Here is a 115343-nt window from a genome sequence, read left to right as displayed (position 1 = left end):
GCGGTGCTCGCCGCAGCTGGGCCGGGAACCACCGGTCGTCCCGGAGGGTTCGCGGTCTGACGGGTCGCGGGCAAACAGGCCACTGGCAGACGCGGGGTGTAGGGTCGGCACCGTGACGTGCGTGCGGCTCCTCCTTCACTGCCGCAGCGAGGCCCGGTAATCGTCCGGCGGACCCTCTCGCTGCGGAGTTGTGACGTGCCCGCCCCACACGACGAACCCAGTGAGGACTCATGAACACCACCCCTTCGGCTGCGTCCGAGCAGCCAGCCGCCACCGCTCCGACTCGTTTCGGGACGCTGCGCCAGCCCGTACCGGTGCAGCAACCCAGTCCGATGCCCGTGGGCCGCTACACCCCCTTCGTGCCCATCGCCCTGCCCGACCGCACCTGGCCCGACAACAAGGTGACCCGGGCCCCGCGCTGGCTGTCAACCGACCTGCGCGACGGCAACCAGGCCCTGATCGACCCGATGACGCCGGCCCGCAAGCGCACCATGTTCGACCTGTTGGTGAAGTTGGGCTACAAGGAGATCGAGATCGGTTTCCCGTCGGCCTCGCAGACCGACTTCGACTTCGTCCGCCATCTCATCGAGGACGACGTCGTGCCCGACGACGTGACCATCTCGGTGCTCACGCAGGCCCGCGAAGACCTGATCGAGCGCACGGCCCAGTCGCTGGTGGGCGCTCGGCGAGCGACCATCCACATGTACAACGCGACCGCCGAACTCTTCCGCCGGGTGGTGTTCAACATCAGCGCCGAGGAGTGCATCGCCATGGCGACCCGGGGCACCCAGATGGTGATGAAGCATGCGGAGTCGCACCTGGGCGACGTCGAGTTCGGCTACCAGTACAGCCCCGAGATCTTCACCCAGACACCGACCGATTTCGCGGTCGAGGTCTGCAACGCGGTCTCCGACGTGTGGCAGCCCGACGCGGGCCGCGAGATCATCTTCAACCTGCCGGCGACCGTGGAGCGTTCGACGCCCAACACCTACGCCGACCAGATCGAGTACTTCATCCGCAACGTCCGCGACCGCGAGAACGTGGCCGTGTCGTTGCACCCCCACAACGACCGAGGCACGGCGGTGGCTGCGACCGAGCTGGCGATGATGGCCGGTGCTGACCGGGTCGAGGGTTGCCTGTTCGGCCACGGCGAGCGCACCGGCAACGTCGACCTGGTGACGCTGGCACTGAACCTGTTCAGCCAGGGCATCGACCCCCAGGTGGACTTCTCGGACATCGACGAGGTGCGCCGCACGGTGGAGTACTGCACGGGTCTGCCCGTGCATCCCCGTCACCCCTATGCGGGCGACCTGGTCTACACGGCCTTCTCCGGCTCCCACCAGGACGCCATCAAGAAGGGCCTGGAGGCGCTCGAGAAGCAGGCCGCCGCCGAGGGCGTGGGGCTGCACGAGGTGGCCTGGGAGGCCCCCTACCTGCCCATCGACCCCCACGACGTCGGACGAACCTACGAGGCCGTGATCCGGGTCAACAGCCAGTCCGGCAAGGGCGGCATGGCGTACATCATGAAGACCGAGCACAAGCTCAACCTGCCGCGCAGGCTGCAGATCGAGTTCTCGCGCGCGGTCCAGTCGCACGCCGACGCCGACGGTGGTGAGGTCAACGCCGCCCAGATGTGGGACTACTTCGACAACGAGTACCTCACCGGCGGCAAGTACAAGCTGGTCAAGGCGAGTTCCTCGTCCCAGGACGGCGAGCACGAGATCCATGCCGTGGTCGAGGTCTCGGGTGAGCGTCGAGAGGTGAGCGGACGAGGCAATGGTCCGCTGTCGGCCTTCATCGACGCCATCACCGAGCGCGGTCTGGTGGTGAGGGTCCTCGACTACTCCGAGCATGCGCTCACCACCGGGGGTGACGCGCAGGCGGCCGCCTATGTCGAGGCAGAGGTGGGCGAGGGTGACGATGCCCAGGTGCTGTGGGGCGTCGGCATCGACTCCGACATCGTCACGGCCACGATCAAGGCCGTGTTGAGCGCCGTCAACCGTTCGGTTCGCTGACCGGGGGACGAAGTCCACACCGACCCCACACGACACCACGAACCTGGCAGGGGCGACGGCCACACGGGCGACGGGGGTGCGGAGCCATTGGCTCCGCACCCCCGTCGTGGTGTTCGGTTGACGACCGGACTGGATCAGCCCTTGGTCAGCGGGGCGAGCGTCTTGTCGTCCTTGTAGACCTCGGCGGCGTTGTCCTTGGTGACGATCTTCGGCTCGAGCAGGTAGGCCGGAACCACCTTGACGCCGTTGTCGTACGACTTCTCGTCGTTGACCTCGGGCTTCTTGCCCTGCTGCAGGTCATCGACCATCACGATCGAGTGCTGCACCAGCGCGGTGGTGTCCTTGTAGATGGTCGAGTACTGGGCGCCCTCCATGATCGACTTCACCGACTCCACCTCGGAGTCCTGTCCGGTGACCACGGGGACGTCCTTGCCGGCCTGCTTGACGGAGGTCATCGCGGCGCGGGCAAGGGTGTCATTGGGGGAGAGGATGCCGTCGAGCTTGGTCGAGCCCGCGTAGGTGCCCGACATGATGGTGTCCATGCGCTTCTGGGCGTTCTCGGCCTTCCATCCCTGGGTGGCCACCTGCTGGAACGTGGTCTGACCCGAGCCGACGGTCAGCGTCTTGTCGTCGATCTTGGGCTTGAGCACGCTCATGGCGCCGTCGAAGAAGACCTGCGAGTTGGCGTCGTCGGGCGAACCGGCGATCAGTTCGATGGTGTAGGGGCCGCTGCCCTTGCGCGCCTTGAGCCCGTCGAGCAGGGCCTGGCCCTGCAGCTGGCCGACCTTGAAGTTGTCGTAGGCGACGTAGTAGTCGACCGCGTCGGTGTTCTTCACCAGGCGGTCATAGGCGATCACCGTGACGCCGGCATCCTTGGCGGCCTTGAGCTGGGTGCCCAACTGGGAGCCGTCGATGGCACCCACGATGATCACCTTGGCGCCCTTGGTGACCATGGCCTGGATCTGGTTCTGCTGCTCCGAGACGCCGCCGTTGGCGAACTGCACGTCGGCCTTGTAGCCGCCCTTGTCCAGGCCGTCCTTGAACAGGTTCTCGGCCAGCACCCAGTTCTCCGAGGTCTTCTGGGGCAGTGCGACGCCGATCAGGGAGCCCTTGTCGAACCCGGAGGTCGAGTTCGACTGCTGGGCGCTGCCCTCGCGACCGCCACAGGCGGAGAGGGCAAGGGCGGCGGCAGCCACCAGGGCGACCGCGGCCTTCGTGAACTTCTTCATGGTTCCTCTTCTTGGTGTGTGTTGCATCAGTGATCGGCGGCTGTGCCGACCAAGGTCTGGGGTTGTTCGGGCGGGTTCTGCCCGGTGGGTCCGTTCGGCTGCTGGTCGACGGATGAGAGCGAGGTCTGGTCGGGCAGGTCGGACGACGACTGGCGACGCTGCAGCCCGCGGGTCAACAGGCCGGTGATGGAGGGCTTGCCCTGGGACTTGTTGTAGACGTCGAAGGCGACGGCGACCAGCAGCACGAGGCCCTTGATCACCGAGGTGGTGTCGGCGCCGACGCCCATCATCTGCAGGCCGTTGTTGAGCACGGCCATCACCAGGCCACCGATCATCGACCCGACCACGGTGCCGACACCGCCCGAGACGGCTGCCCCGCCGATGAACACGGCGGCGATGGCGTCGAGCTCCCAGCCGACACCGTCGAAGGGCCCCGAGGCGGTGGAGCGGGCGACGAAGATCATGCCGGCCAGCGCTGCCAGCACCGACATGTTCACCATCACCAAGAAGTCGATGCGCTTGGTCTTCACGCCCGACAACTGCGCGGCGTGGCGGTTGCCGCCGACGGCGTAGACGTGACGCCCCAGGATGGTTCGTCCGGCGACGAAGCTGTAGACCAGCACGAGGGCCACCAGGATCAGACCCGAGATCGGGAACGAGGTACCCGGACGGCCGGTGGCGAACATGTAGGTGAGGAAGAAGATGATGGCTGCCAGCAGCACGAGTTGCACCGCCGTGACCGCGAAGGGACGAAGCGTGACACCGAGCTTGGCCTGCTGGGCGCGACGACGCAGGGCGAACACCACCAGCAGTGCGATGGCCAGCAGGCCGAGCAGCATGGTGAGGTTGTTGAACCCGGTGTCCGGCCCGATCTCGGGCAGGTAACCGGCGCCGATCTGCTGGAAGTCGGCCGGCACCGGGATCGTGTTCGACTTGCCCAGCATCTGGTTGAGTCCGCGGAAGAGCATCATGCCGGCCAGCGTCACGATGAAGGCGGGGATGCCGGCGTAGGCGACCCAGAATCCCTGCCAGACACCGATCACGGCACCGATCAGCAGGCCGATGATGATGCCCACCCACCACGGCAGGTGCGCGTCCCTCATCACCAGTGCCACCGAGATGCCGGCGACCGCGGCGACGGAGCCGACGGAGAGGTCGATGTGGCCGGCGATGATCACCAGCACCATGCCGATGGCCAGTACCAGGATGTAGGAGTTGCCATTGAGCAGGTTCATCAGGTTGGTGGGGGTGAGCACCCTGCCCCCCGATTGCCACTGGAAGTACAACACCAGGGCCAGCAGGGCGAACAACATGCCGAACTGGCGGATGTCGCCGGAGAACAGTTCCTTCAGAAGTTTCATGCGATGGGCTCCTCGTTGGTCAACGCGAGCAGGTCTTCGGCCTTGGCGTTGTCGTCTGTCTTGGTGGTGCCGATGGTCATCAGCCGCATCAGCGACTCCTGGTCCGCCTCCCCGTGGGGCAGGCAGCCGGTGATCCGTCCCTCGGCGATGGTGTAGATGCGGTCACACAGGCCCAACAGTTCGGGCAGTTCCGACGAGATCACCACCACGGCCTTGCCGGCGTCGGCGAGTTTCTGGATGATCCCGTAGATCTCGAACTTGGCGCCCACGTCGATGCCGCGGGTCGGTTCGTCCAGGATCAGCACCTCGGGCTGGGTGAACAGCCACTTGGCGAGCACCACCTTCTGCTGGTTGCCGCCCGAGAGCTTGGTGACCCTCTCCTTGACGCTGGGGGTCTTGGTGCGCAGCGAGCGCCGGTAGTCGTCGGCGACGGCCACCTCCTGGTCACGGTCGACCACTCCGTGGTTGCTGATCCGGGCCAGGTCGGCGATCACCGTGGTCGCCTGGATGGTGTCGAGCGGGTTGAAGCCGAGGGTCTTGCGGTCCTCGGTGACGTAGGCCAGTCCCGCACGGATGGCCTTGCTGACGGTGCTCACGTCGGCGTGGCGTCCGTTGATCCGTACCTCGCCCGAGACGTACTGCCCGTAGCTGTGGCCGAACAGGGACCGCGCCAACTCGGTGCGACCGGCACCCATCAGCCCTGCGAAGCCGACGATCTCGCCACGGCGCACGTGGAACGAGTTCTGCTTGCTGACGAGGCGATCGGGCACCTGCGGGTGGCGCACCGTCCAGTCGCGCACCTCGAGCAGGGTCTCGCCGATGTTCGGGGTGTGGTCGGGGAAGCGGCTCGACAGCGGACGACCGACCATGCCCCGGATCACCCGGTTCTCGTCGATGTCGGCGGTCACGGGGAAGCTCTCGACGGTCTTGCCGTCGCGCAGGATGGTGATCGAGTCGGCCAGCGCGGTGATCTCGTTGAGCTTGTGGCTGATCATGATGCAGGTCACGCCGCGCGAACGCAGGTCACGCAGCAGGTCGAGCAGGTGGGCCGAGTCGGTCTCGTTCAGGGCGGCGGTGGGCTCGTCCAGGATGAGCAGCTTGACGTTCTTGCTCATCGCCTTGGCTATCTCGACCAACTGCTGCTTGCCGACGCCGATGTTCTTGATGGGCGTCTTGGGGTTCTCGACCAGACCCACGCGGGCCAGCAGCCTGGACGCCTCGAGCTCGCTGCGGTTCCAGTTGATCACTCCCGACGAGGCGAGTTCGTTGCCGAGGAAGATGTTCTCGGCGATCGACAACTCGGGGATGAGCGCCAGCTCCTGGTGGATGATCGCGATCCCGGCCGCCTCGGACTGGCGGATGTTCGAGAACGATGCCGGCTTGCCGTCGAACTCGATCTCGCCCTCGTAGCTGCCGTGCGGGTAGACGGCCGAGAGCACGTTCATCAGGGTCGACTTGCCGGCGCCGTTCTCGCCGCAGATCGCGTGGATCTCACCGCGCCTGACGGTCAGGTTGACGTCGTCGAGGGCCTTCACACCGGGGAAGGTCTTGGTGATGTGGCGCATGGCCAGCAAGGTGTCGCCGGGGCGGCTGTCGTCGCTCTCGGTGGTTGGCTCCACGAAACCGGGGCCCGGGTTTGCCCCGGCTGCGGACAGCGGGGCGTGACTGTCGGTCATCTCACTCCTGTGACGTCGTTGTCAGGTCGTCGCCTCAAGCTAGGCCCTGAACCGCATGCGGTCAACTCTTGAACGCAAGCTATCTGCTTCAATTCCGGCCCTGGTGGGCGGGTCGCCTATTGCAGGCGCAGCGCCTCGGTGCGGGCCACCAGTGCGGCCGCCCCCAGGGCCGCCGCAGTCGGACCCAGCTGGCACCGCGTGATGACGGTGGTCTGCGCCACGGCCGGGATCACGTGCCTGACGAAGGCCCGTTGCACGGGGTCGAACAGGGGGGCCCCGGCCTCGGCGAGGGTGCCACCGATCACGACTGTTCCCGGGTTGACCACGGTGCAGACGGCGGCCAGGGCCTGTCCGATCGCCTCGCCCACGTCCTCGAGCACTCGTAGGGCGGGCAGGTCGCGCTCCTGGGCGAGAGCCACGACACCGGCATCGGTGAGGGAGGGCAACCGACGCGCGCGGGCCACCAGCCCCGCCACCACGGCGGACGATGCGACCGTCTGCAGGCAGCCCCGGTTGCCGCAGCGGCAGATCTCGCCGCGGGGCACGACCTGGAGGTGGGCGATCCGGCCTGCCGCTCCCACTCTGCCGGAGACCAGCCGGTTGTCGACCACGAGACCGACCACGGGCTCGACGCCGAGGGTCAGGTGTGCCACCGAACTTGAACTGGCATAGGGGCCCCACGAGATCTGGGCGAACGCGGCCAGTGCGGCGGCCGGTTCGAAGCGGCACTCGTACGAGAACGTGACCTCGGCCAGCGGCGACGGGTCGACATCGTCCCAGGTCGAGAGCCGGTCGTCGCCGGAGAACGCATGGGTGGCCGGGGGCAGACCGATGACCGCTCCGATCACGTCGTCGACGGTGATGCCGAGGTCGTCCAGCAGGTCGTCGGCCTGTCGCCGCAGTTGCTGCAGCTGTCCCGACGGGGTGGTCGCGGTGAGGGGGACGTCCACCGATCGGAGCACCTCGTGATCGGTGCGGGCCAGCACCAGGCGCAGTCGTCCCTCGCTCAGGTCGGCCCCCACGCAGACGCGGGCATCGGCGCGCAGCGCGATCTCCATTGCCCGCCGGCCGGAGTCGATGACAGGTGTCGTGGTCACCCGCGCGGCGGCGCTGAGCTCGCGGACAATGTTCGAGATGGTGCCCGTCGACAGGCCGGTCAGTCGGCTCAACTTGGCCTGGGTGGTCGGTCCGCGCTGGGCCAGGGTCTCCACCACCCGCTGGGTGTTCTGGTGGCGAAGGGCAGGCTGGGAGCCGGGCTTGCGGCGCGCGTGCTTCGGCTGTCCGGGCATGGGCGCCAGTGTGGAGCGAGTTCGATGCTGTCGTCAAACAGTGAACGCGGGCCTCGACCCTGCTCGGCAGGCCTCGGACGGAAGGCCCGGGGTGGAGCCGCCGTGGTCAGCCGCGGCTGGTCGCCCCCGGCTGTTCCCCGTTCACGATCTGCTCGTTCGGCACGGCGCCGCCGAAACGACGGTCCCGGTTCACGTACAGCTCGACGGCGTGCCACAGGTCACGGCGGTCGAAGTCCGGCCACAGCCGGTCGAGGAAGACCATCTCGGCGTAGGCCGACTGCCAGACGAGGAAGTTGCTGGTGCGCTGTTCACCAGACGAGCGGACGAACAGGTCGACCTCGGGCACGTCGGGGCAGTAGAGGTAGCGCTCGAGCCGGTCCTCGGTGATCCGGTCGGGATCGATCCGCCCGGCCTTGGCGTCGGCCGCCAGTCGGCGTACCGCGTCGACGATCTCGGCTCGTCCACCGTAGTTGACGCAGAACTGCAGGGTCAGGGTGGTGTTGTTCCGCGACTGCTCCTCGGCCGCCCGCAGTTCGTGGATGACCGACTTCCACAACCGGGGTTCCCGGCCTGCCCAGCGGATCCGTACGCCCATCGCGTCCAGCTGGTCGCGGCGTCGATGGATCACGTCACGGTTGAAGCCCATCAACCACCGCACCTCGTCGGGGGAGCGCTTCCAGTTCTCGGTCGAGAAGGCGTAGGCCGACAGGTAGGGGATCCCGAGCTCGATGGCGCCGGCGATGACGTCGAACAGGGAGTCCTCGCCCCGTGCGTGCCCCTCGGTGCGCTTGAGCCCACGCTGTTTGGCCCATCGGCCGTTGCCGTCCATCACGATGGCGACGTGTCGGGGCAGGTCCTTGGCGGCGATGGCCGGTGGTCTGGCGCCGCTGGGGTGGGGCTCGGGGGGTCGGGGCGACATGGGGCTCCTCACTGCAGGTGGGCGAGCATCTCGGGGGCGTCGGCCAAGGTGGTGGCCGCATTCGCCAGGGTCACCGACACCGGGGTGATGAAGACCACCGGGATCTCGCCGAACCCGTTCTCCCAGTCACGGCGCGGGGAGGTCACCACGGGACGACCGGACCGCAGCGTCGACAGGGTGAGGGCTGTCTGGTGGGCCAGCAGCTTCGGGTCGCGGTACTCGGTGGCCACCACGATGCCGTCGGCGAGGGCCTTCAGCCCCGCGGGCGTGGCCCCGGCCGAGACCATCAGGGGCAGCGGTCGCCGGTTCACCTCGAAGGCGGCCCGTGCCGGCGCGATGAAGTCGTCGGTGGGCAGCAGCAGGCCGTCCATGGGTTGGTTGAGGTAGGTGGCCTGGATGGTGGTCGACAACTGCTTGGTCGCCCTCGCCGGGTCGAGGTCGGGCACCTCGACCTGGGTGTAGTAGAGCCTCCCGGTCTTGGTGATGGTCGGTGAGTCCGACCGGTAGGGCAGGCGCTGGACGAACGTTCCCCGGAGGCGCGCGGCGCCGGCCTTGTCGTCGGGTGCCAGGCCGAGGCTCTCGACGTTCCAGCGACGACCCTCGTTCTTGCCCAGTGCTGTGGTCAGGGCGGCGGCCTGTTCAAAGCCCCCGGCCCAGTCGTCCCAACCGACGAAGACCGAGCACATGCCCGTCGACACCTGCGGTCGCTCTCCCAGGCACAACACACTGGTCCCGGCCTTGACGACTGCCGCCAACTCGTCGGCGGGTTGGTCGGAGTGGGGGAGTTCGACGACCAGGGTGGGCGGAGGGTGGTCCTCGAGGTCACGGACCCTCGTCCGCAGTTCTTGGGTGTTCCTCACCTGGGTGATGTCGAGGTCGAGTCCGGCAGCAGCGTAGGCCGACCGCAGGAACGGCCGCAGGGCCGGGTGGCCCGGGGTGCTGGGAGCGAGCACCAGCGTCTCGACCGCACCGTCATGGGCGAAGTCGACGGTCACCGACTCGGCCTCTGCCTTGTTCGCGCAGCCCCCCAGCACCAGCGTGGTCGCCAGGGCCAGGGCACCGGCCCAGACACCCACGCTTCGCTTCACCCGTTCAGGGTATCCGGTGGGAGAATGGACGACATGCCCAGCTACCGTGACGAAGCCATCGTGCTGCGCACCCACAAGCTGGGTGAGGCCGATCGGATCATCACCTTGCTGACCCGCACCCACGGGAAGGTGCGAGCGGTGGCGCGCGGGGTGCGCCGTACCAGTTCGAAGTTCGGTGGCCGGCTCGAACCGTTCCGCCACGTCGACCTGCAGGTGATCGAGGGACGAAGCCTCGACATCTGCGGCCAGGTGCAGCAGTTGCACGCGTGGTCCGAGCCGATCCTGGCTGACTACGAGCGCTACACCGCCGGGCAGGTGATGCTCGAGACCGTCGACCGGCTGGTCAGCGTCGAGAACGAGCCCGCCCTGCGCCACTACCTGCTGCTGGCCGGTGCCCTCAGGGTGCTGGGGGAGGGAACCACCGACGGTCCCCGTTCGGCCGGGATGATCCTCGACTCCTACCTGCTGCGGTCCCTGTCACTCGCCGGCTACTCACCTTCCCTCGACTCGTGTGCGGCCTGTGGGCGCGTCGGACCGCATCCGTTCTTCTCACCCTCATCGGGAGGGATGGTCTGCGCCGGCTGCCGAGGCTCAGGGGCGGTACGGGTGTCGGCGGAGACGTCGGTCCTGCTCGCCGCGCTGGTGCGCGGGGACTGGCCCTCGACCCGTGCGGCCACCCCCATGGTGCAACGTCAGGTGAGCGGAATCGTCTCGGCGTTCGCGACCTGGCACCTGGAGCACGGGTTGCGTTCCTTCAGCCACGTCGAACGCAGCTTCTCAGCGGTCGTCGGTGAGCTGGACCCGGCCGCGGATCAGTCGGCGCAGTCGCTGCAGAGCCCGTAGAGCTCCAGTTCGTGGCCGGCGTCGCTGAAACCGTGTTGGCGGGCCACCCGATCAGCCCATGACTCCACCTCGCTGGCGCTGATCTCGACGGTCCTGCCGCAGGTGCGGCAGATCAGGTGGTGGTGGTGCTCCCGGGCGGCGCAGGCCCGGTAGGCGATCTCTCCCTCAGGTTGACGGACGGCGTCGAGCTCGCCGGACTCGGCCATCGACTGCAGGGCCCGGTAGACGGTGGCCAACCCCACCGACTCGCCACGCAGTCTGAGGTCGTCGTGCACCTGCTGGGCGGTCCGGAACTCGTCGGTCACGGCCACCAGTTCGCGGATGGCAGCACGCTGCTTCGTCCGGCGGACGGGAGGGGTGGTCTGCGACGTGGTCATCGCCCCAAGTGTGCCATCAGCCCAGCCTGCAGCCGCAGTCCGGCATTGACGCCGGCTGGCTGGGCTTCGCAGGGCGGCCGGGACAGGGGGGACTAAATTGGGGTCCGTGATCGTGCTCAACCGCTTCCGGGTCCCTCCCGAGCGCCGGGACCTGTTCCGCGAACAGGCCGCAGCGGCGATGGGTGTGCTCCAGGCCAGACCCGGACTCGTCTCGATCGAGCTCGTGCAGAACGTCGACGAGCCCGACCTGTGGGCGCTGGTGCACGTCTGGGACGAGGTCGGCTCCTACCGGAGGGCGCTGCAGGGGTACGAGTCGAAGATGACGGTTGTGCCCATGCTGTCGATGGCGGTGGACGAACCCAGCGCCTACCTCTCCCCGGAGCTCCTCGGCGAGAACCGACCGCGCGGCAGCTGAGGCGAACCCCGGCCCGAATGGCGTGCACCGCCGGTGTCGTGTCGGTGCTCACCGCTAGGCTCGACGCATGGCCACAGACGTTCACGCCCAGCCCTCCGCGCTGCCCACCCACCGCATCCTGCTCACCTCGGAGAAGACCGTTGTCGCGCTGAAGATCAGTCGCGGTGACCTGCCAGCCGTGCTGCACTGGGGAGACCCCCTCGGCGACCTCTCGGTCGACCAGTTCGAGGCCATGGACTCCGTGCTGGGCGGCTCCGGCATGAACAACGGCGTGCCAGCCGACTTCCACCGCACCGCACTGGTGCCCGAGACGTGGATGGGCTGGACGGGCCGTCCCGGACTGAGCGGTTCACGTTCGGGCAAGGACTGGGCCCCGAAGTTCGTGGTCAACCAGGTGCTGCTCGACGGTTCCGAGGCTGATCCCGATGCCGTCGCCACCGGTCACGTGCTGCAGGTGCGGGCGGGTTGCGCCAGCACGAGGCTCGAGCTGGCGATCGAGATCGAGATCGACGATGCCGGCCTCGTGCGGTCGCGTGCGACGGTCACCAATGGTGGCGACGACGGCTACCAGGTGGGCGAGCTCAACGTCGCCCTGCCCGTGCCGTACCGGGCCAGCGAGGTGCTCGACACTGCCGGTCGTTGGGGCAAGGAGCGCGTGCCGCAGCGCACCACCCTCGGTGTCGGGGCGCACGTGCGTGAAGGACGCCACGGACGCACCGGCGCCGACGCGGCCACCATCGTGCACCTCGGGGAGCCCGGCTTCGGGTTCGCCGAGGGTGAGGTCTGGGGGGTTCACGTGGGCTGGTCGGGCAACCACCTGCACTACGCCGAGCGCGTGCTCACGGGTGAGCAGCTGGTCGGGGGCGGTGAGATCCTGCTGCCCGGTGAGATGGTGCTCGCCAACGGACAGTCCTACGCCGGCCCGTGGGTCTACTTCAGCCACGGCCACGGGCTCGACGCCATCGCCCACCAGAACCACGCCTTCCTGCGCCGGGTGCATCCGGTCGGCACCGATCGTCCGGTGACCATCAACGTGTGGGAGGCCGTCTACTTCGACCACGACGCCGACCGCCTGATCGATCTGGCCGAACGCGCGGCCGCCGTGGGTGTCGAGCGGTACGTGCTCGACGACGGCTGGTTCGGATCCCGTCGCGACGACCACTCCGGGCTGGGCGACTGGGTCGTCTCCCAGGACGTCTGGCCGCAGGGCCTGCACCCCCTCATCGACAAGGTGCGCGAGCTGGGCATGCAGTTCGGGCTCTGGTTCGAACCCGAGATGGTCAACCCCGACTCCGACCTCGCCCGGGCCCACCCCGAGTGGGTGATGCAGGTGCCCGGACGCATGCCGTTGGAGTCACGCAACCAGTGGGTGCTCAACCTGGCCGTGCCCGAGGCCTACGCCCACGTGCGCGACCAGATGATGGCGCTGCTCGACGAGTACGAGATCGGCTACATCAAGTGGGACCACAACCGCGACCTGCTCGACGCCGGCACCGCCCCCGACGGCCGTCCCGCGGTGCACGAGCAGACCCTGGCCTTCTACCGCCTCGTCGACGAGCTCAAGGCCGCCCACCAGGGGCTCGAGATCGAGTCGTGCAGCTCGGGTGGTGCCCGCATCGACCTCGAGGTCATGCAGCACTGCGACCGCGTCTGGGTGAGTGACAACATCGACCCGACCGACCGCCAGCAGATGCTCCGCTGGACGACCCAATTGTTGCCGCCCGAGCTGATGGGTTCGCACATCGCCTCCGGGGCCTCGCACACGACGGGTCGCCACCACGACATCAACTACCGTGCCGCCACGGCAGTGTTCGGTCACCTGGGCATCGAGTGGGACCTGAAGCAGGCCACGGACGACGAGGTCGCAGCGCTGAAGGCGTGGGTGCAGTGGTACAAGGACAACCGTGCCCACCTGCTCGGCGGCACCGTGGTGCGGCTCGACACCCAGCCCGGGGTCTTCGTGCACGGTGTGGTCACAGCCGACCGCGGCATCTTCTCGATCACCCAACTCGAGATGTCGACCACTTGGACCATCGGTGCCATCCGGCTGCCGGGGCTCGACCCGGACGCCAGCTACCGGGTCAGCGAACTCGAACTGACGCAGGTGCGTGGTGCAGTCGTTTCGCCCACGGTTCTCACCGGACGACAGTTGGCCACCCACGGCGTCCTGACCGGCGTCGGGGTGCCCGAGCGAGCACGCATCGTCGTCGCGGAGCGAGTCTGACATGGGCGTGTGGATCGCCCTGCTGAGGGCGGTCAACGTCGGAGGGCGCAAGTATCCCATGGCCGAACTCCGTGCCGCCCTTGAGGCGGCGGGGTTCGCCGGGGTGCAGACCCACATCCAGACCGGCAATGTTCGTCTGGAGTCACCGCTGCGCTCGCGGGAGAAGCTGGAGGACGCCCTTGAGTCCGTCTTCCTCACCGACCGGGGGTTCGAGGTGAGCACGATCGTGCTGTCGACCGCCGAACTCGCTGGGATCGTGGCCGACGTGGACGACCTGGCCGCCACGTTCACGCCCAAGGTCGGATCGTACGTGTCGGTGATGAAGCGACAGCCCCCGGCGGCGGTGGCGCGCGAGATCGAGCAGATGTCGACACCAGGGGAGAGGCTGGTCGTCCGCGGCCGGGCCATCCACCTGCTGGTCGACGTGCCGTTCAACCAGGTGCGGACGAACTTCGCGAAGATCGAGCGGATCAGTGGACCCTCCACGAACCGCAACGACCGGGTGCTGCGGGCACTCGCCGAGAAATGGGGCTGACGAGGCGCGCGGCGTAGGATCGTCCGTCGTGACTGTCACCACCACCGAGTTCGCACCCCTGCGCCTGCACGCCCCGAGCCGGCGCGACGCCGTCGTTGCCGAGACCCCGGTGGTGCTGGCCCCCATGGCCGGCATCACGAATGCGGCCTACCGCCAGCTCTGTCTGGAACAGGGCGCGGGACTCTATGTGTGCGAGATGATCACCAGCCGGGGACTCGTGTACGGCGACCACCGCACCAAGGACATGCTGGCCTTCGCCCCCAATGAGCAGGTGCGCTCGGTGCAGTTGTACGGGGTCGACCCGGGCATGGTGGCCGAGGCCACGACGATCCTGTGCGAGCAGTACGGCGTGCACCACGTCGACCTCAACTTCGGCTGTCCCGTGCCCAAGGTCACCCGCAAGGGCGGGGGAGGGGTGCTCCCGTGGAAGCGGGACCGGCTGCGTCAGATCCTGGAGGCAACGGTCGCGGCCGCCGACCCGTTCGGCGTGCCCGTCACCATGAAGACCAGGATCGGCATCGACGACGACCACCTCACCTACCTCGATGCCGGCCGCATCGCCGAGCAGTCCGGCTGTGCCGCGATCGCGTTGCACGCGCGCACCGTTTCACAGGCCTACGCGGGGCAGGCCGACTGGCGCACCATCGGGGCGCTGGTGGAGCACGTCGAGATCCCTGTGCTGGGCAATGGCGACATCTGGGAGGCCACCGACGCCGTGCGCATGATGCGGGAGACCGGTAGCGCCGGGGTGGTGATCGGTCGGGGATGCCTGGGTCGCCCGTGGCTGTTCCGCGACCTGGCCGACGCGATGGCCGGCCGTGACACCCGGGCCCTGCCCCGTCTGGGCGAGGTCGCCGCCATCGTGCGCCGGCATGCGGAACTGCTGGCGGGGGTGATGGGTGAGAAGCATGGCCTGACCGACATGCGCAAGCACATGGCCTGGTACTTCAAGGGCTTCCCGGTGGGTGGCGAACTGCGCCATGCGCTCGCCATGATCTCGACCTTCGAGGAACTGGACAGCCTGCTCGCGCAACTCGACCACGACGCTCCCTACCCACAGGGAGAACTCGGACGACCGCGCGGCCGCCAGGGCAGCCCGCGCCACAAGGTGGTCATGCCGACCGGTTGGCTGGACGACACCTCGGGCTGCGAACTCGACCTGGCAGAAGCCGAACTGGACAGTTCCGGCGGTTAGCCGACTGCGCCGGCCACCCCGGCGAAGAAGACGACCAGGCTGACGATCGGTGCCACGATCGCGCCCACCACCGCGATCAGCCCCTTGGTCTTGGTCTGCGGGTGCCGCATGGCGCGGATGCCGAGCACCAGACCGACGATCCCGACGACGATGGGCACCAACTGCAGCAGCACCGAGCCCCCCAGTTCGAGGGCATAGCTCGACTCGGCCGCGGCGGCGTCACCCTCGGAGTTGGAGAGGGTGACGTAGTTGACCGCGGCGGCGGCGCCCCAGACGCTCAGCAGCACACTCACCACGAAGGCGGAGCCAACCAGCACCAGTGGCACGTTGCCCCGTGGCGTGGGCCCGGCGGGCTGGGCTTGGTAGGGGGTGGCACCGTAGCCGTAAGGAGCAGGCACCTGGCCGTACTGGGAGGTTTGCCCGTACTGGGGAGCCTGCCCGTACTGGGGAGCCTGCCCGTACTGGGGAGCCTGCCCGTACTGGGGAGCCTGCCCGTACTGAGGGGGCTGGCCGTACTGAGGCGATTGCCCGTACTGAGGCGATTGCCCTTACTGGTCGGGCTGGTTCGCCGAGGGCTGCCCCCAGGGTTGCTGGGGAGCCTGCTGGTCCCAGGAGGGCGTCTGGGCATTGCCCGGCGCCTGTTCCCACCGTCGCTGCTGCCCCCATGGCTGCTGCTCCGGTTGTTGAGGGTTGTTGGCCGAGGGCTGGTTGGTCATCGGGAGGCTCCTTGTCGCGTGCCATCAGTATTGCCCACCGCTCCCTCCCGCCCACGACTGGCACACTGACTGGCGTGTGTGCAGAACAACCCGATGCCGTCGTGATGCCCCGAGCACAGGCGTGGGCAGCGACCCATTCAGGCCACCCCGCTCCCAGTGGGGCCGACGTCGTCCGCGCGCACCGTGACACGGACGCTCACCTGCAGGCCCGCGACCTCACGCGTCAGGCCCGGGAGGAACGGGAGGATGCACTGCTGGCGCCCGGGGCGACGCGGGCACGTGGGGCAGGAAACCGTGCCATCGAGGAGGAACCCGACAGCGAGCGAACCTGTTTCGAACGTGACCGGGATCGCATCATCCACTCGACGGCGTTCCGGCGACTGGCGGGCAAGACGCAGGTCGTCGTCGCCCCCCGCGACCACCAGCGGACCCGACTGACACACGCACTCGAGGTGTCCCAGGTGGCCACCTCCATCGCCCGCGGGGTGGGCGCCAACGTGTCGCTGACCGAGGCGATCGCCATCGGCCATGACTGCGGCCATGGCCCCGGCGGACATGCGAGCGAGGACGCCTTCGACGCCTTCATCCCGGAGGGTTACGACCACGGACCCTGGGGGGCCGATGTCGTCCTCAGCGGGCTCAACCTGTGTGCCGAGACCCTGGACGGCATCCGCAACCATTCCTGGTCGAGACCCGCTCCCATGACCGTGGAGGGCGAGATCGTCAGCTGGGCCGACCGCATCGCCTACTGCGCCCACGACCTCGAGGACGCCGTGCACGCCGGCATCGTGCACCTCGATGACCTGCCCGGGCTGGTCGCCGAACGGGTCGGACGAACCCGTGGCCAGCAGTTGGGGCGGTTCATCCGTGCTGTCATCGCCACCACCCAGCAGACCGGGCAGGTGGGGATGGATGCCGACACTGCTGGCGCGCTGGCGGCGCTGCGGGCCTTCAACTATGAGCGCATCTACACCCGACCCGAGTCGTTGGCGCAGTCCCACGTCGTGGTCGAGGTGCTGCACGGACTCGTGGGGGCCTACCTGGCTCGTCCCGAACTGATGCCGGCGGAGTACCGCTCCGAGCAGGACCCGGTCCGTGGCGCGGTCACCTACGTGGGCGGCATGACCGACCGGTTCGCCTTCGACCAGGCCGAGTTGGTACTGGGATGGGGTCCGGACCGCCTGCCCGAAGGCATCGGGCGAGGCCTCGGCTGACCGTCACGGACGCAACGAGGCGACCAGGTCGACGGGAAGCAGCTTGGCCGCCCGGATGAGTCGGTGTGAGACGGTGACGGTCACGAACTGACCGGCGAGGATTCCCACCAGGACGAGCACCTGGGCGGCGCCCGCCTGCACAGGACTGCCACCACCGAGCATGACCCCGATGAAGGCGCCAGGCAGGGTGACCAGACCAGTGGTGCGGGTGGAGTCGAGACTGGGCACCAACGACTCGGTGGCGTGCCGATGGGTGACCTCGTCGATCGCCTCGGATCGGGTCAGTCCCACCGACAGCCCCGCCTCGTACTCCCGGTGCTCGTCCCGCAGCGCAGCGAACAGGCGTCGTCCATTGAGGGTGTGCACGCTCATCATGTTGCCCACCATGATCCCGGCGATCGGGATGATGCTGATGCCGGTGAAGGGTGCCACCTGCAATCCGAAGATGACCAGCAGCACCGGTAGGGCACCGGAGGCCATCGCCAAGGCCACCCAGGGCCAACGCCGCCGGGTGCCCGTGCGCGTCGCCGTGGTGTGCACGCCGATCGCGAACATCAGCAGCACGAAGCCGATGGCCGCGACTGTGTTCTGGATGGCACCGACGATGATGGCCGACACGGCCGCCAACTGCAGGGCCGCCCTCACCGAGGCCACCAGCAGGGACCGCCGTAGGGGCAACCGCCCCCAGGTCGCCGCGACCGTCCCGACCACCACCAGGACCACCAGGGCAACGGCGAGTTGCCAGGAGGGTTCGACGGTCACACCCGTGAACCTACGCCACGCGGGCGCGGCTAACATGTGCGCCATGGCCGGCCGCATCAACGACGAAGACATCGCTCTCGTCCGCGAACGCGCCCGAATCGACGACGTGGTCGGTTCGTACGTGTCCCTGCGCAAGGCCGGTGGCGGTTCGCTGAAAGGCCTGTGCCCCTTCCACGACGAACGCACACCGAGCTTCCACGTCACCCCGAGCCGTGGCTTCTACCACTGCTTCGGCTGCGGTGAGGGCGGCGACGTCATCAGTTTCGTGCAGAAGATCAGCAACCTGTCGTTCGCCGAGGCCGTGCAGCAGCTTGCCGACCGAGTGGGGGTGCAGTTGCGCATCGAGGAGGACGGACGCGGCGGTGGTGCGCGCACCCAACCCGGCACCCGGGTGAGGATCCTCGAGGCCAACGCGGCCGCTGCGGAGTTCTACGCCAAGCAACTGCTCACCACCGATGCGTTGGCCGCTCGCCAGTTCATCGACCAGCGCGGCTTCGCGCGCACCGACGCCGAGCGTTTCGGCGTCGGGTACGCCCCTCGGGGTGGCCGTGACCTGCGCCACCACCTGAACCGGGCGGGATTCGCCGACGACGTCCTGGTGGCGGCCGGACTGGTGCGCGAGGCGGGGTACGACTTCTTCCAGGGGCGGGTGCTGTGGCCGATCCGGGACTCGGGATCGTCCACGCTGGGTTTCGGGGCGCGCCGCATCTTCGACGACGACCGCATGCCGGCGAAGTACCTCAACACCCCCGAAACCCCGGTGTACAAGAAGTCGCAGGTGCTCTACGGGCTCGACCTGGCCCGACAGCAGATCGGGAAGAAGTCCCAGGCGGTGGTCGTCGAGGGCTACACCGACGTGATGGCCGCCCACCTGTCGGGGGTCGACACGGCGGTCGCCTCGTGTGGTACCGCCTTCGGTGACGACCATGCCCGCCTGCTGACCCGGCTGATGGGCAACCACGACGCGTTCAACGGCGAGGTGGTCTTCACCTTCGACGGGGACGAGGCCGGTCAGCGGGCCGCGCTCAAGGTGTTCAGTGGTGACCAGAACTTCATCACCCAGACCTACGTGGCAGTCGAGCCCAACGGTCTCGACCCCTGTGACCTGCGTCTGCAGCACGGTGAGGCGGCCGTGCGTGAACTGGTGGCCAGGCGAGTGCCGCTGTACACGTTCGTGATGCGCAATGCCTTGTCGGGACATGACCTCGACCGGGCCGACGGACGCCTGGCCGCCCTGCGTCAGGCCGCGCCCCTGGTGTCGTCCATCCGCGACTCGAGTCTGGTCTCCGGCTATGTGCGCGAGTTGGCGAGCATGCTCGGCATGGACGTGGACGAGGTGCGTGCCGAGGTCCAGCGGGTCGGCAAGCGAGGCCTTCCCCCCGATCGGGTGCTTCGTCCGAGTGCTCCGAGCCCGACGACGGACGAGCCGGCGCTGCTGTCATCTGTTCCCCTGCCCGACCCACGTGACCGGGCGACGGCCGTGGAACGGGGCACCTGCAAGCTGATGCTGCAGTACCCCCTGCTGTTCGATGCGGAATGGAACGGGGTCAGCAGCGACGACTTCTCCCACCCCGCCTACCGGGCAGTCTTCGAGGCGCTGGCAGCGGTCGTCTACACCGGTCCCGAGTGGTCGGAGCGAGTGCTCGAGTCCATCCAGGACGAGGTGGTGCGCCAACTGTTCACGGGACTGATGGTGGAGCCGCTGCTGCGGGAGCCCGACGAGGCCTACGCCACGGCATATGCCGACCGGTTGAAGTTGCTGCGGGTGACCCATGACCTGCGCAACCTCAAGTCGAAGTTGCAGCGCACCAACCCGGTCGAGAACACCTCGGCCTACAACCAGATGTTCTCGCGGTTGCTCGAACTGGAGGCCACCCGCAAGCAGTTGCAGCAGTCGGGGATGGGCGCGCTCGACTGAGCCCGCCTCCTGCCCTCGGAGTTCGTCGGTGCGCTCGTCTGTGGCGGGCACCATGTCAAGGGCTGTGGACAAGGTGGTGTTGTCCGGATGCGGACTCCACAGCTGTCGTGGCTCCCCGCCGCCACGGGCCCCGCGAGAGTGGGGTGGGACCCATGACGAACACACGCCCCACCCGGTCCGCCCTGCTGAGCGCGGACGAGGAGATCGACCTGGCCCGCACCATCGAGGCCGGTGTCCTGGCCCGCGCCGCCCTCGACGGCGACTTCGACACCGACGCCCCCCTCGACGACCTGCGGGCGTTGACGGTGGCCGGCGACGAGGCCTGGCAACGCATGTGGCAGGCCAATGTCGGGCTGGCCGGGATGCTGGCAGGGCGGGTGTCCCGACGTCACGGGCTTCCCGAGGACGACCTGGTCAGCGAGGCACAACTGGGCCTCGCCGAGGCGATCATGCGGTGGGACCACCGGCGTGGAACCCGGTTCTCGACCACCGCGTGGATCTGGATCACCAGTCGACTCCAGCGCGCCCAGCGCGACCTGTTCACCCAGCGCGACGAGTTGCGCAACGCCATCGACCTGCCCGAACTGGTCTCCGACGAGACCGTGGACGAACAGATCCTGGACGAGCAGCCCCCGGCGTGGCTCGATGACCTGCCCGTGCGGGAACGGACCCTGCTGCAGCTGCTGGCCCGCCCCGATGCCACCCCTGCCCGGGTGCGAGCGCAGCTGGGGCTCAGCCGCAGCGCCTATCACCGACTGGTGCAGCGGGCCCGCGAGCTGGCTGCGGTGGCGTGGAAGTCTGCCGCCTGAGGCAGACTGGGATGGTGTTCGGACGAAAGACGTTGCCCCCCGCGGTGAGCCGCGACCTCGAGTCCCGGGTCCCGGGCGCACGGGTGCTGGCCTGGGCCGCCGGCCCGGACGACTCGTGGGCGGTCGCCCTCGACAGCGCACTGGCCATCGGCCGCCAGGGTCAGTGGGAGGTGCACGGCTGGCACCTGCTGCAGGCCGGCGGATGGAACCGTGACTCGTCCTCGCTGCGCTGGACCACCAACACCGACGAGCGCGGCAGCATCGTGCTGGACGACCCCGGTCGCGTGCCCGAGGTCTTCAACGAGCGGGTGATGGCCTCGATCGTGGTGCAGCAGAACTTCGACGCACCGGGCGGAGGCCGGGTGATGGTCGCAGGCAGGCGAGCGCTGGGAGCCGCTGGTGGCGCAACCGTGTGGCAGGCGGTCAGCCAAGGACGAGCCGACCTCGACGACCCCCAGGTGCGGGCTTTCGTGCTGGCCCGCACCACCGACCTCCAGGAGCAGTACGACCTGTGATCCGGGCCTTGAGGATTTTTGTTCTCCGGTGCTGCTCTGCTAGCGTTTCCAAGCGTGCTCGAGAGAGCCGCACAGCGGCAACGCTGATCCCCTGTAGCTCAATTGGCAGAGCATTCGACTGTTAATCGAAGGGTTGGAGGTTCGAGTCCTCCCGGGGGAGCAAGACTTCGCCAAGCCCGTCCCACCAGCGCATGTGCGCTGGTCAGGACGGGCTTTTGTCGTTCAGTCGGGAGCGGGCGCCCACGGTCCCAGCCGTGGGCGCCCAAGGCTCACCCGTGGGCTCGGGCCACCTCGTCCAAAGTGTCGAGGAAGTTCTGCGCCCACCGATCGATCGTGTGCTCGCTCACCTGCCTGCGCAACGCCGACATCCGGCGACGGCGCACTCGCGGCCCGTCGGTGGCCGCCTGCATGAGCGTCTCCTTCATGCCGTTCAGGTCGTACGGGTTGACCAGGTATGCCTGCTTGAGTTCCAGCGCGGCCCCCGCGAACTCGCTCAGCACCAGGGCGCCGTCGTCGCTGCCGTGGCAGGCGATGTACTCCTTGGCGACCAGGTTCATGCCGTCGCGCAGGGGAGTGACCACCATCACGTCGGCGATCGAGTACATGGCAGCCATCGTGTGACGGGGGAAGGAGGCGTGACGGTAGACGATGGCCGATCGTCCAACCCCTCCCACCTCGGAGTTGATGCGACCCACCAGCAGGTCGATGTCGTCACGCAGCCGCTTGTACTCCTCAACCCGCTCCCGGCTGGGGGTGGCCACCTGCAGCAGCACGGCCTCCGAGGGGTCGAGCTTGCCCTCGGCGAAGAGTTCCCCCATGGCCCTGATGCGCTGGCGCAGACCCTTGGTGTAGTCCAGCCGGTCGACGCCCAGGAAGATCACCTTCGGGTTCCCGAGGTCTTCGCGCAGTTGTCTGGCCTCAGCCTTGACCTCGTCTGACTCGGCCAGTTCGCGGAAGCCGTCCGTGTCGATCGAGATGGGGAAGGCCTTCGCGACCGCCACCCGACCGTCGCCCAAGGTGATCTCGCTGCCCTTCACGGTCACCTTCTCGGGGGCGTGGCGACGGGCGAGCCGCAGGAAGTTCTGCGCACCGCCGGGAACCTGGAACCCGACCAGGTCGGCTCCCATCAGGCCGCCGAGCAACTGTCGACGCCACGGGATCTGGTGGAACAGCTCCACAGGTGGGAACGGGATGTGCAGGAAGAAGCCGATCTTGAGGTCGGGTCGCAGTTCCCGCAGCATCGTCGGCACCAGGTGCAGTTGGTAGTCCTGCACCCACACGGTCGCGCCGGGGCCGGCCACTTCGGCCGCCCGCTCGGCGAACCGCTGGTTGACCAACTGGTAGGAGTCCCACCACTCACGGTGGAACTCGGGGAAGGCCACGGAGTCGTGGTAGAGCGGCCACAGGGTGGCGTTGGAGAATCCCTCGTAGTACTCGTTGACCTCCTGGGCCGACAGTGGCACGGGCACCACCGTGAAACCGTCGTGCTCGAACTCGTCGACGGTCTCGTCGGGCGCGCCGTGCCACCCGACCCAGGCACCGCCCTTGGCTCGCATGACGGGTTCGAGGGCCGTCACCAAGCCACCGGGCGAGGTGCGCCAGTCAATGGTTCCGTCGGGCGAGACGGTGCGGTCGACGGGAAGTCTGTTGGCGACGACGACGAACGGGGCGCCGTCGGTGGGGGCAGCGGTCAAGGCTCACTCCTTCAGTCATTCCCACCCTAGCGGTGCCTCGCGGAACGTTGTTCCTTGTCAGCTTCGCGAGGCGCCGCCACCACCCAGCTGACTAGGGTGAGGGCATGAGCTCATGGCAGGTGACCACCGACCGAGGGCGGGCCTTCGTCCAGGCGATCGTGGACGACCCGGGGCACGCCCTGCTTGCCTTCGACTTCGACGGCACGTTGTCGCCGATGGTCGAGGATCCCGCGGTCGCCTTCATCTCCGACGATGCCCGCGCCGCTCTGCTCGCGCTCGGCTCGAGGGTCGGGCAACTGGCCATCGTGACCGGACGACCGGTCGATGCGGTGCGGCGGCTGGCCAGGCTGGACGATGACGACTTCGGCCACCTGGTGGTGCTGGGCCAGTACGGGGTGGAGCGCTTCGACTGTGCCACCGGGGTGGCCCGGGTGCCCGAGGTCTCGGCGGGATTCCGCGAAGCGGTGGCTGAGATCTCGTCGCTGGTGGAGGGGCGAGCCGCCAGCGATCCAGCGCTGGTTGGCGTCCACCTCGAGGACAAGGGTCGGGCGCTGGGCGTGCACACCCGCAGGGCGGCCGATCCCCGGCGGGCGCTGGAGACCCTCACCGGTCCCGTCGCGGAGGTTGCGGGCGCCCACGGGCTCCACCTCGAGCCCGGCAAGCTGGTGCTCGAAGTCAGGGAGCAGTCGACCTCGAAGGCCGAGGCCCTGCGCGAGCTGATCGAGCACGGCTCACCGAGGACGGTGCTGATGGCGGGGGACGACCTGGGTGACCTCCCCGCGTTCGAGGAACTTCACCGGTGGGCCGACCGGGGGGTGGTGACGGCTGCCCTGGTCTCGGGGTCGACCGAGAGGCCCGAGTTGGCCGCCCACGCTGACCTCCAGGCGGACGGTGTGGAGGGAGTTGGAGCCTTTCTTGCCTGGCTGGCCGCCGAACTCACCACCAGGGCTGATCGGGGAGTGTGACCGGGGCGCCCCGGCGCACCGATTCCTCGATGGCGAACCCGATGGCCGCGTCCTGGCAGGCCTCCGCCAGCGGGTAGGGCCCGGGCGTCGACGATCCTGCCTCCGAGTCGGACACCCAGGTTGCCATCTGCGCCAGCACCGCCGCGGTGGCGTGCTCGTCGTCCGACCAGCGTCGACCCGGCCAAGGGTTGCGCCACAGCACGTGGTCGCCGTGGCTCAGGGCCTCGGAGTCATAGCCCGACATGTCGAGGTCGTGCCCCGACTGACGGCGTTCGATGCGCGAGCTGAGCACCGTCTCTGGTCCTCCCCAGCGCAGTACCTGCTCGCCGTCGAGTTCTCCGTGGGTGCCGCGCACCACCAGTCGGCGCACCCGCAGCAGGTTGCGGGTCTGCAGGTCGGTGAAGTCGTAGACGCCACTGCGACCCTCACCCGGGGCGCCGAACTGGATTACCGCGTGGGTGGTGGTGGCACTCGTCGGCGAGGGGTCGGGAGTCCACCCGGCGCGTGACAAGGGCTGGAGCAGAGGTGCGGAAGTGGTCGTCGCGGTCACGGTGGCAGTGCCGGGGCGGGCGTCGAGGTGGGCCCGCATCAGCGCCACGGCGTGGTAGAGCTGGGTCGAACTGACCTGCACCTGGGTGGGAGTGCCGAGGGCCCCCGAGCGCACCAGCGCCAGCCGGGCCGCGTGGGAGGGGTACTGCGGGTACTGCTCCGCCACCTGCACCAGGCCGGAGTCACCCACCTGCGACCACAGGGTGGCCAACCCCTCGAGGTCCGCTGCGGGTGGGGTCTCGCTCAGGATGGGGAGCCCCAGGTGCACGGATTCGGCGATCACCGCGGCAGCGCTCGTCCACCCCACGGACGAGACGACGAACCGTGCGCCGGTGGTGGCCACGGCCTCGGCGATCGACCCGAACGATGGAACCGGGGTCTCGCGCGGGCTGCGCACCACGATGCCGGCGCAGGTGGCGCCGATCCCTCGCGCGGCCTCCCACCAGGCGCGGGAGCGGTAGCCCCAACCGACCAGGACGAAGGAGGGTGCAGGCTCAGGCATGGTCATGCCCGGAGGTTAGCGGAGAGCGCTCTCCGAGCGGGAGCGTTGAGTTGACGCCGAGGGCTGCGACAAAGGGTGTCAGGCGCAGTCGACGCACAGATCGGGATTGACCACGCCGAATCGGGCGAGCAGCCCGAAGAGCTTGCAGCCGACGCACAGGCCGAGCACTGCCTCGAGTGCGGGGAAGAGCACCATGATGGCGCCGACGGCCCAGACCACCGTGATGGGCCACGAGGCGGGGGTGACCAGCGATCCGACCCAGGCGACGCTGGCCAGACCGGTCATGGCCGCTCCGATACCTGCTGCGAACTGCTTCGGTGCCGAAGCGGTGGGGCGACGGCCGACCGAGACGCGCGGACGCACGAACCGTTGGATCACACGCGAGGTGACGCCCCAGCGCGGGCCGAAGATCGTTCGGCTGAGGAAGTCCGCGAACAGCAGGGCGAAGAGCCACCATTGCTGGGTCAGCAGGGTGACCAGCACGACGGCCAGCACGAGACCGGCGACGAGACGGACGGTCACATCGTCCACGGATTCGGGCCAGCGGCGGCGCGCGCCGATGGCGCCTATCGGGAGGGTGGTCGTCATGACTCCTGCTTTCTCAGTCGATAAGCAAAGGTTATGTGAGGTGATGGCGGCGGGCAACTCGGAGCGCGTCGGGCAGCCGAAGGTGGGCAGGACGGGTGAACCGATAGAGTCTGCGGGTCGCAGTCTCGGCGCACGGGGGCGTTAGCTCAGCCGGTCAGAGCAGGGGACTCATAATCCCTGGGTCGCGGGTTCGAGCCCCGCACGCCCCACCCCACACCTGATGGCCCGGCTGTGAGCTTGCCGAATCAGAGTCCACGCCTCCCACGATCGGCGCATCCGTCCGGTAGAACAGCAGGTGTCGTGGGCTGCGACAGCGGCCATCACCGAGGGAGACACACATGCGCATCATTGTGATCGGCGGGAGTGGCCACATCGGGTCGTTCCTGATTCCCCGACTCGTCCGGGGCGGCCACCAGGTCGTGAACATCAGCCGTGGGACGTCGAACCCGTACGTCGATGCCCCGGAGTGGCAACAGGTTGAGCAGGTGGTGGCTGACCGCCAGCGGGAGGACGCCGAGGGCAGCTTCCCCGATCGATTGCTCGGGCTCGGTGGCGAGGTCGTGATCGATCTGGTCTGCTTCACCCTCGATTCGGCCGCCGCCCTCGTGGAGCGGTTGCGGGGCCAGACCGGGCACTACCTCTTCTGTGGCTCGATCTGGAGCGCGGGAGCCAGCCAGGTCATCCCGATGTCGGAGGAGAACACGACCGAACCCTTCGGCGAGTACGGCATCGGCAAGTACGAGATCGCGCGGATGTTGAAGCAGGAGACGGCCAGCGGGGGACTGGTGACCACGAGCCTCCACCCCGGCCACATCAGTGGCCCGGGCTGGGCGCCCATCGGTCCCACGGGCAACCTGGACCCCACCGTCTGGACGAGGCTCTCGTCCGGCGAACCCATCAGGATTCCCGGCCTCGGTGCGGAGACCATGGCGCACGTGCACGCCGACGATGTCGCCCAGTCGTTCGAGTGTGCGGTTGAGCACCGGGACGAGGCGTCAGGTGAGGAGTTCTACATCACCGCCGCCGACGCGCTCAACGTGCGCGGCTACGCCACCCTTGCTGCCTCCTGGTTCGGCAGGACGCCCGTACTCGAGTCCGTCTCGTGGGCGGCCTTCAGGGAGGGCTTGACCCCCGAGCACGCCGATGCGAGCTGGCAGCACTTGGTGCGAAGTCAGAGTTTCACGATGCAGAAGGCGCAGCGGTTGCTCGGCTATGCCCCGAAGTACAGCGCGGGCGGGACCGTCCAGGAGGCGGTGCGGTGGTTGGTCGACCATGGCCAGCTCGAGGTGGCGTCGCCCCTCGTGGGCTGACCCGGCCCGAAGATCGCTCGGTGGCGACGTCTGTGGACGCCTCCCCAGATCAAGCCGAGTCAGCCACGACGGTCAGGCCAGCAGTTTGTAGGTGCTCGTGCCGCTGAGCAGCTTGGTGGCAGGTCCCCATGAGCCAACCTTGTTGGCATAGCCGAAGACGGTGCCGTCGCTGCGCTGCCCCGCGAGGTCCCAGCGGCCGTCGCGCGTCAGGTCGAGAGGCGAGAAGGCACGGGTGAAACCGGTCCATCCCTGACCGACCTTGGTGCCGGAGCCGATCGTGGCCCCCGACGTCCCGGAGTATCGCCACAGCGTCCCGTCCGTGCGCACGGCCACGATGTCGGCGCGGCCGTCCCCGGTGAAGTCACCCACCCCGACGATGTGACGCATCGATCCCCAGTTCTTGCCAATTTGGCTCGCGCCGCTCAGGCGCGATCCCGACAAGGTGTAGCGGAACAGTGCTCCGTCGGTTGCCCTGCGCGCCACCACGTAGCGCGTGGTTCCACCGCCGAGGTTCGAGACGGGCACGATCAGGTCCATGCCACCCCAATTGGAGCCCACCTGACCCACCAGGGTGAGCCAACCGTTGCTGCCGCCCTTGTACAGCCACAACGACTGGTCTGCTCCGCGGCGGGCGATCAGGTCGGGGTAGCCGTCGCTGTTGGCGTTCAGTTGGGCAATGTACGTCATGGCACCCCAGCCCGTTCCGCGCTGGCCGACGTAGGCAAGTCCGGAGGAAAGGTTGCCCTTGAAGTACTGAAGGACGCCTTGCGCGTTGACCCCGTAGACCTGTCCCGCAGGGAGCGTGGCCGAAGGGCTGGAGGTGGGAGCTGGTGCGGGTGCGGGTGCCGGAGCAGGTCCGGCTGCGGTCTCGCAGGCGATGCCATCGCCGTCGCGATCGAGTCCCGACCGGTAGCCAGGCTCACCGATTCGCATGTCGTGGTACCCAGCTGCGGCGGCATCGGCGCAGCTGCTGAAGTAGAGGGATGGCTGCGTGACGGACTCGGAGGGAGTCGCCACCGACAGGGCGATGGTGGCCCCCAGGGCAATGGAGCCGGCGAGGCGCACCATGGGGCGGGCAGTGATCATGAGTGGTCCTTCTGCAGAGGTGGTGGGAAAACGCTCTCACGCACCCCTGAGTGCCCTGTGATCAGGGTGGTCATTGTTGCACGGCGTCAGGCTGAACGATTTGGGGAGTGGCCGGAGACCGATGGCCGGGAATCTGCGTGCAGTTTCTCGATGTGTCTGATCGACAGGTCACCCAATGGGAACGAAGGACAAGCGCTCCACTCCTCGGGGCAGCAGCGCTGTTCTTGGTGGTCTATGCGTGGCCTATCCTGCAGCCAGACCTTCCGTCCGCTGCAAGAAGAGGGTGCTCGATAGCGTCCTGGGCAATCTGGTTCCTGTTTGCCCTGGACCTCGTCGTCCGCGTGATCCTGTCAGAGCGACGGTGGGCATTTCTTCGTCGCAACTGGCTCGACGTGGTGACGCTGGCCGCCCCGATGCTTCGTCCACTCAGGGCGCTACGGATCGTGATGGCGCTGAATGTTCTGAGTCGACGTGGCCAGGCTTTCGCCCGGGGTCGCGACGTGTCATACGTGTTGGTGGCAGTTGCCGTGGTCGGCCTTGTCGCCGCGCTGGCCGTCCTGGACGCCGAGCGCCTCGCGCCCGGTGCCAACATCACTTCGATCGGAGATGCTCTTTGGTGGGTGGCGACCACCATCACCACAGTCGGATACGGCGATCAGTTCCCCGTCACCTATGCCGGCAGACTCGTGGGGCTCGGACTGATGGTCACAGGAATCGCGCTGCTCGGAGTCATCACCGCGGCATTGGCGTCGTGGTTCGTCGAGAAGGTCGCCGAGGCAGCTCAATCCGCTGAACAACGTACCGAGAGCGAGGTGCTCGACCTCGCCTCCGAGGTGGCTGCGCTCAGACAGGAACTGAGGCAACTGTTGCGCGAGCGCGACCGGCAAGACTGATCAACTGGCCTGCCTCACTTGAGGCGTGGGGAAGGGCCGCGCGGCATGATGCGAGGAGCAATTTCGGGGGGGCGACGTCCGTGGACGCCGCCCCCGACCGGGAAGGCCAATCAGGCCCCGATCAATCAGGCCTCGAAGGCGATGGCCTCACCGGTGCGGTGCGACTCGAAGGCGGCCTCGAGCACCTTCAGGCAACGCAGCACCGTCGAGATCTCGACCAAGGGCTGCTCGCGTCCCTCGATGGCGGCGACCAGGTTGGTGTAGAAACCGTCCATCGACACCGGGATGCGCGGGATCGGCAGGATCTCAAGGTTGTCCTGCACCTTGGCGCGGGCGGCGTAGTCGACGAGCCGGGGAGCCATCGTCTTGGTCATGCCCTGCCCTGCGAGCACCGGCACCGCGTCCGAGTCCTTCTCGAGGTCGTGCAGACGCACGATCTTGCCGTTCAGGTCCCAGTCCTCGATCTCGGCGGTGCCGTGGGCACCCTCCATGTGGAAGTTGGGTCCCGAGATGAAGTTGTTGGTCGTGCACGCAGCCACGGCCTCCACGCCGTTGTCGAACGACAACTGGATGCGGAAGCCGTCGTCGACCTCGTGGCCGGCGATGTGCGAGAGACGGCAGAACACGCGGTTGAGCTTGGCGGGCACCATCAGCAGCAGCCGGTCGACGAGGTGGACACCCCAGTCGAGCACCATGCCGCCTCCGCGAACGGGGTCGCGGCGCCAGTCACCGGGAATCCCTCGGGATCCGTCGACGCGGGACTCGACGTAGGTGACCTGACCCAGCGTCCCCTCGTCGAAGAGCTGCTTGATGACGAGGTAGTCCTCGTCCCAGCGGCGGTTCTGGTGCACGGTGAAGACCTTGCCTGCCGCCTCGGCCGCGGCCATCACTTCTTCCAGCTCGGCTGAGTTGAGCATGGCCGGCTTCTCGGTGAGCACGTGCTTGCCGGCCGCGAAGGCCGCCAGTGCGATCGGGTGATGCGCCTCGTTGGGGGTGGTGATCACGACGAGATCGATCTCGGGATCAGCCAAGCCCTCCTCCAGCGACGCGTAGCCGTGGAGTCCGGCGGTCTCGGCCTCCTCGATGGCGCGGGGGTCGACGTCGACCACGCCCTTGACCGTCACCCCCTCGGCTGCCGCCAGCTTGCGTGAGTGGTAGATGCCCATCGTGCCGTAGCCGACGATGAGGGCCGCATGAGTCATGGGTGAAGCTTCCTGGGGTGGGGGTGAATGGATGTTCAGTCAACTCTTTCAGACCCGGGCGACCCGATGGCAAGTGCCCACGCCAAAGCGCGCCAACGGTGCGATCAGTAGTCGTGACCGAGCAGGCCCAGCAGGGTTCGACCCACGCCCGAGTCGTCGTGGTCGCCCGCGACCGGGAGCCCCAGTTCGTGCAACGACGGATGGGCATTCGACATCACGAACCCGCGACCCACCAACTGCAGCATGGCGATGTCGTTGGGCATGTCACCGAATGCCACCGCCTCGGCGGCAGCGATGTCGAGGTCGTCCAGCACCCGTTGCAGACCGCTGGCCTTGGTCACCCCGGGCGACGAGATCTCGAGCAACCCGGGTGAGACCACGAACGACCACGTGGGGGTGAGCCGGTCGCCGATGAGCGGGGCCAGCAATTCGGCGAGACGATCTGAGGGCAGGTCCGCCGAGCGCACCAACAGCTTGACGGCTGGACTGACGTTCAGGGCCTCGTCGATCGGACGAACGGTGGCGCCCGGAACGGCCACGGTCGAATGAGCCAGGTAGACCTCATCGCACGACCACCCGTCCACGTGTTCCAAGGCGAACCCGAGCCGGGAGTCGGCGCCACGCAGGTCGTCGATGACCTCGGCGACCACGTCGACGTCGAGGCTGTCGTGGGAGGTGACGACTCCACCGTGCAGGTCGTAGCGCACCGCACCGTTGCTGGTGAGCACGTGCAGGTCGAGGTCATGGAGAGGTTCGAGCACCTGCAGCCAGCGCCACGGCCGGCCGGTGGCCACCACCACCTCGATGCCACGATCGGCAGCCTCACGGAGTGCTCGTTGGTTGAGCTCGGAGATCACACCCTCGGCATTGAGCAGGGTTCCGTCGAGATCGGTCGCGACCAGTCTGGGCTCGGTCATCACAACTTCTTGTTCGGGGTAGGTGACCCACCCGACTTCGACCCCTGTGGGTCGGGTGACTCATAGCTGGCCGACTTGGTGGGGGAGTTGTGCCCCCCCGAAGACCCCGGCGACTCCGGTGAGGCCGACTGCGAACCCGAGGACGACGGCGAGGCCGATCCGCCGCCGGAGGCGGAGCCGGTGGTCGGCACCGGCGGTGGTGGGGAGACCGGGGGTTGCTTGGAGAAGATGAGGACGGCGATCAGCAACGCGAGGGCGGCCAGCAACAGCATCAGCAGCCAGGCCACCAGGGTCGTCACCCATCCCGCGCGGTCGGTTCGTCCCGGCCACGGCAGCGGCCACAGGCGCGACGTGCCCGGCTGCTGGTTGTTGCGCCAGTGCAGGTCGTAGTCGGGGCCGCTGGGGCGTCCCAGCAGGGACGTCCGGGACAGGTCGACCGCTGTGAGCAGACGCTCGGCCTCGGCCACGGCGCGCGGGGAGCCGTCATAGGCCAGTGCCACCCACGGCGCCAGCGGGGCATGGCCGGGATCGACGGGGTCGTCGTCCTCGGAACGGAAGGTGTGGGCCAGTCGGCCCTCGTCCTGGCCTCGTCCGCCGCGGGCGATGACGGTGTCGATGTGGAGCTTGTTGACCTCACCGGCCAGGCGGTCACGAGCCGCGGCGTCGTGGGCTGCGCCGTCGGAGAGCACGATCACCATGACGGGGGTGTTGTCGTTGTCATCGTGACCGACGTAGGCCACCCCGGACGGACCGGCCGTCAGACGCGCGTCCAGCCAGAAGTCACCCACCTTGGGTGGGTCATCGGGGAACAGCGCGGAGGCGGGTCCGGCGTGCGGCAGGTCAGACATCACCACCCATCTCACCACATCGCCGGAGCACGGCGGCTGTCGACCCGAGGGGGCGGTATCGTGGCCAAGGCGTAATCACCCCGAGCACCTCAGGAGACGTGAGTGACCAACCCATCAGGGCCACAGGCGCCCACCCAGACTGGGGCCCACGGGGGCATGACCACCAAGGAAGCCTCGGAACTGCTGGGGCAGGCGATCCAGCAGGTGCAGAGGGTGATCGTGGGCCAGGAGCACATGGTCGAACAGTTGATGGTCGGGTTGCTGGCCCAAGGACACGTCCTGCTCGAAGGCGTTCCCGGTGTTGCCAAGACCCTGGCCGTGCGCTCGTTCGCCACCGTGGTGGGTGGTTCGTTCGCACGCGTGCAGTTCACCCCCGACCTGGTGCCCTCCGACATCGTCGGCACCCGCATCTACTCGGCGAGCAAGGAGTCCTTCGACATCGAGTTGGGCCCGGTCTTCGTCAACTTCGTGCTGGCCGACGAGATCAACCGGGCGCCCGCCAAGGTGCAGTCGGCGATGCTGGAGTTGATGGCCGAGAAGCAGGTCTCCATCGCAGGTGTGACCTACCCTGCCAAGAAGCCGTTCATCGTCATCGCCACCCAGAACCCGGTGGAGTCCGAGGGCGTCTACCCGCTGCCGGAGGCGCAGCGCGACCGCTTCCTGCTCAAGGTCGACGTGCCCTACCCCCGCGGCAACGAGGAGTTCGAGATCCTGCGCCGCATGAGCGTGCGGCCCCCCGAGGCCAATGGGGTGCTGAACCCCGACCTGGTGCTGCAGTTGCAGGACATGGCCGCCAACGTCTTCGTGCACAACCTGGTTGCTGAGTACATCGTCCGCCTCGTGCTCGCCACGCGCACCCCCGACGAGTTCGGCATGCCCGACCTCACCAGCGTCATCCAGATCGGCTGCTCCCCACGAGCCACGCTCGGACTCGTGGCCGCCGCTCGTGCTCTCGCGCTCATCCACGGGCGCGACTACGTCATGCCCACCGATGTGCAGGCCGTGGCCCGTGACGTGATGGGCCACCGACTGGTGCTCGGCTTCGATGCTGTCGCCGACAACATCGAGCCCGCCAGTGTGGTCGAGCGCATCCTGGCCATGGTGCCCGCACCGACGCCGGTGTGGAACCAGCAACAGCGCCAGGCCAGCCACGAACAGGGTCGATACAACCCCGAGTTCCGCTGACCCGGTGTGGCGGACCAGATGACCCAACACCCGTCCTTCGCACCGCCACCGGGCCCGCCGCTCGGCGGAGCCCCAGCACCGAACCGATCCGACGTAGGGGTTGCAGCGACCGTGCTGGCCTCCCCGACCGGTCCGAGCCTGCCGCTCAACCGGCTGGCACCCGAGGCTGCTCTTCGCCGACTCGAACTAACCATCGTGCGTCGACTCGAGGGCTTCCTCCACGGTGACCATCTCGGGCTGTTGCCCGGCCCGGGTTCGGACGCCAATGACGCACGCATCTACCAGCCCGGCCAGGACGACGTGCGCAAGATGGACTGGGCGGTGACGGCGAGAACCACGGTGCCCCACGTGCGCGACACGATGGCCGACCGCGAACTCGAGGTGTGGGCGCTGCTGGACGTGACCCCGTCGATGAACTGGGGCACCGACGGTGTCACGAAGCGCGACCTCGGCATCGCCGCCATCGCCACCATCGGCTTCCTGTCGCAGAAGATGGGTGACCGCTTCGGCGGCATGCTGATGCGCCAGGACTCCATCAAACGGCTTCCGGCCCGTTCCGGCCGCTCGGCCCTGTACGGGCTGTTGCGCACCATGCTGGACGAACCCATCGTCCCCGACCATGCCCCCGGGGAGCTGACGCTGGCCGCCGGCATCGAACAGTTGAGCCGAACCCAGCGGCGCCGCGGGATGCGAGTGGTCGTCTCCGACTTCCTCTCCCCGGGCGACGCCGAACTCGACCCCAACGTCAGCCCCGACTGGGAACGTGCCCTGCGCAGACTGTCGGTGCGCAACCAGGTGCTCTGCGTCGAGGTGGTCGACTCCCACGAACTGGAGTTCCCCGACGTCGGCGAGATGCTGATCAAGGACCCCGAGTCGAACTTCGCGCGCTATGTCAACACCGGCGACGAGAAGGCCAGGGCCCGCATGAACGCCGCCTCCGCGGCCCAACGTGAACGAGTGGCCATCGCCCTGCGCCGGGCCGGGGTGGGACACATACAGTTGCGCACCGACAGAGACTGGGTGCAGGACATCGCCCGGTTCGTGCTGGGCTACCGGCGGGTCGCGAGCATGTTGCACGCCCCGCCCCAGGGCGTCAGCCGATGAGGGGGAGTCAGTCGATGGAGGGAGTCAGCCGATGAGCTGGTTGCCGGAGTTCATGAACTCGGGACGACTGTGGGTGCTGGCCCTGATCCCGCTGCTGGTGCTGGCCTACGTCATCATCCTGTTGCGGCGCTCCCAGTTGGGCATGAGGTTCACCAACACCGCCGTACTCGACCGCATCATGCCCAAGCAGTCGACCTGGCGCCGTCACGTGACGGTCGCCATGATGCTGCTGTCGCTGGTGGCCCTCTCCTTCGCGTGGGCTCGTCCGGTGGGTCAGGAGAAGGTGCCGCGCGAACGGGCGACGATCGTGGTCGTGATCGACGTCTCGTTGTCGATGAAGGCCAAGGACGTCTCACCCGATCGACTCACCTCGGCCAAGCAGGCCGCGACCGAGTTCATCACCCGACTCCCCGCAGGGTTCAACGTCGCCATCGTCGAACTGTCGGGCAAGCCGGCCACCAGGCTTCCACCCTCCACCGATCGGGGCGCTGCCCAGCGCGCCATCGGCGCGCTGGAGTTGAAGGAGGGCACGGCCATCGGCGACTCGATCACGAAGGCCCTTCAAGCCGTCGACCAGGCACCGAAGGGTCAGGACGACAAGCCGGCGCCTGCGGCGATCGTGATGCTGTCGGACGGCCAGAACACCGAGGGGGCTTCTCCCGCGGGACCAGCCGCGCAGGCCAAGCAACGAAAGATCCCCATCTACACCATCGCCTACGGCACCGAGACCGGCTACGTCGACCTCGACGGCAAGCGCGAACGGGTGGCACCCGACAAGGCGGCCCTCAGGCAGATCGCGCAGTCCACGGGCGGCAAGGCCTGGGGGGCCGACAGTGCCAGCCAACTGAACAACGTCTACAAGGACGTTCGCAGTGAGGTCGGCTACGAGGACGTCAAGACCGAGATCACGGCCCAGTGGGCCTTCTACGCCTTGGCGTTCGCCGTGGTGGCGGCGCTGGGAGCCGTGTCGATGGCAGCGAGGTGGCCCTCATGAACCTGGAGTTCCTGCTCCCGCACCGACTGTGGTGGTTGCTGGTGCCGATCGGCATCACCTGCCTGTACGTCTTCCTGCTGCTGCGTCGTCCGCACACCACGCCGTCACGACCCAGCAACCTCTCACGGATCCTGCCCAAGGACCGCGCCTGGAAACGCCACCTCGCAGTCGGTGCGGCGGTGCTGTCACTGGTCTCCCTGGTGGTCGCCTACGCCAAGCCGAAGGACTACACCGAGGTTCCCCGCGAGCGCGCGACCGTGATCGTGGCCATCGACGTGTCCCGCTCGATGATGGCCCAGGACGTGAAGCCGAGTCGGTTGGCTGCCGCCCAGACGGCCGCCAAGGAGTTCGTCTCGTCGCTTCCCCCGCGGTTCAACGTCGCGCTGGTGAGCTTCGCCGCGACAGCGGAGCCGCTGGTTCCGCCCACCACCGACCGTGGCGCCGTGGAACGAGCCATCGACGGACTGCAACTACAGCCATCCACAGCCATCGGCGAGGGGATCTACACCTCCCTTGACCAACTGAAGCTGGTTCCACCCGACCCGAAGGACCCCAAGGCAGTCGCCCCGGCCGCCATCGTCCTGCTCTCCGACGGTGCCACCAACTCCGGCCGCTCGTCCCTGCAGGCCGCCAAGGACTCGAAGAAGCTGAACGTGCCGATCTACACCATCGCCTACGGCACGGCCAACGGCTACGTGCTCGAGAACGGTGTGCGCCAGCCCGTGCCGGTCAACCACGGGGAGTTGCTCGACGTCGCACGGGCCTCCGGAGGCAAGAAGTTGTCGGCCGAGTCGGCCGACCAACTGGGCAAGGTGTACCGGACGATCGCCCAGGACATCGGCTACGAGAAGGTCTTCGTCGAGGTGACGGAGCGGTACGCGGGACTGGCCCTGCTGTGTGGCTTCGTGGCAGCGCTGAGCGTCATCTCGCTGGCCGCCCGCTGGCCATGACCGGGCTGGCTGCCGTCCGGGCTCGGGTCGAGGCGGCCTGCGTCGACGCCGGGCGTGACCCCTCGGGGGTACGACTGTTGGCGGTGAGCAAGACCCATCCTCTGCCGCTGCTGGTCGAGGCGGTCAGTGAGGGCTGCACCGAACTGGCCGAGTCGCGGGTGCAGGAGGTCGTCGAGAAGGCCACCGGCTGGCCCGACGCCACCGACCTGCCGATGCCCACCTGGGTGCTGATCGGGCACCTGCAGCGGAACAAGGTCCGCGACGTGGTCAGCCACGTCGGGGAGTTCCAGGCCCTCGACAGCCTCGACCTCGCTGCCGCGTTGGACCGCAGGCTCCAGGCCGCCGGACGAGACCTGCGGGTGCTGGTGCAGGTCAACTCCTCGGGGGAGGAGAGCAAGTTCGGTCTGGCCCCCGACGAGGTGATGCAGTTCTGTCGATCGCTGCACCCGTTCTCGTCCCTGCGCGTGGACGGGCTCATGACCATTGCCGCCCGCAGCGACGACCCCCGCGAGGTCGTCGCCTGCTTCGAGACGATGCGCACCCTGCAGACGCGACTGCGCGACGACGGCGTTCTCGCTGCGGCGTGGGACGAACTGTCGATGGGCATGTCGGGCGACCTCGAGCAGGCCATCGCCCATGGTGCGACCACGGTTCGGGTGGGCACCGCGATCTTCGGCGCCCGCGGCTGAACTCAGGTCAGCAGGCGCATGCTGTCCCAGCCGCTGCCGATCGCCTTGCCGACACTCCACGTGCCGACACGGTTGGCGTAGAAGTACAGCTGGCCGCCGTTGCGCACCGAGAGCAGGTCGGCAGTGCCATTGCCGTCGATGTCGCCGGGCGACCACAGCTTGTCGGTGGGTTGCCATCCTCGTCCCACCACGTTGGCGGTCGAGAAGCTGCCGCCCGAGAAGGCGTAGCGAATGAGCAGCCCGCTCTGGGTGACGGCCAACAGGTCGGGAGTGCCGTCGCCCGAGAAGTCGCCGGGGGAGAAGGTGGTGGCGATCCCGCCCCACCCGCGGCCGATCTTGCGGGTGTTGTTGAGGTACTTGCCGCCGGCGGTGAAGCTGTAGCGGTACAGGGAGCCGTCAGAGGTGCGACCCAGCAGTTCGGGCAGTCCGTCACCGGTGACGTCATTGACCACGGTCAACAGGCTGAGACCGTCGAAGCCGCGTCCGATCTCCATGGCCGAACTCCACAGGCCCCGGCCCAGGCCGAAGAAGAGGAACAGTTTGCCGGTGTCGTGCTGTCGTCCGATCAGTTCGGTGCGGCTGTCACCGTTGAGGTCGGGGACGACTGCCATCCAGTCCCAGGGACCCCAACCACGGCCCACGACCACCCCGGGGGCGACGCTGGGCCCGGGCTTGGTCTGGTAGAAGTACAGGTCGCCGTCGCCGCGCACCGCGAGGATGTCTGCCAGGCCGTCGCCGTTGTGGTCGCCGGTCACTCCCGAGGCGGGGTTGCCCGTGTCGAACCGGTACACGTGGGTGCCGGAGGCGGTGGTCACGGTGCCGGTGTAGCCGCGGTTCAGGGTGAGCGGGCGCATCGGGATGACGAGCACCTTGCCGGCCATCAACGCGCGGGCCGTGGGGTTGGAGTAGCTGCTCGCCGTCCGGACGCAGACGGGGACGTTGCTCCCGTCCTCGACCAGGGTGGCGGTGGCGGAGGTGACGGTGGCCGAGGGGCCGTAGTCGATCAGGTTGGCCGTGCCGTACCAACTGCCCACCGGAGCGCCGCAGCCAGCGGCGGGGTCGGGATAGGAGCCGTCCGACATCTCGAGCATGGTCGTGGTGCCCTTGGGCCAGGTCCGAGGCCACCCGCTGGTGGGCTCGGTTCCGGTGCGACCCTGCAGCACGTTCAGGGTGGCGGCGGTGCGACCCGACTGGGTGGCCTGGCCGTACGCCGAGGTGGTGAGCCTGCCCGACAACATCGTGATCAGGTGGAACGGTGACGCCGCCCAGGCATCCACGAATGACGTCGGCGTGGTGTAGCCGAGGGCCACGTGGGAGTTCTGCGCCGCGACGTTGCCCGCGTCGGTGTAGCCCGGCAGGGCAGGGTCCTCGGCGTTGGTGACGACGCCGTTGAGGGCCATGTAGTTCGAGTGAGCCACCGCCGCCTGGGACCACGTGCTGTTCTCGGTCACGGCCGGCACCCCGAACTGGCTGCGATAGCTGTTCAGGCGGGCCAGCGCCTCGCTGGTCAGGGCATCGGCTGCGGGCTTCACGCCCGTCGACGTCGTGGCCGGTGCGACTGCGGTGGGGGGCGCCAGGGCCGGGCCGAGTTCGGCAGTGGTCTCAGCATGAGCTGTGCCACCGAACAGCCCCACGGCGGTCAACGTCGTGGCCAGCGCCAGCACCGAGATCCTCACCGCGGTCGGACGCGACCGTCGCACGCGCTGGGTCGGATCGGGGGACAGGTCGGCACTCTGGGGGGAAGGGCGCATGTCGCAGAGATTATCCGAACAGCCGCTCGTAGAAGGTGAGCTCTCGTTCCAGCGCGTCGCGGCGTGCCTCGCCCCCACGGAATCCGTGGCCCTCGCCGGGGTACAGCTTCAGTTCGACGGGCAACCCCTTCGAGCGGACGGCCTCGGCCATGGTCTCGGCCTGGTTGGGGGGCACCACCCTGTCGTCGCTGCCCTGCAGGATCAGCATCGGGGTCGACAACCGGTCGACGTGGTGAATGGGTGACCGCGCGAGGTACGTCGCTTCGTCCGCGGGCCAGGGGCCGACCAGCGAGTCGAGATAGCGGCTCTCGAACTTGTGGGTGTCGGTGGCCAGCATCACCAGGTCGCCGATCCCGTACCTGCTGACGCCGGCCGTGTAGCGGTCGGTCGAGACGAGTGACTGCAGGGTGGTGTAGCCACCCGCCGACCCGCCTGTGATGCTCACCTTGCGGGGATCGACTGCGCCTGCGTCGACCAGATGGTCGACCACCGCGACACAGTCGGCCACGTCGAGCAGGCCCCACTGGCCACGGAGACGATTGCGGTAGTCACGTCCGAATCCGGTGGAGCCGGAGTAGTTCACGTCGACCACCGCATAGCCGCGGCTGGTCCAGAAGTCGTTGAGTGGGGAGTGTGCGATCGAGGCGGACGAGGTCGGACCGCCATGTGACTTCACGATCAGCGCCGGTGCGTGCTCGGCCGGCGCGGGGAGGTAGAGCCATGCCTGCACGTCGCCGTTGCTGCCGCTGACGGTGATGCTGGTGGGAACGGTGGGCTGCCAGTCGGGCCGGCGTCCACCGGCGCGCTGTGCGACCCTGGGATGGTCCTCGTCCAGTCGTACCCGCACCAGGGCGTCGCCGGCGCAGACCAGGCCGACCAGGGCGTGGGCCTCGTTCCCGGCGACCACACACGACCGGACCTCCGCGAGTCCGTCGCATTCCGGGTGACGGACGACCCCGGCGACGAGGTCGATCACGGCAAGCCGGGGCCAGCCCTGCACCATCTGGTGCACCAGGAGCCGTCCGCCGCTGACTGTCCATGAGGGGCCCGTGAGCGTCCAGACCGGGTGGTCGCAGTCGGCGTCGACGGGCCAGACGAGGCTCGACCCCTGCTCCGGCGTCCACGAGTGGAGGTTCCAGTACCCCGACTCGTCCGCCATGAACCACAGCGTGGTGGTGCCCGACGGGTCCACGTCCCACTGCGGGTGCTGGGCGCTCACCTCCGGTTCGTCCATGACGGTCGTGACCTCACCCAACTGCCATCCCGATCCGCCCTCCTCGTCGAACGCCAGGGGAGCAGTGCGGACAGTGCTTCGATCCCAGGGCATGTCGGGGTGGTTCCACTCGAACCAGGCGAGACGTCCATCGGGAGACAGGCGCGGTCCCGCGACGAAGTCGGGGCCGGAGACCAGCACCTGTCCGAAGTCGTCGTTGGCACCGGACAACCGGAGCGCCACCACCGTTGTCACCGCCTCCCCGGGGCCGCGGTGGTCCTCGCGCACTGCCAGCAGCAGGTCGAGGTTCGGGTGCACCTGCAGCCCGCCGTAGCGCACCTGCGAGGACGCGGGGGTCACGGCTCGGTCGGTGGCCACCTCGATCACCTGGTTGCGGACGTCGTCGACCGCCACCACCACACCGTCGCGCGCGTCCCAGGCGCCGCCGCCGTACTCCATCACCCGCGAGCGGACGCAGAACGGGGCGGGCGTCAGTTCGACGCCGTCGCCGTCGACGATGGTGGTGCGGCGGTTCTCCGTGGGCCGGGACTCGAGCCACAGCAGGCGGTCGCGGTCGGCCCGGAGCTCTGACCAAGAGGGTGCACCCGCCAGGGCCTCGTCCACCGTGACCAGTCGGGGACGGGTCGATGCCGCGGAAGTGGTGGATTCGTGGAGCGGGTGCTGGGTCATGGCCACATGCTAGGGCTGGCACGACTGCTGGGAATGATGCACAATCGGCACAAGGTCATCGTGCGACCGCGACCAGACAGCTGGGGAAGGCTCATCTGGACGAGGAGGCACACGATGATCTCGAGCCGGACCATGACCGACCAACCCGTCACGGGGGTCGTTCAGATCCATTCCACGCCGTCTGCTCTGCGTCCCCATTTGGAGTGGGCGCTCGGCGGCGTGGTCGGCGTGCCCACACATCTGGAGTGGAAGCCGCAACCCGTCGAACCCAACAGCTGGCGTGCCGAACTGGCGTTCGCCGGGCGCGCCGGCACGGGCGCTCGCCTGACCAGCGAACTCGCGCGCTGGCAACGGGTGCGATTCGACGTGACCGAGACCCCCCGATCGGGTGGCGCGGGGCAGCGCTGGTCGGTCACCCCGAGCCTGGGGGTGTTCGCTGCGGCCACCAACGAGGTGGGCGACATCGTCGTCCACGAGGATCGGATCAGGCAGGCCATGGCTGCCGCCGTCGCCCGTGGCACCGACCTGCACCACGGCCTGGAGGCCCTGCTGGGCGCGGCCTGGGACGCCGAGCTGGAACCCTTCAGGAGAGCAGAGGACGACCAGGTGCGTTGGCTGCACCACGTGGTCTGAGCGCAGGGGTCACCCGGGCAAGAGCGGTCGACCGGGCGAGGAGCCCGGCCGACCCCGACCCTCACTCAGCCGGACGGAGTGACCGGCTCTGGTGGGCGTTGGTGACGGCGATGACCACGTTGTGGCCACCGAAGCCGAACGAGTTGTTCAGACCCGCCAGGTCGCCCTCGGGCAGCGCGGTGGTGCTGGTGGCGATCTGAACGGGCAGCCCCGGCTCGAGGTTCTCGATGTTGATGGTGCCGGGGATGGTGCGGGTGTTGAGCGCCATCACCGTCGCGAAGGTCTCAACAGCGCCGGCGCCACCCAACAGGTGACCGGTCATCGACTTGGTCGAGTTCACGAGAACTCCCGAGGTGTCACCCAGGGCCAGCGCGATCGAACCTGCCTCGGCGCGATCCCCTTGTGGGGTCGAGGTGCCGTGGGCGTTGATGTGCCTGATGTCGGCGGCCTGCAGGTCGGCCTCCTTGAGGGCCTTCACCATGGCCGAGGCCTGGCCTCGTCCCTCGGGGTCGGGCTGCACCAGGTCGTGGCTGTCGGCCGAGATGCCGGCGCCCGCCAGGGTGCCGTAGATCTTCGCCCCACGGGCCTGGGCGTGTTCGAGCGTCTCGATCACCATCATCGCCGAGCCCTCACCGAGCACGAACCCGTCGCGGTCGACGTCCCAGGGGCGCGAAGCCTTCTCGGGGGCGTCATTGCGGCGCGACAAGGCCTGCATCTGGCCGAAGGCGGCCAGGGGCAGGGGGTGGATGACGGCCTCGGTGCCACCGACGACGGCAATGTCGGCGCGACCCAGGCGGAGCATGTCGAGCCCGAACGATATGGCCTCGTTCGACGAGGCGCAGGCCGAGACCGGGGTGTGGATGGCGGCGCGGGCACCGAGCTTCAGGCCGACGTTGGCGGCTGGCGCGTTGGCCATCAGCATGGGGATGGTGAAGGGGCTGACCCGGCGGAAGCCCTTCTCCTTCTGCACGTCCCACTGGCCCAGCAGCGACTGCATACCACCGATGCCTGAGGCGCAACAGACGCCGAGACGGTCGCGGTCGATGCCGTTGTCGTCGTCGAGGGTCAGCCCCGCATCGGCCCAGGCCTCCAGGGCGGCGATCACGGCGTGCTGGGTGGAGCGGTCCATGCGACGGGCGGCCACGCGGTCGATCCGTTCGGCAGGGTCGCCGGCGGTCTCGGCGGCGAAGTTGGTGGGCAGGTCACGGGCCCACTCGTAGGGCAGGGTGTGGGCGCCCGAGACGCCCTCGAGCATGGCCTGCCAGGTGCTGGGGGCGTCGACGCCCAACGGCGTGAAGGCGCCGAATCCGGTGATCACGACAGTAGTCATGGAGTGCTCCAGTGCTGCTTGTTGGTGATGCGCGAGGTGGGTCGACCACCGCCCCGGCAGGGCGTGGTCGACCCACCCGATCAGGCTCAGGCCTGGGCGCGCTCGATGAAGGCCACGGCGTCACCGACGGTCTTCAGGTTCTTGGCGTCCTCATCGGGGATCGACACGCCGAACTTCTCCTCACAGGCGTAGATGATCTCGACCATCGACAGCGAGTCGACGTCGAGGTCATCCGTGAAGGACTTGTCGAGCTGGACGTCGTCCGCGGCCACGCCGGCCACGTCGTTCACGATCTCGGCGAGGTCCGCGCGGATCTCTTCGGTGCTGGCCATGTGGCCCTCCTTGGTGTGGTTGGGGTGGAGCGGGTGCTCCGTCCCTGCGAACACTCGAGTAGTCCGCAGGAAGTCTGGTGGGGGTTGTGCCTCAGGGGAGGACGATGACCTGCCCGGCGAACACGAGGCCTGCGCCGAAACCAATCGTGAGTGCTGTCTGGCCGCTGTGCGCCTCGCCCGACTCCAGCAGGGCCTCCATCGCCAGCGGCACTGACGCCGCTGAGGAATTGCCCATGCCGACGATGTCGCGGCTTACCACGACCGATTCGGGCAGCTTGAGGTGCCGCAGCATCGAGTCGGTGATGCGGTTGTTCGCCTGGTGGGGAATGAAGACGTCCAGTTCCTCGGGGGAGAGGCCAGCGACGCGCAGGGTCTCGCGCGCCTTGTCGGCGATGAAGGTGGTCGCCCACCGGAAGACCTTCTGGCCCTCCATGGTGATGAAGGGTCCCGGGGCGTCCGACTCGTGGGTGGCGTGCCAGTCGTCGATCTCGATGACGTCGGCCTGCGAGGGGTCCGAGCCCCACACCACCGGTCCGATGCCGGGGGTGTCGGAGGGTCCGATGACCACGGCGCCGGCGCCGTCGGAGAAGAGGAAGGCGGTCGAGCGGTCGGTGAAGTCGGTAACCAGCGAGAGGGCTTCGACCCCGATCACGAGCACGTACTGGCTGGCTCCCGATCGCACCAACGACTCGGCCTGGGCCACGCCGTAGCAGAAGCCCGCGCAGGCGGCCGAGATGTCGAAGGCCGCCGGTGCGGCACAGCCCAGGTCATCGGCGACGAGCACGGCCAATGACGGAGTCTGCTTGAAGTGGGTGACGGTCGACACGATGACGGTCGAGATCTGGTTGGCGGTGAGGTTCGCACGCTCAAGCGCCTTGCGCGCCGCGGCCACCGCCATCGTCCGGGGAGTCTCACCCTCGGCGACCCAGCGCCGTTCGACGATGCCGGTCCGCTGCCGGATCCACTCGTCGGAGGAGTCGATCATGGTGCACATCTCGGCGTTGTCGACGACCCGGCTGCCCCGGTATCCACCGACGGACAGGATCCGGGCGTACTTGGCTCCCTGGCTGGCGTGCAGGCTCATCAGTTGGTCCCGTTCTCGTGCTGGGTGGGGGTGGTGGTGACGTGTCGGGCGAGGAACTCGCGCGCGTCGTCGAGTTGGTCAGGGGTGTTCAGGTTGAACAGTTCGACTCCCTTGAGGTTGCGCTTGGCGATGCCGGTCAGCGTCCCCGCCGGGGCCAGTTCGAGCAGGCCGGTGACGCCGAGGTCGCGCATCGTCGCCAGGCACAGGTCCCAGCGAACGGGGTTGGTCACCTGGCTGACCAGGCGGGCCACCACCTCGGCACCCGAACCGATCTCGGCGCCGTCGCGGTTGCTCAGCAGGCGGGCCCTGGGGTCGTGGGTGGTCATGGCATCGGCCAGGGCCCGCAGCGCGGCCTGCGCAGGTTCCATGTGCACCGTGTGGAAGGCGCCCGCCACGCTCAGCGGGAACAGTCGGGCGCGGGCGGGGGGATCGGCGGCGAGCGCGGAGAGTTGTTCGACGGTTCCGGCGGCGACGACCTGGCCGGAGCCGTTGTTGTTGGCCGCCGTCAGGCCGTGGGCTTCGATGGCGGCGAGCACCTCGGCGGGGTCACCACCGACGACGGCGGTCATCGACGTCGGACGCAGCGCAGACGCGGCCGCCATGCCTCGTCCTCGTTCGCTCACGAAGGCCATCGCGTCCTCGGCGGAGACCACGCCGGTGAGGGCGGCTGCCGTGATCTCGCCGACGGAGTGCCCGGAGACGACGACCTCCGGGTCGAGCGGTCCCGTCCCTGCCAGGAGTTCGTCGGCCGTGGCCAACCCGGCGGCCACCAGCAGCGGCTGCGCCACGGCGGTGTCGCGGATGGTCTCGGCATCGGCCCGCGTGCCCAGCTGGGCCAGGTCGAGCGAGGCCGCCTGGCTGAGGTGCGCCACGGTCGAGCGGAACGAATCCCGCTCGAGCCAGGGCGTCAGGAAGCCGGGTGTCTGGGCGCCCTGTCCGGGCGCGACGATGGCAAGCACGAGGTCAACTCTGCCGGTCGCAGGCCTTGGACGGGCGGACTGGGGCAACGAAACTGTCCCGGGGCTGTTGTGGGGTTCCCACAACCGTGGGTCACCGCGGAGCGGCACCCGAATGGCGACGGTGGTGTATCAGGCGGAGAGCTTTGTCGGAAAAGATGAATCGCATGGTTGTGATTCACCGGTTGCACGGCCCGATGTGGCAAGCGCGAAGAGGTCAGCCGCGGGCCGGGGCGGGGCGTCCCGCCGTCAGTCGGCCCAGGGTGATCGCCAGCCGCAGCACGTAGGCGTCACGGGAGTCCATGGGCGAGTAGCCGGTCACCTCCTGGATGCGCTTCAGCCGGTAGCGCACGGTGTTGGCGTGGATGAAGACCGCACGAGCGGTCGCCTCGACAGAGCCGGACTGGTCCAGGAAGGCCACACAGGTGGCTAGCAGGTCGCCGCCGGCATTCTCGAGGTTGCGGTAGACCTCGTCCACCAGCGCACGACGGGCGTGACCGTCGCCCATCAGCGTGCGCTCGGGCAGCAGGTCAGCTGCAGCCATGGTGCGGGGACCCTCGGGCCAGGCGATGGCCGCCCGGTGCCCGGCGATGGCGGCACGGGCCGACGTTGAGGCGTCGACCAGGTCGTCGACGAGCGGACCCACCACCACCGGCCCCGGACCGAAGTGGGGAGCCAACCAGGCGGCGGCCTCGACTGCCGAACTGGGATCGGTGATGGTTGCACCCGAGATGATCAGCACCAGGCGGTCACCCTGCACGGCGGCGAGCAGGCCGAGCTTGTGCCGATCGGCGGCGTGACGGACGTCCTCGAGCCCTCGCTCCGCGAGGTCGGGGGCTCGTCCGACGGCGACGGCCACCTTGGTGCCGGCCACCCATCCCAGGGTGGAGGCTCGGGAGATGACCGTCTCGTCGGTCTCGGAGCGCACGATTGCGTCGACGACCAAGGCCTCCAGGCGTGAGTCCCAGGCCCCCCTGATCTCCGCTGCCCGTGCGTACACCTCAGCGGCCCCGAAGGCGACCTCGCGGGAGTACTCGACCACGGCGGAGCGCAGCACCTCACGGTCCTCCTCGGGCAACAGCGCCTCGATCTCCTCCTCGACCACCGCGATGGTGACGCGCACGAGTTCGACGGTCTGCAACAGGCTCACCCGGCGGGTCAGGGCGCGGGGGGCGCGATCGAAGATGGCAGTGGACGAGGTGTGCGCAGGATCAGCGGCCAGGATCCAGCTGGCGAAACCGTCGATGCCCCCGCGGGCGACGAGCATGATCCACGAACGCTCCTCGGCGTCCATGTCGCGGAACCACGGCAGACGTTCCTCCATGGCCGACACGGCCGCGGTGGTCATCTGGGCAGTGGCCTGGTTCAGGCGGCGCACCAGTGCGGCGCGGTGGTCCTCGTCGAGCTCGATCATCGAGTGCGATCCTAGATCCATGCCTGTCGACATCCCTGCGCCCGTGGCCGCACTGCGCGAAGTGGCCTTCTGGCGCGAACGGCGTCGTGACGAGACCCGGCGGGTGGAGGCCTACCGCAAGGCGGCCGATGCGCTCGCCGCGCTCGATGCAGACGACCTGGTGGTGCTGCACGAGAACAACGCCTGGCAGTCGGTGCCGGGGGTGGGGCCGAGCACGGCGGCCGTGATCCGCGAGGCGATGGACGGCAGGGTGCCACCGACCCTGGCGGAACTGCGTGAGTGGGGGCAGACCCCGCTGGCAGAGTCAGAGCTGCGCTCCCGGTTGCGGGGCGACCTGCACACCCACACGCTGTGGTCGGACGGGGGTTCGCCCCTCGAGGAGATGGTCACCGTCGCGGCCCGGTTGGGGCGGGAGTACATCGCCATCACCGACCACTCGCCACGACTGCGGGTCGCAAACGGCCTGTCCGCGGAGCGACTGCAGGAGCAGTGGCGCGAGATCGAACGGGTACAGGCCGACCATGGCGACATCCGGGTGCTGCGCGGCATCGAGGTCGACATCCTCGACGACGGGTCACTCGACCAGCGCGACGACCTGCTGGGGAGTCTCGACATCGTCGTCGCCTCGGTGCACTCCAAGTTGCAGATGGACGCCGACTACATGACCAGGCGAATGGTGGCAGCGATCGCCAACCCGCACACGACGGTGCTCGGTCATTGCACCGGGCGCAAGGTCGAGGGCGGCAAGGTGCGCGGACAGTCCAGCTTCGACGCGGAGGTGGTCTTCGCGGCCTGCGCCCAGTTCGGCGTGGCGGTCGAGATCAACGCCCGTCCCGAGCGCAATGACCCACCCGACGACCTGCTGGCGCTGGCCCACGAGCTCGACTGCGTCTTCTCGATCGACACCGATGCCCATGCCCCGGGCCAGCTCGACTTCGCTGATCTCGGAGCGGCCCGTGCCGAGGCCGCCGGGATCGATCCCGACCGGATCATCACCACCTGGCCGGTCGAGCGACTGCTCGAGTTCAGTCGTCGCCGTCGAGCCGCTTGACCATCTCGAGTTCGCTCGAACCCTCTGGGTCGAGGGGGTAGGGGCGCACCGCTCCGGTACGCACCCAGCCCTCACGTTCGTAGAACGCGATCGCCCGGGGGTTGTGGTCGTTCACCTCGAGCCAGAGTTCGTGGTGGTCGATGGCCCGTGCCCAGCGTGACGCGGCAGCCATCAGCATTCCGGCGCCACCGCCCCCGCGGGCCGCGGGCGTGACGTAGACGGCGCCGACCCAGACTCGGGTCGGATTCGACCAGCGATCGAGGGTGACGCTGCACTGGCCGAGCCAGCGATCCTCGGCATCGGTCAGGGCGAAGGCCTCACCCCGACCCGGTGCCCAGGTGGAGATGCGGCGCTGCCAGTCCTCATCGGTCAGTCGACGCGCGTCCTCGACCCGTTCGAGGTAGGCGAGGGGGGTGTCGGCGAGCATCTCGAGCCTCAGGTCACGAACCCTGGCCCAGTCATCGGGCGTCTGCAGACGCACCCGCAGCGCGCGGTGAGGCGGTTCGGCCTGTCGGTCGGGTGCTTCGTCCATGTCAGGAGCGTGACACACCCCCGAAGGTGGGTTCCACACCCCTGCTGTGACAAACCGAACGCCACGGTGGAAGATGGTGGATGAATTTGTCAGCAGAAAGGAATGCGCAGTGACCCAGCGCGCGGAGTCCGGCCCCATCATCAACGGTCTTCCCACCAATCTCCCAGATGCGGACCCCGAGGAGACCTCGGAGTGGTTGGAGTCACTCGACGGCATCATCGAGGAGGGAGGCCGCAACCGGGCCCGGTACGTGATGCTGAAGTTGCTCGAGCGAGCCCGGGAGCAGCAGATCGGCGTTCCCTCGCTGACCAGCACCGACTACATCAACACCATCCCCGTCGAGCAGGAGCCCGACTACCCCGGTGACGAGGCCTTGGAGCGCCAGGTGCGCCGGCTGCTCCGCTGGAACGCCGCGGTGATGGTGCACCGTGCCCAGCGTCCCGGCATCGGGGTCGGTGGCCACATCTCGACCTACGCCTCGGCGACCACCTTGTACGAGGTCGGCCTGAACCACTTCTGGCGGGGCAAGGACCACCCCGGTGGCGGTGACCAGATCTTCTTCCAGGGCCATGCCTCGCCGGGCATGTACGCCCGCGGCTTCCTGGAGGGGCGCCTCAGCGAGGAGCAGATGGACGCCTTCCGGCAGGAGAAGTCCAAGCCGCACCCGCTGCCCTCGTACCCCCACCCGCGTCAGATGCCCGAGTTCTGGGAGTTCCCCACCGTCTCGATGGGCATCGGGCCCATGAACGCGATCCACCAGGCCCAGTTCAACCGGTACCTGCACAACCGTGGGCTGAAGGACACCTCGCAGCAGCGGGTCTGGGCCTTCCTCGGCGACGGTGAGATGGACGAGCCGGAGTCGCGCGGACTGCTGCAGCTGGCGGCCAACGAGGAACTCGACAACCTGACCTTCGTGATCAACTGCAACCTGCAGCGGCTCGACGGGCCCGTGCGAGGCAACGGCAAGATCATGCAGGAACTCGAGGCCTTCTTCCGTGGCGCCGGGTGGAACGTGATCAAGGTCGTCTGGGGTCGTGGCTGGGACCAGTTGCTCGCCCAGGACACCGAGGGCGCGCTGGTCAACCTGATGAACGCCACCACTGACGGCGACTACCAGACCTTCAAGGCCAACGACGGTGCCTACGTGCGCGAGCACTTCTTCGGTCGCGACCCGCGCACCGCGAAGATGGTCGAGGACTGGAGCGACGAGGACATCTGGCGCCTGGCGCGCGGTGGTCACGACTACCAGAAGGTGTACGCGGCCTACGACGCGGCCACCAAGGTGACCGGTGCCCCGACCGTCATCCTCGCGCAGACCATCAAGGGTTACTTCCTCGGCAAGCACTTCGCCGGCCGCAACGCGACCCACCAGATGAAGAAGCTGGCGCTGGACGACCTGAAGGGGTTCCGCGACCGTCTGCAGATCCCGATCACCGACGAGCAGCTCGAGGCCAACCCCTACGAGCCGCCGTACTACCACCCCGGTGACGACGACCCGCGCATCAAGTACCTCAAGCAGCGGCGCCAGGAGTTGGGCGGGTTCCTGCCCGAGCGACGCAACCAGCCCGCTGCCCTGACCCTGCCCGGCGACAAGGCGTATGCCTCGGTCAAGAAGGGCTCGGGCCAACAGCAGATCGCGACGACCATGGCGTTCGTCCGTCTGCTCAAGGACCTGATGCGCGACAAGGACTTCGCACCCCACGTCGTGCCGATCATCCCGGACGAGGCCCGCACCTTCGGCATGGACTCGTTCTTCCCGACGATCAAGATCTACAACCCGCACGGGCAGAACTACACCCCGGTCGACCACGAGCTGATGCTGGCCTACCGCGAGAGCCCGCAGGGTCAGATCATGCACATGGGCATCAACGAGGCCGGATCGGTGGCCGCCTTCACGGCTGCCGCAACGTCGTACGCCACCCATGGCGTACCGATGGTGCCGATCTACGTCTTCTACTCGATGTTCGGGTTCCAGCGAACCGGTGACGGCATCTGGGCCGCAGCCGACCAGTTGGGCCGCGGATTCCTGGTCGGCGCCACCGCCGGGCGCACCACGCTCACCGGTGAGGGCACCCAGCACATGGACGGGCACTCTCCCGTGCTCGCGGCGACCAACACGGCTGTCCTGAGCTACGACCCGGCCTACGGTTACGAGATCGCCCACATCGTGCAGGAGGGCCTGCGACGGATGTACGGCGAGAAGCCCGAGGACGTCATCTACTACCTCACGGTCTACAACGAGCCGCTCGTGCAGCCCGCTGAGCCCGAGAACGTCGACGCCGAGGGCATCCTCAAGGGGATGTACCTGCTCAAGGAAGGTTCCTTCGACGGAGTGGGGGAGGACGCCCGCCGCGCCCAGATCCTGGCTTCCGGCGTGGGGGTGCCGTGGGCGCTGGAGGCCCAGCAGCTGCTCAAGCAGGACTTCGGAGTGGTCGCCGACGTCTGGTCGGTGACCAGCTGGGGAGAACTGCGTCGCGACGGTCTGGCCGCCGACGAGGCGAACTTCCTGCACGGCGAGGAGCGGGTTCCCTACGTCACCCAGAAGCTGCAGGATCGTCCCGGGCCCGTCATCGCGGTCTCGGACTACATGCGTCAGGTGCAGGACCAGATCGCGCAGTGGGTACCGGGCGACTTCATCTCGCTGGGTGCCGACGGCTTCGGCTTCTCCGACACCCGCGCAGCCGCCCGCCGCTTCTTCCACATCGACGGTCCCTCGATCGTCGTGCGGACGCTGCAGCAGTTGGCCAAGCAGGGACAGGTGCCGGCCGAGTGGGCCAAGCAGGCCTTCGACAAGTACGACCTGATGAACCCGGCCGCAGGCGCCTCGGGCAACGCCGGCGGTGACGCCTGACCGTCCCTCCACGGCACCGAACCGCAGCACCGCGCCGGGCCCCCACATCGGGGGCCCGGCGCGGGCTGGTTCCACGCCCAGGACGAGCGCGGACCAGACTCAGTTGGCTGCCAGGATCTCGCGCACCTGCGGGATCACGGCGGTGCCGTAGAGCTCGATCGACGCCATCAACTGCTCGTGCGGCATCGGCCCGTTCGCGTACTTCAGGTCGAATCGGTCGAGGTCGAGCAGCGTCACCGTGCGGGCGATCTTGGCCGCAACGGTCTCGGGCGAGCCAACGTAGAGCGCGCCGTGTTCGATGTCGTGGTCGAACTGGTCGCGGGTCGCCTCACCCCAGCCACGCTCGATGCCGATGCGGTCGCGGTTCGCCTTGAAGTGCGGCCACAGTTCCTCCCGGGCCTGGTCGTCGGTCTCGGCGATGTGGCCGGGGGAGTGCACCCCGACCGGCTGGGGAGCATGGCCGAACTCGCCCAGCGCGCGTCGGTACAGGTCGGCGAAGGGCTTGAAGCGGTCGGCGGGCCCACCGATGATGGCCAGCATCATGGGGATCTGGTGCCGCGCGGCCCGAACCACCGACTCGGGGCTGCCGCCCACGCCGATCCAGGCACGCAGGCGGCCCGACTCCGTGGCTGGGTGCACGGTGACCCCGTCGAGCGGGGGCCGGGTGGTGCCCTCCCAACTCACCGCACCCCCGGCCAGCAGCTTCGCGAACAGGTCGAGCTTCTCCTCGAACAGCACCTCGTAGTCGCGCAGGTCGAACCCGAACAGCGGGAACGACTCGGTGAACGACCCACGACCCACCTGCACCTCGGCCCGCCCGTGCGAGAGGGCGTCGATGGTGGAGTAGCGCTCGAACACCCGGATCGGGTCGTCGGACGAGAGCACCGTCACGGCGGACCCGAGCAGGATGCGCTCGGTGCGGGTGGCAACACCTGCCAGCACCACGTCGGGGGCGCTGACGGCGAAGTCGTCACGGTGGTGCTCGCCGATGCCGATGGCGTCAACCCCGACCCGGTCGGCCAGGACTGCCTGCTCGACCAGGTTCCGGATCACCGTGGCGGGGTGCTGGGTGACGCCGTGGCGGTCGACGGTGACGTCGCCGAACGTGTCGAGGCCGAACTGGGGTCCGGTACGGGGCTGGGTGGTGCTCACGAGAACTCCTGAGGTCGTTTCGATTTCAACCACTCAACCGGACGGTCGGGCGGTTTGTTCCAGCGTGTCGTCCAGCCCTGTGCCCGTCCCCCCGGTGAACCCCGCCGCGGCCGCGGCTCTGGTGGGAGAGGGGGAAAGTCTGGCAGGCTTGCCCCAACGATGTACTCGAACAGGAAGGTCTTCGTCACCGTGGGGACGACAGAGGTCGCGACTTTGCTGGGGCTCAAGCCCGGGCAGGTCGTGCAGGAACTGGGTTGGGACGATGACGTGGACGAGGTGCTTCGCGACGCCATCATGGACGCGATCGACGCCGACCTGGTCGACGAGGCCGTCGATGGGGTCGATGCCGTGCTGCTGTGGTGGCGGGCAGACGACGGCGACGTCGCTGATGCCCTCGTCGATTCGCTCACCGACCTGTCGAAGTCGGGCCACGTCTGGCTCGCCACCCCGAAGGTGGGCCGACCCGGTCACGTCGACGCGGCAGACATCTCCGAAGGTGTGACCACCGCAGGCATGGCCGTCACGGCCCCGGTGGGCGTCTCGCAGACCTGGCACGTGCAGAAAGTGGTCCGTCCGAAGGCCGGTCGCGGCCGCTGAGCCTCCCGCCACGGCCCTCAGCCCACGATGCTGGCGAGGGTGGTGAAGGAGTAGCCCCGGGCACGAAGCTCGGTGATCACCCGAGCGAGGGCGTCGGCGTCAAGAGTCGAATGATCGGTGGGGTGAGCGCCGACGTGCATCAGTACGATCTCGCCGGGACGCGCCTGGGAGATGACTCGCGAGACGACGGTGTCGACCGATTGGCCACCCGAGGTCCCCTTCCACCCCAGCGTGTCCACGGTCCAGCGGAAGGGAACGTAGCACTCGTCGTTGACCACGATGATGCGGTGGGCGTCCACCGCCCCGAACGGGAACCGGAACAGCGGCTGCGGGTCATGCCCCGTGACGGTGCGGATCCGGCTGGCCGCTGACCGGATCTCGGTTCGTACCCGGGAATCGCTGAGCGTCGTCAGGTCAGGGTGGTGGTAGGTGTGGTTGCCGACCGGCCCGTAGGCCGCCATCGCGCGTGCGCTGGCGGGGAAGTCGTCCACGAACTCGCCGGTCAGGAAGAACGTCGCTGGCACGCCCTCCCGCTTCAGGGTCGCGAGGATCGGGGCGACACCCTCATTGCTGGCACCTGCGTCGAAGGTGAGCGCAACGACGGGGCGCGACACCGGTAGCGCCGCCACGTCACGACCCAGCAGTGAGGCCGGGAGCCGGCAACTGGTCGTCGGCGGGCGCGGCGTCGGGCTGGACGGAACTGGGCTGCTGGGCGGACGACTGGTGGGCGGACGACTGGTGGGTGCACTCGTCGTGGGAGGGGCGCTCGTGGGGGGCCGCGTGGTCGGGGGTCGCGTGCTCGGTGGTGAGGTGGTCGAGGACGCGGGGTGCGATGCCGTCGTGGGTGCCGGCGTGGTGGGCGTTGTGATCGAAGGCGAGACCTGGGTCGTCCTCGTGGACTGCACCGGAGTCGACTGCACGATGGAGGGCCCCGACGACGAGGGTCCACCCGACGTCGGTGCGGAGACCGAAGGCGCCGAGGTGGCGCTGAGGGTGGAGGTCGGGGTGACGGATCCGCCGGTGCAGCCGGCGGCGAGGATGCCCACCGAGCACAGGGCGAGCCACGTGCGCGTCGCCGCTTTCCGGTGCGAACGCCGGGACGTACTCGGCCCGCTCATGACGGACTCCTCTGCACGTGGGTCGAGGTCGACCCACTCCCAGTTCACTCCTGTGCAGTGGGGAAGTCGAGACCAGTGCGGGGTCGGCCGATGATCATTTCCTCACACCCGAGGCCGACGCCGCACAAGCCGTCAGACGGCGATGTCGAATCCCTCCAGGGCCTTGCGGCTCTTCTTGCCACCGGTCGCCTGCAGGTCGAGCAACTCGTTGTAGATCCCGCCCGAAACCGCGAGTTCGGCCGGTGTCCCGATCTCGTCCACCCGCCCGTCCCGCAGCGTGACGATCCGGTCGACCGAGGCGATCGTCGAGAGCCGGTGGGCGATGATGATGCTGGTCCGGTCGGCCATCAGGTCCTCGAGCCCTGCCTGCACCAGGCGCTCGCTGCGGGTGTCGAGCGCCGAGGTGGCCTCGTCCAGGATGAGGATCGGTGCGTCCTTGAGCATCGCCCGGGCAACGGCGATCCGCTGGCGCTGGCCACCCGAGAGCTTCAGACCACGCTCACCGATCAGCGAGTCGTAGCCCGCGTCGAATCGCTCGATGAAGGGGTGCGCGTTGGCCCGCCGGGCGACGGCGATGACCTCGTCGAGGGTCGCGTCGGGACGTCCGTAGGCGATGTTGTCGCGGATGGTTCCCGAGAACAGCGCCGGCTCCTGGAAGACGACGCCGATGGTCGCACGCACGGCTGACAGGTCGGCCCGCGACTGGTCCTCACCGTGGACGAGGATCCGTCCCCCGTTGACGGGGTACAGGCCCAACAGCAGGTTGACGATGGTGGTCTTGCCACCACCGGACTCGCTGACCAGGGCGACCTTCTCGCCCTGCCCGACCTCGAAGCTGACGCCCGAGAGCACATCGGTCTTGGAGTCGGAGTAGGCGAACGATGCGTGGTCGAAGACGATGGCCGGCTCGCCGGGATGCGGGTCGGGCAATCGCAGTTCGGTGCGCTCGGCACTGCCCAGCTCCTCGGACTCCTCGGGCTCGTCCATCACCTCGAAGTAGCTCTTGGACCCGGCGACGGCACGCTGGCTGATGTCGACGAGGTAGCTCATGCCCGAGACAGGCATCTTGGCCATGGTGACCAACTGGATCAGCATCACCATGGTGCCCACGCTGTAGCGGCCCTGCATGGTCTGGACGAGGATCAGCGCGTGCACGGCGAAGAAGATGACGGCGAGGGCGCCGTTGCGGGCGACGTCCATGCGGTGCCACCAACTCGACTGGGTGTGGGTGAGGCCGATGGTCGCGTCGTAGTCGTCGGTGAACCGACGCAGCTCCCGGCGTTCGGTGACGAAGCTCTTCACCACCTTGATCTGTCCCACCACCTCGGCGAAGGCGCCACCGGCCTGGTCGACGTGGTCGTTCTTGGTTCGTTCGATGCGCTGCCAGCGGGGGCTGGTGAGCATCGTCAGCCAGGTGTAGACGGGGAAGATCACCACCAGGGCGATCACCAGCCAGGGGGAGTAGAACCCGGTGATCACGAGCACGGCGAACAGGGTGACCAACATCGGCAGGAAGTTGTTGGCGAAGGCGGTCAGGAAGTTCGTCACCTCGGTGATCGAGCGGTTGAGTCGCGCGATGATCGAGCCCGACAACGTGTTGTCGAAGTAGCGCTGGGGCAGCCTCAACAGTTTCGAGTAGTAGCGACCCGACAGGATGGCGCGCATCCGGGCGCCCATCACGTCACCCCAGTAGCCGGCGACATTGCGCAGCACCGTCTGCAACAGTTCGGCCACCAACAGGGCGACCGCGAACCAGAGGATCATCCACACCCCGCGACCGTGGCCCTGCACGTTGGCGACGACCTCGTCGGTGGCCCCCTTGATGATGAACGGGCCGAGCAGGCTGGTGCCCGCGATCAGCACGGAGGCAGCGGCGATGCCGACATAGAGCCAGGTGAGTTCTCGGACGTGACGGAGCAGTTTCGCGATGCTGCGCACAGCGGGGCCCTTCGGGGAGTGGTGGATGGGAGCCAGTCGCTCATACTACGGCGATAGAGTCGGAGCCATGACGAGCTACCTCGCTGCCGCGGACCGTTACGACCACATGACCTATCGCTTCACCGGACGCAGTGGACTCAAACTGCCACTGATCAGCCTGGGGCTCTGGCAGAACTTCGGGGACGTCGGTTCGTCCCAGACCCAACGAGCCATCCTGCGCCGCGCCTTCGACCGCGGCGTCACCCACTTCGACCTCGCCAACAACTACGGGCCCCCCTACGGGCAGGCCGAGCTCAACTACGGTGCGCTGCACGCCCAGGACTTCAAGCCCTACCGCGACGAACTGATCATCTCGTCGAAGGCCGGGTACGACATGTGGCCCGGGCCCTACGGACAAGGGGGCGGGTCGCGCAAGTACGTCCTGGCGAGCCTCGACCAGTCGCTGAAGCGCACCGGACTGGACTACTTCGACATCTTCTACTCGCACCGCTTCGATGCCGACACCCCGCTGGAGGAGACCATGGGCGCGCTCGACAGCGCCGTGCGCTCCGGCAAGGCCCTCTACATCGGCATTTCGAGCTACGACGCCGAGCAGACCCATCGTGCGGCGGCCATCGCCCGCGAGCTCGGTACCCCACTGCTGATCCACCAGCCCAGCTACTCGATCATCAACCGCTGGATCGAGACCGGTGGCCTGGTTGACGCCTGCGCCGACGAGGGCATGGGCATCATCGCCTTCTCGTCGCTCGCCCAGGGTGTGCTCACCGACCGCTACCTCGACGGCATCCCCGCGGATTCCCGTGCGGCCCGAGGGGGCTCGTTGAAGTCCGACCAGATCACCGACGCGACCATCACCAAGGTGCGCCGGCTGAACGAGATCGCGGCCAGCCGCGGCCAGAAACTGGCCCAACTGGCGTTGGCCTGGGCCCTGCGTGACGAGCGGATGACGTCGGTGATCATCGGAGCCTCGTCGGTCGACCAGCTCGAGACCAACCTGGGTGCACTCGACCGTCTCGACTTCTCCGACGAGGAACTCGCGGCCATCGACGAGGCAGTCGCCTGATGAGCGAGCTGAAGACGACCCTCAAGGCCGACATGGTCGCCGCGATGAAGGCCCGCGACGACCTCACCAAGGGCACGTTGCGCATGGTGCTCGCCGCGATCACGACCGCCGAGGTGGCCGGTGACGAGGCACGTGAACTGGGCGACGACGAGGTGCTGGCCCTGCTCACTCGCGAGGTGCGCACCCGCAAGGACTCCGCGCAGGCCTACACCGACGGCGGACGTCCAGAACTGGCCGACAAGGAACTGGCCGAGGTGGGTGTGCTGCAGCGCTACCTGCCTGCTGACCTGACCTCGGACGAACTGGCAACCATGGTGGCCGAGGAAGTGGCCTCGGCGGAGGCCGGTCTGGGTCAGAAGCCGACGATGAAGCAGATGGGTCAGATCGTCCGCGCCGTCAACGAGCGGGCGGCGGGGCGTGCCGAGGGCGGCGAAGTGGCCAGACTGGTGCGGCAGGCGCTGGCCTGAGCGAACCGGTCCACCCGAGGTCGTCCGGGCCCTCGGCCATGGCGTGGCGCACCAACACCACCACCAGCACCCCGTAGGGCACTCCCGACAGCACGTCGCCGCCGGGGAAGGTGAGGTTGAACAGCGCCTTGCTGTAACTGAGGGCAGAGACCGTGGAGGTCGCCACCGCCACCCACCACAGCCGTGGACGGAGTACGGCGGCCATCAGCACGAGCACCTCGGCGAGGAAGAAGTAACGGTTGCGCATGCCCGGCAGTGTGTAGGGCAGCAGCATCGCGAAGGCGGCCGCCAGCACGACCCAGCGGCTGCGATCGATGAACCAGACGTGGCGACGCAGGGCCCACACCATCAGGGCACCGGTCAGCACGGCAGCGAACGCCGTCATCGACGAGATCAGGTCGGGGTCGTCGGCGAACAGGCGCCACAGGTTCGGAGCCACCGTCGCCTTCGACGCCGACGTCTGTTCCGAGTAGGTCAGCAGCAGCGAGCGCCAGGGAAGCCCGATGGCCAGTGCGGGTACCGCGGTCAGGAACCATGCGACCACCGCCAACGGCGGTGCAGCCCACGACCGACGCGGGTCGCGCAGCCAGACCACCACCAGGAAGGGCAGCAGGAACACGGCCTGCAGCTTGAACGCGAACGCCAGCCCGAAGACGAACCAGGCGCGGTTCTGCTTGCCACGCAGCAGATCGGCCAGCGTGTGGATGGCGAGGGCGGTGTAGATCTGGTCGGTCTGGCCCCACACCGCCGAGTTGATCCAGATCCCGGGCACCAGCAGCACCAGCAGCCCCGCGCCCAGGGCCACGTTCCGTCCACGGAAGGGCCAGACCACCCGGACGACCCCCCACGCCAGGACCAGGTCAGCCAGGTTCGAGATCACCTTGATGGCGACCAACCCGTTCTCGAAGACCAGGGTCGAGGCGTACAGCAGGTAGAGGTAGGGCACGTTGTAGTCGGCGAACCTGGTGCGCAGACCGGGCCAGCCGGTGCGCTCGAGGTGGTTGTACCAGCCGATGACGAAGTGCTGGGCGTCATAGGCGGCGTAGGGGGTCAGGTTCCAGCGGAACAGCACGAGGAAACCCACGACCCCGATCGTCCCCACCCAGGTGGCTGTTCGTGTCACCCAGTCGGGTCTCGGATCGGTCTGCTCCACGGGAGCATCCTGTCACGGCGGCACGGCCGTCCCGCAGCGCCACCGCTGACGCGGATAGGGTGAGCCCATGCAGGGACTCCAACCGCGTGTGCACACCCTTTCCGTGGTGATCCCCGTCTACCGGGGTGAGAAGAGCCTCACGCCGGTGGTCGAGGAGTTGCTGGCACTGGCCGGCCCCCAGCTCACCCCGGCAGGGCACAGCTTCGCGATCACCGAGATCATGCCGGTGTGGGACAACGGACCTGATGCCTCCGACGAGACGATCCGCTCGCTGCAGGAGCGTTCCCCCTTGGTTCGCCCGGTCTGGTTGAGCCGGAACTTCGGGCAGCACCCCGCCACCATGGCGGGTCTGGCCTCGGCCGGCGGTGACTGGATCGTGACCATGGACGAGGACGGCCAGCACGATCCCGCCCAGATCGGGCGCATGCTCGACACGGCGCTGGCGGAGCAGGCGACCGTGGTCTACGCCCAACCCAGCAACGAGCCCCCGCACGGTGCCTTCCGCAATCTCGCCTCCCGCCTGGCCAAGCGGATCCTGGCGCGAGCCATGGGGTCACGTTCGGCCACCCAGTTCAACAGCTTCCGGCTCATCCTGGGCGAGACGGGTCGAGCGTTGTCAGCCTTCGCCGGACCAGGGGTCTACCTCGACGTGGCCCTCAGCTGGATCAGTCGCAAGGTCACCTCGTGCCCGGTGCCGATGCGTTCGGAGGGTCGCGAGTCCTCGTACACGGTGCGGTCGCTCAGTTCCCACTTCTGGCGCATGGTGGTCACCAGTGGCACCCGTGCGCTGCGACTGGTCGCCTTCCTGGGCGCCATCATCGGCTTGTTGGGACTGGTGCTGACGGTCGTGGTCGTCGTCCGTCAGATCATGGATCCCGCCGCCATCGTGGGGTGGGCCTCGCTGATGTGCGTCATCCTGATCGGTTCCGGGCTGATCCTGTTCTCCCTGGGGGTGGTCGCCGAGTACCTCGGTGTGACCGTGAACCAGGCCATGGGCAAGCCGCTCTACCTCATCGTCGGCGACCCCGAGCACGGTCCACTGGGGCGCCGCGACGTCACCCCTGACCCGCAGGACGCATGACCGACACCCTGTGGGTACTGGGGGCCGGAGGGCTGCTGGGCTCAGCGGTCGTCCGCGCCTCGGCGTCCCGGAGGACGGACAGGGAGTCGGTCCTGGTCGTGCCTGTTCCCTGGGACGACCCCGAGGCGGCCGCTGTCGTCTTCAGCGAGACCGTCGCCCGGCTCAACCGTCAGTACCTCAGCAGTCCCGGCGACACCCTGCGGGTGGCATGGTGCGCGGGTGCCGGGGTGGTGGCCTCCCAGCAGGACCAGTTCGCGCGGGAGGCGGCGGTCGTCGAGGCGTTGGTGTCGGCGCTGGGTGAGCTCGTGCCCGGTCTGCTGGCCGGTCTGAGCGTCTTCGTCGCCAGTTCCGCGGGGGGTGTCTACGCCGGCAGTTCGCCGGCCCCCCATGACGAGTTCAGCGCGACCTCGGCGTTGGTGCCGTACGGGTTCGCCAAACTGCGACTCGAGCAGCAGTTCAGCGAGTTCGCCGGCGCGAGCGGCGCCCGGGTCGTCCTCGGCAGGATCGCCAACCTGTACGGTCCCGGTCAGAACCTGGGCAAGGGTCAGGGGTTGATCAGCACGCTGCTGTGGGGTGCTCTGCAGGGTTCCCCGGTCAAGGTGTACGTCGACCTCGACACGGTGCGCGACTACCTGTTCGTGGACGACGCCGCCGCCATGGTGATGGGCAGCCTCGACCTGGCGGCCCTCACCGATCCGGGTACCGTCACCATCAAGGTGATCGCCAGCGGCAACCGGGTGACCGTGTTCAACCTGCTGCACGTCGTCAGGCGGATCAGCAGCCAGCGACCCCTGGTGGTGCAGGGATCCTCACCGCTTCGCACCGGGCAGGTCCGGGACCTGTCGCTCACCTCACGGGTCTGGCCCGAACTCGACGAACTGGCCTCCACCTCACTGTTGGTGGGAGTCCACCGCACCTACCTCGACCTGCAACGTGCCCGACTGGAGGCCCATCCGTGACCACCGCACCTCCCACCGTCTCGGTGGTCGTGCCCGCCTTCCGGCAGGCCGGCCTCATCTCGCAGACCCTCGACTCGGTGCTGGCCCAGACCTGGACGGACTTCGAACTCGTCGTGGCAGACCACAGCTCCGACGACGGCACGGGCGAGGTGCTGGAACGCTACCGGCACGAACCGCGGGTGCGGCTGCTCGAGCCGACACCGGCCGGTGGGGGTGCTCCGGCCAACTGGAACCGGGTGAGCCAGGCGGCGCGCGGAGATCTGCTGAAGCTGCTGCCCGGCGACGACCTGCTCGAGCCCACGGCCCTGGAACGGCAGGTGGCGGCCTTCCGCGACCACCTCAGCGCATCGCTGGTGTGCTCGCGGCGACGCATCATCGATGCGGGCGGACGAACGCTCAAACGCTCCCACGGGATGCCTCGCCGGTGGTGGGGGGCCCACGACGGACGCGAGGTGATCGCCGCCTCGGTGCGAGCGGGGCGCAATGTCTTCGGTGAACCCGGCTCGGTGATGCTCCGGCGTGACCTCCTCGCCGGTTCCGGCTGGTGGGACGACAGCAAGGCGTACCTGATCGACCAGGCCACCTACACCCGGGTCGTGCTCGCCGGTCACGATGTCGGTCTGAGCACGGTGGTCGCGCTGGGCGAGGTGCTGGGATCGTTCCGCGTCAGCTCGGGCCAGTGGTCGGTCGCGCTGGCGGGACACCAGGCAGCCCAGGCCAAGGCCTTCCACCACGAGTTGGCCGAGGTGCCCCACTTGCTGGGACGGCGCGACCTCGTGCAGGGCGACGCCACCGTGAGCGCCATGGCCGTGGCCCGCCAGGCCGTCTACTCGGTGTTGGGGCTCGTCCGGCGGGACTGAACGAGCAGCCAACCCAGCAGGATGACGGCGCCCACCACGGGGCCGGCGACCAGACTCGCGAGCAGCCTCGGCAAGACGGGCAGGTGCACCGTGAACAACACGGTGATCGAGGTGACCGCGGCCAGCGCCCAGCCGATGCCGTAGACCCGGTGACCGTCGAGCGCGAGGGCGGCCGTGCCGACCAGCACCAGCGCCGCCATCGCGGTGCTGGCCAGGGTCAGCAGCGCCAAGGCCCACCCGCCGATGTGGAATGAGGGATCGAACAGCCTCAGGAACCACGGACCGAGCAGTCCTGCGCCGACGGCCGCGACAGTACCCACCGCGAGCACGAGGGCCACCGGAACCACCATCGCCCGCAGTGTTCCCCGTCGGTGGGCCACGAACCGGGCCACGGCAACCTGTTGGAAGGTGATGATCGGCATCATCACCGGAGCGCGCGTGATGCTGACAGCCAGCATCCAGGCCGCCAACTGGGGTTCGCCGCGCAGACTCGCCTTCATCAGGGCCGGGTAACCGGTGATCATCACCGCACTCGACGCCGCCGACAGGATCGCCATTCCGAGTTGGCGCAGGCTCACCCGCGCTTCCCGGTCGCTGCGGCTGGTGAGCAGGGCCCGCGTTGCAGGGATGGCACACAGCGCGGCTGTCATGACCACGACGGCGGAGGTCATGGCCGTCTGGTAGCCGAACAGGCTCCGGACCGTGAGGGCCACGCCAGCGACCGCGATCACCCGGACGGCGACCTCTGCCGTGAGGGTTCCGGCCAACCCGGCCCATCGGCCCGTGCCGGCCATGGCGCCGAGCACCAGGGCGTAGACGGCGTAGCAGAGGGCGGTTGCCACCAACAGCGTCGTGGCCCACAGGGGGTGGCTGGGAAGCACCCAGTGAATGCCCACGGCGGCTGCGACTGAGACGAGGACCGCAGCGGCCAGCCCCACACCCAGGACCGGCGACAACAGGCGACCTCGTTCCGGGCGCCCGTGTCGGACGGCGGCGGTGGCGCGGGTGGATTCGTTCTGGACGCCGACCAGCACCCCGAACAGGCCTGTGAGCACCGACCAGAACGCGAGTGCCTCGGACTGCTGCTCGGCATCGGGCAGGGTGCGGGTCATCAGGAACATGATGACGAAGTTGCTGAGGGCCCCCAGACCCGACGCTGACGCGAGCGCCAGACCCTGCCCGCGCGTGGGGTGCAAGCGCGGGGCCGGTGCGATGTCGGTCATGAGACCCGCAGCGGCCAGCGGACGTCGTTGGGTTGGCTGAGCGCCTGACCGGCCTTCATCCTGGGTTCGATCTGCATCATGCGGGTCGGCTCACCCGGTGGCACGAACGAGATGGAGCACATGGTGAGGGTCGTCCCCTCGCCGAACGCGAAGCCGCGGCGCAACTGGGGCACCTGGCACGGTGACTGGTTCCAGTCCTTCAGCCCGTTGGGTGGGAGTACGGCCTTCTGTTTGCCGGGCATCACCTGCAACCTGATGTCGGGATACCCAGGGATGGCCGTCCCGCGCAGATAGGTGAGGCGGTAGGTGATGTAGAACACCCGCATACCGCCGACCTCGGTGGGATCGGCCAGGCGGAAGTCAGACATCTTTCCCTCGACCACCGAGATCGGGGTGACCTCGGTGACGTAGGACTTCGACGTGGAGTACCGATTCCACACGAGCACCGATTCGGTGGGCGAGGTGGGCCTGGCGAGCTTGGGCAGGCGGGTGTCGCTGGGGAGTAGGGGCAGCTCGGCCGTGCTCCCCATCTCACCGACCGAGGTGTTGGCCCGGATCCCCACCCCGGCCACTGCCAGCACGACGAGTGCCACCAGCCAGACAGCGAGAGTGGGCGCCCACCGTCGGACGAGCGTCCACCGTGCCACGTGTACCCCGGCGTCGGCCGGCGGACTCGTGCTCGTCATGACCCGCAGTCTAGGGCAGCGACACTTCGTGTCCCCGACCTGACAGAATGGGGTGTCGAGCGCGCCGTCGGGTGCCTCGGGCGCATAGCTCAGGTGGTCAGAGCGCCTGCCTTACAAGCAGGATGTCGGGGGTTCAAGTCCCTCTGCGCCCACCCCCTCTCTCCGAGGCACTCGAACCTCCCGAGAACGACGAAAAGCGCCCCACCCCGCTCAGGGGTGGGGCGCTTCGTCATGATGGCGGGACACTCTTCGTGGCTCGCCCCAGGGGAAGGTCTCGGTACATCGGGGGGAAGAGACCAGTCCACCAATCGGGGGGATCGGGCGATGCGGGGTGAAGAGCGACCCGCAGATGAATCGTTGCACGGCGTACGAGGGACGTGAACCCCGCCCACCACTATTCGGTGAACTCTCCACCACGGCTTCAGCTCCGGATGGGAAAAACCCGACGGGCCGCTCACGACCCGTCGAAGGGCCATCCGACGCACTCCTGCCCGTCTTCGTGTCCTGTCTGAAGGGTTGGCCCAAGTCCACGCCGGGCCCGTCGGCAGCACCTAGATTGAACATGGGACCGACGACCGCCGCGCCCCACCGACGAAGGAGTCACCGTGGAGACCAATCACATCAAGGACATGCGCGATCGACTCGACCTGCTGCAGGAGAGCATGGACGACATCGCGCAGCGCAACGGCCAGGGCAGCGACATCGGCCGCCTCGGTCTCGCGATCCGCGAACTGAGCGTCAGCCTCGGATTCGTCCTCGACGCAGCCGAGACAGACGTGGCCGAGGGCGGCACCCTCTTCACCGACCGCACGAGGCCCATCCAGAACTGAGTACGACCCGCGAGACCCCCTTCGGGGGTCCGAGGGGTGCACCGACCAGCCGTCAGTCGGCGAATCGTCCATGTCCACCCTGCGCCATGCCTGCAGAACCTGCCCGCGCCCCGGCCGTCGCTCACTAGGCTGGGCTGGTGCCAGTCACCATCACCGACCATGCGGTCGCGGCCCACGATTCCTTCGACCTGGAACTGGAGTTCCCGTTGGGGGCCGGGGTGGGTCTGTGGACCCCCGAGGCCCGCGGCCATCGCACCCTGCCCCCCGACTGGGCGAACCGGACGACCACCAGCTTGGTCCAGTCCGCGCCCGTGGTGGTGCTGCACGACGCGGAGGGGATCGGCCTGTGGGGGCTGGCCTGCTCCGAGGTGGTCGGCGAGATCAGCATCAGGGGGGGAGTGAGCGAGGAGCACAAGTCGGTCAGGTTGTCGCTGCACGCGGCGGCCGAATCCGGTGACCGCGTGGTGCGCCTGGCGACCACGGATGCGCCCGCCCCTCTCGCCGAGGTGATCGGGGAGCTGTCGGCCTGGCTGGGCGAGGTCAACCAGATCACGGCGCTGCCGCTGCCCCGGGCGGCCACCGAACCGGTCTTCTCGACCTGGTACACCTACACCCAGGACGTCAACCACGACAATGTCGTGGCCGAGGGCCGGATGGCCGCCGAACTGGGCTGTCGCAGCCTGTTCGTGGACGACGGTTGGCAGGTCGGCGGTCACGGCCGTGGCTACGGCCGCTGCGGGGAGTGGATCCCTGACACCGACAAGTTCCCCGACCTGCGGGCCACGGTCGATGAACTGCGGAGCCTCGAGATCGACACCGTGCTGTGGATCGCTCCGCTCCTGCTCGGCATGGACAGCCCGGTGGTGTCGCAGTTGGGCCAGTACGCCCCGAAGGGCGACGAGCGGAACCGGATGTGGATCCTCGACCCCCGCCACGGACCCGTCCGGGAGTTCGTCGCCTCCACCTGCGCCCGGATCGTCACCGACTACGGCGTCGCCGGCCTCAAGATCGACTTCCTCAACAACGCGATGGTCTACGCCGGCGAGGTCGTCGACAACCCGGGTGAAGGCTTTGTCGCCGACGTGGGCGAGGCGATGCGGATGATGCTGGGGCAGGTGCGCTCCCGGTTGGCGGACGCGGGTCTCGCCGAGCCGATCATCGAGTTCCGACAGCCCTACGTCTCACCGGCCATCACGGCCTACGGGAACTGCATCCGGGTGGGTGACTGCCCGGCGGATGCGGTGGTCAACCGGCAGGGCTCGCTCGACCTGCGTCTGTTCGTCCGCGAGGTGGCGGTTCACGCGGACCCGCTGATGTGGGCGAGGGACGGCGGGGCGGTCGCGGTCGCCCAGCAGTTCCAGAGCACCTTCTTCTCCGTGCCCCAGGTGTCGATGCCGCTGGCCACCCTCGACGACGAGCAGCGCAAGACGCTCGCCCACCAACTGCGCCTGTGGCGCGACTGGCGCGAGGTGGCGTTGTTCGGACGGCTCTCGGTGCAGGGTTCGGAACTGGGCTACACCCAGGCCCGAGCCGTCCACGACCGGCGGGCCGTGGTCGCCGTGTGGCGGCCCGAACTGGTCGACCTCACCGACCTCGACGTCGACGAGGTGCTCGTGCTGAACGGGTCCACCGTCGACGGCCTGCTGCTGCGCGACGTGGACGACTGGGAGCCGGTGAGCTGCTGGGGCCCTAGCGGTGTGCCGACGGAGTCGGACGCCCCGGCCCCAGCCTTCGGGACGGTGGTGCTCAGACCACGCCCTGGGCGAGCATCGCGTCAGCGACCTTGACGTAACCGGCGAGATTGGCCCCCACGACGTAGTCGCCTGGGTGCCCGTACTCGTCGGCGGTCTCGAGGCAGGTCGCGTGGATGTCGGTCATGATCGCCTTCAGGCGCCTCTCGGTGGCGTCGAAGTGCCACGCGTCGCGGCTGGCGTTCTGCTGCATCTCGAGCCCGCTGGTGGCAACCCCACCGGCGTTGGAGGCCTTGCCCGGCGCGTACAGCACACCCGCCTGCTGGAACAGGTCAGCGCCGGCGATGGTGGTGGGCATGTTGGCGCCCTCGGCCACCAGCCGCACCCCGTTCCTGATCAGGGTGGCGGCGTGGGTCTCGTCGAGTTCGTTCTGGGTGGCGCAGGGCAGTGCGATCTCGCAGGGCACGTCCCAGATGGACCCGGACTCGTTGAAGGTGGCGCCGGGTCGGGCGTCTGCGTAGGCGCTCAGGCGGGCTCGGTCGACCTCCTTCACCTGCTTGAGCAGGGCGAGGTCCACCCCCTGCTCGTCGACGACGAAGCCGGACGAGTCCGAGCACGCCACCACGGTCGCCCCCAACTGCTGGAGCTTCTCGACGGCGTAGACGGCCACGTTGCCCGACCCGGAGACGACGCAGCGTCGTCCTTCGAGGTCTTGGCCGCGCTGGGCGAGCATCTGCTCCACGAAGAAGACGGTGCCGTACCCGGTCGCCTCGGTACGGACGAGGGAACCGCCCCAGCTGATGCCCTTGCCGGTGAGCACCCCGGCCTCGAAACGGTTGGTGATGCGCTTGTACTGCCCGAACAGGTAGCCGATCTCGCGGCCACCGACCCCGATGTCACCGGCCGGCACGTCGGTGTGCTCGCCCAGGTGGCGGTACAACTCGGTCATGAACGACTGGCAGAAGCGCATGATCTCGGTCTCGCTGCGGCCCTTCGGGTCGAAGTCCGAACCACCCTTGCCGCCCCCCAACGGCAGCCCGGTCAGAGAGTTCTTGTAGACCTGCTCGAAGCCGAGGAACTTCACGATCGACAGGTTGACGCTCGGGTGGAACCTCAGGCCGCCCTTGTAGGGGCCGAGCACGGAACTGAACTCGACCCGGAAACCGCGGTTGACCCGCACCTCACCGGAATCGGTCATCCACGGCACCCGGAAGATGATCTGGCGCTCCGGCTCGACCATGCGCTGCAGCACCGACCACTGGGCGTAGTCGGGTCGGCGGGTCACCAGCGGCGTCAGTGAACGCATCACCTCGCCCACGGCCTGGAGGAACTCCGGCTCCCCGTGGTTGCGACTGGCCACCTCGTCGAGCATGTCGGCCAGTTTGGGATGCACGGCGTCTGTCATGGTCGTGACTGTACCGATCCGTCCGGCGGCGAACCCTCGCATGTCTGGTCGTGGACGTCAGGTGCAGCGGGCGCATCGATGGGGTCGGAGCGGCGGTGGTCAGCGGTAGAGTGACCTCTCGTGGCACTTGCTGATCTGACCGAGACCATCTCGACCCTTCGACACTCCCTCGACTCGATCGAGGCAGTGCTCGACCCTGCGTCGAAGAAGAAGGAGATCGCAGACCTCGAGGAACAGGTGGCCGCTCCCGACCTGTGGAACGACCAGGAGAACGCCCAGAAGGTGACCTCCCGCCTGTCGACCCTGCAGGGCGAGGTGCAGCGGGTCGAGAAGCTCCGCCAGCGACTGGACGATGCCGAACTGCTGCTCGAGATGGCTTCCGACGAGGGCGACTCCGACTCGGTGCACGAGGTCGAGACGGAGGTCTCGTCCCTGGCGAAGTCGATCGAGGCCCTCGAGGTGCGCACCCTGCTGTCGGGTGACTACGACTCCCGCGAGGCGGTCGTCACCATCCGGTCCGAGGCGGGCGGCATCGATGCCGCCGACTTCGCGCAGATGTTGCTGCGCATGTACACCCGCTGGGCCGAGCGACACAGCTACCCCTTCGAGGTCTATGACATCTCCTACGCGGAGGAGGCCGGCATCAAGTCCGCCACCTTCACGGTCAAGGCCCCCTTCGCCTACGGAACCCTGTCGGTCGAGCAGGGGACGCACCGTCTCGTGCGGATCTCTCCCTTCGACAACCAGGGACGACGCCAGACCTCCTTCGCCGGGGTCGAGGTGCTTCCCGTCACCGAGGAGACCGACCACATTGACATCCCCGAGGCCGACGTGCGGGTCGACGTCTTCCGCTCGTCCGGCCCCGGCGGCCAATCGGTCAACACCACGGACTCGGCGGTTCGTCTGACCCACCTGCCCACCGGACTGGTGGTGAGCTGTCAGAACGAGAAGTCGCAGCTGCAGAACAAGGCGGCCGCGATGCGGGTGCTGCAGTCGCGTCTGCTCGAGCGTGCACGGCAGGAGCGGGAAGCCGAGATGAACGCGCTGAAGGGCGACGCCGGCAACTCGTGGGGTTCACAGATGCGTTCCTACGTGCTCCACCCGTATCAGATGGTCAAGGACCTGCGCACCGACCACGAGGTGGGCAATCCCGACGCCGTCTTCGACGGTGACATCGACGGCTTCATCGATGCCGGCATCCGGTGGCGCCGCAGCGCCGAGGAGCACTGAGCCGGGTCGGGAATTGTCGGGCCGTGGGCGTGGCAGCTTGTGGCTCCGGCGGCTGCACCTAGACTCGTCGCAGTCGGCCTGAGAAACCCTCAGGAAACCCTCCAGCGTCGTCCACCGCGACGCCATGCCCCCCAAGTCCCCCGACGAAGGATGCCGTGTGATCACGTTCGAGGACGTCACCAAGCTGTACGAGGGCTCCACCAAGCCCGCTCTGCGCGGCGTGAACGTGCAGATCGAGAAGGGGGAGTTCGTCTTCCTCGTGGGCCAGTCGGGGTCGGGCAAGTCGACCTTCCTGCGGCTCATCCTGCGGGAGTACCGCCCCACCAAGGGCACGGTGTTCGTCCTCGGCAAGGACCTGAACCGGCTCGCGGGATGGAAGGTTCCGGGGCTGCGCCGCCAGATCGGAACCGTCTTCCAGGACTTCCGGCTGCTCCCGGGCAAGACCGTCTACGAGAACGTCGCCTTCGCCCTGCAGGTGCTGGGTCGTCCGACCTCGGAGATCAAGAAGGTCGTGCCCGAGACACTCGACACCGTCGGCCTGGCGAGCAAGGGTGCACGTCTGCCCGAGGAACTCTCCGGCGGTGAGCAGCAGCGGGTGGCCATCGCCCGCGCCTACGTGAACAAGCCGAAGATCCTGATCGCGGACGAACCGACCGGCAACCTCGACCCGGCCACCAGCGTCGGCATCATGAAGTTGCTCGACCGCATCAACAAGACCGGCACCACGGTGATCATGGCCACCCACGACTCCACCATCGTCGACCAGATGCGACGACGGGTGATCGAGTTGGAGTCCGGCCAGGTCATCCGCGACCAGAGCAAGGGCGTCTACGGCACCGCCTGAGCGGTGACGAGCGACCCACCCGAGAGCGAGAGAGATTCGATGCGACACACGCTGCGAGAAACGTGGTCCGGACTGCGCCGCAACCTGGCCATGAACGCCGCCGTCGTGGTGACCATCTTCGTGAGCCTGACCCTGTTCGGCATGGGACTGCTGATCAACCGACAGGTCGACGTCACCAAGGACCGCTGGTACGACAAGATCGAGGTCTCGGTCTTCCTGTGCGTCAAGGACTCGTCATCGGGCAACTGTGACCCGGGCCAGGACGCCACCCAGCCGCAGAAGGACGCCATCCAGGCAGCGCTGAGGAAGAACCCCGAGGTGCAGCAGGTGCACTACGAGTCGAAGCAGCAGGCCTACGACGCCTTCCGCGAGACCTTCAAGGACTCACCCCTGCTCGACACCCTCACGGTCGACCAGATGCAGGACTCCTTCCGGGTGAAGTTGGTCAACCCGGAGCAGTACAAGGGAGTGGTGGCCGAGGCCGGCGTGATGCCGGGGGTGCAGGCGGTCGTCGACCAGCACCTGATCCTCGACAAGATCTTCTCGGCGCTGAACCTGCTCAAGTGGGGCACCGTCGCCCTGGCCGGACTCCTACTGCTGGCCGCGTGGGTGCAGATCGCCAACACGATCCGGATGGCCGCCTTCGCGCGTCGCCGCGAGCTGGGGATCATGCGGCTGGTGGGGGCGAGCAACTGGTACATCATGATGCCGTTCCTGCTCGAGAGCCTGCTCACGGGGGTCATCGGCTGGGCCCTGGCCAGCGGAACACTGCTCGGTCTGCACGAGTTCGCGATCGTCCGCAACGCTCAAGTCTCACTTTCGAGTTTACGATGGATTGACCGTGCGGACGTCTATGGGGCGATCGGATGGGTTGCGGTGGCGGCCATTGGGCTGTCTATCATCCCCACGCTGATAGCAACCAAGCGATACCTGCGCGTCTGACGCCGGTGTCAGAGAAGGGGTACAGCTGTGATTCGGGACCTCCCCCCCGCCCGTAGCGGTTCCCGCGCGGGCCGAATCGCCCGATTCGGTCTGGCCGCCCTCGTGGCCCTGAGCCTGGGTCTGGGCAGCGTCCAGCTGGCCACCGCCGACCAGCTCGACATCCAGAAGAAGTCGGTGCAGACCCGCATCGCGCAGAACAAGCAGGATCTCGACGAGGCCAATGCCCAGGCCGTCGCCGCCACCCAGGCGCTGGCGCAGTCGCAGGCGGCGTTGGCAGACGCGCAGGCCAAGCTGGCCGCGGCACAGTCCCGTCTCGAGCAGTCGCAGGCCCTCGACCAGAAGCGGGCGGCCGAACTCGAGGTGGCCCAAGCCGCCCAGCAGCTCGCCCAGGACGAGGCCGACAGTGCCCAGCGGGACGTCGCCGCCTGGCAGCACGAATCGGGTGCCCGGGTGCGCGAGACGATGCAGCAGCAGAACCCGCTGGCCGGCTTCGGTTCGCTGTTCTCGAACACCACCATCGACGACCTGAACCAGAAGGTGCAGTGGTCGACCACCGTCCTCGACTCGACCAGCGCCCAGATGGATCGCCTGACCGCGCTGAAGTTGAAGTTGGACGCCGCCGAGGCCAAGGCCACCGAGGTCGAGGCCAAGGTCTCGAAGTTGCGCGCCGAAGCGGCTGCTGGTCTGAAGACCTCGCAGCAGCTGCAGGGGGCTGCCAGCCAGGCCGCCGCAGTGGTGGCCACCGCCAACGCGCAGAACCAGAAGGCCAAGGCCAGCGCCGACGCCCAGGTGAAGGCCGAGCAGCAGCGGCAGGTTGCACTGCAGACCGAGAGCGAGGCCGTCGACAAGCGGATCGCCCAGCGCATCGCCGCCCAGAAGGCAGCGGCAGCCAAGGCCGAGCGCGACCGCCTGGCCCGCGAGCGTGCCGAGGCCAGCCGCAGGGCGGCAGCCGCGAAGGCGGCAGCGGCCAAGGCCAAGAGTTCGTCGAAGACCTCACGTTCGACCAACCGGACGAGCGGCGGCAAGACGTCCACCAGGACCACCACCCGCACCACCACTGCCTCGCAGGGTTGGATCTACCCGTCGGGGGCAGCCATCACCTCGCAGTACGGCATGCGTCTGCACCCGGTGCTGCACATCTGGAAGCTGCACGACGGCACCGACTTCGGGGCGGCCTGCGGCTCACCCATCCGCGCGGCCCGCTCTGGGGTGGTCGCCGAGAGGTACTACAACGCCGGTTACGGCAACCGCCTGATGATCGACCACGGCCTGGTCAACGGCCGCTATGTCACCACCGGCTACAACCACGCGATCCGCTACACGGTGGGCGTCGGCCAGCACGTGTCGCAGGGCCAGATCATCGGCTACGTCGGCTCGACCGGTTACTCGACCGGCTGCCACCTGCACCTGATGGTCTGGGTCAACGGCCAGGTCACCAACGCCATGACCAGCATCTACTGAGCGAGTGTTCGGTCGTGCCCTACGATCCCGTGATCGCCGATCGACTCCGCGCCGCACTGGCCGGGGTCGACGGCGTGAGCGAGAAGAGGATGTTCGGTGGGGTCGGCTTCATGGTGAACGGCACCATGGCGGTTGCGGCCTCGTCGACCGGGGGAGTGATGCTGCGTTCCGACCCCGATGACAGCGGGGGCATCATCGACGGGGTGGCCATCACCGGGATGGAGATGAAGGGTCGTCCCATGAAGGGCTGGCTGGCGGTGCTGCCAGAAGCCGTGGCCACCGACGAGGACCTGCAACGCATCGTTGACCACGGGGTCACCGCCGCCAGGTCACTGCCCTCCCGCTGAGCCCGCCGAGGGCGTGAAGGAGCGCACGGACCGCGCCGGAGGACGCAGTGGCCCTCGAATTGGGTGGGCGGGTGATGCTCGTCGGCCTATGCTGGGAGGTCGCAGCACCCCACCAGATCGGACGACACCCATGCCACGCGAGAAGGGCCGCAAGCTCATCGCCCAGAACAAGAAGGCCTTCCACGACTTCCACGTGGGGGAGCGGTTCGAGGCTGGGCTGGTGCTGACCGGTACCGAGGTGAAGTCCCTGCGTCAGGGGCGGGCCTCGCTGGCCGATGCGTTCGCCACCATCGATGACGGTGAGGCGTGGCTGCGCAACGCGCACATCCCGGAGTACGCCTTCGGCACGTGGACCAACCACGCGACCAGGCGCACCCGCAAGCTGTTGCTGAACCGCCGCGAGATCGACAAGTTGGCGCGGGAGACCGACCATTCGGGACGAACCATCGTCCCGCTGTCGATCTACTTCTCCGACGGCTACGCCAAGGTCGAGTTGGCACTGGCGACCGGAAAGAAGGAGTGGGACAAGCGGCAGACGATCGCCGAGCGCGACGCCAACCGCGAGGTCGAACGGGAGCTGGCGCAGCGCCGCCGGCGCGGCTGAGCCCTTCGGTCAACCGGCCGGCGGCCTGGGTATGGGTGGTTCGGGTCGTGTCGGGGTGCCTCGGTCCGCAGTCAGCGGACGCCGACGAGGTCGCACACGAAGATCAGGGTCTCGCCCGGCTTGATGACGCCACCGGCGCCTCGGTCGCCGTAGGCCAGGTGTGCGGGGATCACCAACTGGCGACGTCCGCCCACCTTCATCCCCTGGACCCCTTGGTCCCATCCCTGGATGACCATGCCGGCGCCGAGGGGGAACGACAGGGGCTCGCCCCGGCCGTAGCTGGAGTCGAACTCCTCGCCGGTGGAGTACGAGACCCCCACGTAGTGCACGGCCACGGTCTGGCCGGCAGTGGCCTCGTCGCCCTCGCCCTCGATCAGGTCGGTGATGACCAGTTCGGTGGGGGCAGGACCCTCGGGAAACTCAACTTCAGGCTTTTCAGTCATGGCCACGAGGGTAGTGGAAGGTACCCAATCCGGGGTGATTCGGGGTCGCGCCCGATCGCTGCCCAACGGCCCGCGCGGAAGAATGGTCGCATGATCCAGCCCGCCCCTGCCCTTCCTCCGGCGTCCCAGCACCCGAGCCTTTCCCTCCTGGTGACCGAGGCCCAACGAGACCGGGCCCTCGCCTACCTGCAGAACGCCTATGCCGAGGGTCGCATCACCGCCGAGGAGCTCGACCAGCGGGTCGGCCAAGCCCTCCTGGCCCGCACCCGCGCCGATCTCAACCGTGCCTTCGCCGGGCTCGTCAGCGTGCCCCTGTCGAGCGCCGCGGTGGGCGCCCACCCCGCCTACGCCCCGATGCTCAACCAGCACCGCGACGGGCGCACGGGCAAGGGAGCCGCCGGCTTCGCACACTTCTCGGCCCTCGCACTGGGCTTCATCGGTCCGGCCATCACCTACGCAGCCACCAGCCCCGGAACCTTCGCCCATCGCGAGGCCGCCAAGTCGTTCAACACCCAGATTGCGCTGTCGATCGCGATGGTGGGGGCCATCATCGTCGGTGCGATCATCGATCCGCTCAGCTGGGTGACGGCTGTCGTCGGACTGGCCTGGCTGATCGTGACGGTGGTCGGGGGTGCCAAGGCGGCCAGCGGCGAGGACTCCGACACGTTCCTCACCAGCATCAACCCCATCAAGCTGCTCAACGACAGCGGAAAACCGCGTGAGCTGGGTCGCTGAACCGGGTACACTGGACCTTCGGCGGTCGTAGCCCCCTCGGGGGAGCGGACGTCACAACTCAACAGGGGGTGACTGGTTTCGACTTGGGACGATAGTCCCAGGAGAAGCGGGCCGAGAATCTGGGGTCAACTCGTAAATGTTCCCTGGAAACCAATAACTGCCGACAACACTCGCGCAGACTTCGCTCTCGCTGCCTGAGCAGTGACCGAAGGGTCAGACCGGATGTAGCCTTCCGTCCGGATCCTGGCCTCATCAAGGAGGCTTGCTGCCTCTCCTGCGTTGCAGGGGAGAGGTGGGACTTCACTGCGACTGGGCTTGTCAGTGATCTGTCGTCAGAAGCACTGGAGCCAAGTAGAACGTCATGACGACTGCGCCCGGAGAAGTCCTGGTTCATCTCTCGAGGACGCGGGTTCAATTCCCGCCACCTCCACCCCTGCTGCACGCCCTCGTTCCCGCCACCGCGCGGGGCGAGGGCGTTGTGGTTCCCGGACCTGCGCCGCCGGTGCCCCTGCCCCCGTTTCGCCCGTGCAAGGATGGAAGGGTGAGCAGCGGCAACCGACCCACAGCGGGTGAACTCCTGGTGGCCAGCGCCGAGCAGAGCGGCGGCTTCTTCGAGCAGTCGGTCGTCTACCTGCTCGACGCGGACGAGTCCGGTGCCCTCGGGGTCGTGCTCAACCGGCTCGCCGACGCCGATCTCGACGAGGTGCTGCCCTCGTGGGTGCCGCTGGTCAGCCCCCCGCAACTGCTCTTCCAGGGCGGCCCGGTCTCGCCGAACGGTGCCATCTGTGTCGCCCGCCTGAACCAGCCCGCCGAGGAACCCCCGGGCTGGCGACGGGTGCAGGGAGACGTGGGACTGCTCCACCTCGACACCCCCACCGAGATCGTCACGGGCGCCTACTCCAACCTGCGCATCTTCGCTGGCTACGCCGGTTGGGAGTCAGGTCAGCTGGAGGGTGAACTGCTGCGGGGTGACTGGTACCGGGTGCCGGCCCGCGAGACCGACCTCTTCGGCTCCGACCAACGCAACCTGTGGCGACGTGTGCTGCGCCGTCAGGGCGGTGAACTCGGGTTGCTGTCGACCTGGGTCGACGACCCCGACCAGAACTGAGTCCATCGGCAGCCCGCCTGCCAGCCTCCCCGTTGTGGGGTGGGCGTTAGCATGTCGTGATGAAGCATTGCCCGGGCGGCGATGCCCGTCCGAGGAGGGATTCGCAGTGGCCGAACCGACCCGCGGTGGCACGCGGCAGCGCGTGCTGGTGGTGGACGACGATTCGGCGCTCGCCGAGATGCTGCAGATCGTGCTGCGTCAGGAGGGATTCGACACCGCGCGGTGCGGACACGGCTCGAAGGCCCTGCAGATGTTCCGCGAGACCAAACCCGACCTGGTGCTGCTCGACCTCATGTTGCCGGGCCGTGACGGGGTGCAGATCTGCCGTGACATCCGGCAGGAGTCCGGGGTGCCGATCGTGATGCTGACCGCCAAGTCCGACACGACCGACGTGGTGACAGGGCTGGAGGCCGGCGCCGATGACTACGTCTCCAAGCCGTTCCGGGCCAAGGAACTGGTGGCTCGCATCCGCACCCGTCTGCGGCGGCTCGAGGTCGAGGACAGCGTGCCCACCATCCTGCGGATCGGTGACCTGCGCATCAACACCGAACGACACACCGTCACCCGTCGGGGCGCCCTGATCTCGCTCACCCCGCTGGAGTTCGACCTGTTGCTGGCGCTGGCGCGTCGTCCCACCCAGGTCTTCAGCCGTGAGCAACTGCTCGAGCAGGTGTGGGGTTACCGCCACGCCGCCGACACCCGCCTGGTCAACGTCCACGTGCAACGCCTGCGCAGCAAGATCGAGCGCGACCCCGAGCGTCCCGAGACCGTGATCACCGTCAGAGGGGTCGGGTATCGGGCCGGGGACCCCATCGAGGACGAGTGAACCAGCGACGTCGCACGATCGGTCAGTGGTGGTGGTCGTCCCTGCCGCTGCGGGTGATCTCGTCGACCGTGATCGGCTCCATCATCGTGGTGCTGCTGAGCGGCTGGCTGATCATGCGACAGGCCACCGACGGCGTGATGGCGGGCAAGCGGAGTGCGGCGATCGCGGAGGCGTCGAGCTCGCTGGACCGTATCCAGCGCCAGTTGCGTGACACCGACCTGCGCACCGCCAGCCTGTACGAGCGGCTCAACCAACTGGCCGACGAGGCCGGCAGTTCGGGCAGCCAGTTCCACATCGTCATCCAGGGACCCGTCTCGGGATTCGTCTCGCCCGGTATCGCCCTCGACTCGGTTCCGCAGTCCTTGGTCGACGCGGTCGCCGCCGACCCCGACGGCATGTTCGTCACACCGACCACTGTGATCTCGTCCGACGACAGGGTGGCCCCGATCCCGGGGCTCGCAGTCGGCGCCCGGTTGCAGGCCCCGGTGTCGGGGCAGTCCTATCCCATCTACTTCATCTTTCCCCTCAACCACGAGGTGCAGGTGCTCCAGGTGATGCAACGCGCCCTGATCACCACTGGAGCGCTGCTGCTGGCCCTCATGCTGGGCATCTCCGCCCTCGTGTCGGCGCACGTGGTCCGTCCGATCAGGCAGGCGAGCATCATCGCGGGACGGCTGGCCGACGGCCACCTCGACGAACGGATGGCGGTGCGGGGCACCGACGACCTCGCCAGTCTCGCCACGTCGATGAACCACATGGCCTCCGAACTGCAGCAGCAGATCGTGCAGTTGGAGGACCTGTCGCGCGTCCAGCAACAGTTCGTCTCCGACGTCTCCCACGAACTGCGCACCCCGCTCACCACGGTGAAGATGGCCGCCGAACTGCTGCACGACGGTCGGGAGGACTTCGACCCCTCGGTGGCACGGACCACCGAACTGCTCTACGACGAACTGGATCGGTTCGAGGGACTCCTGGGAGACCTGCTCGAGATCAGCCGGTTCGATGCCGGGGCCGCGGTGCTCAACCTCGACGAGGTCGACCTGGTGGCTCTGGTGACCGCCGAGGTCGAGAGCCAGCGACCGTTCGCCGAGAGGGCCGGTACCCAGCTTCGTCTGCACGCCGAGGGGACGGCCTACGCCGAAGTGGACGCCCGCCGGATCCGGCGAATCCTGCGCAACCTGATCACCAACGCGATCGAGCACGCCGAACAGTTGCCCATCGACATCACCGTCAAGGTGGACGACGAAGCCGTCGCCATCGTCGTGCGTGACCACGGCGTCGGCTTCCTCGCCTCGCAGGCGCGGCAGGTGTTCCACCGGTTCTGGCGGGCCGATCCTTCCCGCACCCGCACCATGGGTGGCACGGGACTGGGCCTGGCGATCAGTCTGGAGGACGCGATGCTGCACGAGGGTTGGTTGTCGGCCTGGGGACGACCCAAGCGAGGAGCCCAGTTCCGGCTGACGCTGCCGCGCCGGCACGGTCAGGTGCTCCGCAGTTCGCCCCTGCCGTTGGCCCCCACCGACTTCACCCTGGTGGAACGCAACGTCACCCACGAGGTGGGTCACCCGTGATCCGCCGTCGAGACCTGTTCGCCCTCGTCCCCGTCGCCCTGGCTGCGAGCGGGTGCGCCACCATCGCCACCTCCGGACCCGTCACCCGGATCAGCCAGACACCGCTGGAACAGAACTCGCAGGGCGTCGACATCGCTCCGTTGCCGCCATCCCGCGGAGGCAACACCGAGGTGATCCTCGCGGGGTTCCTGACGGCGATGGCCACCCCGACACCGGGGTACCAGGTGGCGCGCCAATATCTCACCGAGGGTGCGGCCAAGAGTTGGAAGCCCGACAGCGGTGCTGTCATCTACGACCCCCAGGACCATCCGCCGATCACCACCGACAAGTCGGCGGTGATCACGGCGCCCCTGGTGGGGCAGGTCGACGGGCAGGGTCGTTTCGTCCCCGGTCAGGGCACGTTGCAGCACGACTTCGGGATGCAGCGGGTGGGCGGGCAGTGGCGAATCGGCAACCCCCCCGAGGGATTGCTGCTGGCCCACACCCTGTTCACCCGCTACTACTCGCCGATCACGATCTGGTTCCTGTCAGCCGACAGTTCGATGCTGGCACCGCAACTGGTGCACGTGCCCGACACCGCGGCCAACCCCAGCCGCGCCCTCGACGCCCTGCTGGCCGGCCCCAGCACCTGGCTGGGTCAAGCGGTGGGGACCGCGCTCCCGGCGGAGGCCAAGGGCAGCACGACCGTCAGCATCGATTCCGACGGATTGGCCCTGGTCAACCTGTCGACGCAGTTGAACGTGCTCTCCGAGGGGGCGCGTACCCGCGCGGCCGCACAGATCGTCACCACCTTGACCGAGTTCGACCAGGTGCAGGCGGTGCGACTGCAGGCGGGCGGCCAGGTGTGGCAGATCCCACGGGCCTCCGACCCGACCCGCATCCGGCGCTCGGATTTCGACTCCTACCAGCCCGTCGAGCAGCGCGCCGCGTCCGACCTGGTGGTCGTCCGCGACCAGGTGGTGGGGCGCATCGTCGAGGGCGGTTCCCCCGAGTTCACCCCGATCAGTGGGGCCTTCGGTGGACGCAGCTGGGGCGGGGTTCCCGGCAACGTCGACGTCGGCCCCGACCTGGGCACCGTCGTGGTGGTCAACGTCGCGCGTACCGAGGTGTGGACCACCCAGTTCGGCTCCGACCAGGCCACCCGACGCGTGACCGCCACCCAACTGTGTCGACCCCAGGTGATGCTCGACGGCACCGTGTGGAGCATCGGGACGATCGAGGGGCAGCCGACCCTGCTGCGGATGACCCTGGACGGACAGGTGCACCGCTTCCCGGTGAAGGATCTGCCCGTGGGCACGGTGAGCGCCTTCCGCATCTCGCCGGACCGCACCACGATGGCCCTGATCGTCGAGTCGGGCAAGACCCGCGTGCTCGGTCTGGTGAGGCTCCGGGGCACCGAGACCATCACGGCGGACGGCTGGCTCGAGATGCCCGTCACCACCACCTCGGGGCGGCTCGAGAACCCCCGGGACGTGGGCTGGGCCGAGCCCGCGACCCTGGTGGTGCTGAGCCCCACCGCCCAGGACTCCCGCACCTCGGTGTGGAGCGTCTCGGCCGATGGCGCCTTGGTCGAGGCGCTCGGTCCGTCAGCCAGCGACATCGAACCGGTGTCGCTGTCCGCCACTCCTCGACGTCAGGGCGTGACGGCCGTGATCCGCGGCAATGACAACCGCGTCTGGCGGTTCGAGGACCGGTTCCGATGGCGGCTGGTCGTCGGCGGCGTCACCAGTGCGGTGCTCCCGGGCTGAGTCCCCACGTCGCCCGAGTTGTCCACAGGCGGTCCGCGGTGGCCACTTGAGCGGGTGATGATCAGGAGATGGAACCACGCGTTCGCGCGCTGCTCGACGCCACCGCCGACCTCTTCCTGGGCTCGTCCTGCCCGGGGTGCGGTCGTCCGGGCTGGGGCGCCTGCGGGGACTGCCTGGCCGCCTTGGCCCGCCCCACCCCCCTCCGCCTGGTCGGACCGGCACCGGGGTGGCCGGTGGTGGCGGCGTGCAGCTACCGCCCACCGGTGCCGGCGCTGGTGAAGGCGTGGAAGGACGAAGGTGGTTGGGGCCTCACCCGTCCTTTCGCCGAGGCCGTCTCGCTGCGAGTGGGGCTGGCCGGCTGGTGTGAGCCGATGCTGGTCGTCCCGGTTCCCTCTCGCTCCAAGGCTGTTGCCGAGCGCGGCCACGACCATGCCCGGGCGTTGGCACGAGCGGTGGCGAGGCGCCTGGGATGGTCCCACGAGCCGCTGCTGCGGGTGGCGCGATCCGGCTCCGACCAGTTCGACCTCGGACGAACCGAGCGGTGGCAGAACATGGCCGCCGCCATGCGCGCCCAGAGCGGGTCAGGCAGGGTGCTCCTGGTCGACGACGTGATCACGACCGGGGCCAGCCTGACGGCTGCCGCCACCGCCCTGACCAGGGCCGGTTGGACGGTCTCGGGGGCGGCCACAGTGGCCTCGTCCGAACTCAGACACGCGCAAAGCACGCCCCGGCAGACACCTGCTGGGTGACTCGGTAACGTTGGTGCATGGCACGACCTGCAGCCCTCGATTGCTCGCAGGTTCGTGCCTGTGTCATGTCTGGACCCAGGCAAACATAGGAGATTGAGATGGACATCGTCGTTCAGGGCCGTCACTGCAATGTCAGCGACACCGTGAAGGAGCAGGTGGTCGAACGGATCAGCACCGTTGAGAGGTTCCGTGACCGGGTGCAGCGGGTCGAGGTGGAGTTCACCGTCGAGCCGGCCCGCCGAGGTCGCGACCAGGACGTGATCGCCGAGATCACCCTCCGGAGCAAGGGTCCGGTGGTGCGTGCAGAAGGACTGGCCGACGACAAGCTGGCCGCCTTCGACAAGGCCATGGAACGTCTCAAGACCCAGCTTCGCAAGGCCCAGGATCGGCGCAAGCACCACCACCACGGGCTGCGGACCGCGGATCACTTCGGCGCCCCCCTGATCGAGGCCGGTTCGTCGGAAGGTCTGGACGGAGAACACCAGGTCAACGGGTCGGACAGCCACCACACCGTCGCCGGACTCGACGTGATCGGTGACGGCCCCCTGGTGGTGAAGGAGAAGGAGTTCAGCGGGGCCCCGCTGACGCTCGCCCAGGCGCTCGACGAGATGGAGTTGGTCGGGCACGACTTCTTCCTCTACTCCGACGCCGAGTCGGGTCGGCCCAGTGTGGTCTACCGGCGGAAGGGATACGACTACGGGGTGATCCACCTGGACGTGAGGAACGCCAGTTGATCCGACACCGCGAGGAATGTCCCCTCGGGAATGTCGGTGGGGCCCGTTAGGTTGGGCCCCATGAGCGACCTGACCCTGGCCCTGGCCCGCCGGATGGCTCTGGCGGCCCAGGGCCTTGTCACGCACCGACGTCCGCCCGCGGTCACCATGAGGCACGTGCAGACCGAGATCGAACGGGTCGCGCAGTTCCAGATCGACACGGTCAACGTCGTCCAGCGAGCCCACTACCTGCCGCTCTTCTCCAGGCTGGGCCCCTACGACCTCGCCCTGCTCGATCGGGCCGCCGGCAAGGCCCCGCGACGGCTCTTCGAGTACTGGGGCCACGCCGCCAGCCTGATCGACGTGGCACTGGCCCCGGCCCTGCGGCACCGGATGGACGCCATGGCGGCCAGGTACGCCGACACCCTGGCCAGGGTCGAGACGGCGCACCCCGGTCTGCCCGCCCACGTGCTGTCGACCATTGCCGACCACGGCCCACTCACGGCCCGCCAGATCGACCACGAGGAGGAGCGCAGCCGCGAGAGCTGGGGATGGAACTGGTCGTCGGTCAAGCAGGTGCTCGAGTACGACTTCTCGGCAGGCTCCGTCTCCTCCGCAGGACGCAACAGCCAGTTCGAACGACGCTACGACCTGATCGAGCGGGTGCTGCCACCGCAACACCTGCACCAGGACTGGTCGCCGGTCGAGCAGCGCCGCCAGTTGTTGGCCCGCGCTGGCCGTGCGCTCGGGGTGTTCTCGCTCACCTGTGTGAGTGACTACTTCTACCTGCGGCGTGACGCCGTCACCGCCCAGGCCTTCGAGCAGTTGGTGAGCGACGGGCAGTTCGTGCCGGTGAGGGTGCGCGGTTGGGAGACCAGGCCCACCTGGGTCTGGCACGAGGCAGAGCGCCCCCGTCGGGCCAGTGGCCGGGCCCTGCTCAGCCCGTTCGACTCGATGATGTTCCAACGTGACCGCATCGAGGCCCTGTTCGGCTACCCGTACCGCATCGAGATCTATGTGCCTGCGCCCCAGCGGGTGCACGGGTACTACGTCTATTCCTTCCTGTTGGACGACCAGCTGTGTGCGCGGGTCGACCTCAAGGCCAACCGGGCGGCTTCCCGTCTCGAGGTGAAGGCGACCTGGCTGGAGGCCGACGCGGATCCGGTGCGCACGAGCGCCGAACTGGCCCAAGCACTTCTCGAGCTGACCGGCTGGCTGGGGCTGGAGCAGGTGGTGGTCGAGCCGCGCGGCAACGGTGCAGCGCGGCTCGCACCCATGCTGTGAGGGCCTGCCACTGCGAGGCGGGTAGCATGATCGGGTATGTGTGCGCCCCCTGCGGGGCGCACCCGAGTGAGTCAAGCGAAAAGGACGTCTGTGAGCTTCATCGATCGACTGCTGAATGCCGGCAGTGGCAGGGAACTCAAGAAGCTGTCGAAGGTCGCCGACCAGGTCAACGCCATCGAGCCTGACTTCGAGGACATGTCGGACGACGAGTTGTCAGGGATGACCGCTGAGTTCAAGCAGCGCATCGACAACGGTGAGTCACTGGACAGCATCCTGCCCGAGGCCTTCGCGACGGTGCGTGAGGCGTCCAAACGGGTGCTGGGCAAGCGCCACTTCGACGTGCAGCTGATCGGCGGTGCAGCCCTGCACCACGGACGGATCGCGGAGATGAAGACCGGTGAGGGCAAGACCCTCGTGGGCACCCTGCCCGCCTACCTCAACGCGCTGACGGGCAAGGGCGTGCACGTGGTCACGGTCAACGACTACCTGGTGCGCTACCAGTCGGAGCAGATGGGTCGCGTGCACCACATGCTGGGGCTGCGCACCGACGCGATCCTCACCTCGATGACCCCGGCCGAGCGCGCCGTCGCCTACCAGGCCGACATCACCTACGGCACCAACAACGAGTTCGGCTTCGACTACCTGCGCGACAACATGGCGCTGTCGGCCGAGGAACTGGTGCAGCGCGGTCACCACTACGCCATCGTCGACGAGGTCGACTCCATCCTGATCGACGAGGCCCGCACCCCGCTGATCATCTCGGGGCCAGCCGAGGACAACCACCAGTGGTACCCCGAGTTCGCCTCGCTGGTCACCCGCCTGCGTCGGGATCGTGACTACGAGGTCGACGAGAAGAAGCGCACCGTCTCGGTGCTGGGCCCCGGCATCAGCACCGTCGAGGACCGACTCGGCATCCACAACCTGTACGAGTCCGCCAACACCCCGCTGATCGGCTACCTGAACAACGCCATCAAGGCCAAGGAGTTGTTCAAGCGCGACAAGGACTACGTCGTGATGCAGGGCGAGGTGCTGATCGTCGACGAGCACACCGGACGAACCCTCACCGGTCGCCGCTACAACGAAGGCCTGCACCAGGCGCTCGAGGCGAAGGAGGGGGTCGAGATCAAGGACGAGTACCAGACCCTGGCCACGATCACCCTGCAGAACTTCTTCCGCATGTACGACAAGTTGGCTGGCATGACCGGTACGGCTCTCACCGAGGAGAGCGAGTTCCAGAAGATCTACGGGCTGGGTGTGGTGCCCATCCCCACCAACATGCCCATGATCCGCGTCGACCAGAAGGACCTGATCTACCGCACCGAGGACGCCAAGTTCGATGCCATCATCGCCGACGTCGTCGAGCGACATGCCAAGGGCCAGCCGGTGCTGATCGGTACCGCCTCCGTCGCGAAGTCAGAGGAACTCTCCAAGCGGCTGCGTACCGCCGGTGTGCCCCACCAAGTGCTGAACGCCAAGCACCACGAGTCTGAGGCCGCCATCGTCTCGATGGCCGGTCGCAAGGGTGCTGTCACCGTGGCCACCAACATGGCCGGACGTGGCACCGACATCATGCTCGGCGGCAACCCCGAGTTCCTGGCCGACCTCGTGCTGAGGGAGCGGGGGCTCGACCCGCACACCACCCCCGAGGAGTACGAGGCTGCCTGGGATGACACCCTGGCCGAGCTCGAGGAGCAGGTCGCGGCCGAACACCAGGAGGTCGTCGAAGCGGGTGGGCTCTACGTGGTGGGTTCCGAGCGTCACGAGTCACGTCGCATCGACAACCAGTTGCGCGGCCGGTCCGGCCGTCAGGGTGACCCGGGGGAGAGCAGGTTCTACCTGTCGCTGGGCGACGACCTGATGAGGCTGTTCAACGGGCCCGCCATGGAGCGCGCCATGGTCACCCTGAAGGTGCCCGATGACGTCCCCATCGAGTCCAACTGGGTCGGCAAGTCGATCGAGAGCGCCCAGAAGCAGGTCGAGGCGCAGAACTTCGAGATGCGCAAGAACGTCCTCAAGTACGACGACGTGATGAACCGTCAGCGCCACGCGATCTACGGCGACCGCCGACAGGTGCTCGACGGCGCCGACGTGGAGCAGCAGTTGCGCGACACCGTGTCGAGGGTCGTTGAGGCCGCCGTCCGCCAGCGCACCGAGGGACTGCCCGAGGACTGGGACCTGGAGCAGTTGATCACCGACCTGCAGACGCTGTATCCCGTCACCGTCACCTTCGATGACATCGACGACGAACATGACGCGTCTGCCCTGGTCGAGCGCTTCGTCGAGGACGCCAGCCGTGCCTACGACGCCCGTGAGGAGTCGCTGGGAGCTGACACCATGCGCGAACTCGAACGCCAGGTGATGTTGACGGTGCTGGATCGCAAGTGGCGTGAGCACCTCTACGAGATGGACTACCTGCGCGAGGGCATCGGCCTGCGGGCCATGGCCCAACGCGACCCGTTGGTGGAGTACCAGCGTGAGGGTGGCCTCATGTTCCAGCAGATGATGGAAGCCTTCATGGAGGAGGTCGTCGGCTACCTGTTCAACCTGGAGGTCACCGGCGAGGTGAGCGGTGTCGGCGTGCAGTCGGGAGTCGACCCCCGCACCTTGGTCACGTCCGAGACCGATGACGCCGACGTGCCCGAGGCGGAGGTGGAGTTCGACGCCCTGGCCGAGGTGCGGGGTGTGACCTCCACTGCGCAACCAGGGGCTGGCCGGGAGGCATCGTCCCGTCGTCCCAAGGTGCGTGCCAAGGGACTGGCAGGGTCGCAGCCCGCCCGTGAGCGCCAGCTCACCTACACCGCTCCGGACGAGCAGGGTGAGGCGGAGAGTTCCACGCCGTCGGCCCGCAACACCGGTGGTTTCGCCAACGTCGGGCGCAACCAGCAGTGCCCCTGCGGGTCGGGCAAGAAGTTCAAGGCCTGTCACGGGAGGAACACGGCGGCCTGATCCTCAGGCAGCTGCCACTCCCCACCGTGCCAGGTGGCCGCGGCTGCAGAGCACGTCGATCCTCGCGCAGGCCCATCCGCGCGGGGATCGCTCCAGCCGCAGGGTGATCATCACGGAGCGATCCTGGGTGACCACCCGCACGCATCCCTCGACGTGGCGGTGGTTGAGCACCGTGGCGCGCACGCTGCCGATCCGGGCACCCTCCCAGGCAGGCACCCCCGACCACGCGCGCAGCACGGTCATCGACTCCTCGCTGAACAGTGCCTGCACGTGCTTGGCCTGGCGCCGCAGCTGCAGCACCTCGAGGGCACGGTGGGCGAGCACACCCACCAACTGGGTGGCGCGCCGCTCGCCGCCCAGCGGCGACTCCTGCGCGGAGGGCATGGTCCGATTCGAGCTCGGACCCCGAGGGGTGGGGGGTGTGGCGGTTGCGGGATCGAGGACCAGGGTGAGTGTCGTCATGGCCCCACTGAATCCGCAGCCGCTCGACGGGGGAAGTCCCTCGCCATGGACGACAACACCCGGACAACACTCCACGGATGAAGTGTTGCCCGGGTGGGCTGTCTGTCGACTGCGGGTCGAGCGGGTCCCTCAGACGAAGATGGACCGGTAGTCGTCCACGCGGCTCAACACGGAGTCGGCCTCGTCGACGCTGATCCGGTTCGCCTCGGCCTCGTAGACCAGGGGCAGCAGGCGGGATTCGCCGGCGGTGGCGATGCCGGTGATGGTCGGGAACTTGCCCAGCACCCACGAGACGGCGGCCGTGACCAGATCCTGGGTGTCGAAGGGTTCGTACCACGTGGCGTAGCGGCGCTCCTGGTCATCCCACGGGCGGCGGGCCACGGCCTTGATGGTGCGCAGTCCCACGTCCTTCTGCTCGACCAGGTCAAGCAGCGTGTGGAAGTTCTCGGCGAACTCCGGCTCGGAGTAGAGCTGGTGGTTCAGCGGGGTGAGCACCGAGTCGAAGTCATACCGGCGCAGGGCCTCGGCATGGATGCGCGGTGCGGCCTCCGTGTGACCGGTGATGCCGATGAAACGGATCAGTCCCTCCTCGCGTGCACGCTCGAGTGCGGGCAGCGGGCCCCCGTCGGCGAAGACGTCGGCGAGGTCGTCGTCATTGCAGACGGCGTGGAGCTGCAGCAGGTCGACGTGGTCGGTGTCGAGCCGCTCGAGGGAACGGTTGATCTCGGCCCACGCGGCGTCCTTGGTGCGCTGCTGGGTCTTGGTGGCCAGGAAGATCTGGTCACGCACCCCCGGCACCCAAGGGCCCATGCGGTCCTCGGCCTCGCCGTAGTTGTGGGCGGTGTCGAAGTGGTTGATGCCCGCCTCGAGGGCGGATTGCAGGGACGCGTCCGCGACCTGCTGGCTGACGGCTGACAAACCGGCGGCACCATAGACCAGCACGCTGGACTGGTGATTGGTGCGGCCGAAACGACGAAGTTCCATGGACACAATCTATGCCCGGGTGGCGGCGGAGTGGGCGGATCGAGGGTGTTCGCTCAGCCGGCGAACAGCAGCAGGAGCCCTCCGCAGGTGTAGGCCACCATCACCACCAGCAACGGCAGCTGACCGCGCGCCGTCCCCGACGTCGGCAGCCAGCGCACCGCGAGGTCGTGGGCGACCAGTACCGCCATGACGTGCCCGAGCACGATGCCCATCACCTGGTTCCAGGCCATCAGGGTCGGATGGTCGACCAGGCCGGCGTCGACTCCGAGGGTTGCAGTCCCGAACCAGTCCTGACCACGGCTCAGGGGGTCCGAGAGGTTGACCGCCACCCGTTGCCCCTCGAGCACGAGGTAACTGGCGTAGTGCGCGAACGTGTAGCCGACCGCGATCGGCACCAGCGAGACACCCAGCCGATTGACCAGCGCCCCTTCGCCCGTCCGGGTGGTTGTCTCGAGGGCGGTGGCGCCCAGCAGGTAGAGACCCACCGCGATTGCCACCAGGGCCAGAAGTCCCAGCCCGGACCACAGTTGTGGCGGCCGGTCGGACGACTGGACCGTCTGCACCCAAGCCGTGGAGGAACCCAGCGAGTCGAACAGGGTCACCCCGATGAGCGCCGCGCCGACTGCCCAGGTGCCCCGGTGTGGCCTTGACGAGGCGAGGTGCCGCAGCGGGTTCACCACGTGCAGGACGCCGTCGATCCGCTGCCACGGAGAGAACCTCGACACCAGCGTCGCGTAGGCCTCGAACGGGTCGGCGGACGCGATCCAGCGGCCGCCGAACGCCAGGGCCCCTCCCGCCACCCAGACCAGCCAGATCAGGAACCACCAGCGCAGCACTGACAGGTGGGTGCGGTCGGGCTGCACCAGCTCGAGGTACCCGAAGGCGACCAGCGCCAGAGCTGCCGGCCACAGGCCCCACTGGGGCAGCGGTTCGTCCGCTCGCAGCGCCCCACGCCAGGCCATCAGCAGCCTGACGACGCTGAACCGCCGCCAGACCGCGCCGAGCAGCAGCGACACAGGCACCAGCCCGACCCACACCCACACGAAGAGCAGACCCGGGAAGGGATTGCGATCGAGGTCCGCACCGAACCACAGCGCCACCTGTCCCACCCCCGCCACCGCCAGGACGACAAGTCGTCCGGTCCACACCACCGCGGGGTGGTCCACGAGCCGTGTCAGTCGGGGCAACGGCGGGCCAGCGGCGGTCTGCCAGCGCGGTCGGGACCACAGGCGGAGCGCGACCACGAACGTGACCACCAGGACCGCCACGGCACCGACCACCACCAGCGAGAACGGCAGGGGCAGGTCCTGGCGGGTGCCGACCCCGTGCAACGGCACCCAGACCCCCGGCGCCGATGTGAGCAGGGGCAGTGGGCTCACGAGCGAACGGCGAACTTGACGACCAGTTTGTCGAGCTCGTGCGACTCCATCTCGAACACCCCGCCCTGGTCGGCGGTGAAGGTCATGCTGGCCGGCACACCAGCCTTGACCTGCAGTTCCCGATCGAGGCCGTGCACGTGGATCTCGTCGGCCATGTCGGAGGTCACATTGACGGTGACGGACCCGCCCTTGGCGACGTCAACGGTGGTGCCGTTGGGGGTCACCGAGCCGTTCCTGATGGTGACGTCGACCGTGACGGAGTCCGGTGCCTGAGGGGAGGAGCAGGCCGTGAGCGTCAGGGTGGCCACGAGGAACAGGGCAGCGAACAGGCGACCGGGCATGGCGTTCACGGTAGCGTGACGCAGCAAGGGGACACGAAGCCGACGACAGGAGGGGATCCATGGCGGGAGTGATGGTGTTCATACCGACCGAGCGATCCGCATGGCAGTCCGCTGCCAGCGGTGACGTGGCCGCCCACGCGCCGACCGAGAGCCTGATGGAGGCCTTCGACATCACCGACCCCGAAGAGGCCGAGTACGCGGCGATGTCGGTCGCATCAGTGGCCGCCCTGACCCGGCACGGAGCCCGCTTCGTGCTGGGCGCCGAGGTGAACCCCGACCAGGTCGACGATGCCGACGACACCGGCAACGGCGAAGTGGTGGTGCACGGACTGCGCCGGGCGCAGATCGTCAGTTGGTTCAGCGAGGAACTGCCCGATGACCCCCGGGTGCGGACCGCAGCACAGGAAGCGCGCGGCCTCGGCATCGACGACGCCTGGCATCTCGACGAGGTGCAGGCACTGATCGGCACGCAGGCCCTGCTGTGGCACGCGGCCGAGGAACTGGAGGACTGATGCCTCGCTCCATGTGGAAGGGCGCCATCTCTTTCGGGTTGGTCACCATTCCGGTCAGACTGTTCGGTGCCACCGAGTCGAAGGACATCTCCTTCCACCAGGTGCATCCCGCCGACGGCGGCCGCATCAAGTACAAGCGCGTCTGCGAGAAGTGTGGCAAGGAGGTTCCCTTCGCGGAGATCGCCAAGGGATACGAGGCCCCGGACGGACGGGTGGCGATCCTGGAGAAGTCGGACTTCGACGACCTGCCATTGGCCTCGACCAAGGCAGTCGAGGTCGTGCAATTCGTGGACGCGTCCGCCGTCGACCCGACCTACTTCGAGAAGACCTATGTCCTGGAGGCCGACGGACCCGGAGGAAAGCCCTACGTGCTGTTGCGCGACGCCCTGCAGGCCACCGGGAAGTCGGCCGTGGTGAAGGTCGCCCTGCGCCAGCGCGAGTCGTTGGCGCTGATTCGTCCGCGCGACAACGTGCTGGTCATGCACACGATGCTGTGGCCCGACGAACTGCGCGACCTGGCCTTCGCCGAGCCGCCCAGTGACGTCAAGGCCTCCGCGGCCGAGGTCAAGATGGCCCAGTCGTTCATCAAGGAGTTGGAGGGGGAGTTCGACCCGAGCCAGTTCTCCGACTCCTACCGCGAGGCCCTCGACGCCGTGGTCCAGTCCAAGCTCAGCGGCGTGGCACTCGAGGAGGCCGGCGAGGGCGAGCAGAAGCCTGCCGAGGTGGTCGACCTGGTGGCGGCTCTGAAGGCCTCCGTGGCTGCGGCCAAGGCCAAGCGGGAGGCGGCCGCCGCCGAGGCGAAGAAGGTGAAGCCGGCGAAGGCCGGGTGAGACTGGATCTTCTCGGATCTCGCGCCCGTGGGCGTACAACTTCTGGCACGACCGGCTGCGGGTGGCGATTTTTGCGCCCGTGTCAGGGCTCGCGCCTAGACTGCAGGCATGCAGACGTCGTCGTCGTTCCCGCATCCTGTGAACGAGCCGGTGCGGGGCTACGCGCCGGGTTCGCCCGAGCGGACGGGGCTGCTGGCGCAGCTGGAGGCCTACTCCTCGGCCGATCCCATCGAGTTGACCGGGCACTTCGGCCGAGGACGCCGCCCGGGTGGTGGTGAGCGGGTCGCGGTCACCATGCCCTCCGATCACCATCACGTCCTGGGCCATGTGGGACTGTCCACCGCCGACGACGTCCGTGAAGCCCTGGCTGCGGGTGAGCGGGTCGCCCGTGACTGGGACGACCTCGGGCTCGAGGCGCGGGCGGCCATCTTCCTGCGCGCCGCCGAGTTGGCGGCCGGGCCGTGGCGTGACCGCCTGAATGCGGCAACCATGGTGGGGCAGGGCAAGACCGTGCAGCAGGCCGAGATCGATGCGGCCTGCGAACTGATCGACTTCCTGCGCTTCAACGTCGACTACGCCCGCCAGGTCACGGGGGTGCAGCCTGCCAGTTCGTCCGGGGTGTGGAATCGGATGGACTACCGGCCCCTCGAGGGATTCGTCTACGCCATCAGCCCCTTCAACTTCACGGCCATCGCGGCCAACCTGCCCGCGGCCCCGGCCCTGATGGGCAACGTCGTGGTCTGGAAGCCGTCGCTCACCCAGCAGTTCGCGGCCCAGGTCACGATGGACCTGTTCGAGGCTGCGGGGCTCCCGGAGGGAGTGATCTGCCTCGTGCCCGGGCGCGGTCCCGAGGTGAGCGCCGTGGCCCTCTCCGACCCACGACTGGCGGGCATCCACTTCACCGGTTCGACTGCGACCTTCCAGCACCTGTGGGGAGAAGTGGGCCGCAACATCGCCGGCTACCACACCTACCCGCGACTGGTGGGGGAGACCGGGGGCAAGGACTTCGTGCTCGCGCACCCCAGCGCCGATCCCCGGATGACCGTGACCGCGCTGGTGCGGGGGGCCTTCGAGTACTCCGGCCAGAAGTGTTCAGCCGCCTCCCGTGCCTACCTACCGGCCTCGCTGTGGCGCTCGATCAGGGACGAACTGGTCGAGACCACCGAAGGCCTCTCCGTGGGTGACGTGCGTGATCTCAGTCACTTCACCTCGGCGGTGATCGACCAGCGGTCCTTCGCCAAGCAGTCCGACGCGATCGCGCGCGCCCGGAGCACCGCGTCGACCCAGATCGTCGCGGGCGGCACCCTGGACGACACCCAGGGGTGGTTCGTGCGGCCCACCATCGTCACCGGCGACGACCCCTACGACGAGGTCTTCCGTACGGAGTACTTCGGCCCCATCCTGGGCGTGCACGTCTACCCCGACGGTGAGTGGGAGAAGATGATCGAGGTCGTTGACGGCACCGCCTCGTACGCCCTCACCGGGGCCGTGCTGGCGACTGATCGTCGCGCGATCGAGCAGGCTCAGCGCGGGCTGCGCCGGGCCGCCGGGAACTTCTACGTGAACGACAAGCCCACGGGTGCCGTCGTCGGTCAGCAGCCCTTCGGTGGGGCTCGCGCCTCGGGCACCAATGACAAGGCAGGATCGTTGTGGAACATCGCCCGCTGGGCGAGTCCGCGGGCGATCAAGGAGACCTTGGTGCCCGTCATCGATCACCGCTACCCGCACATGGGTGCCGACCCGAAGGACCGCTGACGTGAGTGTCACCCGCATCCACCTCGACGACGAGGACGAAGCCGCCCGCCTGGCCGAGGGCATCGACGCCCTCGGCTTCGAGGTCGCCGTGATCGCCGAGCGGTTCGCGGGCGAGGACGATGACGAGGCCCTGGAGTACGTGGTCTGCACCCCCGCCGCCCGCGCCGACCTCGGCGGACTGATCGACGAGGAGTGGTTCGTCACCACCGACTGATCCCGACACCCCCGACACACCCAAACCACGACACCCACCCCGCGAGACACCCAGCCCACTACACACAAGGACGTGTGACCCATGGTGCAGACGCACCCGCTCCCGACCACCCGCGACCTCCGCGAGACCTGGGTCGAAGGCTGTCTGGCCTATGACCACCACTCGGACGACCGCTCGACCCTCGAGGCGCTCGGCGGAGCGCAGGTCGACCTGGCCGCCGGGCGTCGTCCGGGCGAGGATCGGGTACGGGTGGCTCGTCCGGACGCCGGGGTCGACGTGGGCGCAGCCTGGCTGGTGCAGGTGATCGGTGACGACGGGCCGTTCCGGGTCGACTCGGTGGCGATGGCACTGACCGAGCTGGGTTGGGCCATCCGCGACCTGTACCACCCGACGCTCCCGGTGACCCACGACGACACGACGATCGTGGAGTCATGGGTGGCCGTGCTGGCCGCGCCCCCGCTGGGGGTCGACTCCGACCAGGCCGCGGGTCGGCTGCAGGAGCGGCTCGAGACGGCCTTCCAGCACCTGGCCGTGGCGGTGGCCGACTGGGGAGCCATGGCCGACCGGGCGCGCGACATCTCGGCCGGGATGCGTGGGGGCGACACCGAGACCGAGGCGTTCGCCGACACCCTGGACTGGTTCGCCGAGGTCGGGTTCTTCTTCCTGGGCGCCCGCGACCACGAGGTGGTCGACGGGCAGTTCCGCACCGTCCCGGGCAGCGGGCTGGGGGTGCTCCGCGACGGCGAACCGATGGCCTTCCACGCCACGGTCGCCACCGGTGACCCACGTCCGTGGCTGATCACCAAGGACTCGACCCGCAGCCTCGTCCACCGCTCGGGACTGCGCGACTACATCGCCGTGCGCACGTTCGACGAGGACGGCCACTTGGTCGCGGAACGCTGCCTGGTCGGCATGCTTGCCTCCAAGGCGTACTCGGAGGACCTCGCCCGCATCCCGATGCTGCGCGACAAGCTGGACCAGGTGTTGTCACTGTTGGGCGCCGACCCGCTCAGTCACCGCGGCAAGGCCGTGATCGCAGCCATGTCGACCCACCCCCGCGACGAGGTGTTCCAGTCCCGCCCCGAACAACTGGCAGAACTGGTCGGCGAGGTCGCCGAGCTGCGCGAGCGCCGACAGGTCAGGGCGTTCGTCCGGGCCGACCCGTGGGGGCGGTTCGCCTACATCACCGTCTTCCTGCCCCGCGACCGCTACAACACGCAGGTCAGGGAGGCCATGCAGGATGTGCTGCGGCGGCACACCGGTGCCACCGCCATCGACTTCCGCACCCAGGTCTCGGAATCGGCGTTGGCGCGACTGTTCTTCACGCTCACGCTGCCCGGTGCCGTGGACTGGGACCTGACGGCCCTGCAGTCGGACCTCACGCGATCGAGCCTCGACTGGACCGACGGCTTCTTCGAACAGGCCAAGGCGCTGCCCAGTTCGGAACGCGGAGTGGAGTTCTCCGCGGCGTACATGGACCACAACAGCCCCGCCCAAGGGGTGTTCGACCTGGCTGAGTTGAACTCGCTCAGGGACGACGATGACATGCGCCTGGTGATGTACCGCCCCGACCAGGCCGAGCGGGCAGACCTGCGGGTCAAGGTGTTCGTGGGCGGACCACCCATGACCCTGTCCCATGCGATGCCACTGTGGAACAGCCTGGGCCTGACCATCGTCGACGAGCGCGCCTATCCCGTCGACCTGCGTGGCCGGACCATGAGCATCGCCGACTTCGGGCTGGTCAACCCGGCCGGGGTGCGGTGGGACGTGCCCGACCGTCAGCGGGTGCTCGACGCGTTCGAGGCCTGTCACCGCGGTGCCATGGATGTCGACCAGCTCAATGCGCTGGTGGCCACCTCGGGGCTCACCTGGCGGCAGGTGGTCGTCGTCCGGACGATCTCGCGCTACCTGATGCAGGCGGGCATCTCCTACTCGCAGAGCTACATCTCGCAGACCCTGCTCGACCACCCGGCCATCACCCGCGCACTGGTGGAACTCTTCGACGCCAAGTTCGACCCCACCGTCTTCGTCGACGGGTTCGACCGACGTACCCGTGAGGTGGACGCCCTGTCCCGAGCCCTCGGGCGTGAGCTCGACGAGGTCACCAGCCTCGACGCCGACCGGATCCTGCGTTCCTTCCTGCAGGTGATCGAGGCGACGGTGCGCACCAATGCCTTCCAGCCTCAGGCGAGGGCGACGGCGCTGAAGCTCGTCCCCGAGCGTCTCTCGCTGCTGCCGAAACCCCGACCCGCATTCGAGATCTTCGTGCACTCCCCCCGGGTCGAGGGCGTCCATCTCCGGTTCGGCTCGGTGGCCCGCGGGGGACTGCGCTGGTCGGACCGGCCCGAGGACTTCCGCACCGAGGTGCTGGGCCTGGTCAAGGCGCAGATGGTCAAGAACACCGTGATCGTCCCGGTCGGTGCCAAGGGTGGTTTCCTGCCCAGGCGGTTGCCGTCGGCGACTGACCGCGCGGCCTGGTTGGCCGAGGGTCAGGAGTGTTATCGGATCTTCATCGGATCCTTGCTTGACGTCACCGACAACCTCGTCGCCGGTGAGGTCGTGCACCCCGAGCACGTGGTGCGCCACGACGCCGACGACACCTACCTCGTGGTCGCGGCTGACAAGGGCACGGCGGCGTTCTCCGACCTGGCCAACCAGATCGCGCTGGAGCGGGGATTCTGGCTGGGTGACGCCTTCGCCTCGGGCGGGTCGAAGGGTTACGACCACAAGGCCATGGGGATCACGGCCCGGGGGGCCTGGGAGTCGGTCAAGCGGCACCTGGCCGAACTGGGCATCGATTCCCAGGCCCAGGACTTCAGCTGCGTGGGCATCGGTGACATGGCAGGAGACGTCTTCGGCAACGGGATGCTGCTGAGCGAGCACATCCGGCTGGTGGCGGCCTTCAACCACCAACACATCTTCCTCGACCCCACCCCCGATGCCGCGGCCGGCTTCGCCGAGCGTCAGCGGCTCTTCCACCTGCCGCGGTCGAGTTGGGACGACTACGACCCCTCCGCCATCTCCACCGGTGGAGGGGTGCACTCACGACAGGCCAAGGCCATCGCGGTCACCCCTGAGGTGTGCGAACTGCTCGACCTGGACGCCGCGATCACGAGTCTCACCCCCACCGAGCTGATCCACGCGATCCTGCAGGCACCCGTCGACCTCCTCTTCAACGGGGGCATCGGCACCTATGTGAAGGCCGAGAGCGAGTCGCACGCCGATGTCGGGGACCGCGCCAACGACGCCGTCCGCGTCAACGGTTCCGAGTTGCGCTGCAGGGCGATCGGGGAGGGGGGCAATCTCGGGCTCACGCAGAAGGGACGGATCGAGTACGCCCGCGGGGGTGGACGGGTCAACACCGACTTCATCGACAACTCGGCGGGGGTCGACACCTCCGACCACGAGGTGAACATCAAGATCCTGTTGTCGGATGCGGTCGAAGCGGGCCGACTCGACCCAGCGGGGCGGGACGAACTGCTGCCCACCATGACCGACGAGATCGCCGACCTCGTGCTCATCCACAACATCGACCAGAACGTCGCGCTCGCCAACGCGCGCTCGCGCGCCGCGGCCATGAGCTGGGTGCACGAGTCGCTGATCCAGCACCTGGAGTCTGCGGTGGGGCTCGACCGGCAGCTCGAAGGGCTGCCGGACCAGGCGGCCATGCAGGCCATCGTCGAGCGGGGGGAGGCACTCAGCAACCCCGAACTGTGCACCCTGATGGCATGGTCGAAGATCTGGTTGGAGCGAGTCGTCCTCGAATCGGACCTGCCCGACGACCCGTACCTGCAGCACCGCCTGCACACCTACTTCCCCATGCGACTGCGTGAGCAGTTCGGCGATCTGTTCGACCGCCACGCCCTGCGTCGCGAGATCATCACCACGGTCGCCGTCAACCGCTTCGTCAACTCCCAGGGCATCAGTGCCTGTCACCGCTTGGCGACCGAGACCGGACGAACACCCGACGAGGTGATCCGGGCACAGTTGGTGGCCCGCAGCGTGTTCGGGGCGGGTCGCTACGAGGCGGCGCTGGTGCTGACCGGGATGGACCCGACCCTGCAGCTCGACCTGCGGCTCAGTGTGAGGAAGCTGGTCGAACGGGGCACCCGGTGGCTGCTCATGCACCGTCGATCGACCCTCGACATCGCGGCCGAGATCGAACTGCTGACCCCTCGGGTCGAGCGGGTGGCACGAGCCCTGCCCGACCTGCTGACGGCCCGCAGTCGGGGACTGCGCGACCAGGCACTCGAGGGGTACCTGCGACAGGGGGTCGACCGCGGGCTGGCTGAGACCGCGGCCGAGACCAAGTACCTGCACCTGGCCCTGGCCATGATCGAGGTGAGCCGACGCGATGGCCATGACCTCGAGCTGACCGCGGCCACCTTCGTCGAGATGGTGGAGCGGCTGGGCCTGGACAACCTGCTGCCACTGATCGAGGGGCTGCCCCGATCGAGTGAGTGGGACGTGCAGGCCCGCTCGGCCATGCGGGACGAACTGCTGCAACTGCAGACCGACCTGACGGCCCAGGCCCTCCAGGTGGGGAGCGGACGAGAGACCGCATCCGAGGTGGTGCAGGCCTGGGGTGAGCGGGTGCCGCAACTGGAGCGACGACTCGAACAGCTCAAGCAGGCGGCCACCGGGGGCTCAGACCTGCCCCGTCTGTCGGTGGCCCTCAGGCTCGTCCGCGGCATGTTCGACGCCGTCAACGTCGGGTAGCTCGGTTCGCCACTGGGCCTGCCCGTGTGGGAGAATTGCCACAGGCGGGTCCATCTGACCCGACCGACGTCGTGGAGTCCCCAACGCGCGCCCTTCTCGTGGGCCCGTCTCATGCGGCGAACCCGACCATTTCCCTCATCGGTCCTGGCCGTCGCGTGCCTGCACGCCCATCGGCGGACCTGAAAGGTGTACAACCGTGCACACGTTCTCTGATTTCGCGCTGCCCAGCGCCATCGTCTCCGAGCTCACCCGACAGGGGCTCACCACGCCCTTCCCCATCCAGGCTGCCTCGCTGCCCGACTCAGTCGCCGGCAAGGACGTGCTCGGTCGTGGGCGCACCGGCTCGGGCAAGACGCTCGCGTTCGCCCTGCCGATCGTGACCCGCCTCGCGGGTGCCCCCGCCAGCCAGTCCCGCCGCCCCCGGGCGCTGGTGCTCTGCCCGACCCGTGAGCTGGCCAACCAGATCAACGCCACCATCGAGCCTCTGGCCAAGGCCGTTGGTCTGACCGCCACCACCATCTTCGGTGGGGTGGGGCCGGCGCGCCAGATCAGCGCCCTTCGCTCCGGCGTCGACATCGTGATCGCCTGCCCGGGTCGGCTCGAGGACCTGCTCGGCCAGCGTGCGCTGACCCTTGACGGCATCGAGATCACGGTGCTGGACGAGGCCGACCACATGGCCGATCTCGGCTTCCTCCCCGGGGTCAAGCGGATCATGGACAAGACACCGCAGCGCGGACAGAGGTTGCTGTTCTCGGCCACCCTCGACAACGGTGTCGACCAGCTCGTCAAGCGTTACCTGCATGCGCCGGTGACCCACTCGGTCGACAGCGCCCAGTCCCCGGTCGCGGCCATGACCCACCACTTCTTCGTCGTGGGAGACCTGGACGCCAAGCGTGACATCGTCCACGAACTGGCCTCGGGCACGGCCCGCCGGGTGCTGTTCACCCGGACGAAGCACACCGCCAAGAAGCTCGCCAAGCAGCTCACGGCCTCGGGCGTGCCTGCTGTCGACCTGCACGGCAACCTCAGCCAGAACGCCCGCGAGCGCAATCTGGCTGCCTTCTCGTCCGGCGAGGTCAAGGTCCTGGTGGCCACCGACATCGCCGCGCGCGGTATCCACGTCGATGACGTCGACCTGGTCGTGCACGTCGACCCGCCGGCAGAGGACAAGGCCTACCTGCACCGCTCGGGACGAACCGCTCGCGCCGGTCACAGCGGCACGGTGGTGACCCTCGCGCTCGCCGAACAGCGTGACGAGGTGCGCCAGCTGATGCGCCGGGCCAAGATCACCGCCGCACCGGTGCATGTGGCGGTCGGCCACGCGGCCGTGAACGACCTCATCGGCGTGCGCGCAGCTCACGTCCGTCCGGCCCCGGTGGCTCCTGTGGCCACTGCGGCGCGTGGCGCACAGAGCCCTCGCGGTGGGCAGAGCAGTCGCGGTGGCCAGAGCACCCGTGGTGGCCAGTCGGCTCGTGGGACCCAGTCCGCCCAGAACTCCAGGAACGGCCAGTCATCTCGCAGCAGCCAGCCCGCCCGCAGCGGGCAGGGTGGGCGCGGTCAGCGGGTCACCACGGGCACCGGCGGTTCAGCCGCCGACGCCTCCCGTTCGTTCCGTCCCCGACGCAGCTCCTCCTCGCGCTGATCCGAGCACGCTGGTCGCAGGGCACCCCGGTCACTGTCCCCGGACTTCGGCGGGGCTGGTTTCTGGGGTTCCTCCGACGGGCTGTGGGTCCTGCTTCGGCATGATGGGCTCATGCGCATCGACCTGCACACCCACAGCTCCGTCTCGGATGGCACCGACACCCCCAGTGCCTTGGTGCTCGCTGCTCTGGCCGTGGGGCTCGATGCCATCGCGCTGACCGACCACGACACCTTCGACGGCGTCCCTGAGGCCAAGGAGGCCGGCCGCCGGGCCGGGCTCACCGTGATCGCCGGTGTCGAGATGAGCGCCCAACTGGACGGTGTCTCCGTGCACCTGCTCGGTTACGGGATGGATCGGCGCAACCGTCCGCTGCTGGCCGAACTCGGCTTGCTGCGGGAAGGTCGGGTCGGGCGGGTGAAGGCCATGGCCGACCGGCTCACCGAACTCGGGATGCCCCTGACCGAGGCCGAGATCGTGGCCGCCGCGAAGGCGTCACCTTCGATCGGACGCCCCCACGTGGCTGACGCGATGGTGGCGAAGGGCTACGTCGCCGACCGGGACGAAGCCTTCCGTTACTGGCTCGCCGACGACAAGCCCGGCTATGTGCACCGCTACTCCTGCGAGCTCGGACGAGCCATCGACCTGCTGCACGCCGCTGGGGGAGTGGCCGTGATCGCCCATCCGTGGTCGCGATCCAGCCGCTCCGTGCTCACGGCCGAGGTGATCAGTGATCTGGTGCGCGACCACCAGCTCGACGGCATCGAGGTCGACCACCAGGACCACGACGCCGACACCAGGTCGCTGCTGTCGGACCTGGCCGTCCGGCTCGGTCTGGTGCGCACGGGATCGTCCGACCACCACGGGACCGGAAAGGTGGGCTTCCCGTTGGGGGCCAACCTCACCCGGGAGACCGCATTGGGGCAACTGCGTCGACTCAGCGCCGCGCGGGGGGGTCAGGTCGAGCAGGTGTAGGTTGGTCACCCGTGACCGACCCCGCGATGACCCCGGCCGACCAACTGACCGACGGCGACGCGCTCGAGGCCTCGACCTCGGACGCCTCCCTGGCTTCGAGCATGAGACGCAGCGACGAGATCGAGGCCGACCTCGCAGCCGGCAAGGGTGCCCGCTACCGCATGTTGACCGGCGACCGACCGACCGGACGACTGCACATCGGGCACTACTTCGGATCGCTCGCGAACAGGGTGCGCCTGCAGAACCTGGGTCTGGACACCTTCGTGTTGATCGCTGACTACCAGGTGATCTACGACCGCGATGGGGTGGGCGAGCTCGCCGACAACGTGCTCAACTGCGTGACCGACTACTTGGCCATCGGCATCGACCCCGAGAAGTCGACCATCTTCGCCCACTCGGCGGTGCCGGCGTTGAACCAGTTGATGCTCCCGTTCCTGTCGCTGGTCACCGACTCGGAGTTGAGGCGCAACCCCACCGTCAAGGACGAGATGGCCGGCTCCAGTCGGCCGATGTCCGGCCTGATGCTCACCTTCCCCGTGCACCAGGCGGCGGACATCCTGTTCTGCAAGGCCAACGTCGTGCCGGTCGGCAAGGACCAGCTACCCCACATCGAGGTCACCCGGGTGATCGCCCGCCGCTTCGACGAGCGCTACGGACGAGCCAGGGCCGACCAGCCGGTGTTCCCCCAGGCCGATGCCCTGTTGTCGAAGTCGCCGCTGCTGCTGGGCATGGACGGCTCGAAAATGTCGAAGTCGCGAGGCAACACCATCGAGATCGGGATGACCGCGGACGAGACGGCGAAGCTGATCAAGCGTGCGGTGACCGACTCGAACCGGACCATCACCTACGACCCCGCGAATCGTCCCGAGGTGTCGAACCTGCTGATGCTCGCGGCGCTGTGCACCGATCGTGACCCGATCGAGATCGCCGACGAGATCGGCGACGGCGGCGGGGGCGGACTGAAGAAGCTGGTGACCGAGGCCGTGAACGAGTACTTTGCACCGATCCGGGCCCGTCGCCTCGAACTGGCCGCCGCTCCCGACCACGTGCTCGGGGTGCTGCGCCAAGGCAATGGGCGCGCGAACGAGGTGGCTGACGCGACCCTCGACGACGTGCTCACCGCCATGCAGATGCGCTACTGAACCCGCGCGCCTCAGGTGGCCGGGCGCGAGCGCGCGATCCGGGTGAGCGCCGCGATGGCGACCGCCCCGACCACGAGGGCGACGGCCCCCACCAGCACCGCCCCGATCACCCCGACGGCCGACCCCAGCAGCGCCAGCGAGACACCGTTGCCCGTCCGCAGCCCGTTCGCCATCATCGAGTAGACGCCCACGACTCGTCCGCGCTCGTGGGTGGGAGCCCTGAGTTGCACCACTGCCTGACCGATCGACATGGCCGCCAGACTGGCGACGCCCCCGATGAACAGGGCCAGCAGGGTCAGGCCGAACCAGTGCGAGGTGGCCACCACCACGGTCGTGGTGCCCAGCAGCACCGTGGCCACCACCGCCGAGGCCAGTGTGGGACGAATCCGGCCGCTCGCTTCGAGCAGCACCCCGCCGAGCACCCCGCCAGCACCATTCGCGAACAGCAGCAAGCCGTACCCGATGCCGCTCCCGGCCCCGAGACGGTCACCCAGTGACGGCATGGCCACCTGCAGGGAGGTGCCCACGCACACCGCGACCAGGCCACCCAGCGTGACCAGACCGATCAGCACCTTGTCGTCGCGAACGGTGCGCAGCACCGAGAAGGTGTCGAGGATCGAGAGGCGTCGGGTGCGGACGAAACCGTCGCGCACGTGCCCGGTGAACGGGGTCCGGAGCATGAGCAGGGTCATCGGCAGGTAGAAGATCGTGTTGGCGAGGATGCCCCAGGACTGACCCAGACCCAGGAGCAGAGCAGACCCGACCACCGGGCCGGCCAGGATGCCCAGGCTCTTGAAGGTGGCATTCAGCCGCACGGCGCTCGGCAGTTCGGGGGGAGCGGCGAAGTCGTGCAGCATCAACTGTTCGGCCGGGCCCCACAGGGCCCCGGCGCACCCGTGCAGCACCAGCAGCACGCAGGCCTGCCACATCTGCAGGCTGCCGGTCAGGAAGAGCACGCCCCACACCAGTGAGACGAAGGCGAACAGCCCCTGCGCCACCTGGATGATCCGGCGGCAGTCGAACCGCTCGGCCAGCGAGCCGAACCAGACCGACAGCGTCAGGAAGGGCAGCCAGTGGCTGATCACCTGGAAGCCGACCAGTGCGGGGGAGTGGAAGACCTGCCAGAGCACCCAGTAGGTGATCACGTGCTCGATGTTGTCGCCCATCATCGACAGACCGGCCGTCACCAGGTAGGGCCTGGAGTGGCGATCGCGCAGGGCACCGAACCGTCGCGGGGGTGCGGTGCTGGGTGCTGTCGATGCGCTGGACGTGGTGAACTCCTCGAGCAAGGGCGGAGCTCCAGCCTACGGCTGGCGGGACGGGTGGCCGGGGATCGTCCCAGTCGCCGAATGGCCCCGGGACGGGTGCAGGGAGGGCGCTGCTTGTGTATCGTTACAGGAGCTGCTCTGTATCGTTACAACGAGTTCACCGCTGGGCAGCGCCAGGCCGGCTCCGCACACTTCACCGCCGAAGGACCATCCGCATGATTCGTCTCGCCCCTGCCGACACCCCCGTCACCCTGGATCGCCGCATCCAGGGCCAGTTCGCCGAGCACCTGGGCCGCTGCATCTACGAGGGCATCTGGGTCGGCCGCGACTCCGAGATCGCCAACAAGAACGGCATCCGCACCGATGTGGTGCAGGCGCTGCGCCACATCCAGGTGCCCCTCGTGCGTTGGCCGGGCGGATGCTTCGCGGACGAGTACCACTGGCTGAAGGGGGTGGGACCCGAGCGGCAGCCGATGGTCAACACCCACTGGGGCGGTGTGGTCGAGCCGAACGAGTTCGGGACCCATGAGTACTTCGACCTGGTCAACCAGCTCGACGCCGAGGCCTACATCTGCGGCAACGTCGGAAGCGGCACCGTGGCCGAGATGCACGACTGGGTCGAGTACATGACCCTCGACTCCACCGCCCCGATGGCCGAACTGCGCAAGCACCACGGACGCGAACAGCCCTGGAAGCTGGAGTGGTTCGGGGTCGGCAATGAGTCCTGGGGCTGCGGTGGCAACATGCTGCCCCTGCACTACGCCAACCTGTACCGCCAGTACCAGACCTATGTGCGCCAGTACGGGCCAGAGCGGGTGGCGCGGATCGCCTGCGGCCCCAACGCCGAGGACTACGAGTGGACCGAGGTGTTGATGGCTCGGGCCGGCGGCCACATGGACGGCCTCAGCCTGCACTACTACACGCTCCCGACCACCGACTGGTCGGCGAAGGGGGCCGCCACCGGTTTCGACGAGTACGGGTGGCACGAGACCCTGAGGCAGACCCGACGGATGGACGAGTTGGTCACCGCCCACAGCCGGATCATGGATCGCCACGACCCCCACAAGCGGGTCGCCCTCGTGATCGACGAGTGGGGAACCTGGTACGACGTGGAGGAGGGCACCAACCCCGGCTTCCTGTACCAGCAGAACACCCAGCGTGACGCCATGGTGGCGGCCATCAACCTCAACATCTTCCACCGCCACGCCGACCGGGTGCGCATGACCAACATCGCCCAGATGGTCAATGTGCTGCAGTCGATGATCCTGACCGACGGCGCCTCGATGATCACCACTCCGACCTACCACGTGTTCGACCTCTACCGCGACCACCAGGATGCCGAGTACGTGCCCACCCCGGCCGGCGCGCTGGGTCCCGACGGCGAACTGACGGTCTCCCGCAAGGGGGACGACTGGACGATCAGCGCCGCGAACACCTCCCTGGAGCGCGAGCTGCCCGCCGAGTTCGAACTGCCGCGTGGCGTGGGTGAGCTGCTCCGCGCCCAGCTGCTGGGCTCCGACGCCCCCGACTCGCACAACACCTTCGACCAACCGGACGCCGTCTCGCTCGCCGACCTGGCCGTTCGGGTCGACGGGGGCCGGGTCAGCTTCACGCTGCCGCCCCACGCGGTGGCGACCGTCCGCGTGCGGCTCGGATAGGTTGCAGCTCCATGGGCACGATGCAGGACGTGGCTCGCCATGCGGGCGTCTCGGTGATGACGGTCTCGAACGTGATCAACGGGCACCCGCATGTGCGCGAGTCCACCCGGCAGAAGGTGCTGGCCGCGATCGCCGAACTGGACTACCACGTCAACACCGCCGCCCGGAACCTGCGCCAAGGGCGTAGCGGCGTGATCTGCCTGGCCGTGCCCGACATCGATCGCCCCTATTTCGGGCTGCTGGCGACCTTGCTGATCGAGCGCGCCGCCGCACGGGGGTACGAGTTGGTGGTCGAACAGACCAGCGCGCGCCGTGACCGGGAACTCGACTCGATCACCCGCTCACGCCTGCGCAGCTACGACGGGGTCATGCTGAGCTCGGTGCAGTTGCACGACGACGATGCCACCCTGCTGCGCGGCGACTTCCCGTTGGTGGTCTTCGGCGAGCGTCCCTTCAGCATCCCCATCGACCACGTCGCCATGGCGAACGAGCGTGGCACCGACCTCGCCACCCAGCACCTGATCGACCAGGGCTGCACGCGGATCGCGATCATCGGGGGTCAGGTGGGCACCGGCGAGGTCGACGTGTCGACGCTGCGAGCGCAGGGATACCTGACGGCCATGGAGCGAGCCGGGCTCACGGTCAACCCGCTCTGGGTGCACCACGCCGACTACTCCTTCGAGGGAAGTCTGGAGTCCACCGGTCGACTGCTCGACGAACTCGGTGGCGAGGGTGGTCAACCTCCCGTTGACGGCCTGGTCTGCGCCACCGACGTGATCGCGGTCTCGGCCATCAGGGTCCTGCGCGACCGGGGGTTCAGTGTGCCCGAGGACGTCTTGGTCGTCGGGTTCGACGACGTACCGTTGGCCCAGTTCCTCACGCCCTCGCTGACCGCCGTCCGGCCCGACCACGAGGGCATGGTCGACGCGGCCCTCGACATGCTGGTCGAACGCATCGAGGGCCGTCGCGACCCCGATGACTACCGCACCTTCATCGGCGACGTCACCCTCGTCCAACGCGAATCCACCAGGAGATGAGATGAGCCCTCGCCCACCCATGGGCTGGAACAGCTGGGACTGCTACGGCACCACCGTCACTGAGGACGAGGTGCTCGCCAACGCCCACTTCATGGCCGAGCACCTGCTGGCACACGGATTCGACACGGTGGTCGTCGACATCGACTGGTCGGATCCGACGGCACGTTCGCACGGGTACAACCCCGAGGCACCCCTGCAGCTCGACGGGCACGGCAGGCTCGTGCCCGACCCGGGCCGATTTCCCTCCAGTGCAGGCGGGGCAGGTTTTCGTCCACTCGCCGACCAGGTGCACGCCCTCGGGCTGAAGTTCGGCATCCACACGATGCGGGGCATCCCGCGCCTGGCCGTTGCCGCCGACCTGCCCATCGCCGGTTCCCCACACACCGCCCGGCAGGTGGCGGTCGAGACCAACTCGTGTGAGTGGAATCCCGACATGGTCGGCCTCGACCACACCCACCCGGGCGCCCAGGACTACTACGACTCGACCATGGCCCTCTACGCCGAGTGGGGCGTCGACTTCATCAAGGCCGACGACATGTTGTGGCCTTACCAGGCGGCCGACATCGAGGCGTACTCCCGCGCGATCGCCAAAACCGGGCGGGAGATGCAGTTGAGCCTGTCACCGGGAAGGGACCTGTCGCTGAGCCGACTCGACCACCTGCGGCAGCACGCCACCATGTGGCGCATCTGCGACGACCTGTGGGATCGCTGGAGCGATGTCGAGGCCAACTTCGCCCGCTTCGCCCGCTGGGCCCCCCATGCCGGTGAGCAGGGGTGGCCCGATGGCGACATGCTGCCATTGGGGCGGATCGGCATCAGGGCCGAACGTGGTGAGCCTCGCGACGACCTGCTGACCCCGGACGAGCGACGCAGCCTGCTCACCCTGTGGCTGATGGCTCGCTCTCCGCTCATGATCGGTGGAGACCTACCCAGCACCCGACCCGAGACCATCGCGCTGTTCACCAACGACGAGGTGCTCGCCGTGCTGGACTCCCGCGACAACAGGGAACTCTTCCGTGAGGGCGACACCGTCCTGTGGGGGGCACGGGGCATCCGTGAGGGACAGCCGGTGGCGTGGGCTGCCTGCTTCAACCTGGCCGACGTGGCGCGCGAACTGGTTCTCGACGTCGGCAACCTCGGACTGGTGCCCGGCGAGGGGCCACACCTGGTGGAGTTGTGGTCGGGTGAGAGTCTCGTGGTGGAGCCCGTCGACGAACAGTCCGACCGGGCCCGCGGCGTGGCTCCTGGGAGTGGGGCGGTCAGGCTGAACCTGCCGGCCCACGGGGTGGCCCTGTTGCGAGGTGCGACACTCTGAGCCGCTGGCGTGGACCAATCTGTAACGATACATTTGTGGAGTGATCACCGTGGACACCAGACAGATCGACGCCGTCAGGGATGACGTCGCGCGCCTGCACGCCGAACTCGTGCGAGCCGGCTTGGTGGTGTGGACCGGCGGCAACGTCTCGGGACGGGTTCCGGGAACCGATCTGTTCGTCATCAAACCGTCCGGGGTCTCCTATGACGACCTCGCGCCGGAGAACATGGTGGTCTGTGACCTCGACGGACGGCCCGTGCCCGGGCTGCCCGGCTCCGAGCGCCAACCCTCCAGCGACACTGCGGCCCATGCCTACGTCTACCGCCAGATGCCCGAGGTCGGAGGGGTCGTGCACACGCACTCGACCTACGCCGTCGCGTGGGCCGCCAGGGGCGAGGAGATTCCCTGCGTGATCACCGCCATGGCCGACGAGTTCGGGGGACCCATCCCGGTCGGACCGTTCGCGATCATCGGTGACGACTCCATCGGGCGCGGCATCGTCGAGACCCTGAGGGGTCACCGCTCCCGGGCCGTCCTGATGCGCAACCACGGGCCCTTCACGATCGGCAGTTCGGCCAAGGACGCGGTCAAGGCCGCTGTCATGCTCGAGGATGTCGCCAGGACCGTGCACATCGCGCGGCAGGGCGGCGACCTGGTTCCGATCGACCCGGCCGACATCGATCGTCTGTACGACCGCTACCAGAACGTCTACGGACAGCAGGGGGACGAACGTCGATGAGCACCACCTCCACGGGCGGCTCACAGCGCAGCTGCCTGGGCATCGAGCTCGGATCGACCCGGATCAAGGCCTGCCTGGTCGACGCCGACCACCCGACCACCGTGCTCGCCACCGGCAGCCACGCCTGGGAGAACCAGTTCGTCGATCGCATGTGGACCTACTCCCTCGATGAGGTGTGGAACGGCATCCGGGCCGCCATCGCCGACCTCGGCCCGATCGCAGGGATGCGCATCGACGCCATCGGGATCTCCGCCATGATGCACGGATACCTCCCCTTCGACTCCGCCGGTGAGCTGCTGGTGCCGTTCCGCACCTGGCGCAACACCACCACCGCTCGGGCCTCGGAAGAACTGGTGAGCGAGTTGGGCGTCAACATCCCGCTTCGCTGGTCGATCGCCCATCTGCACCAAGCCGTGCTGGACGACGAGCAGCACCTGGCGCGGCTGCACCACATCACCACTCTGGCCGGGTACGTGCACGAGAAGCTGACGGGGGAGCGGGTGCTGGGTGTCGGTGACGCCTCCGGTGTGTTCCCCATCTCCTCGGGTCCGGGCACCGGCCCCGACCACCACCTGGACTACGACCCGGAACTGGTCGAGCGCTACGACCGCCTGGCTGCCGGGCGGGTTCCACCCTTGCGCGACCTGCTGCCGCGGGTGCTGAAGGCCGGTGACCCGGCCGGTTCGCTGACCCCCGAGGGTCTGCGACTGCTCGACCCCGAGGGCACGCTCAGTGCCGGTGTGCTCGTCGAGGGCACCCCGGTGTGCCCGCCCGAGGGCGATGCCGGCACCGGCATGGTGGCGACCCACGCCGTTGCCCCCCGAACCGGCAACGTGAGCGCGGGCACCTCGATCTTCGCGATGGTGGTGCTTGAGCGTCCCTTGGCCAGGGTGCACCAGGAGATCGACCTGGTCACCACCCCGGCGGGAGACCCGGTGGCGATGGTGCACTGCAACAACGGGGCCAGCGAACTGGCCAGCTGGGCCGGGCTGTTCCGACGATTCGCCGAGCTTGCCGGTCTCGCTCTCGACGATGACGCGGTCTACGACCTGCTCTTCCGTGAGGCGCTCGCGGGCGATCCCGACGCCGGCGGCCTGCTCGCCTACAACCAGCTGGCGGGTGAGCCGATCGCCGGGCTGGAGGAGGGTCGTCCCCTGTTCGTGCGCACCCCCGACAGCTCGTTCACCCTGGCCAACACGGTCCGTGCCCAGCTCTACGGGGTCTTCTCCACCCTCGCTCTCGGCATGCGCGTGCTGACCGAAGAAGGCGTGCAGCTCGACTCCCTGTACGCGCACGGGGGAATGTTCCGTACCGCCGGAGGGGCCCAGAGATTCCTGGCCGGTGCCCTCGACGTGCCGGTGAGCGTCGGTGAGACGGCTGCCGAAGGGGGAGCGTGGGGCATGGCCGTGTTGGCCGCCCACGGTCTCGCCCACGGGGGACGCGACCTCGCCACCTTCCTCGACGACCAGGTGTTCGCCGACGCCGCCCTCGTCACCCACGACCCCGATCCGGCCGATGTCGCCGGGTTCGCCTCCCACCTCGAGCGCTACCGCGTCGGACTGGCCGTCGAGGCCGCCGCCGTCGAGGCTCTCTGACCACCCCACCTAGGAGCCCCCATGGCACTCAGCTCGTCGTTCGACGGCCTCACCGTCTGGTTCGTCACCGGATCCCAGCACCTCTACGGCCCCGAGACGCTCCGGCAGGTGGCCGAGCAGTCCCGGCAGGTTGCCGAGGGCCTGGCGGGACTGCCCGTCCGGGTCGAGTGGAAGCCGGTGCTCACCGACACCGATGCGATTCGCAGGCTCGCGCTCGACGCGAACGCAGACGACTCCGTGATCGGGGTGATCTCCTGGATGCACACGTTCAGCCCCGCCAAGATGTGGATCGCGGGACTCGACGCACTGCGCAAACCCCTGCTGCACCTGCACACCCAGGCCAATGTGGCCCTGCCGTGGGACGAGATCGACTTCGACTTCATGAACCTCAACCAAGCGGCACATGGTGACCGCGAGTTCGGCTACATCCAGACTCGCCTCGGTGTCCCACGGACGACCGTGGTGGGCCACGTCTCCAACCCCGCAGTGCTGGCCCAGGTCGAGAACTGGCAGCGCGCCGCCGCCGGTGCCCAGGCCCTGCGCACGCTCAAGCTGGCCCGGTTCGGCGACAACATGCGTTACGTGGCCGTCACCGAGGGCGACAAGACCGAGGCTGAACTCCGATTCGGGGTGCAGGTCAACACCTGGGGTGTCAACGAGTTGGCCGAGGCCGTGGCGGCCGCCACCGATGCCCAGGTCGACGCCCTGGTCGAGGAGTACGTGGCCAGCTACGACGTGGCCGCTGAACTGTTGCCCGGAGCCGAGAGGCACCAGTCGCTGCGCGACGGCGCCGCCATCGAGGTCGGTCTGCGCAGTTTCCTCGAGGCCGGGGACTTCGGCGCGTTCACCACCAGCTTCGAAGACCTGGGGGCGCTCAGGCAACTGCCCGGCCTGGCCGTGCAGCGGTTGATGGCCGAGGGTTACGGCTTCGGAGCCGAGGGTGACTGGAAGACGGCCATCCTCGTCCGGCTCGCGAACGTGATGGGCACAGGACTGCCCGGCGGCGCGAGCCTGATGGAGGACTACACCTACGACCTGGTGCCCGGACATGAGGTCATCCTTGGCGCCCACATGCTCGAGGTGTCGCCCTCGCTCACCACCTCGAAGCCCCGCCTCGAGGTGCATCCGCTCGGTATCGGCGGCAAGGACGACCCGGTGCGCCTGGTCTTCACCGCCGACCCGGGCCCGGCGATTGTCGTGGCGCTCACCGACCTGCGGGACCGCTTCAGGCTGACCGCCAACCTCGTCGAGAACGTGTCGGCGCCCGACCTCCCCAAGCTGCCGGTCGGACGAGCCGTCTGGAAGCCCGCACCCGACCTCGCCACCTCCGCTGCCTGCTGGCTCGCTGCCGGGGCCGCGCACCACACCGTGATGAGCACCGCCGTGGACGTGGAGGTCTTCCGCATCTTCGCCGACATCACCCGCACCGAGCTGGTCGTCATCGACGACCAGACCACCGTGCGCGGGTTCCAGCAGGAATTGCGCTGGAACCAGGCCTACCACCGCCTCGCCCAGGGGCTCTGAGCCCGGGGGCATCCGCTGCGGGTCCACGCGACCTCCGACTTCCAGCGCCGCCGCCGGTTAGTGTGACCGGATCGGGTACCACTCCCGTACCGGGGCTCGACGACGCACTTCGGAGGACAAGATGTCACAGCAGTTCCAGCACACCCCCACCGCACTCGGCCGCAGGGCGCTACTCGCAGGAGGTGTCGGTGTGGGCATCGGCGCCCTCGGCGCCACGGCTCCGACCCCTGCGCACGCAGGCCCGAACCAGAGCCAGCAGGAGCGAAGACTGCTGATGCGCTGGGGCAGGGACACCTGGCATTGCCTCGCGGCCATGGCCGATCCGCGCACCGGCCTGGTGACAGACCTGATCCAGGCCGACCTGACCGAACCCGCCACCGTGACGTCGCCGACCAACATCGGCGGCTACCTGTGGTCAGCCGTCGTCGCCCGCGAACTCGGCATCATCACCCCCGGTGAGGCCAGTCGGCGTGTCCGCCAGACGCTCGACACGCTGTCGCGGATGGAGCACCACACCGCCTCGGGCATGTACTTCAACTGGTACGACCCCCGCGACGGATCCGTCGTCACCGCGTGGCCGGGCAGCGGGGACCCCGTCGAACCGTTCGTGTCGTCCGTTGACGCCGCGTGGTTGGGGGCGGCGCTGCTGGTCGTGCGGAATGCCGATCCGGCCAACGCCACCTTGGCGGGGCGGATGTTCGACCGGATGCGCTTCGACGTCTTCTCCGACCCCACCTTCTGGAAGCCCTACCTCAACTACGGCGGCTTCTACCTGGAGGAGCCGACCCGACTGGCCCGCCCCCCGCGGACCGAGGCGCGTGACCTGATCGGCGCCGGAACCCCGGTCTGGTACACCGCCGACCACCACTACGACACCATCGTCTCCGAGACCCGCATCACGACCTATCTGGGTATCGCCAAGGAGCAGATCCCCGCCACCGCGTATTTCCAGGCTTGGCGAACCTTCCCGCCGGACTGGACCTGGCCCGAGATGACCCCGGTGGGTCAGTGGCGCAGCTACCTGGGGGTCGACGTCTTCGAGGGGGCTCACGACTACCTCGGACGGCGCACCGTGCCGGGCTGGGGGGGCTCGATGTTCGAGGAACTCATGCCCAATGTCTTCGTGCCCGAGGAGACCTGGGCTCCGTTGTCGTGGGGGCGCAATCATGCCAACCACGTGGCCGTGCAACGAGACCATGGCCTGAAGGAGTACGGGTACTGGGGGTTCTCGCCCGCCAGCAACCCCTTCGGGGGGTACTCCGAATGGGGGGTGGACGCGTTGGGGCTCAAGCCCGACGGTTACTTCAGCGATGTGGAACACACCGACCGCACACCCACCGATCCCGACCCGGACTACGGGAACGGTGTCGTCACTCCCCACGCGGCGTTCCTCGCGATGATGCATGACCGGGCCGGGGCGATCGCCACCCTGCAGGCACTGGAGACCAACTTCGACTGCTACGGGCCGGGCGGCTTCCACGACGCGGTGGCGGTCGGCTCTGGCACCGTCGCCCATCGGCACCTGTCGCTGGACCAGGCCATGATCATGGGAGCCCTCGGCAACGTCCTGGCCAAAGGGGTGCTGCAGCGGGCCTTCTCGTCAGGCGCGGTCGAGCGATTGGTCCGTCCTGTGATCTCGCTCGAGGAGTTCGGCGCCAGCTGAGGCACCGAGGGAGGCGTCGTAGGCGTCAGCCCACCGTGCGAGATCGGCGCGGTGGGCACCGATCCGGCAGCCTCGTCCGCTTGGCTTGATCGTGATGCCCTCGTCACGCCAGTGCGCGCTCGCCTCGACCGCGAGGTCGGGTGGCAGGTCACCGGACGCGCTGGTGACGCGCCACCACGTCACGGACGAACCCCACGCGCTCATCACGGCGCCGACCCTGCGCGGACCGGTGCCGACCAGCGCGGCGATGTCCCCGTAGCTGACGACCCGGCCCGCGGGGACCAGGTCGACGGCGCGGAGCACCCTCTCGACCAGGTCCTCGGCCATCGGCGTCAGTCGTTCGGACCCTGGGTGGTCGAAACCTGGGGGGTCGACGTCGGGGCACTCGAAGTCTGGGCGCTCGAACCCTGGGCCGGCGCCGAGGTGGCCCCGGCACCGCCGCGCGAACGGCGGCGACGGCGACGCGGGGCGCCGCCCTCGGGCTTCTCGGACTCGGACGCGCTCGTGGCGCTCACCTGCTCGCCCCCCGGGGTGACCGTCTCGCCGTTGCGGCTGCGGCGGCGTTCCCTTGGCTGGCGTTCGCGGCGAGGCTGGCTCTCGGAGCCGCGCTCACCCCCTCCGCGACGATCGTGGCGGGCGCCGCGGTCACGGTCCGGACGGTCCTCACGCGGCTTGGCGGGGATGAGTCGTCCCTTGGTGCCGGCGGGGATGTCCAGGTCGGTGAACAGGTGGGGGCTGGACGAGTAGGTCTCGATGGGCTCGGGGAAGTCGAGGGAGAGCGACTTGTTGATCGTCTTCCAGCGCGTGACGTCGGCCCAGTCGACCAAGGTCACCGCCACGCCCTTGTTCCCGGCTCGACCCGTGCGGCCGATGCGGTGCACGTAGGTCTTGTCGTCGTCGGGGCACTCGTTGTTGATGACGTGGCTGACTCCGGTGACGTCGATACCGCGGGCGGCGACGTCGGTGGCGACCAGGACGCTCACCGCTCCGTCGCGGAAACGCTTGAGGGCACGTTCGCGGGCGGCCTGGTTGAGGTCACCGTGGATGGGCGCAGCCGGGAAGCCCCGGTCGACCAATTCGTCGGTGAGCCGCTGCGCAGCACGCTTGGTGCGGCAGAAGATCATCACCTTCTCGACCCCGGTCGACTGCAGGATGCGTCCGATCACCTCGGGCTTGTCGAGGTCGTGCGCCTGGTAGACGAACTGGGTGGTGTCGGGCACCGTGGCCTGGGCGTCGTGTCCCTCGGCGCGCACGTTCACGGGACGCTGCAACCAGGTACGAGCCAGCGAGACGATCGCCGAGGGCATGGTGGCCGAGAACAACATGGTCTGGCGCGACTTGGGGGTCATGCCCAGCAGTCGCTCGACGTCGGGCAGGAAGCCGAGGTCGAGCATCTCGTCGGCTTCGTCCAGCACCGCGACGCGCACGTGCGAGAGGTCGAGCTTGCCACGGTTGGCCAGGTCGATGAGGCGACCCGGGGTGCCGACGACCACGTCGACACCGCGCTCGAGGGCCTCCAGTTGAGGCTCGTAGCCCACGCCTCCGTAGACCGTCAGGACGCGGGCCTTGCGGATCGTCGATCCCGTCTCGAGGTCGCGGGCCACCTGGACGGTCAGCTCACGGGTGGGGGTGACCACCAGGGCCTGCGGCTTGCCGGGGTGCTCGAGCTCGTCGAAGAACTCGTCACCCTCGATGAGCACGCGCTGCAGCACGGCGATGCCGAAGGCGAGGGTCTTGCCGGTTCCGGTGCGGGCCTGACCGATCAGGTCCACGCCCTCGAGCGCCAAGGGCAGCGCGAGGCGCTGAATGGCGAACGGGTGGGTGATGCCCACCTGGGCGAGGGACTGTTCGATGGCCGGCAGCACGCCGAGGTCGGCGAAGGTCTGCTCGATCTCGGGGGTGGGGTTCTCGTCGGTGACGTTGTCGTCGATGTGAAGAGTCAGGGTGGTGCCTTCGTTGTGCGGCGCGGGAGGCGCCGATCGGGCTGCAGGGCTCATCCGGATCGGAGGTGCCGCTGGCACCGGGGGGACGAGGGCGCGGAGACCATGGTGTCCACCCAGTGGTGTTCCCATGGCTCCGCAGCGCACGCTGCAGGGTCGGACACGATTGCCCAACCTTGTTCAGTCTACCCCGCCCACGACACGTTCGCCGACCTCACGGGCTGTGGGCGTGGTGATGGCTACCGTGGGTGCGTGAGCAGCAGCCAGACCACCACAGCCCAGACCGGTGAGGCCAACCAGGACGACGACGGCCGGGCGAGCCTGCGGACCCTTGTCGTGCTGGGCCAGCTGGATGCCTTCGAGACGATCATCGCCGATGCCCGGCTCGCGCCAGACCTCTCGTCCCGTACCCAGTTGACGCGCCTGGGGCTGCTGCAGTTCGCACCGGTCGACCGGTTGCTGGAGTCGATCGAGCCGGCCACGCTGGCGGGCACGGTGGCGGAGGCGCTGAAGAACTTCCACCAGTACACGCCGACCTCCACCTGGCCACAGGCGCTGGTGAAGACGGTGCTCACGTCCGGCATGGCCACTGACCTGCTCGACCTGCTGGATGGCTCGGCCATCGACGGGCTCGACCTGAGGGCCGTGGGGGTCGCCCATGCCGAGGCCGGACGCTGGGCGCGAGATCAGCTGTCAGGGGTACTCGAGGAAGACCCCGAGGTGGCCGGCCGGTTGGCGCTGTTCGCGCGCAGGATGCTCGGTGAGGCCAGCGCCCAGACCCAGCGCGTGGCGGGCCGGGCATCGGCCCTCGCGGCCCTGCTCACGGGACAACCGGCGGGGTCTTCCGCCGAGGTGGCAGCCACCAGCCAGTTGGTCGGACGACTCGTCGAACTCTCGGCGGCGCGCCTCGAGGAGCTGGGGCTCCAGCCCTGAGCCGGGCGGTTCAGACCGAGCCGAAACCCACCTGACGAGACTGCTCGATCCCGAGGTCGAGGTATCCCACCTGCTCGGCCGGGACGGCGATGGTGCGGCCCCGGTCGTCGGTGAGGGTGAACAGGCCGTTGTTGTCGCGCGCGTCGGAGAGCGCCTTCAGCACCTCGTCGGCCGTCGACTTCGACTCGAGCTGAATCTCGCGGGACACGTGCTTGATACCGATCTTGATCTCCACGGGACCCACCGTAGCGGTGTGTCGGGTTGGATCGGAGCGCGTGGGGTCGGTTGCGCCGAAGGCGGAGCCGCCTGATGTCCGTCAGTCCACGTGAGCCAGGGCGACGGTGATGTTGTCCCGTCCACCTTGCTGACAAGCCCACTCGGTGAGGGTCCTGGCCACGTCGCGCAGGTCCGTGCTGGCCCCCGCGGCCACTCGGCCGCCGCCGACCTCGGCAAGGGTCCGGCCGACGAGGTCACCCATCGCCTCGGGCGCCGAGGCGTAGTTCCACAGCCCGTCCGAGCAGACGACCAGGATGCCCGGCGCCTCGGCGCGGAAGTGCCTCATGCGCGGGTTGAGTTCCGGGGCGTCGGGTCCGATCCAGCGGGTGATGGCGTGGGCCTGGCGGCTCGACTCGGCCTGCTCACGGCTGTAGCCCAGCTCGATCTGGGCCTGGGCCAAGGAGTCGTCCACGCTCAACTGCACGGTCGCAGGTGCCGGCGCACCCGGGGTGGGGGCGTCGGGCACCCAGTAGGCGCGGGTGTCGCCGATGTTCCCGAGATGGATCTCATGCCCGTGCACCAGTGCAGCGACCAGGGTGCACGAGCCGACGGGTGAGCCGTCCTCGCCCAGCGCCAGCACCGCGCGCTGGGCCGCCTGGTAGGCCGAACCGAAGGTGGCGTCCCAGTCCCGGTCCGCGTCGGGCCCGACCGCGTCGAGCAGGGCATTGCGGACCGTGGTCGCCGCGACCTGGGAGGCCCGTTCAGCGCCGATGGAGCTCGAGACACCGTCGCAGACCACCAGCGCAGCCCAGTCACCGCTCACGCCGGCGGAGTAGGCATCCTGGTTGGTGCGGTGCCGTCGTCCGATCTCGGTGGCGACACCGACCCATGCGGCCGGGGCCTCGGCGTGTCGGGTGCGCTCGGGCGCCTCCTGGGGACGCTGCAACACCCGGGTCGGTTCGTCGGCCTGGTGTTCTGGCGGTGGGGACTGGTCGAACATCGTCTGCTCTCCATTGGTCGAGGGGCGATGGACGAGGCACAGTCCATCACGAACGGGGTCCGACGGCGTCCGGCGCGCTGGCCCCGGGGTGGCCGACTTTCACTGCTCGGGCGCGACGAACCGGGGCAGCGGTGCGGCGACCTCGGGGTCGAGCAGGTGTTCCCACACGTCACCCAGCGTGGCCACCCGCTCGGGGACGTCCCGGATCGTGAAGTGCAACTCATCGCCGGGGCCGACTGCCGCCACCTCGTCCCAGGTCAGGGGTGTCGACACGCGTGGTTCGGCGCGTCCGCGGGCCGAGTACACGCTGATGGTGTTGCGGTCGGCCCGGTTCTGCAGGTGGTCGACGTAGATGCGCTCGGGTCTGGCCGCCTTGTTCATGGTGATCACGAACAGGTCGGGGCGGGCGCGGGCCAGGCGCAGACCCAGGATCCGAACCTGGTCGACCACCTCCCGCCAGGCCGACGGTTCGATGGGCGCCATCACCTGCAGGCCCTTCGAGCCGGTGGTCTTCACGAAGGGAACCAAACCCTCCCCGGCGAGTTCGGTGGCCGCCATCATCGCCGCAGCCGCCAACTGGTGTGCGCTGATGCCCGGTCCCGGGTCGAGGTCGACGACCAGGGTGGTGGCCCGTACGGAGTTCTCGCCGTCGAAGCCGATCGGTTCACCCGCACCGGTGGGGGAGTCGCCGAGCCGCCACTGCGGGGTGTGCAGTTCGATGGCCGCGAGGTTGGCCAGCCAGACCAAGGTCGCGGCGTCGTCGGCGACCACGTAGTCGATCCGTGAACCGGCAGCCAGCACCTGCTGGATGTGCACCCACTCCGGGGTGCCGGCCGGGGCGTTCTTCTCGTAGAACGACTCGGCATCGGCGCCGTTGGGGAAACGCAGCCGGGTGATGCATCGCCCAGCCAGGTGCGGCAGCAACGTCGGCGCGATCGCGACGTGGTAGTCGATCAGCTCGGCCTTGGTGGTGCCGTCGGGGAACAGGACCTTGTCGAGATTGGTGAGGGTGAGCACGTGGCCGTCGACCTCGGTGCGCAGCCCCTCTGATTCGGCGGGCATTCCCGCAGCGTAGCCGTCGTGGGGTGACACGGTCAGTCTCCCTGCCGGTGGTGCGACCTCGGTCCCTCAGCACGGGGCCGGACGGGATGGGGCAACAGACAACGGGGCCCGTCCGTGTGGACGGGCCCCGTTGGGAAGTCTGGAGTCCAGACGGGTGATCAGCCGATCACGCGAACGTTCTCAGCCTGCTGGCCCTTCTGGCCCTGCGTCACCTCGAACTCGACGGCCTGACCTTCTTCGAGAGTCTTGAATCC

At 68.4% G+C, this 115343-nt stretch carries 105 protein-coding genes, 3 tRNA genes and 1 other RNA gene (1 of these 109 cut by a window edge); 64 read left to right on the top strand and 45 right to left on the bottom strand.

The annotated features are described in order from the left end of the window. Window positions 1-332: 332 nt before the first annotated feature. Window positions 333-2015, top strand: coding sequence for a 2-isopropylmalate synthase (leuA, locus tag H507_RS0109795; RefSeq protein WP_051139769.1), 1683 nt, complete (start codon window positions 333-335; stop codon window positions 2013-2015). Window positions 2016-2149: 134 nt separating this feature from the next. Here the strand turns inward: leuA and H507_RS0109790 are convergent, their stop codons facing one another. The 6 genes from H507_RS0109790 to H507_RS0109765 form a co-directional block, all read right to left on the bottom strand. Then, complete coding sequence (locus H507_RS0109790; RefSeq protein ID WP_022910539.1) at window positions 2150-3244, bottom strand: substrate-binding domain-containing protein; 1095 nt, start codon at window positions 3242-3244, stop codon at window positions 2150-2152. Window positions 3245-3270: 26 nt separating this feature from the next. After that, entirely contained in the window at window positions 3271-4605 is a 1335-nt protein-coding gene (gene mmsB, locus H507_RS15990) for a multiple monosaccharide ABC transporter permease (RefSeq protein ID WP_022910538.1), read from the bottom strand. Beyond that, the gene (gene mmsA, locus H507_RS15985; RefSeq protein WP_022910537.1) at window positions 4602-6281 is read right to left on the bottom strand and encodes a multiple monosaccharide ABC transporter ATP-binding protein; all 1680 of its coding nucleotides are present in this window, start codon (window positions 6279-6281) and stop codon (window positions 4602-4604) included. Before mmsA ends, mmsB begins: the two co-directional genes overlap by 4 nt. 116 nt (window positions 6282-6397) lie before the next feature. Continuing rightward, window positions 6398-7570 (bottom strand): ROK family transcriptional regulator, encoded by a 1173-nt coding sequence (locus H507_RS0109775; RefSeq protein ID WP_022910536.1) that lies wholly within the window; start codon window positions 7568-7570, stop codon window positions 6398-6400. 106 nt (window positions 7571-7676) lie between these two features. Next, window positions 7677-8489, bottom strand: coding sequence for an isoprenyl transferase (locus H507_RS0109770; RefSeq protein ID WP_022910535.1), 813 nt, complete (start codon window positions 8487-8489; stop codon window positions 7677-7679). Between the two features lie 8 nt (window positions 8490-8497). After that, the gene (locus H507_RS0109765; RefSeq protein WP_169512703.1) at window positions 8498-9577 is read right to left on the bottom strand and encodes a substrate-binding domain-containing protein; all 1080 of its coding nucleotides are present in this window, start codon (window positions 9575-9577) and stop codon (window positions 8498-8500) included. 33 nt (window positions 9578-9610) lie between these two features. Here H507_RS0109765 and recO point away from each other — a divergent pair, with 33 nt between their 5' ends. Further along, window positions 9611-10420 (top strand): DNA repair protein RecO, encoded by an 810-nt coding sequence (recO, locus tag H507_RS15980; RefSeq protein WP_084707737.1) that lies wholly within the window; start codon window positions 9611-9613, stop codon window positions 10418-10420. Here recO and H507_RS0109755 read toward each other — a convergent pair. Continuing rightward, entirely contained in the window at window positions 10390-10797 is a 408-nt protein-coding gene (locus tag H507_RS0109755; RefSeq protein WP_022910532.1) for a Fur family transcriptional regulator, read from the bottom strand. The genes recO and H507_RS0109755 overlap by 31 nt on opposite strands. Before the next feature lie 106 nt (window positions 10798-10903). On the opposite strand from H507_RS0109755, the gene H507_RS0109750 reads away from it, so the two are divergent. From H507_RS0109750 to dusB, 4 genes are all read left to right on the top strand, one after another. Then, on the top strand, window positions 10904-11212 hold the full coding sequence (locus tag H507_RS0109750; RefSeq protein ID WP_022910531.1) for an antibiotic biosynthesis monooxygenase family protein: 309 nt from the start codon (window positions 10904-10906) through the stop codon (window positions 11210-11212). Window positions 11213-11279: 67 nt separating this feature from the next. Then, window positions 11280-13436 (top strand): alpha-galactosidase, encoded by a 2157-nt coding sequence (locus H507_RS15975; RefSeq protein ID WP_022910530.1) that lies wholly within the window; start codon window positions 11280-11282, stop codon window positions 13434-13436. 1 nt (window position 13437) lies between these two features. Beyond that, window positions 13438-13971, top strand: a complete 534-nt coding sequence (locus H507_RS0109740; RefSeq protein WP_022910529.1) for a DUF1697 domain-containing protein — start codon at window positions 13438-13440, stop codon at window positions 13969-13971. Window positions 13972-14083: 112 nt separating this feature from the next. Then, window positions 14084-15166 carry a tRNA dihydrouridine synthase DusB gene (gene dusB / locus H507_RS0109735; RefSeq protein ID WP_281166936.1) on the top strand — a complete coding sequence of 361 codons (1083 nt, stop codon included), beginning with the start codon at window positions 14084-14086 and terminating at the stop codon, window positions 15164-15166. Here the strand turns inward: dusB and H507_RS17355 are convergent. Both H507_RS17355 and H507_RS17870 read right to left on the bottom strand, forming a co-directional pair. Next, window positions 15163-15564 carry a hypothetical protein gene (locus tag H507_RS17355; RefSeq protein WP_026378057.1) on the bottom strand — a complete coding sequence of 134 codons (402 nt, stop codon included), beginning with the start codon at window positions 15562-15564 and terminating at the stop codon, window positions 15163-15165. The two genes, dusB and H507_RS17355, sit on opposite strands and share 4 nt — an antisense overlap. A gap of 150 nt (window positions 15565-15714) precedes the next feature. Beyond that, complete coding sequence (locus tag H507_RS17870; protein ID WP_022910526.1) at window positions 15715-15882, bottom strand: hypothetical protein; 168 nt, start codon at window positions 15880-15882, stop codon at window positions 15715-15717. A 104-nt stretch (window positions 15883-15986) separates the two neighbouring features. Between H507_RS17870 and H507_RS0109720 the strand changes: the two genes are divergently transcribed. Next, window positions 15987-17096: an HD domain-containing protein gene (locus H507_RS0109720; protein ID WP_040438286.1), complete on the top strand. Its 1110-nt coding sequence runs from the start codon at window positions 15987-15989 to the stop codon at window positions 17094-17096. Between the two features lie 3 nt (window positions 17097-17099). Here H507_RS0109720 and H507_RS0109715 read toward each other — a convergent pair whose 3' ends face one another. Next, on the bottom strand, window positions 17100-17858 hold the full coding sequence (locus tag H507_RS0109715; protein ID WP_022910524.1) for an ABC transporter permease: 759 nt from the start codon (window positions 17856-17858) through the stop codon (window positions 17100-17102). Between the two features lie 43 nt (window positions 17859-17901). Here H507_RS0109715 and dnaG point away from each other — a divergent pair, with 43 nt between their 5' ends. The 4 genes from dnaG to H507_RS0109695 all read left to right on the top strand — a co-directional run bounded on the left by dnaG (window position 17902) and on the right by H507_RS0109695 (window position 21260). Next, window positions 17902-19776, top strand: a complete 1875-nt coding sequence (dnaG, locus tag H507_RS0109710; protein WP_022910523.1) for a DNA primase — start codon at window positions 17902-17904, stop codon at window positions 19774-19776. Between the two features lie 152 nt (window positions 19777-19928). Beyond that, window positions 19929-20585 (top strand): sigma-70 family RNA polymerase sigma factor, encoded by a 657-nt coding sequence (locus H507_RS17350; RefSeq protein ID WP_022910522.1) that lies wholly within the window; start codon window positions 19929-19931, stop codon window positions 20583-20585. A gap of 11 nt (window positions 20586-20596) precedes the next feature. Beyond that, window positions 20597-21100, top strand: a complete 504-nt coding sequence (locus H507_RS17345; protein ID WP_022910521.1) for a hypothetical protein — start codon at window positions 20597-20599, stop codon at window positions 21098-21100. Window positions 21101-21187: 87 nt separating this feature from the next. Beyond that, window positions 21188-21260: transfer RNA gene (locus tag H507_RS0109695), tRNA-Asn, on the top strand. Window positions 21261-21369: 109 nt separating this feature from the next. Here H507_RS0109695 and H507_RS0109690 read toward each other — a convergent pair. Continuing rightward, the gene (locus tag H507_RS0109690; protein WP_022910520.1) at window positions 21370-22794 is read right to left on the bottom strand and encodes an alpha,alpha-trehalose-phosphate synthase (UDP-forming); all 1425 of its coding nucleotides are present in this window, start codon (window positions 22792-22794) and stop codon (window positions 21370-21372) included. Between the two features lie 104 nt (window positions 22795-22898). On the opposite strand from H507_RS0109690, the gene otsB reads away from it, so the two are divergent. Further along, a complete protein-coding gene (gene otsB, locus H507_RS0109685) occupies window positions 22899-23759 on the top strand; it encodes a trehalose-phosphatase (protein WP_022910519.1) in 861 nt (286 codons plus the stop codon). Here the strand turns inward: otsB and H507_RS0109680 are convergent. Together H507_RS0109680 and H507_RS15955 are read right to left on the bottom strand one after the other, a co-directional pair. Then, window positions 23731-24816: a Gfo/Idh/MocA family oxidoreductase gene (locus H507_RS0109680; protein WP_022910518.1), complete on the bottom strand. Its 1086-nt coding sequence runs from the start codon at window positions 24814-24816 to the stop codon at window positions 23731-23733. The genes otsB and H507_RS0109680 overlap by 29 nt on opposite strands. A gap of 72 nt (window positions 24817-24888) precedes the next feature. Beyond that, window positions 24889-25398 (bottom strand): DUF4395 domain-containing protein, encoded by a 510-nt coding sequence (locus tag H507_RS15955; protein ID WP_022910517.1) that lies wholly within the window; start codon window positions 25396-25398, stop codon window positions 24889-24891. A 135-nt stretch (window positions 25399-25533) separates the two neighbouring features. Between H507_RS15955 and H507_RS0109670 the strand changes: the two genes are divergently transcribed. Further along, window positions 25534-25607, top strand: a tRNA-Ile gene (locus H507_RS0109670). 129 nt (window positions 25608-25736) lie between these two features. After that, complete coding sequence (locus tag H507_RS0109665; protein WP_022910516.1) at window positions 25737-26708, top strand: NAD-dependent epimerase/dehydratase family protein; 972 nt, start codon at window positions 25737-25739, stop codon at window positions 26706-26708. A 72-nt stretch (window positions 26709-26780) separates the two neighbouring features. Here H507_RS0109665 and H507_RS0109660 read toward each other — a convergent pair whose 3' ends face one another. Continuing rightward, on the bottom strand, window positions 26781-27794 hold the full coding sequence (locus tag H507_RS0109660) for an excalibur calcium-binding domain-containing protein (protein ID WP_022910515.1): 1014 nt from the start codon (window positions 27792-27794) through the stop codon (window positions 26781-26783). Window positions 27795-27931: 137 nt separating this feature from the next. On the opposite strand from H507_RS0109660, the gene H507_RS0109655 reads away from it, so the two are divergent. Further along, window positions 27932-28687 (top strand): potassium channel family protein, encoded by a 756-nt coding sequence (locus tag H507_RS0109655; RefSeq protein ID WP_022910514.1) that lies wholly within the window; start codon window positions 27932-27934, stop codon window positions 28685-28687. A gap of 125 nt (window positions 28688-28812) precedes the next feature. Here the strand turns inward: H507_RS0109655 and H507_RS0109650 are convergent, their stop codons facing one another. The 3 genes from H507_RS0109650 to H507_RS15950 all read right to left on the bottom strand — a co-directional run bounded on the left by H507_RS0109650 (window position 28813) and on the right by H507_RS15950 (window position 31654). Continuing rightward, complete coding sequence (locus H507_RS0109650; protein WP_022910513.1) at window positions 28813-29889, bottom strand: Gfo/Idh/MocA family protein; 1077 nt, start codon at window positions 29887-29889, stop codon at window positions 28813-28815. 104 nt (window positions 29890-29993) lie between these two features. Then, window positions 29994-30806 (bottom strand): HAD family hydrolase, encoded by an 813-nt coding sequence (locus tag H507_RS0109645; RefSeq protein ID WP_026378053.1) that lies wholly within the window; start codon window positions 30804-30806, stop codon window positions 29994-29996. Beyond that, window positions 30806-31654 carry a hypothetical protein gene (locus H507_RS15950; protein WP_040438066.1) on the bottom strand — a complete coding sequence of 283 codons (849 nt, stop codon included), beginning with the start codon at window positions 31652-31654 and terminating at the stop codon, window positions 30806-30808. The genes H507_RS0109645 and H507_RS15950 overlap by 1 nt, the downstream gene beginning before the upstream one ends. Window positions 31655-31810: 156 nt before the next feature. On the opposite strand from H507_RS15950, the gene H507_RS15945 reads away from it, so the two are divergent. The 5 genes from H507_RS15945 to H507_RS0109615 are packed head-to-tail and all read left to right on the top strand — an operon-like array spanning window position 31811 to window position 36576. Next, a complete protein-coding gene (locus H507_RS15945; RefSeq protein ID WP_022910510.1) occupies window positions 31811-32839 on the top strand; it encodes an AAA family ATPase in 1029 nt (342 codons plus the stop codon). An 18-nt stretch (window positions 32840-32857) separates the two neighbouring features. Further along, a complete protein-coding gene (locus H507_RS0109630) occupies window positions 32858-33943 on the top strand; it encodes a DUF58 domain-containing protein (RefSeq protein ID WP_084707764.1) in 1086 nt (361 codons plus the stop codon). Between the two features lie 31 nt (window positions 33944-33974). Further along, window positions 33975-34937 (top strand): VWA domain-containing protein, encoded by a 963-nt coding sequence (locus tag H507_RS0109625; protein WP_022910508.1) that lies wholly within the window; start codon window positions 33975-33977, stop codon window positions 34935-34937. Beyond that, the gene (locus H507_RS0109620; RefSeq protein WP_022910507.1) at window positions 34925-35887 is read left to right on the top strand and encodes a VWA domain-containing protein; all 963 of its coding nucleotides are present in this window, start codon (window positions 34925-34927) and stop codon (window positions 35885-35887) included. The genes H507_RS0109625 and H507_RS0109620 overlap by 13 nt, the downstream gene beginning before the upstream one ends. After that, window positions 35884-36576 (top strand): YggS family pyridoxal phosphate-dependent enzyme, encoded by a 693-nt coding sequence (locus tag H507_RS0109615; RefSeq protein ID WP_022910506.1) that lies wholly within the window; start codon window positions 35884-35886, stop codon window positions 36574-36576. The genes H507_RS0109620 and H507_RS0109615 overlap by 4 nt, the downstream gene beginning before the upstream one ends. Window positions 36577-36578: 2 nt before the next feature. Here the strand turns inward: H507_RS0109615 and H507_RS0109610 are convergent, their stop codons facing one another. Both H507_RS0109610 and H507_RS15940 read right to left on the bottom strand, forming a co-directional pair. Next, window positions 36579-38327: an FG-GAP-like repeat-containing protein gene (locus H507_RS0109610; protein WP_022910505.1), complete on the bottom strand. Its 1749-nt coding sequence runs from the start codon at window positions 38325-38327 to the stop codon at window positions 36579-36581. A 10-nt stretch (window positions 38328-38337) separates the two neighbouring features. Then, the gene (locus H507_RS15940; RefSeq protein ID WP_022910504.1) at window positions 38338-40230 is read right to left on the bottom strand and encodes an alpha/beta hydrolase family protein; all 1893 of its coding nucleotides are present in this window, start codon (window positions 40228-40230) and stop codon (window positions 38338-38340) included. Window positions 40231-40344: 114 nt separating this feature from the next. Between H507_RS15940 and H507_RS0109600 the strand changes: the two genes are divergently transcribed. Further along, window positions 40345-40863: a DUF3145 family protein gene (locus H507_RS0109600; protein WP_022910503.1), complete on the top strand. Its 519-nt coding sequence runs from the start codon at window positions 40345-40347 to the stop codon at window positions 40861-40863. A 61-nt stretch (window positions 40864-40924) separates the two neighbouring features. Here the strand turns inward: H507_RS0109600 and H507_RS0109595 are convergent, their stop codons facing one another. The 5 genes from H507_RS0109595 to H507_RS0109575 form a co-directional block, all read right to left on the bottom strand. Beyond that, on the bottom strand, window positions 40925-42193 hold the full coding sequence (locus H507_RS0109595; protein ID WP_022910502.1) for a beta-ketoacyl-[acyl-carrier-protein] synthase family protein: 1269 nt from the start codon (window positions 42191-42193) through the stop codon (window positions 40925-40927). An 86-nt stretch (window positions 42194-42279) separates the two neighbouring features. Continuing rightward, window positions 42280-42525, bottom strand: coding sequence for an acyl carrier protein (locus H507_RS0109590; protein ID WP_022910501.1), 246 nt, complete (start codon window positions 42523-42525; stop codon window positions 42280-42282). 91 nt (window positions 42526-42616) lie between these two features. Then, window positions 42617-43612, bottom strand: coding sequence for a beta-ketoacyl-ACP synthase III (locus tag H507_RS0109585; protein WP_425393312.1), 996 nt, complete (start codon window positions 43610-43612; stop codon window positions 42617-42619). Beyond that, window positions 43609-44568: an ACP S-malonyltransferase gene (locus tag H507_RS15935; protein ID WP_022910499.1), complete on the bottom strand. Its 960-nt coding sequence runs from the start codon at window positions 44566-44568 to the stop codon at window positions 43609-43611. The genes H507_RS0109585 and H507_RS15935 overlap by 4 nt, the downstream gene beginning before the upstream one ends. Window positions 44569-44782: 214 nt before the next feature. Beyond that, window positions 44783-45913: a PucR family transcriptional regulator gene (locus H507_RS0109575; protein WP_026378047.1), complete on the bottom strand. Its 1131-nt coding sequence runs from the start codon at window positions 45911-45913 to the stop codon at window positions 44783-44785. An 85-nt stretch (window positions 45914-45998) separates the two neighbouring features. Between H507_RS0109575 and H507_RS0109570 the strand changes: the two genes are divergently transcribed. Further along, window positions 45999-47030 carry a PHP domain-containing protein gene (locus tag H507_RS0109570; protein WP_022910497.1) on the top strand — a complete coding sequence of 344 codons (1032 nt, stop codon included), beginning with the start codon at window positions 45999-46001 and terminating at the stop codon, window positions 47028-47030. Here the strand turns inward: H507_RS0109570 and H507_RS0109565 are convergent. Further along, a complete protein-coding gene (locus H507_RS0109565; protein ID WP_022910496.1) occupies window positions 47005-47562 on the bottom strand; it encodes a GNAT family N-acetyltransferase in 558 nt (185 codons plus the stop codon). The two genes, H507_RS0109570 and H507_RS0109565, sit on opposite strands and share 26 nt — an antisense overlap. A gap of 109 nt (window positions 47563-47671) precedes the next feature. Between H507_RS0109565 and aceE the strand changes: the two genes are divergently transcribed. After that, complete coding sequence (gene aceE, locus H507_RS0109560; protein WP_022910495.1) at window positions 47672-50413, top strand: pyruvate dehydrogenase (acetyl-transferring), homodimeric type; 2742 nt, start codon at window positions 47672-47674, stop codon at window positions 50411-50413. Window positions 50414-50512: 99 nt separating this feature from the next. Here the strand turns inward: aceE and H507_RS0109555 are convergent, their stop codons facing one another. After that, window positions 50513-51565, bottom strand: coding sequence for an LLM class flavin-dependent oxidoreductase (locus tag H507_RS0109555; RefSeq protein ID WP_022910494.1), 1053 nt, complete (start codon window positions 51563-51565; stop codon window positions 50513-50515). A gap of 159 nt (window positions 51566-51724) precedes the next feature. On the opposite strand from H507_RS0109555, the gene H507_RS0109550 reads away from it, so the two are divergent. Further along, on the top strand, window positions 51725-52162 hold the full coding sequence (locus H507_RS0109550) for a DUF3052 domain-containing protein (RefSeq protein WP_022910493.1): 438 nt from the start codon (window positions 51725-51727) through the stop codon (window positions 52160-52162). Window positions 52163-52179: 17 nt separating this feature from the next. On the opposite strand, the gene H507_RS18080 is transcribed toward H507_RS0109550, so the two are convergent. The 3 genes from H507_RS18080 to H507_RS0109540 form a co-directional block, all read right to left on the bottom strand. Next, the gene (locus H507_RS18080) at window positions 52180-52791 is read right to left on the bottom strand and encodes a polysaccharide deacetylase family protein (protein WP_211217329.1); all 612 of its coding nucleotides are present in this window, start codon (window positions 52789-52791) and stop codon (window positions 52180-52182) included. A gap of 1 nt (window position 52792) precedes the next feature. Further along, window positions 52793-53227 (bottom strand): hypothetical protein, encoded by a 435-nt coding sequence (locus H507_RS18075; protein ID WP_211217328.1) that lies wholly within the window; start codon window positions 53225-53227, stop codon window positions 52793-52795. A gap of 185 nt (window positions 53228-53412) precedes the next feature. Further along, window positions 53413-55218 carry an ABC transporter ATP-binding protein gene (locus H507_RS0109540; RefSeq protein WP_022910491.1) on the bottom strand — a complete coding sequence of 602 codons (1806 nt, stop codon included), beginning with the start codon at window positions 55216-55218 and terminating at the stop codon, window positions 53413-53415. A 67-nt stretch (window positions 55219-55285) separates the two neighbouring features. On the opposite strand from H507_RS0109540, the gene mgrA reads away from it, so the two are divergent. Then, window positions 55286-56281: an L-glyceraldehyde 3-phosphate reductase gene (mgrA, locus tag H507_RS0109535; protein ID WP_022910490.1), complete on the top strand. Its 996-nt coding sequence runs from the start codon at window positions 55286-55288 to the stop codon at window positions 56279-56281. Beyond that, complete coding sequence (locus H507_RS0109530; protein ID WP_022910489.1) at window positions 56281-56748, top strand: GatB/YqeY domain-containing protein; 468 nt, start codon at window positions 56281-56283, stop codon at window positions 56746-56748. The genes mgrA and H507_RS0109530 overlap by 1 nt, the downstream gene beginning before the upstream one ends. Here H507_RS0109530 and H507_RS0109525 read toward each other — a convergent pair. Continuing rightward, entirely contained in the window at window positions 56678-57901 is a 1224-nt protein-coding gene (locus H507_RS0109525) for a glycosyltransferase family 39 protein (RefSeq protein WP_022910488.1), read from the bottom strand. The two genes, H507_RS0109530 and H507_RS0109525, sit on opposite strands and share 71 nt — an antisense overlap. A gap of 67 nt (window positions 57902-57968) precedes the next feature. Here H507_RS0109525 and H507_RS0109520 point away from each other — a divergent pair, with 67 nt between their 5' ends. The 3 genes from H507_RS0109520 to H507_RS0109510 are packed head-to-tail and all read left to right on the top strand — an operon-like array spanning window position 57969 to window position 60801. After that, on the top strand, window positions 57969-58982 hold the full coding sequence (locus tag H507_RS0109520) for a glycosyltransferase (RefSeq protein WP_022910487.1): 1014 nt from the start codon (window positions 57969-57971) through the stop codon (window positions 58980-58982). Then, a complete protein-coding gene (locus tag H507_RS0109515; RefSeq protein WP_022910486.1) occupies window positions 58979-59941 on the top strand; it encodes an NAD-dependent epimerase/dehydratase family protein in 963 nt (320 codons plus the stop codon). The genes H507_RS0109520 and H507_RS0109515 overlap by 4 nt, the downstream gene beginning before the upstream one ends. Next, window positions 59938-60801, top strand: coding sequence for a glycosyltransferase family 2 protein (locus H507_RS0109510; protein ID WP_022910485.1), 864 nt, complete (start codon window positions 59938-59940; stop codon window positions 60799-60801). The genes H507_RS0109515 and H507_RS0109510 overlap by 4 nt, the downstream gene beginning before the upstream one ends. On the opposite strand, the gene H507_RS0109505 is transcribed toward H507_RS0109510, so the two are convergent. Both H507_RS0109505 and H507_RS0109500 read right to left on the bottom strand, forming a co-directional pair. Further along, complete coding sequence (locus tag H507_RS0109505; protein WP_022910484.1) at window positions 60768-62024, bottom strand: hypothetical protein; 1257 nt, start codon at window positions 62022-62024, stop codon at window positions 60768-60770. The genes H507_RS0109510 and H507_RS0109505 overlap by 34 nt on opposite strands. Beyond that, entirely contained in the window at window positions 62021-62710 is a 690-nt protein-coding gene (locus H507_RS0109500) for a hypothetical protein (RefSeq protein ID WP_022910483.1), read from the bottom strand. Before H507_RS0109500 ends, H507_RS0109505 begins: the two co-directional genes overlap by 4 nt. A 78-nt stretch (window positions 62711-62788) precedes the next feature. Here H507_RS0109500 and H507_RS0109495 point away from each other — a divergent pair. The 3 genes from H507_RS0109495 (at window position 62789) to H507_RS15925 (ending at window position 65327) form a co-directional block, all read left to right on the top strand. Further along, window positions 62789-62862 (top strand) — tRNA-Val (locus tag H507_RS0109495). 453 nt (window positions 62863-63315) lie between these two features. Continuing rightward, a complete protein-coding gene (locus tag H507_RS0109490) occupies window positions 63316-63540 on the top strand; it encodes a hypothetical protein (protein ID WP_022910482.1) in 225 nt (74 codons plus the stop codon). A 137-nt stretch (window positions 63541-63677) separates the two neighbouring features. Continuing rightward, entirely contained in the window at window positions 63678-65327 is a 1650-nt protein-coding gene (locus tag H507_RS15925; protein WP_022910481.1) for a glycoside hydrolase family 36 protein, read from the top strand. On the opposite strand, the gene gdhA is transcribed toward H507_RS15925, so the two are convergent. Continuing rightward, window positions 65287-66636: an NADP-specific glutamate dehydrogenase gene (gene gdhA / locus H507_RS0109480; RefSeq protein WP_026378045.1), complete on the bottom strand. Its 1350-nt coding sequence runs from the start codon at window positions 66634-66636 to the stop codon at window positions 65287-65289. The two genes, H507_RS15925 and gdhA, sit on opposite strands and share 41 nt — an antisense overlap. Window positions 66637-66756: 120 nt before the next feature. Here gdhA and prfB point away from each other — a divergent pair, with 120 nt between their 5' ends. From prfB to smpB, 6 genes are all read left to right on the top strand, one after another. Beyond that, window positions 66757-67866, top strand: coding sequence for a peptide chain release factor 2 (prfB, locus tag H507_RS0109475; protein ID WP_022910479.1), 1110 nt, complete (start codon window positions 66757-66759; stop codon window positions 67864-67866). 157 nt (window positions 67867-68023) lie between these two features. Continuing rightward, a complete protein-coding gene (gene ftsE / locus H507_RS0109470) occupies window positions 68024-68710 on the top strand; it encodes a cell division ATP-binding protein FtsE (RefSeq protein WP_022910478.1) in 687 nt (228 codons plus the stop codon). A 39-nt stretch (window positions 68711-68749) separates the two neighbouring features. Then, window positions 68750-69652 carry a permease-like cell division protein FtsX gene (ftsX, locus tag H507_RS0109465; protein WP_022910477.1) on the top strand — a complete coding sequence of 301 codons (903 nt, stop codon included), beginning with the start codon at window positions 68750-68752 and terminating at the stop codon, window positions 69650-69652. A gap of 27 nt (window positions 69653-69679) precedes the next feature. Further along, window positions 69680-71113 (top strand): M23 family metallopeptidase, encoded by a 1434-nt coding sequence (locus tag H507_RS0109460; RefSeq protein WP_022910476.1) that lies wholly within the window; start codon window positions 69680-69682, stop codon window positions 71111-71113. A gap of 14 nt (window positions 71114-71127) precedes the next feature. Beyond that, a complete protein-coding gene (locus tag H507_RS0109455; RefSeq protein WP_022910475.1) occupies window positions 71128-71460 on the top strand; it encodes a TfoX/Sxy family protein in 333 nt (110 codons plus the stop codon). Window positions 71461-71590: 130 nt separating this feature from the next. After that, entirely contained in the window at window positions 71591-72064 is a 474-nt protein-coding gene (gene smpB, locus H507_RS0109450) for an SsrA-binding protein SmpB (RefSeq protein ID WP_022910474.1), read from the top strand. Between the two features lie 71 nt (window positions 72065-72135). Here the strand turns inward: smpB and H507_RS0109445 are convergent, their stop codons facing one another. Then, the gene (locus H507_RS0109445; protein ID WP_022910473.1) at window positions 72136-72507 is read right to left on the bottom strand and encodes an FKBP-type peptidyl-prolyl cis-trans isomerase; all 372 of its coding nucleotides are present in this window, start codon (window positions 72505-72507) and stop codon (window positions 72136-72138) included. Between the two features lie 90 nt (window positions 72508-72597). On the opposite strand from H507_RS0109445, the gene H507_RS0109440 reads away from it, so the two are divergent. The 10 genes from H507_RS0109440 (at window position 72598) to secA (ending at window position 84187) form a co-directional block, all read left to right on the top strand. Next, window positions 72598-73242, top strand: a complete 645-nt coding sequence (locus H507_RS0109440) for a DUF1707 SHOCT-like domain-containing protein (protein ID WP_022910472.1) — start codon at window positions 72598-72600, stop codon at window positions 73240-73242. 64 nt (window positions 73243-73306) lie between these two features. After that, window positions 73307-73675: a transfer-messenger RNA gene (gene ssrA, locus H507_RS17700) on the top strand. Window positions 73676-73783: 108 nt separating this feature from the next. Further along, a complete protein-coding gene (locus tag H507_RS0109435; RefSeq protein WP_022910471.1) occupies window positions 73784-74350 on the top strand; it encodes a YqgE/AlgH family protein in 567 nt (188 codons plus the stop codon). A 178-nt stretch (window positions 74351-74528) separates the two neighbouring features. Beyond that, window positions 74529-75176 (top strand): MtrAB system response regulator MtrA, encoded by a 648-nt coding sequence (gene mtrA, locus H507_RS0109430; RefSeq protein WP_051139766.1) that lies wholly within the window; start codon window positions 74529-74531, stop codon window positions 75174-75176. Window positions 75177-75217: 41 nt separating this feature from the next. Beyond that, window positions 75218-76747 carry an MtrAB system histidine kinase MtrB gene (gene mtrB, locus H507_RS0109425; protein WP_281166935.1) on the top strand — a complete coding sequence of 510 codons (1530 nt, stop codon included), beginning with the start codon at window positions 75218-75220 and terminating at the stop codon, window positions 76745-76747. Continuing rightward, complete coding sequence (locus H507_RS0109420) at window positions 76744-78495, top strand: LpqB family beta-propeller domain-containing protein (protein WP_022910468.1); 1752 nt, start codon at window positions 76744-76746, stop codon at window positions 78493-78495. The genes mtrB and H507_RS0109420 overlap by 4 nt, the downstream gene beginning before the upstream one ends. Window positions 78496-78563: 68 nt before the next feature. Continuing rightward, window positions 78564-79244: a ComF family protein gene (locus H507_RS0109415; protein ID WP_022910467.1), complete on the top strand. Its 681-nt coding sequence runs from the start codon at window positions 78564-78566 to the stop codon at window positions 79242-79244. A 98-nt stretch (window positions 79245-79342) separates the two neighbouring features. Further along, a complete protein-coding gene (gene hpf, locus H507_RS0109410; RefSeq protein WP_026378042.1) occupies window positions 79343-79978 on the top strand; it encodes a ribosome hibernation-promoting factor, HPF/YfiA family in 636 nt (211 codons plus the stop codon). A gap of 60 nt (window positions 79979-80038) precedes the next feature. After that, the gene (locus H507_RS0109405) at window positions 80039-81241 is read left to right on the top strand and encodes a winged helix-turn-helix domain-containing protein (RefSeq protein ID WP_211217327.1); all 1203 of its coding nucleotides are present in this window, start codon (window positions 80039-80041) and stop codon (window positions 81239-81241) included. Window positions 81242-81331: 90 nt separating this feature from the next. Beyond that, entirely contained in the window at window positions 81332-84187 is a 2856-nt protein-coding gene (gene secA, locus H507_RS15920) for a preprotein translocase subunit SecA (protein ID WP_022910466.1), read from the top strand. 3 nt (window positions 84188-84190) lie between these two features. On the opposite strand, the gene H507_RS0109395 is transcribed toward secA, so the two are convergent. The 4 genes from H507_RS0109395 to H507_RS15915 all read right to left on the bottom strand — a co-directional run bounded on the left by H507_RS0109395 (window position 84191) and on the right by H507_RS15915 (window position 87353). Further along, on the bottom strand, window positions 84191-84571 hold the full coding sequence (locus H507_RS0109395) for an Rv3235 family protein (RefSeq protein ID WP_157438941.1): 381 nt from the start codon (window positions 84569-84571) through the stop codon (window positions 84191-84193). 207 nt (window positions 84572-84778) lie between these two features. Then, window positions 84779-85633, bottom strand: a complete 855-nt coding sequence (locus H507_RS0109390; RefSeq protein WP_022910464.1) for an aldo/keto reductase — start codon at window positions 85631-85633, stop codon at window positions 84779-84781. Window positions 85634-85686: 53 nt separating this feature from the next. After that, on the bottom strand, window positions 85687-87012 hold the full coding sequence (locus tag H507_RS0109385) for a hypothetical protein (RefSeq protein ID WP_022910463.1): 1326 nt from the start codon (window positions 87010-87012) through the stop codon (window positions 85687-85689). Beyond that, window positions 87009-87353, bottom strand: a complete 345-nt coding sequence (locus H507_RS15915) for a cupredoxin domain-containing protein (protein ID WP_022910462.1) — start codon at window positions 87351-87353, stop codon at window positions 87009-87011. The genes H507_RS0109385 and H507_RS15915 overlap by 4 nt, the downstream gene beginning before the upstream one ends. A 59-nt stretch (window positions 87354-87412) precedes the next feature. Here H507_RS15915 and H507_RS15910 point away from each other — a divergent pair, with 59 nt between their 5' ends. The 8 genes from H507_RS15910 to trpS all read left to right on the top strand — a co-directional run bounded on the left by H507_RS15910 (window position 87413) and on the right by trpS (window position 99139). Continuing rightward, window positions 87413-87865, top strand: a complete 453-nt coding sequence (locus H507_RS15910) for a DUF6912 family protein (protein WP_022910461.1) — start codon at window positions 87413-87415, stop codon at window positions 87863-87865. Beyond that, complete coding sequence (gene ku / locus H507_RS0109370; protein WP_022910460.1) at window positions 87865-88695, top strand: non-homologous end joining protein Ku; 831 nt, start codon at window positions 87865-87867, stop codon at window positions 88693-88695. The genes H507_RS15910 and ku overlap by 1 nt, the downstream gene beginning before the upstream one ends. A gap of 108 nt (window positions 88696-88803) precedes the next feature. Beyond that, the gene (gene pruA, locus H507_RS0109365) at window positions 88804-90450 is read left to right on the top strand and encodes an L-glutamate gamma-semialdehyde dehydrogenase (RefSeq protein WP_022910459.1); all 1647 of its coding nucleotides are present in this window, start codon (window positions 88804-88806) and stop codon (window positions 90448-90450) included. A gap of 1 nt (window position 90451) precedes the next feature. Beyond that, window positions 90452-90664 carry a hypothetical protein gene (locus H507_RS0109360; protein WP_022910458.1) on the top strand — a complete coding sequence of 71 codons (213 nt, stop codon included), beginning with the start codon at window positions 90452-90454 and terminating at the stop codon, window positions 90662-90664. 81 nt (window positions 90665-90745) lie between these two features. Continuing rightward, window positions 90746-95383 carry an NAD-glutamate dehydrogenase gene (locus H507_RS15905; protein ID WP_022910457.1) on the top strand — a complete coding sequence of 1546 codons (4638 nt, stop codon included), beginning with the start codon at window positions 90746-90748 and terminating at the stop codon, window positions 95381-95383. Window positions 95384-95579: 196 nt separating this feature from the next. Then, window positions 95580-97025 (top strand): DEAD/DEAH box helicase, encoded by a 1446-nt coding sequence (locus H507_RS0109350; protein WP_022910456.1) that lies wholly within the window; start codon window positions 95580-95582, stop codon window positions 97023-97025. A gap of 111 nt (window positions 97026-97136) precedes the next feature. Continuing rightward, window positions 97137-97997 (top strand): PHP domain-containing protein, encoded by an 861-nt coding sequence (locus H507_RS0109345; RefSeq protein ID WP_022910455.1) that lies wholly within the window; start codon window positions 97137-97139, stop codon window positions 97995-97997. A gap of 26 nt (window positions 97998-98023) precedes the next feature. Further along, complete coding sequence (gene trpS, locus H507_RS0109340; protein WP_051139764.1) at window positions 98024-99139, top strand: tryptophan--tRNA ligase; 1116 nt, start codon at window positions 98024-98026, stop codon at window positions 99137-99139. An 11-nt stretch (window positions 99140-99150) separates the two neighbouring features. On the opposite strand, the gene H507_RS15900 is transcribed toward trpS, so the two are convergent. Further along, the gene (locus tag H507_RS15900; protein WP_022910453.1) at window positions 99151-100428 is read right to left on the bottom strand and encodes an MFS transporter; all 1278 of its coding nucleotides are present in this window, start codon (window positions 100426-100428) and stop codon (window positions 99151-99153) included. A gap of 194 nt (window positions 100429-100622) precedes the next feature. Between H507_RS15900 and H507_RS0109330 the strand changes: the two genes are divergently transcribed. The 7 genes from H507_RS0109330 to H507_RS0109300 all read left to right on the top strand — a co-directional run bounded on the left by H507_RS0109330 (window position 100623) and on the right by H507_RS0109300 (window position 109938). Beyond that, on the top strand, window positions 100623-102065 hold the full coding sequence (locus tag H507_RS0109330; protein ID WP_022910452.1) for an alpha-N-arabinofuranosidase: 1443 nt from the start codon (window positions 100623-100625) through the stop codon (window positions 102063-102065). 11 nt (window positions 102066-102076) lie between these two features. Further along, on the top strand, window positions 102077-103102 hold the full coding sequence (locus tag H507_RS0109325) for a LacI family DNA-binding transcriptional regulator (protein ID WP_022910451.1): 1026 nt from the start codon (window positions 102077-102079) through the stop codon (window positions 103100-103102). A gap of 1 nt (window position 103103) precedes the next feature. Further along, a complete protein-coding gene (locus H507_RS0109320) occupies window positions 103104-104417 on the top strand; it encodes a glycoside hydrolase family 27 protein (RefSeq protein WP_040438058.1) in 1314 nt (437 codons plus the stop codon). Between the two features lie 43 nt (window positions 104418-104460). After that, a complete protein-coding gene (locus H507_RS0109315; RefSeq protein WP_040438266.1) occupies window positions 104461-105156 on the top strand; it encodes an L-ribulose-5-phosphate 4-epimerase in 696 nt (231 codons plus the stop codon). Then, window positions 105153-106751 (top strand): xylulokinase, encoded by a 1599-nt coding sequence (locus H507_RS0109310; protein WP_022910448.1) that lies wholly within the window; start codon window positions 105153-105155, stop codon window positions 106749-106751. Before H507_RS0109315 ends, H507_RS0109310 begins: the two co-directional genes overlap by 4 nt. A gap of 21 nt (window positions 106752-106772) precedes the next feature. Next, window positions 106773-108275, top strand: coding sequence for an L-arabinose isomerase (araA, locus tag H507_RS0109305; protein WP_022910447.1), 1503 nt, complete (start codon window positions 106773-106775; stop codon window positions 108273-108275). Between the two features lie 121 nt (window positions 108276-108396). Next, window positions 108397-109938, top strand: a complete 1542-nt coding sequence (locus tag H507_RS0109300; RefSeq protein ID WP_022910446.1) for a glucoamylase family protein — start codon at window positions 108397-108399, stop codon at window positions 109936-109938. On the opposite strand, the gene H507_RS15895 is transcribed toward H507_RS0109300, so the two are convergent. Continuing rightward, on the bottom strand, window positions 109876-110265 hold the full coding sequence (locus H507_RS15895) for an MGMT family protein (protein WP_022910445.1): 390 nt from the start codon (window positions 110263-110265) through the stop codon (window positions 109876-109878). The genes H507_RS0109300 and H507_RS15895 overlap by 63 nt on opposite strands. A gap of 5 nt (window positions 110266-110270) precedes the next feature. Next, on the bottom strand, window positions 110271-111935 hold the full coding sequence (locus H507_RS15890) for a DEAD/DEAH box helicase (RefSeq protein ID WP_022910444.1): 1665 nt from the start codon (window positions 111933-111935) through the stop codon (window positions 110271-110273). A gap of 195 nt (window positions 111936-112130) precedes the next feature. On the opposite strand from H507_RS15890, the gene H507_RS0109285 reads away from it, so the two are divergent. Next, window positions 112131-112811, top strand: a complete 681-nt coding sequence (locus H507_RS0109285) for a ferritin-like fold-containing protein (protein ID WP_022910443.1) — start codon at window positions 112131-112133, stop codon at window positions 112809-112811. 10 nt (window positions 112812-112821) lie between these two features. Here H507_RS0109285 and H507_RS0109280 read toward each other — a convergent pair whose 3' ends face one another. The 4 genes from H507_RS0109280 to H507_RS0109265 all read right to left on the bottom strand — a co-directional run. Beyond that, window positions 112822-113046, bottom strand: a complete 225-nt coding sequence (locus tag H507_RS0109280; RefSeq protein ID WP_022910442.1) for a DUF3107 domain-containing protein — start codon at window positions 113044-113046, stop codon at window positions 112822-112824. An 81-nt stretch (window positions 113047-113127) separates the two neighbouring features. Beyond that, complete coding sequence (locus H507_RS0109275) at window positions 113128-114027, bottom strand: PP2C family protein-serine/threonine phosphatase (protein WP_022910441.1); 900 nt, start codon at window positions 114025-114027, stop codon at window positions 113128-113130. 99 nt (window positions 114028-114126) lie between these two features. After that, on the bottom strand, window positions 114127-115089 hold the full coding sequence (gene ligD, locus H507_RS0109270; protein ID WP_022910440.1) for a non-homologous end-joining DNA ligase: 963 nt from the start codon (window positions 115087-115089) through the stop codon (window positions 114127-114129). Between the two features lie 158 nt (window positions 115090-115247). Beyond that, on the bottom strand, window positions 115248-115343 hold the final stretch of the coding sequence (locus H507_RS0109265; protein ID WP_022910439.1) for a cold-shock protein. It continues 111 nt past the right edge of the window; 96 of the gene's 207 nt are visible here — the last part of the coding sequence; its start codon lies beyond the right edge, outside the window; its stop codon occupies window positions 115248-115250.

The sequence above is a fragment of the Aestuariimicrobium kwangyangense DSM 21549 genome (assembly GCF_000421525.1).
In the GTDB taxonomy this organism is placed as follows: domain Bacteria; phylum Actinomycetota; class Actinomycetes; order Propionibacteriales; family Propionibacteriaceae; genus Aestuariimicrobium; species Aestuariimicrobium kwangyangense.
This window is presented reverse-complemented; position numbering and strand designations above follow the sequence as displayed.

Coding starts and splice junctions, on each gene's coding strand:
- leuA (WP_051139769.1), top strand. CDS start 333: ATGCCCGTGGGCCGCTACACCCCCTTCGTGCCCATCGCCCTGCCCGAC.
- H507_RS0109790 (WP_022910539.1), bottom strand. CDS start 3,244: ATGAAGAAGTTCACGAAGGCCGCGGTCGCCCTGGTGGCTGCCGCCGCC.
- mmsB (WP_022910538.1), bottom strand. CDS start 4,605: ATGAAACTTCTGAAGGAACTGTTCTCCGGCGACATCCGCCAGTTCGGC.
- mmsA (WP_022910537.1), bottom strand. CDS start 6,281: ATGACCGACAGTCACGCCCCGCTGTCCGCAGCCGGGGCAAACCCGGGC.
- H507_RS0109775 (WP_022910536.1), bottom strand. CDS start 7,570: ATGCCCGGACAGCCGAAGCACGCGCGCCGCAAGCCCGGCTCCCAGCCT.
- H507_RS0109770 (WP_022910535.1), bottom strand. CDS start 8,489: ATGTCGCCCCGACCCCCCGAGCCCCACCCCAGCGGCGCCAGACCACCG.
- recO (WP_084707737.1), top strand. CDS start 9,611: ATGCCCAGCTACCGTGACGAAGCCATCGTGCTGCGCACCCACAAGCTG.
- H507_RS0109755 (WP_022910532.1), bottom strand. CDS start 10,797: ATGACCACGTCGCAGACCACCCCTCCCGTCCGCCGGACGAAGCAGCGT.
- H507_RS15975 (WP_022910530.1), top strand. CDS start 11,280: ATGGCCACAGACGTTCACGCCCAGCCCTCCGCGCTGCCCACCCACCGC.
- H507_RS0109740 (WP_022910529.1), top strand. CDS start 13,438: ATGGGCGTGTGGATCGCCCTGCTGAGGGCGGTCAACGTCGGAGGGCGC.
- H507_RS17870 (WP_022910526.1), bottom strand. CDS start 15,882: ATGACCAACCAGCCCTCGGCCAACAACCCTCAACAACCGGAGCAGCAG.
- H507_RS0109720 (WP_040438286.1), top strand. CDS start 15,987: ATGCCCCGAGCACAGGCGTGGGCAGCGACCCATTCAGGCCACCCCGCT.
- dnaG (WP_022910523.1), top strand. CDS start 17,902: ATGGCCGGCCGCATCAACGACGAAGACATCGCTCTCGTCCGCGAACGC.
- H507_RS17350 (WP_022910522.1), top strand. CDS start 19,929: ATGACGAACACACGCCCCACCCGGTCCGCCCTGCTGAGCGCGGACGAG.
- H507_RS17345 (WP_022910521.1), top strand. CDS start 20,597: ATGGTGTTCGGACGAAAGACGTTGCCCCCCGCGGTGAGCCGCGACCTC.
- otsB (WP_022910519.1), top strand. CDS start 22,899: ATGAGCTCATGGCAGGTGACCACCGACCGAGGGCGGGCCTTCGTCCAG.
- H507_RS0109680 (WP_022910518.1), bottom strand. CDS start 24,816: ATGACCATGCCTGAGCCTGCACCCTCCTTCGTCCTGGTCGGTTGGGGC.
- H507_RS15955 (WP_022910517.1), bottom strand. CDS start 25,398: ATGACGACCACCCTCCCGATAGGCGCCATCGGCGCGCGCCGCCGCTGG.
- H507_RS0109665 (WP_022910516.1), top strand. CDS start 25,737: ATGCGCATCATTGTGATCGGCGGGAGTGGCCACATCGGGTCGTTCCTG.
- H507_RS0109660 (WP_022910515.1), bottom strand. CDS start 27,794: ATGATCACTGCCCGCCCCATGGTGCGCCTCGCCGGCTCCATTGCCCTG.
- H507_RS0109650 (WP_022910513.1), bottom strand. CDS start 29,889: ATGACTCATGCGGCCCTCATCGTCGGCTACGGCACGATGGGCATCTAC.
- H507_RS0109645 (WP_026378053.1), bottom strand. CDS start 30,806: ATGACCGAGCCCAGACTGGTCGCGACCGATCTCGACGGAACCCTGCTC.
- H507_RS15950 (WP_040438066.1), bottom strand. CDS start 31,654: ATGTCTGACCTGCCGCACGCCGGACCCGCCTCCGCGCTGTTCCCCGAT.
- H507_RS15945 (WP_022910510.1), top strand. CDS start 31,811: ATGACCACCAAGGAAGCCTCGGAACTGCTGGGGCAGGCGATCCAGCAG.
- H507_RS0109630 (WP_084707764.1), top strand. CDS start 32,858: ATGACCCAACACCCGTCCTTCGCACCGCCACCGGGCCCGCCGCTCGGC.
- H507_RS0109625 (WP_022910508.1), top strand. CDS start 33,975: ATGAGCTGGTTGCCGGAGTTCATGAACTCGGGACGACTGTGGGTGCTG.
- H507_RS0109615 (WP_022910506.1), top strand. CDS start 35,884: ATGACCGGGCTGGCTGCCGTCCGGGCTCGGGTCGAGGCGGCCTGCGTC.
- H507_RS0109610 (WP_022910505.1), bottom strand. CDS start 38,327: ATGCGCCCTTCCCCCCAGAGTGCCGACCTGTCCCCCGATCCGACCCAG.
- H507_RS15940 (WP_022910504.1), bottom strand. CDS start 40,230: ATGACCCAGCACCCGCTCCACGAATCCACCACTTCCGCGGCATCGACC.
- H507_RS0109600 (WP_022910503.1), top strand. CDS start 40,345: ATGATCTCGAGCCGGACCATGACCGACCAACCCGTCACGGGGGTCGTT.
- H507_RS0109595 (WP_022910502.1), bottom strand. CDS start 42,193: ATGACTACTGTCGTGATCACCGGATTCGGCGCCTTCACGCCGTTGGGC.
- H507_RS0109590 (WP_022910501.1), bottom strand. CDS start 42,525: ATGGCCAGCACCGAAGAGATCCGCGCGGACCTCGCCGAGATCGTGAAC.
- H507_RS0109575 (WP_026378047.1), bottom strand. CDS start 45,913: ATGACCACCGCGGCCGTGTCGGCCATGGAGGAACGTCTGCCGTGGTTC.
- H507_RS0109570 (WP_022910497.1), top strand. CDS start 45,999: ATGCCTGTCGACATCCCTGCGCCCGTGGCCGCACTGCGCGAAGTGGCC.
- H507_RS0109565 (WP_022910496.1), bottom strand. CDS start 47,562: ATGGACGAAGCACCCGACCGACAGGCCGAACCGCCTCACCGCGCGCTG.
- H507_RS0109550 (WP_022910493.1), top strand. CDS start 51,725: ATGTACTCGAACAGGAAGGTCTTCGTCACCGTGGGGACGACAGAGGTC.
- mgrA (WP_022910490.1), top strand. CDS start 55,286: ATGACGAGCTACCTCGCTGCCGCGGACCGTTACGACCACATGACCTAT.
- H507_RS0109530 (WP_022910489.1), top strand. CDS start 56,281: ATGAGCGAGCTGAAGACGACCCTCAAGGCCGACATGGTCGCCGCGATG.
- H507_RS0109520 (WP_022910487.1), top strand. CDS start 57,969: ATGCAGGGACTCCAACCGCGTGTGCACACCCTTTCCGTGGTGATCCCC.
- H507_RS0109515 (WP_022910486.1), top strand. CDS start 58,979: ATGACCGACACCCTGTGGGTACTGGGGGCCGGAGGGCTGCTGGGCTCA.
- H507_RS0109505 (WP_022910484.1), bottom strand. CDS start 62,024: ATGACCGACATCGCACCGGCCCCGCGCTTGCACCCCACGCGCGGGCAG.
- H507_RS0109500 (WP_022910483.1), bottom strand. CDS start 62,710: ATGACGAGCACGAGTCCGCCGGCCGACGCCGGGGTACACGTGGCACGG.
- gdhA (WP_026378045.1), bottom strand. CDS start 66,636: ATGACAGACGCCGTGCATCCCAAACTGGCCGACATGCTCGACGAGGTG.
- ftsX (WP_022910477.1), top strand. CDS start 68,750: ATGCGACACACGCTGCGAGAAACGTGGTCCGGACTGCGCCGCAACCTG.
- smpB (WP_022910474.1), top strand. CDS start 71,591: ATGCCACGCGAGAAGGGCCGCAAGCTCATCGCCCAGAACAAGAAGGCC.
- H507_RS0109445 (WP_022910473.1), bottom strand. CDS start 72,507: ATGACTGAAAAGCCTGAAGTTGAGTTTCCCGAGGGTCCTGCCCCCACC.
- H507_RS0109440 (WP_022910472.1), top strand. CDS start 72,598: ATGATCCAGCCCGCCCCTGCCCTTCCTCCGGCGTCCCAGCACCCGAGC.
- mtrA (WP_051139766.1), top strand. CDS start 74,529: ATGCTGCAGATCGTGCTGCGTCAGGAGGGATTCGACACCGCGCGGTGC.
- H507_RS0109415 (WP_022910467.1), top strand. CDS start 78,564: ATGGAACCACGCGTTCGCGCGCTGCTCGACGCCACCGCCGACCTCTTC.
- hpf (WP_026378042.1), top strand. CDS start 79,343: ATGGACATCGTCGTTCAGGGCCGTCACTGCAATGTCAGCGACACCGTG.
- H507_RS0109405 (WP_211217327.1), top strand. CDS start 80,039: ATGAGCGACCTGACCCTGGCCCTGGCCCGCCGGATGGCTCTGGCGGCC.
- H507_RS0109395 (WP_157438941.1), bottom strand. CDS start 84,571: ATGCCCTCCGCGCAGGAGTCGCCGCTGGGCGGCGAGCGGCGCGCCACC.
- H507_RS0109390 (WP_022910464.1), bottom strand. CDS start 85,633: ATGGAACTTCGTCGTTTCGGCCGCACCAATCACCAGTCCAGCGTGCTG.
- H507_RS15915 (WP_022910462.1), bottom strand. CDS start 87,353: ATGCCCGGTCGCCTGTTCGCTGCCCTGTTCCTCGTGGCCACCCTGACG.
- H507_RS15910 (WP_022910461.1), top strand. CDS start 87,413: ATGGCGGGAGTGATGGTGTTCATACCGACCGAGCGATCCGCATGGCAG.
- ku (WP_022910460.1), top strand. CDS start 87,865: ATGCCTCGCTCCATGTGGAAGGGCGCCATCTCTTTCGGGTTGGTCACC.
- pruA (WP_022910459.1), top strand. CDS start 88,804: ATGCAGACGTCGTCGTCGTTCCCGCATCCTGTGAACGAGCCGGTGCGG.
- H507_RS15905 (WP_022910457.1), top strand. CDS start 90,746: ATGGTGCAGACGCACCCGCTCCCGACCACCCGCGACCTCCGCGAGACC.
- H507_RS0109345 (WP_022910455.1), top strand. CDS start 97,137: ATGCGCATCGACCTGCACACCCACAGCTCCGTCTCGGATGGCACCGAC.
- trpS (WP_051139764.1), top strand. CDS start 98,024: ATGACCCCGGCCGACCAACTGACCGACGGCGACGCGCTCGAGGCCTCG.
- H507_RS0109330 (WP_022910452.1), top strand. CDS start 100,623: ATGATTCGTCTCGCCCCTGCCGACACCCCCGTCACCCTGGATCGCCGC.
- H507_RS0109325 (WP_022910451.1), top strand. CDS start 102,077: ATGGGCACGATGCAGGACGTGGCTCGCCATGCGGGCGTCTCGGTGATG.
- H507_RS0109320 (WP_040438058.1), top strand. CDS start 103,104: ATGAGCCCTCGCCCACCCATGGGCTGGAACAGCTGGGACTGCTACGGC.
- H507_RS0109310 (WP_022910448.1), top strand. CDS start 105,153: ATGAGCACCACCTCCACGGGCGGCTCACAGCGCAGCTGCCTGGGCATC.
- araA (WP_022910447.1), top strand. CDS start 106,773: ATGGCACTCAGCTCGTCGTTCGACGGCCTCACCGTCTGGTTCGTCACC.
- H507_RS0109300 (WP_022910446.1), top strand. CDS start 108,397: ATGTCACAGCAGTTCCAGCACACCCCCACCGCACTCGGCCGCAGGGCG.
- H507_RS15895 (WP_022910445.1), bottom strand. CDS start 110,265: ATGGCCGAGGACCTGGTCGAGAGGGTGCTCCGCGCCGTCGACCTGGTC.
- H507_RS15890 (WP_022910444.1), bottom strand. CDS start 111,935: ATGAGCCCTGCAGCCCGATCGGCGCCTCCCGCGCCGCACAACGAAGGC.
- H507_RS0109275 (WP_022910441.1), bottom strand. CDS start 114,027: ATGTTCGACCAGTCCCCACCGCCAGAACACCAGGCCGACGAACCGACC.
- ligD (WP_022910440.1), bottom strand. CDS start 115,089: ATGCCCGCCGAATCAGAGGGGCTGCGCACCGAGGTCGACGGCCACGTG.